A 114,996-nucleotide genomic window follows, 5' to 3' on the forward strand; every position below is an offset into this window, starting at 1 on the left:
TGCAGGTGCGGGCACAGGCGCTGGCGCTGCTGCCGGTGCAGGCGTTGCGACCGGTGCAGGCGCCGCCACTTCAACACCAAAGTGCTTGGCCAGCGGCTCCAGGCCACCGGCAAACCCTTGGGCCACACAGCGGAATTTCCACTCGCCATGGCGACGATAAAACTCGCCGAGGATCAGCGCGGTTTCCTGCATGCCGGCGGTGGGTATCTGCGCCTCGATGCCGCCAGTGATGGTCAGCGCAAGCTGAGACACACGCTCGAAACGGGCCTTGTTCTCGTAAATGGTGGCGGTCAACGCGACTTTCTCGACCACCGCCTCAAGGCGCGACAGGTCAAGCGTGAACACCGCACGGCCCGCCGAGGACTCGGTCATTTGCACCGCGCCGGCGAGTACATTGGTCTGCCCGTAGAAACACATGTCGGTGTCGCCACGCACTTTACCGGAAGCCCCCAGCACAAACGCGGACACGTCGATGTCAGCATCGGCAATCGCCGAGTAGCTGATAGTGACCTGCACCTGAGCGCTGGTGACGGGCGCGTTTGCACCTGGCCCCAGGGTTGTCATGAGCGCACGGCCTGAACGGCGAGGTTGACCAGGTCGTCAGCGGTACGCCCCTTGGTCACTTGACCGATCGCCTTGAACTCCCAGCCGTCGGTGCCGCGCACCAGGCTCGCCATGACCACACCGGTGTGGCTGCCTTTTTCGGAAAGATTGAATCGCGCCAGTTCGGTTTTAGTGCTCGAATTGACGATGCGGCAATAGGCGTTGGCAATTTTTTCGAAGTTTTGCCCGGTGAAACTGTTCACCGTAAACACCAGCGATTTAACCGTGGCCGGCAGGCGTTGCAGGTCAACGTTGATGGTTTCGTCGTCGCCATCGCCTTCGCCGGTACGGTTGTCGCCGGAATGCTTGATCGAACCGTCGCGTGATTCCAATTGACGAAACCACACCAGGTCGATCGGTTGCAGGTCTGCATCAAACAGGATGCAGGATGCGTCCAGGTCGATTTCACCGCTGTTGCCCATCAATCGCCCCAGGAACCCGGCTTTTTCCGGATCCCAGCCAAGGCCAAGGCTGATCTTGGTCAGGCCACCACCGCCCGCGGTTTTTTCCAGCGAGATTGTTTGGTTTTTAGTCAGAGTCAGGGCCATTGGTACACTCCTTGTTGATCGTGGTTTTCGGGTAGGACCGACACGCGCAGTTGCGCGGTCATCCGGCCGCCTCAGCGAAGCGAATCGATTGATCGGTATGGCTGGTCTCGGCGTGCCGGATACCATGCCACTTGGCACGCTCGAGAATATTGGTTGCCCACTTAAGGTGAGTCGCTGGTTCGCACATTGCGTCATTGTGTTTGAAAACAGCCGGCGCAATCTCATTCAGCATTAATTTGGCACAATTTAAATCCTCAAGACTGACGCGCAAGCTGTCCTGAATGGTGTTGATCTGGCTTGGATGAATCGCGGTTTTACCCACCAGGCCGTGGGCAATATCCAGGCCCAACTCTTCCAGCAACAGGTGCGGTGTTGCCAACTGCTCGAATACCGGCGCAGTCAGCGCAAACCCCTGCGAACCCATGACGCCGGCCAGCATCGGGATCACATACCCCATGGGCGTGTTGTACAGCGTCATGGCCGGGTTACGCCTTAAACCCAGGCAACCGAGCAAGTCATTGCCGCCGATGCGCAGCGCGAGGATGCGCGAAAACAGGTTCTGGTGCAGCGCCTGGCCCAGTTCGACCATCGCCTGAGGGTTGAAGACGTCGCGGGTTTCCAGGGTCGGCATCAACAGAATCTGCGGGTTGGTAACCGCCAACTCCCAGGCACGCAGGTTGGACAAGCTCAACTTGGGCACGACAAAACCGTCGACATGCGCCATCAGCGGCCAGTCGTTCAGCACGGCGGCCATCTGCGAGTCACGCGGTCGCACGAACAGCATCGGGCCGTCATCCGCCCGCCCGCCCTGCTGCTCAATGGCGCTCAGTAAGCGGTGCAGGTTGCGCAACGCGGTGTCGACGTCGATTTCAGCCACCGCGTCCTCAAGGCACACCACCATCGAGCGCAGTTGCGGCAGTTTTTTACCCAACACCACGTCGAGGATGTCCTCGCGGGTGGCGGGCATGTAGAGCGTGGCGCCGAGGGCGTAAGGCGATATTTCAGGCATCAGCTCAAACTCCGGATGACCGTCACTGCACGGTAAGGGCCAAGCGCTGCGCCCACCGCCTCAACCGTCACGCCTGCGCGTTCGGTCAAGTGCATCAGCAACTGCACGTCCGGGTCACTCAGGTCGCGCACCAGTACGTGGTCCGGCACCCGGCGCAATACGGCCCGCGTGGCCTCGGCGATACCGGGCTTAACCCGGTTCAAATTGGTAATCTCAAAACGCGCGGCAATCACCTCGATCACCTGCAACGCCGCCGCCTGCAACTCAGCGCGTTGCGCTGGCGTCCATGGCGTGGCCGCAGCTACCGCCGGCAAGGCTTGGCGAATGGCGTCGATCTGGCTGACAAAATCGCGGGTTACGTCGTGTTCCTGCAGGTGGTCGTAGACCACACAACCATGCAACCCGCCCTCGGCAGGCCAGATGGAGCGCGAGACCAGACCAGACACCGTGGCGCCAAGAATGCCGGACGGGATAACCCAGTCTTCAGCCGACGCCGCCAGCCAGGCGCGCCCGCACGGGTCCGCCAGTACGACTAAACGCGGCTGCTCGGGAAACCGCGCGTCGCCCTTGAGGCTGCGCTGGATCTCGCCGGCGATGGCGCCCTTGCCGGTCCAGCCATCCACAAACACAATATTTTCGGCGCCGTGGGCAGCGATGACCGCCTGCAACGCAATCATGTCGATGCCGCGATCACGCACGATACTGATGCCGTAATGATGGGCATCACGCCCCAGGTCAACCAGCGCACGGCGCAACAGCACACCCAGCGGCAAGCCTGCACGCACGAAAGACACCAGCGCAATCGAAGGCCCGCTGCAGGCCTGGTCCAAAGCAAGCGCCAGGCACTGAACGTCGCCGGCCATTCTGGCCGCGTTCTGCTGCATGGCTTGCGCGTAGAGGGTTTTGTGAACCTGGGTCGGTGCTGACTCCTGGCTGATCATCTCCGAGTAATGTTTTTGTCGGGTCTGGATCAGGCGCTCTTTCTCATGCACCTCCGTCACTTCGATCTCGACGGGTTGCAACAGAAAAAGTACGTCGTCGGCCTGGTAGCTACCACTACCGACGGTGTTCAAATGGGCGAAGGCTTCACGCATGGATCATCGCCTCCACCACGTTGGCCAATTGGCTATGGGCCGGGGTCGCCCAAAAGTTGCACTCATTCATAAAGCCGAGGTCGGTGACGCTGTCGCCAAAGCCCAACACCGGGCGTTCGCCGTTAACCGCGCGGTCTCGACGCAGTAGCGCCTGCACCGCTTGGCGCTTGGCCAGGCCGTTGGGCAGAAACGCCAGGTTGTTGCCGTTGCCGTGGATGTGGAAGCCTTCCAGCAGGCCCCGCGCCTGAACTTCTGCGAGTACTGTTTGCAGCACCAAGTCGTCAGACTCGTTGTGCTTGGTCACCACATAGTTAAGCAAGCCCTGCTCTTCAACCACCCAGCCACGCAACGAAACACCGAGTTCTTCGCCGATGGCCAAGGTGGCTGCGCTGAGCGCGGGCAGACGCGCCTGGTAGGCGGCGAGCACATCGGTCATCTGCGCGTGCCAAGCGTGGTCCAGCGTGCCGTCGGGCTGCAGAATCACGCCGCCGTGGGAACACACCGCGCCCGCCACAAACGGCAGTTTCACACGGCTGTAGGCTTCAACGCTGCGCGCGGTCACCGGCACTACATCGGCCGACACCAGCAGCCATTCCACAAAGGTTTTTTGCACCGCACTCATGTAGCCGTTGGGTTGCCCGTCGACATCCACCGTCGCCGTATGCCGGGCACTGCCTTCAGCCATTTTGCGTGCGGTCTGGAACAAGGTGTCATCCAGGTCGATGAGTATCAGGGGGCGCTTACTGCTCATCGACGATGACCTCTGCGTGCAATGCATCTATTAACGCGGGCGCAACCGCTTCGGCAGGTGTTTCGCTGCAGATCAACACCCGCTCGAACTGGCCTGGCCGCACGTTGTAAAGAAAGTTGGGAATGCCCAGGCCATAGTTGTCGGAAAACGACAGTGCGTGGCCGATCTCGTGGCCCAAGGCGATTGGCGAGCGCGTGGTGGAGCTGAAATGCACGTCTGCCCCGGCCCGCTCAAGACGCTCGGCCAACAGGAACGGGCGCCACACAAACTCGCCAGTGCCGACCACCAGAATCCGCTCGCCCGGCTTGACCTGAATATCCGGCGCAAGCGTGTCAGCCACATGACGCACGCCCAAACGGCCCCAGTCGTTACGCGGATCAATCGGCCAGTCGCCGACCGCAACGGCCGCTACATCGGGCATGTGCGGCAGCGGTGCATTCACGTCTTCAAGGAAGCGGTAGCTGCCCTGCAGCAGCGACACCTCGTCGGCCGTCTCGCCAAGCACCTTGCGCACGGCGCCTTGCGACCAATCGGTGAGCACGCACGTGACCACCCGTTCTACCTTGCTCAGCCCGGCGTCTATCAGCGCGCGGTGCAGGTTGATGAAGGTCTTGCCGGTCGACGCTTCATCGTCCACCAGCACCAGCGAGCGCGCGTTTTGCATCATTTCGCGAATAGCCGGGTCGGTTGGCTGATGAATCAGGTGCGCACTGGCGTGGCTGTGTTCTTCTTCAAAACGCGCAAACATCTCGGTGCCCACCGGGTGCCGCGTGCTGACCAGATACACCGTGTCACTGCGGGTTTGGCTATACACCCGGTGCACGCCGGCGCCGAGGCCCACAGCGGTCTCGGCCATGCCGATCACCAGCACCGGCCCGGGCAAGTCTGCGGGGATCTTGGCCGCAAGGCTTGCGTAGCTCGCCTGCATGGCCGAGGGGCGCACAGGAATGTGCTTGCCCAACACCCGCGAGACGAACAGGAACGCGCGCTTGGGATTACGCCGCTCGGCGAAGCCGAATAATGACTCGGGTGCGAAGGTGGATGGGTCTACCTCAACTTCCATCAACCCGCGCGCAAGCTGCGCGCTGAGTCGATGGGCGAAGGGTTTGATAACTACTGATTCCATGTACGACGTTCCTAAAAGAGGCGGTTAAGTGAGCGCAACGCCTCTCACTACTTCTTCAAACTGGGTGCCTCTACGGATTTCTGGCTTCGATTCGCCAGAGCGAGGATTGAGCTTCACGGGCCATGTCCGAGGTCGAATACGTTCGGCCCGCTGATGATTTGGCCGGGGTAACGTGGCAGCCATCGAGGAAAGCCAACAGCAGGCCCGCCTTGACCGCGAAATTCATGTTTTGCGCGTCCGGCAAGGTCGACGTGACCATCGCGATAACCCCGCCGCTGCTGTCAAACAACGGGCTGCCACTTGAACCTGGCTGAATGGCTGCGGTGAACTGCAGCAAGCTGGCGTCGTTGTGTAACCCGAACAAGCTCGACACACCGCCCTGGGTCACGTGAACACCGCCACCGGCGAGGCCCGCCATCGGAAACCCCAAGGCAATCACTGATTCGCCCAACGCGCATCCCGCGCTTTCCTTGAAGCGCACTGGCGACAGCGGCGGGCACTCTTGAATACGTAACAGGGCAATATCGTTGCGTTGATCGACCACCACCACTTCAGCGCGGTAGCGGCCGGCAAAAGAGGCAATGTGCAGTTCCTGCATGCCCTCGATGACATGCGCGCAGGTCATGACGTGACTGGGTGAAACGGCAAAACCGGTGCCGGTGGCAGAATCCCGGTTTGTTGCAGAGTCACTTGAATGCGGGCGACGATCAGGGTGTGCGTCGTTGATGCTGATGCCCATGCGCCGGCCCATCGCAGCCAGGCCGTAGGCCGAACCTTCGGCGAGCGCGCGGAACTTCCACTGATCGTTACGTTTATAAAACTCCCCGATGACAATGGCCGATTCGCCGTTGTTGCGCAAATCCAACTGCAGCTCGACGTCGTTGTCGACCTGTAGCTGCAATGACTTGAGTTCGCTGACGGGGCCTGCTGCGGCAAACGTATACACCACCAGCAACAGCCCTTCACTGCCGCCAGGCAGCGCCGACAAATCCAGGGAGCAGCCAACGCAGGCTGGGTCGCCGCACCACTCCATCCACTTCTGAGTGATTTGGAACAGCGCAGCATCGCCCGTCGGCAGGCGCTTGTCGGTGACCGGGATTAACGCGACGGCAGCGTATTCACCGAAGGCGCTGGCGTGACCGGATTTGAGTGTCCATGCAGTGTTTACACCTGAAATAGCGGTGTTTGCTCCGGGTGTAAGCACCTTCATCCTAACCTTCCCTGTTCGATGTGGCGGCGATTATGCCAATACATCCACAATCATTCACCCTTTGCATAGCACCGTCATATCAGGAAGCCGCAAGCACAGCAACCGTGATCGGCTTGACGCGTACGCCCTCGACCCAGCGGCTAATCGGCTCCGGCAGGCCCAAGCGACGAGTGGCAAATATGCCCGGCAGGTTTACCCCGGTCGCGCGCGTGTAGCCTATCCCACCGGAATAGCGCGGGTTGATCTCCAGCAAGTGCGGCACACCTGCATCATCGTCGCGCGTTTGCACGTTGACCAAGCCGTCGCACTGAAAATGCGCCGCGGCCTTGAGCGCCAGCGCCACGGCGGCGGACTCGCGCTCGAAGGTCTGATGCACGCCCTGTTTTCGCCTGCCCACAAATGCGACGGGCTTGCCCGCCTCACACACCATGTCCACCGAACACTCGCTGCCGGCCAGGTACGGCATGACCAGCATGGGCACGCGCTCTGCCGCAGCCGAATACAAACTCAGGTAGGTTTGAAAATCGACTTCGCGCGCGTCCGGGTTTTCCAGGCAGCGGAACGGGTCGGCGGCCGATTTGAACCGCCAGAAACCCTGGCCATAAATGCCGACCACAGGCTTGATGCAGACCTCGCCCTGGCTCGACAGCAGCGCATGGGCCGCTGCCAGTTGCTGGGCATTGGTCACGGTGATAGCCGGCGTGCAGGCCAGGCCGGCGCGTTCCGCTTCGGCTGTGAACAGGCTTTTATCGTCGACCTTGTTAAAGGTATCCATGCTCAGGCCGCCGGTGACAAGGCACACACCTGCGGCCTCGAATCGGCTGCGTGCGGCTTCATATTGACTGCCGGTGCGCCCCGCGACGACGACTTTAATGCGCTGTTCAACGGCCGTTTCAAGCACCCAGTCAATACGCTCGTCGGGGTCCAGCGGTTCTTGAAAGGCGACGTCGGCTTGCCCGGTGATCTCGGGCCGATCCTGACGGTGAGAAGCGAACACCTTCACACTCGCCGGTAACGCCTCGCGCGCGCCGATAATAATCTCGCGTTGGCTGGATTGACCTTCAAGAAACCAGATCACGTGGGCGCTCCTCAATGAACATCGGCGAAACCTGCCGCACCGTATGGGCAGCAGTTCTGAATGGCAGGTAATTTTTCCCACACCTTAACGGACATCATGCAAAAGGCTACTTAATTCCTGTTTCGCCGTGTCACCGAGCACCCAATGCCGCGAACGTGTAACGGGCTGGCGGCCCAAGGCCTTTTTTGGCCAAACATTGATCCAGCGCAGCATCCCGCTGCGCAAAATCACTTAAAAGATGGTTTTTACCAACTTGCACCACGCGCGCAAGTAACGACAACTTTCCCCGCTAAACACCGCCCTGCTGTTTAAAACCCACGCAAACAATATTCATTATCATTTAGAACATGAAAACTGCGCTGTCGAACAAACAAAACTTAATTACTCAAAAACCCGCTAACGCCCGCCCCGCATGGGCCAAAGCCCCAAGAAGGTGCACTATGTGCTTATTCCATCGAATAATTTCGCTCTCGGAATTTTACTTGCCCGGTGTTTAGCCATAAAATCACCGCGATTGATTGCAGTGCGACATATCGTCACTGCCTCGTTACTTTTTCGAGCTCAGAGGCTTTTGCTCTCTGTTAAGGATTTCCAGCATGACCGAAGCGACAGGACTCATCGCCCACAACTGGGGCTTTGCCATTTTCCTCCTCGGTGTTGTGGGCCTTTGCGCCTTCATGCTCGGTGTCTCCAGCCTTCTTGGGTCAAAAGCCTGGGGGCGCAGCAAAAATGAACCGTTCGAGTCCGGCATGCTGCCCACAGGTGGCGCCCGCTTGCGGCTCTCAGCCAAATTCTATCTGGTCGCGATGCTCTTCGTGATCTTCGACATCGAAGCCCTTTTTCTCTTTGCCTGGTCTGTGTCTGTCCGCGAAAGCGGCTGGACCGGATTCGTCGAAGCCCTCGTTTTCATAGCAATTCTGTTGGCAGGCCTTGTCTACCTATTTCGAGTGGGCGCCCTTGATTGGGCTCCGGAAGCTCGTCGCAAGCGGCAAGCGAAGCTGAAACAATGAGGCTTTGGCGATGCAATACAATCTCACCAGGATCGACCCGGATGCTCCTAACGAGCAGTACCCCATCGGCGAACGGGAAACCGTTTCCGACCCGTTAGAAGACCAAGTCCACAAAAACATCTACATGGGCAAGCTCGAAGACGTGCTGAGTGGCGCGGTTAACTGGGGGCGTAAAAACTCCTTGTGGCCGTACAACTTTGGCCTGTCGTGCTGCTACGTGGAAATGACCACTGCCTTCACGGCGCCCCACGACATCGCGCGCTTTGGCGCCGAAGTTATCCGGGCCTCGCCGCGTCAGGCCGACTTCATGGTTATCGCCGGCACCTGCTTCATCAAGATGGCGCCGATCATTCAGCGCCTCTACGAGCAAATGCTTGAACCGAAGTGGGTTATCTCCATGGGTTCGTGCGCCAATTCCGGCGGCATGTATGACATCTACTCGGTGGTTCAGGGCGTGGATAAATTCCTGCCCGTGGACGTCTACGTGCCTGGCTGCCCGCCTCGCCCTGAAGCATTTTTGCAAGGCTTGATGCTGTTGCAGGAATCGATTGGCAAGGAGCGTCGCCCGTTGTCCTGGGTTGTCGGTGATCAAGGCGTGTACCGCGCCGAGATGCCGTCACAAAAGGAACAGCGCCGCGAACAGCGTATCGCAGTCACCAACCTGCGCAGCCCCGACGAAGTCTGATCCAGCACCGCTTCTTATATAGAACGAAAACCTGGCTTCATTCTTTACGTTGACCCAAAGCGATAAAAAACCATGACTACAGGCAGTGCTCGACGCATCCCGCCTTATAAGGCAGACGACCAGGATGTGGTCGTCGAACTCAATCACCGTTTTGGCCCTGAGGCCTTCACCGCCCAGGCCACGCGCACCGGCATGCCGGTGCTGTGGGTGGCGCGCGCCAAGCTCGTCGAAGTCCTGAGCTTCCTGCGCAACCTGCCCAAGCCTTACGTCATGCTCTATGACCTGCATGGCGTGGACGAGCGCTTGCGCACCAAGCGCCAAGGGTTGCCGAGCGGCGCCGATTTCACCGTGTTCTACCACCTGATGTCGCTGGAACGTAACAGCGACGTGATGATCAAGGTTGCGCTGAGCGAAAGCGACCTGAGCGTACCCACCGTGACTGGCATCTGGCCCAACGCCAACTGGTACGAGCGCGAAGTCTGGGACATGTTCGGCATCGACTTCCCGGGCCACCCGCACCTGTCGCGCATCATGATGCCGCCGACGTGGGAAGGTCACCCGCTGCGCAAGGACTTCCCTGCCCGCGCGACTGAATTCGACCCGTTCAGCCTGACCCTCGCCAAACAACAGCTGGAAGAGGAAGCCGCGCGCTTTCGCCCTGAAGACTGGGGCATGAAGCGTTCCGGCACCAACGAGGACTACATGTTCCTCAACCTTGGCCCGAACCACCCTTCGGCGCACGGTGCGTTCCGTATCATCCTGCAACTGGACGGCGAAGAAATCGTCGACTGCGTGCCGGACGTCGGTTACCACCACCGTGGTGCCGAAAAAATGGCCGAGCGTCAGTCCTGGCACAGTTTCATCCCGTACACCGACCGTATCGACTACCTCGGCGGCGTGATGAACAACCTGCCGTACGTGCTCTCGGTCGAGAAGCTGGCCGGTATCAAGGTGCCGGACCGCGTAGACACCATCCGCATCATGATGGCCGAGTTCTTCCGCATCACCAGCCACCTGCTGTTCCTGGGTACGTATATTCAGGACGTCGGCGCCATGACCCCGGTGTTCTTTACCTTCACCGACCGTCAGCGCGCCTACAAGGTGATCGAAGCGGTGACCGGTTTCCGCCTGCACCCGGCCTGGTATCGCATCGGCGGCGTGGCCCACGACCTGCCGAACGGTTGGGAGCGGTTGGTCAAGGAATTCATCGACTGGATGCCCAAGCGTCTGGACGAGTACCAGAAAGCCGCGTTGGACAACAGCATTCTCAAGGGCCGTACCATTGGCGTCGCGGCCTACAACACCAAAGAGGCCCTGGAATGGGGCGTCACTGGTGCCGGCTTGCGTTCCACCGGTTGCGATTTCGACCTGCGTAAAGCACGCCCGTACTCCGGCTACGAGAACTTCGAATTCGAAGTGCCGCTGGCGGCCAACGGCGATGCCTACGACCGTTGCATCGTGCGCGTTGAAGAAATGCGCCAGAGCCTGAAGATCATCGAGCAGTGCATGCGCAACATGCCGGCCGGCCCGTACAAGGCGGATCACCCGCTGACCACGCCGCCGCCGAAAGAACGCACGCTGCAGCACATCGAAACCCTGATCACGCACTTCCTGCAAGTTTCGTGGGGCCCGGTAATGCCGGCCAACGAATCCTTCCAGATGATTGAAGCGACCAAGGGTATCAACAGTTATTACCTGACGAGCGATGGCGGCACCATGAGCTACCGCACCCGGATTCGTACCCCAAGCTTCCCGCACCTGCAGCAGATCCCTTCGGTGATCAAAGGTGAAATGGTCGCGGACCTGATTGCGTACCTGGGTAGTATCGATTTCGTTATGGCCGACGTGGACCGCTAAGCATGAATAGCACGCTTATCCAGACAGACCGTTTCACCCTGAGTGAAACCGAGCGCTCGGCCATCGAGCACGAGCTGCATCACTACGAAGACCCGCGCGCGGCGTCGATCGAAGCCTTGAAGATCGTCCAGAAGGAACGTGGCTGGGTGCCGGACGGCGCCCTCTACGCCATCGGCGACATGCTCGGCATTCCGGCCAGCGACGTGGAAGGCGTGGCGACGTTCTATAGCCAGATCTTCCGCCAGCCGGTGGGCCGCCACATTATTCGCGTGTGCGACAGCATGGTCTGCTACATCGGTGGCCACGAGTCGGTGGTCAGCGAAATCCAGGCCAAACTGGGCATCGGCCTCGGCCAAACCACCGCCGACGGCCGCTTCACGCTGCTGCCGGTGTGCTGCCTGGGCAACTGCGACAAGGCGCCGGCGTTGATGATCGACGACGACACATTCGGTGACGTGCAGCCTGCTGGCGTGACCCAATTGCTCGAGGGCTACCCATGACCCTGACTTCCTTTGGCCCGGCCAACCTGATCAAGCGTTCGGCCGAGACCCACCCGCTGACCTGGCGCCTGCGTGACGACGGCGAGGCGGTATGGCTCGACGAATACCAGGCCAAGAACGGTTACGCGGCGGCGCGCAAAGCCTTCGCCGAGATGGCCCAGGACGACATCGTCCAGACCGTGAAAGACGCCGGCCTTAAAGGTCGCGGCGGTGCTGGCTTCCCCACCGGGGTGAAGTGGGGCCTGATGCCCAAAGACGAATCCATCAACATCCGCTACCTGCTGTGCAACGCGGATGAGATGGAGCCGAACACCTGGAAAGACCGCATGCTGATGGAGCAACTGCCCCATCTGCTGATCGAAGGCATGTTGATCAGCGCCCGTGCGTTGAAAACCTACCGTGGCTACATCTTCCTGCGCGGCGAATACACCACCGCCGCCAAGCACCTCAACCGTGCCGTGCAAGAAGCCAAAGCCGCTGGCCTGTTGGGCAAGAACATCCTCGGTTCGGGTTTTGACTTCGAACTGTTTGTGCACACCGGCGCCGGGCGCTACATCTGCGGCGAAGAAACCGCACTGATCAACTCCCTTGAAGGCCGCCGCGCCAACCCGCGTTCCAAGCCGCCCTTCCCTGCCGCCGTTGGCGTTTGGGGCAAGCCGACGTGCGTGAACAACGTTGAAACCCTGTGCAACGTGCCGGCGATCATCGGCGACGGCGTGGAGTGGTACAAATCGTTGGCCCGCGAAGGCAGTGAAGACATGGGCACCAAGCTCATGGGCTTCTCCGGCAAGGTCAAGAACCCTGGCCTGTGGGAGCTGCCGTTCGGCGTGACCGCACGCGAGTTGTTCGAGGACTACGCCGGCGGCATGCGCGACGGCTACACCTTGAAAGCCTGGCAGCCAGGCGGCGCCGGCACCGGCTTCCTGCTGCCCGAGCACCTCGACGCACAAATGTATGCCGGCGGCATCGGCAAGGTCGGCACCCGGATGGGTACTGGCCTGGCGATGGCCGTGGACAACACCGTGAACATGGTGTCGTTGCTGCGCAACATGGAGCAGTTCTTCTCCCGCGAATCCTGCGGTTTCTGCACCCCATGCCGCGACGGTTTGCCGTGGAGCGTGAAGCTGCTGATGGCCCTGGAAAACGGCGAAGGCCGCGAAGGTGACATTGAAACCTTGCTCGGTCTGGTCGGTTTCCTCGGCCCTGGCAAGACCTTCTGTGCTCACGCGCCGGGTGCCGTGGAGCCATTGGGCAGCGCAATCAAATACTTCCGTTCGGAGTTCGAAGCCGGCATCGCGCCTACCAGCGCTGCCGTCCCGCCTCTGGCGAGGCCGATCGTAGTCGGCGCGTAACGCATAACCTGGCGCAGGGTCCGTGCCCTGCGCCTGCTCATGTGCTGACGCCGTAAAGGCTGTGTAGGTGCACATGAATAACAAGATTCCATTAGCCACGCCCGCTGACAACGGGCCAACGAAGACCTTTGAACCATGGCCACTATCCACGTAGACGGCAAAGCGCTCGAAGTCGATGGGGCGGACAACCTGTTACAGGCATGTCTGTCACTCGGCCTCGACATCCCGTATTTCTGCTGGCACCCAGCGCTTGGTAGCGTCGGTGCCTGTCGCCAGTGTGCGGTCAAGCAATACACCGACGAGAACGACACCCGTGGTCGCATCGTCATGTCGTGCATGACGCCAGCCACCGACAACACCTGGATCTCCATCGAAGATGAAGAGTCCAAGGCGTTCCGCGCCAGCGTTGTCGAATGGCTGATGACCAACCACCCTCACGACTGCCCGGTCTGTGAGGAAGGCGGTCACTGCCACCTGCAAGACATGACGGTGATGACCGGCCACAACGAGCGCCGTTATCGTTTCACCAAGCGTACCCACCAAAACCAGCAACTCGGCCCGTTCATTTCCCACGAAATGAACCGCTGCATCGCCTGCTACCGTTGCGTACGCTTCTATAAAGACTACGCTGGCGGCACCGACCTCGGCGTCTTCGGCGCCCACGACAACGTGTACTTCGGTCGCGTTGAAGACGGCGTGCTCGAAAGCGAGTTCTCGGGCAACCTCACCGAGGTCTGCCCGACCGGTGTGTTCACCGACAAAACCCACTCCGAGCGCTACAACCGCAAGTGGGACATGCAGTTCTCGCCGAGCATCTGCCATGGCTGCTCCAGCGGCTGCAACATCTCGCCGGGCGAGCGCTACGGCGAACTGCGCCGCATCGAAAACCGCTTCAACGGTTCGGTCAACCAGTACTTCCTGTGCGACCGTGGCCGCTTCGGTTATGGCTACGTCAACCGCGAAGACCGCCCGCGCCAGCCGCTGCTGGCCGATGGCGCCAAGCTGAGCCTCGACGCTGCGCTGGATAAAGCCGCCGAGTTGCTGCGCGGTCGCAACATCGTCGGCATCGGTTCGCCGCGCGCCAGCCTCGAAAGCAACTACGCGTTGCGCGAGCTGGTCGGCGCCGAGCACTTCTACTCGGGTATCGAAGCCGGTGAACTGGAGCGTATCCGCCTGGTCCTGCAAGTACTGAACGACAGCCCGCTGCCGGTTCCGAATATGCGCGACATCGAAGACCACGATGCGATTTTCGTGCTCGGTGAAGACCTCACACAAACCGCCGCGCGTATCGCCCTGTCGCTGCGCCAGTCGGTCAAAGGCAAGGCCGAAGACATGGCCGACGCCATGCGCGTTCAGCCGTGGCTTGACGCTGCGGTGAAAAACATCGGCCAGCACGCGCTGAACCCGCTGTTTATCGCAAGCCTGGCGGAAACCAAGCTCGACGACATCGCCGAAGAATGCGTGCACGCAGCGCCGGACGACTTGGCCCGCATCGGTTTTGCCGTGGCCCACGCCCTCGACGCCAGCGCGCCTGCGGTTGAAGGCCTCGACGCGCAAGCCGTGGAACTGGCCCAGCGCATCGCCGACGCCTTGCTCGCGGCCAAGCGCCCATTGATCATCGCTGGCACCTCGTTGGGTTCCAAGGCGCTGATCGAAGCGGCTGCCAACATCGCCAAAGCCTTGAAGCTGCGTGACAAGAACGGCTCGATCAGCCTGGTTGTGCCGGAAGCCAACAGCCTCGGCCTGGCCATGCTCGGTGGCGAGTCACTGGACGCCGCCCTGCAAAGCGTGATCGACGGCACGGCCGACGCTATCGTGGTGCTGGAAAACGACCTGTACACCCGCACGGATTCGGCCAAGGTCGACGCCGCGCTGGATGCCGCCAAGGTGCTGATCGTCGCCGACCACCAGAAGACCGCCACCAGCGACCGTGCCGACCTGGTGCTGCCAGCCGCCTCTTTCGCCGAAGGCGACGGTACGCTGGTCAGCCAGGAAGGCCGCGCCCAGCGCTTCTTCCAGGTGTTCGATCCGAAATACATGGACGCCAGCATTCTGGTTCACGAAGGCTGGCGCTGGCTGCATGCCCTGCGCGCGACCTTGCTGAACCAGCCGATTGACTGGACCCAGCTCGACCACGTCACCGCAGCCGTCGCCGCCAGCGCGCCGCAGCTTGCGCGTATCGTCGACGCCGCACCGTCCGCCGCGTTCCGTATCAAGGGCCTGAAACTGGCGCGTGAACCGCTGCGTTATTCTGGCCGTACCGCGATGCGCGCCGACATCAGCGTGCACGAACCGCGTACGCCACAAGACAACGACACCGCGTTCGCCTTCTCCATGGAAGGCTATTCGGGTTCGGTCGAACCGCGTCAACAGGTGCCGTTTGCCTGGTCGCCGGGTTGGAACTCGCCGCAAGCCTGGAACAAGTTCCAGGACGAAGTCGGTGGTCACATCCGCGCGGGCGACCCGGGCACTCGCCTGATCGAAAGCGCTGGCGACTCGCTGAACTGGTTTGCCGCGGTACCGCGTCCGTTCAACCCGGCGCAAGGCACCTGGCAGGTTGTGCCGTTCTACCACTTGTTCGGCAGCGAAGAGACCTCTTCCAAAGCCGCGCCGGTGCAAGAGCGCATTCCAGAAGCGTATGTGTCGGTGGCCAAGTCCGAAGCCGACCGCCTGGGCGTCAACGACGGTGCCCTGCTCAGCCTGAGCGTGGCGGGCCAGACCCTGCGTCTGCCGCTGCGCATCAACGAAGAGTTGGGTGCTGGCCTGGTTGCATTGCCAAAAGGCCTGGCCGGTATTCCGCCGGCGATCTTTGGCAAAACCGTTGACGGTCTGCAGGAGGCAGCGCAATGACCTGGTTCACCCCTGAAGTGATCGACGCGATCATCTCGGTCGTCAAGGCCATCGTGATCCTGTTGGCCGTGGTGGTTGCGGGCGCTTTGCTCAGCTTCGTCGAACGACGTTTGCTGGGCTGGTGGCAGGACCGTTACGGCCCGAACCGCGTTGGCCCGTTTGGTATGTTCCAGATCGCCGCCGACATGCTCAAAATGTTCTTCAAGGAAGACTGGACGCCGCCGTTTGCCGACAAGGTGATCTTCACCCTGGCACCGGTGGTGGCCATGAGCGCCTTGCTGATTGCCTTCGCGGTTATCCCGATCACCCCGACCTGGGGCGTCGCGGACCTGAACATCGGTTTGCTGTTCTTCTTCGCCATGGCCGGTTTGTCGGTGTATGCGGTGCTATTCGCCGGTTGGGCCAGTAACAACAAGTTTGCCCTGCTGGGCAGCTTGCGGGCGTCGGCGCAAACCGTGTCTTACGAAGTGTTCATGGGCCTCGCGCTGATGGGCATTGTGGTGCAGGTTGGCTCGTTCAACATGCGCGACATCGTTGAGTACCAGGCGCAGAACCTGTGGTTCATCATTCCGCAGTTCTTCGGCTTCTGTACCTTCTTCATCGCTGGCGTCGCGGTGACTCACCGTCACCCGTTCGACCAGCCGGAAGCGGAACAGGAACTGGCTGACGGTTACCACATTGAATACGCCGGCATGAAATGGGGCATGTTCTTCGTTGGCGAATACATCGGCATCATCTTGATCTCGGCCTTGCTGGTCACGCTGTTCTTCGGCGGCTGGCACGGACCGTTTGGCATCCTGCCGCAACTGGCATTCCTGTGGTTCTTCTTGAAGACCGCGTTCTTCATCATGCTGTTCATCCTGCTGCGCGCCTCTATTCCGCGCCCGCGCTATGACCAGGTGATGGATTTCAGCTGGAGATTCTGCCTGCCGCTGACCCTGATCAATTTGCTGGTGACGGCTGCTGTGGTGTTGTTGAACACGCCAGCGGCTGCGGTTCAGTGAGGATTTGACCCATGTTCAAATATATTGGCGACATCGTTAAGGGTACTGGTACCCAATTGCGCAGCCTGGTGATGGTGTTCGGTCACGGCTTTCGCAAACGCGACACCCTGCAATACCCGGAAGAGGCGGTGTACCTGCCGCCGCGCTATCGCGGCCGCATCGTACTGACCCGCGACCCCGATGGCGAAGAGCGTTGCGTTGCCTGCAACCTGTGCGCCGTGGCGTGCCCGGTGGGTTGCATCTCCCTGCAGAAAGCTGAAACCGAAGACGGTCGCTGGTACCCGGACTTCTTCCGCATCAACTTCTCGCGCTGCATTTTCTGCGGCCTCTGCGAGGAAGCTTGCCCGACCACCGCGATCCAGCTGACACCGGATTTCGAGATGGCCGAGTTCAAACGTCAGGACCTGGTGTACGAGAAAGAAGATCTGCTGATCTCTGGTCCCGGTAAAAACCCTGATTACAACTTCTATCGTGTTGCAGGTATGGCCGTTGCCGGTAAGCCGAAAGGCGCCGCACAAAACGAAGCCGAGCCGATCAACGTGAAGAGCTTGCTGCCTTAAGGAAGAAAGATGGAATTCGCTTTCTATTTCGCATCGGGTATTGCAGTGGTGTCCACGCTCCGCGTGATCACCAACACTAACCCCGTGCACGCCCTGCTCTACCTGATCATTTCGCTGATCGCCGTGGCCATGACCTTCTTCAGCCTCGGCGCACCGTTCGCCGGTGTGCTGGAAGTGATCGCCTACGCCGGCGCCATCATGGTGCTGTTCGTGTTTGTGGTGATGATGCTTAACCTCGGCCCGGCGTCGGTTGCCCAGGAACGCGTCTGGCTCAAGCCCGGCATCTGGCTCGGCCCGGTCATCCTGGCAGCGTTGCTGCTGGCTGAACTGCTGTATGTGCTGTTCGCTCACCAGAGCGGCCAGGCCATAGGCCACACCACCGTGGACGCAAAAGCCGTGGGCATCAGCCTGTTCGGCCCGTACCTGCTGGTGGTCGAACTGGCTTCGATGCTGCTGCTGGCTGCAGTCATCACCGCCTTCCACTTGGGCCGCAACGAAGCCAAGGAGCAATGACGATGCCTGCTATCCCTTTGGAGCATGGTCTGGCGGTCGCCGGCATCCTGTTCTGCCTTGGCCTGGTCGGCCTGATGGTTCGCCGTAACATTCTGTTCGTGTTGATGAGCCTGGAAATCATGATGAACGCCGCTGCACTCGCGTTCATCGTAGCGGGCGCACGTTGGGGCCAGCCGGATGGGCAAGTCATGTTCATTCTGGTGATCAGCCTGGCAGCCGCCGAGGCCAGTATTGGTCTGGCGATCCTGCTGCAGCTGTATCGTCGCTTCCACACGCTTGATATCGACGCTGCCAGTGAGATGCGCGGATGAACATGATCTTTCTGACTTTCGTATTTCCCCTGATCGGTTTCCTGCTGCTGTCGTTCTCTCGCGGGCGCTGGTCGGAAAACCTGTCTGCCTTGATTGGCGTGGGCTCCATTGGCTTGTCGGCGATTGTTGCCGCCTATGTCATCTGGCAATTCAACGTAGCGCCGCCCGAAGGCGGTCACTACACCCTGGTGCTGTGGCAGTGGATGTCGGTTGAGGGCTTCAAGCCCAACTTCGCCCTCTACGTCGACGGCTTGTCGATCACCATGCTCGGCGTGGTCGTCGGTGTGGGCTTTTTGATCCACCTGTTCGCGTCCTGGTACATGCGCGGTGAGGCGGGTTACTCGCGCTTCTTCGCCTACACCAACCTGTTTATCGCGAGCATGCTGTTTTTGGTGCTCGGCGATAACCTGTTGTTCCTGTACTTCGGTTGGGAAGGCGTGGGCCTGTGCTCGTACCTGTTGATCGGTTTCTACTACAGCAACCGCAACAACGGTAACGCGGCGCTCAAGGCGTTTATCGTCACGCGCATCGGCGACGTGTTCATGGCCATCGGCCTGTTCATCCTGTTCCAACAAGTGGGCACGCTGAACATCCAGGAACTGCTGGTGCTGGCACCGCAGAAATTCCAGGTCGGTGATTTCTGGATCACCCTCGCCACCCTGATGCTGCTGGGCGGCGCCGTGGGTAAATCCGCGCAACTGCCGCTGCAAACCTGGCTGGCAGATGCGATGGCTGGCCCTACCCCGGTTTCTGCACTGATTCACGCGGCAACCATGGTAACGGCGGGCGTTTACCTGATCGCGCGTACTCACGGCCTGTTCACCCTGGCGCCGGACATCCTGCACCTTGTAGGCATTGTCGGCGGCGTGACGCTGGTACTGGCAGGTTTCGCCGCGCTGGTCCAAACCGACATCAAGCGTATCCTCGCCTACTCGACCATGAGCCAGATCGGCTATATGTTCCTGGCCCTCGGCGTTGGCGCCTGGGACGCGGCGATTTTCCACCTGATGACGCACGCGTTCTTCAAGGCCCTGTTGTTCCTCGCTTCGGGTGCGGTGATCGTTGCCTGCCACCACGAGCAGAACATCTTCAAGATGGGCGGCCTGTGGAAGAAACTGCCACTGGCCTACGCCAGCTTCATCGTCGGCGGCGCCGCACTGGCTGCCCTGCCATTGGTGACCGCAGGTTTCTACTCGAAAGACGAGATCCTCTGGGAAGCGTTTGCCAGCGGTAACCAGAACCTGCTGTACGCAGGCCTGGTGGGTGCATTCATGACCTCGCTGTACACCTTCCGCCTGATCTTCATCACCTTCCACGGTGAAGCCAAGACCGAAGCGCACGCAGGCCACGGCATCTCCCACTGGTTGCCATTGTCGGTGCTGATCGTTCTGTCGACGTTCATCGGCGCCCTGATCACCCCGCCACTCGCCGGTGTACTGCCGGAAAGCGCCGGGCATGCCGGTGGCGCTGCCAAGCACAGCCTGGAAATCGCCTCGGGCGCCATCGCCCTGGCCGGTATCCTGCTGGCGGCGCTGTTGTTCCTCGGCAAGCGGCGCTTGGTTACCGGCGTTGCCAACAGTGGCATCGGCCGCTTCCTGTCGGCCTGGTGGTTCGCTGCCTGGGGCTTCGATTGGCTCTACGACAAACTGTTCGTCAAGCCGTACCTTGCAATCAGCCATGTACTGCGCAAAGACCCGCTCGACCAGACCATTGGTTTGATCCCGCGCGCCGCCAAGGCCGGTCATACCGCCCTGAGCCGCAGCGAAACCGGCCAATTGCGTTGGTATGCAGCGTCCATGGCGATCGGTGCCGTGCTGGTGATCGGCGCCATCGTAGTGGTAGCGGTCTGATATGAACCTTGCGAACTGTAAGAACCTGCGAAAGGAAACGAGCCCGTCATGATTCTGCCCTGGCTAATCCTGATCCCCTTTATCGGCGGCCTGCTCTGCTGGATGGGTGAACGCTTCGGCGCCACCCTGCCCCGCTGGATCGCGTTGCTGACCATGTCCCTGGAACTCGCGCTCGGCCTTTGGCTGTGGGCCCATGGCGACTATTCATTTGCTCCGGCACCGGGTGTCGATCCCACCTTCGCGCTTGAATTCAAGCACGTGTGGATCCAGCGCTTCGGCATCAACGTGCACCTGGCCCTCGACGGCCTGTCGCTGTTGATGATTTTGCTGACCGGCCTGCTGGGTATCCTCTCGGTACTCTGCTCCTGGAAAGAAATTCAGCGCCACGTGGGCTTCTTCCACCTGAACCTGATGTGGATCCTGGGCGGCGTTGTCGGCGTGTTCCTTGCGCTGGACCTGTTCATGTTCTTCTTCTTCTGGGAAATGATGCTGGTGCCGATGTACTTCCTCATCGCGCTCTGGGGTCACAGTTCTTCGGACGGCAAGAAAACCCGGATCTACGCGGCGACCAAGTTCTTCATCTTCACCCAGGCTTCCGGCCTGATCATGTTGGTGGCGATCCTCGGTCTGGTTCTGGTCAACTTCAACAGCACAGGCGTGATTACGTTTAACTACGCCGACCTGTTGAAAACCAAGATGTCGCTGACCACCGAGTACATCCTCATGCTGGGCTTCTTCATCGCCTTTGCGGTGAAGCTGCCGGTGGTGCCGTTCCACTCCTGGCTGCCGGACGCGCACGCGCAGGCGCCGACCGCCGGTTCGGTCGACCTCGCCGGTATTCTGTTGAAGACAGCGGCGTATGGCCTGCTGCGTTTCGCCTTGCCGCTGTTCCCGAATGCGTCGGCCGAGTTCGCGCCGATCGCCATGACCCTGGGCCTGATCGGGATCTTCTACGGCGCGTTCCTCGCCTTCGCACAAACCGACATCAAGCGCCTGATCGCCTTCTCGTCCGTTTCCCACATGGGTTTCGTACTGATCGGCATCTATTCCGGCAGCCAACTGGCGTTGCAAGGCGCGGTGATCCAGATGTTGGCGCACGGTGTGTCGGCCGCCGCGCTGTTTATCCTCAGCGGCCAGTTGTACGAGCGCCTGCACACGCGCGACATGCGTGAAATGGGTGGCGTGTGGTCGCGCATCGCGTACCTGCCGGCGATCAGCCTGTTCTTTGCCGCCGCGTCACTCGGCTTGCCGGGCACCGGTAACTTTATCGGCGAGTTCCTGATCCTGATGGGTGCCTTTGTGCAAACGCCGTGGATCAGCGCGATCGCCACGTCCGGCCTGGTGTTTGGTTCGGTCTACTCGCTGATCATGATCCACCGCGCCTACTTCGGCCCGGCCAAGTCCGACACCGTCCTTAAGGGGATGGACGCTCGCGAACTGATCATGGTGCTCGGCCTTGCGGTGCTGCTGATCTACATCGGCGTGTACCCGCAACCGTTCCTGGACACTTCTGCCGCGACGATGCATGGCGTGCAGCAGTGGTTCGGCACCGCCTTCTCTCAACTCGCTTCGGCCCGGTAAGAGCGCTATGGAATTCACGATCCAACACTTTATCGCGCTTGCGCCGCTGCTGATTACCAGCCTCACCGTTGTGGTGGTGATGCTGGCAATCGCCTGGCGCCGCAATCATTCACAAACGTTCCTGCTGTCTTGTGCCGGTTTGAACCTGGCCTTGCTGTCGATTATCCCGGCGCTCAAGGTCGCGCCACTGGCGGTGACGCCGCTGATGATGGTCGATGACTTCGCGCTGCTGTACATCGCGTTGATCCTGGTGGCCACCCTGGCCTGCGTCACGCTCGCCCACGCCTACCTCGGCGAAGGCGGCAGCGGTTATCCGGGCAACAAAGAAGAGCTGTACTTGCTGATTCTGCTGGCTGCGGCCGGTGGCATCGTGTTGGTCAGCGCGCAGCACCTGGCCGGTTTGTTCATCGGCCTGGAACTGCTGTCGATCCCGACCTACGGCCTGGTGGCGTATGCCTTCTTCAACAAGCGTTCGCTGGAAGCCGGCATCAAGTACATGGTGCTGTCGGCCGCCGGTTCCGCGTTCCTGTTGTTCGGTATGGCCTTGCTTTACGCCGAAGCCGGCAGCCTGAGCTTCACCGGTATCGGTCACGCCCTGGCCGCGACCAGCATGCCTGCGCCGCTTGCCCAACTGGGCCTGGCGATGATGCTGATCGGCCTGGCGTTCAAGCTCTCCCTGGTGCCGTTCCACTTGTGGACCCCGGACGTGTACGAAGGCGCCCCGGCGCCGGTGGCGGCGTTTCTGGCTACTGCGTCGAAAGTTGCGGTGTTTGCGGTGATGGTGCGCCTGTTCCAGATCTCGCCTGCGGCCAACACCGGCGTGCTGAGTGACGTGCTGACGGTGATCGCGATTGCTTCGATTCTGTTCGGTAACCTGCTGGCACTGACCCAGAACAACCTCAAGCGCCTGCTCGGTTACTCCTCCATCGCGCACTTCGGCTACCTGCTGATCGCTTTGGTGGCAAGCAAAGGCCTGGCGGTGGAAGCGATTGGCGTGTACCTGGTCACTTACGTGGTCACCAGCCTCGGCGCGTTCGGCGTGATCACGCTGATGTCGTCGCCGTTCAAAGGCCGTGACGCCGACGCCCTGTACGAGTATCGCGGCCTGTTCTGGCGCCGTCCGTACCTGACCGCCGTACTCACCGTGATGATGCTGTCGCTGGCGGGTATCCCGCTGACGGCGGGCTTTATTGGCAAGTTCTACATTGTCGCTACCGGTGTTCAAGCTCACGAATGGTGGCTGGTCGCGTCCCTGGTGCTGGGCAGCGCCATTGGCGTGTTCTACTACCTGCGCGTGATGGTCACCTTGTACCTGATCGAGCCAAACCTGCGCCGTGTCGACGCCGAACTGCACTGGGAACAGAAAGCCGGTGGCGTCATGCTGCTGGCCATCGCCCTGCTCGCGTTCTTCCTGGGTGTGTACCCACAACCGTTGCTCACCCTGGTGCAGCACGCGGTACTCGGCGTTTGATCGCTTAGCGGCAACTCAGTCAACAGAACGGCGCCTTAGGGCGCCGTTTTGCGTTTAGGCGGTGAGGTGCATTTACCCTCGCCTACTTACGGAAACTTCCTCGCCCGGCTGACGCCTCGTCTGGCATCTATCAACTGAATGCGGCCTTATGTTGATTGCGTTTTAGGAAAGTTCCCACAGCCAGGTCACTTGACCCTCGGCGAGTGGGCCACCAAAATATACGCAGGCTACGTACAGAACATGGACGCTCTATTTATCGAACTGCCGGCCTTCGAGCGGCACCGCCAGGACTATCTAAGTGACGAGCTGTTCCACGGCTTTCAACAGGAACTGATGAAGAACCCGCAAGCGGGAGAAGTGATCGAGGGCACAGGCGGGCTGCGCAAAGTGCGCTTTGTGGATGAACGACGCAACAAAGGCAAACGCGGTGGCCTGCGGGTCATTTACTACTGGTGGTCGGGCGGCACGCAATTCTGGTTATTCACCCTGTACGGCAAACACGAACAGGACGACCTGGCCCCCCACCACAAGAAAGCCCTGAAACACATGCTGGACAGGGAAATCAAAGCGAGAGCACATCATGAAACGTGAAATTTTTTCCGAATTGGTCGAAGGCTTCGACGCACTCGCGGGCGAGCGCGAAGGCAAAGTCACCCTGCGCACCCACAAGGTTCACCTCAACAACCTGGCGCCGTTGACCGCCGAAGAAGTAGTTGCGGTGCGCCAGCAACTCAACCTCTCGCGCTCGGTGTTTGCCATGTACCTGCGCACTAACGTGCGCACCCTGGAGAACTGGGAGCAAGGCCGGGCCAAACCGAATGCCCAGGCAACCACCTTGATTCGACTGGTGGCGCGGTTTCCAGAAACAGTGGCGCAGTTGGCCGCACTCGGTTGAAACGCGGGCAAACTCGCTCGCCACCGGTGCGACTTGTCATTTTGAGTGAACCTTTTTGAACGCTCGCCTATCCATCTATAACAAGACAGGGAGGCAACATGAGTACCGCAAAAATCTACACTATTAACTACCAGCTACACGGTCAACCCAAGTCCTTTGTGGTGCGTGCCGAAGTGATGAACAACGCCGAGGCCTGGCACTGGGCGGCGGTCGATGCCGACATCGCCCACGTCAGCCGTATTGGGCGTGTCGGTCACGAACAGGTGAAAAAAACCACCCGGCCCTGGGCGGAGAAGTTCGGTATTACCGACGTCGCCTGGGTCCCACCCAAATAAGCACAAGCCCCGCTCATGGCGGGGCTTGCTTTACTTCTTCAAACCGCCCAACGGATCGTAGGGCGGTTTTTTTTCGGTCGGGTCTTGCTTGTCCTTGTCCAAGGGCGCGATGGCCGGGCCAATGGGGTCGACTTGCGGGTCGGCCACATCCGGCGAATCCGGGTCGAAGCCCAGTTCGTCCTTGCCGCTGGCATGCTCGCTCGAACGCGGGCCTTTCGGGGGGTTAGTCACGGTGATCTCCTCGCTGATGCTTAAAGCGGGCGCGCTTTGTCATGCAGGTTTTCCAGGTCTTGCTCGGCCTGCTCTACATTGTCGTCCTGGCGATCCGCCGGGTCATTGGGGCGCAACGCATCGTTGTCACGTTCCTCTTCGCCAGGCATGCGGTCAGGGTTTGGCGTACCCGGTGGTGGCTGCTTGTATTCAGGCATGGTGGTTCACCTCAAGGGAGTTGGTGGCCTACACAGTTTTAGAGAAAGCTGCCTGAGGCATCGTTCAACTTGATTGCTCAAGCGTGAGAAGATGCAGGCCCGCCCTCCCTGAGACCTGACCCGCATGTTTGAGCTCAAACCCTGCGACGCTGTCACCTACCGCCGACACACACGCCGCAGCACCTGGATCATCGCCGGGCTGTTCGTGGCCTTGGCGATGCTGCTGTCGAGTTTGGCGGTGAGGCTGTTCGGTGAACCCGGTGCGGACAACCTGCGCTTCAATGTCGGCGGCGTATTTGCCGGTGTGCTGATCACGCTCGCGCTGGTACGCGGGCCTTTTTGGCGCCAACCCTGGCTTGCGCCTGCGGTGTATGGCTGGCAGCTCAAGCGCAGCCTGATGAGCGTGACCAACGTGATGCACAAGGTTACCGAGCGGGTACAGGCCAACGACCCGACAGCGCTCAAAGTGCTGCGCTTCTACCACCTTGGGCTGATGCAGATGCATGACCTGGATGCCAATTCGAGCGCACACGCGCAATTACAGGCCGAGGTGCAAGCGCACGCGGCGAAGATGCAGGCGCTGGGAATCGACACCGGGCAAACGCGCCTGGACCCCGCTTGGCTGGAAGGCCTGAAAAGCCCTTAAACAGCCTGACGCGACGGCAACAGCCGCAGGCCACTGGCGACGCTGCCCACCAACGCAAACGCACACCCCAGCCACAGCGCGTAGTGCGCGCCACTGCCCAGCGATAAGTGAAAACAAAAAGCCACCAACGACGCGCCGAGTGTTTGCCCCAGCAAGCGTGAAATCGCCACGATGCCACTCGCCCCGCCGCTGCGCGCGAGCGGTGCACTGGTCATCAACGCCTTGAGGTTGGGCGACTGGAAGAAGCCGAAACCGGCGCCGCACAACGCCATGCGCCAGCCGATATCCAGCGCTGACGCGTCATTGCCCAAGGTTGCCAGTGCGGCCATGCCCACGCTGAGCATCAGCAAACCGATGCCGCACAACAGGCCCAGCGACACGCGGTCCGCCAGGCGCCCCGCGACCAAGGCCATCACCGCCACCACGGCCGGCCACGGCGTCATCAGAAAGCCGGTTTCGACCTGGCTATGGCCAAGCGCGGCCTGCAACAGGAACGGCAACGACACAAAGGCCAGGCCCTGCGCGCTGAAGGCACAGATTGCAGTCAGCGAAGACAACGCAAACACCGGGCGCTTGAACAGGTCCAGCGCCAGCATCGGCGCCGGGTGACCGGCCTGACGCCGCAACAGCAGTGCGCCACACACCAGCGCCAACCCAATCAACCCCAGCGTCAAGCCACTTTGGGCGCCGTGTACCGCCGTGCCCAGGCCCAGCACCAGCAAGGCAAATAACCCCGCACACAGCAGCGCTGCGAGGCGATCAAACGCGTGCCCGGTGATCGGCATCCTCGGCAATGAACGCAGGCCCAAGGCCAGTGCCAGCACGCCCAGCGGCACATTGATCAGGTACAGCCAGTGCCAGCTTGCCACCGACAGAATCGCCGACGCAGCGGTCGGCCCGAGGGTAAACGCCAGCCCCACCACCAGCGAGTTATAGCCCAGGCCGCGGCCAAGCATTTTTGACGGGTAGATATGCCGCAGCAATGCGGTGTTGACGCTCATCACGGCCGCCGCGCCGAGCCCCTGCATCACCCGCGCCGCCGTGAGGGTCACCAGTGACCCGGCCAGCCCGCACAACAGCGACGACACAATAAACACCAGCAACCCGCCGAGGTAGACACGCCGGTGGCCGAGCACATCACTCAACGACGCAAACGGCAGCACCGTGGCGATAATCGCCAACTGGTAAGCGTTGACCACCCAAATGACCGAGGCGGCATCGGTGCCGATGCCTTGGGCCAGGGTCGGCAAGGCGGTGTTGACGATCGCAGTATCGAGGGTTGCCATGCCGATCCCCAAAGAGAGGGCGATGACCGCCGGCAGGCGTTTATTGAGGGGCAATCCATCGGCAACAGAGGGCATGAACAATCCGTACAAGTGGGCAGGCCCAGTAGATTAAGGCCAGCGCTGATTTTTTTCAGCGAGTGGTTGCGTAGCTGTCGCAATATTCATGTAGCGCGCAGGCAGCGCTGCGAACAACAAAACGCGCAAGCCTTGCCATTGGGCTGCTTGTTGGGCGACTCTCTCGTCATGTTTTGCAACTATTACAGGGGTAGCGACATGACCACCAATAACCTGCTCGCCCAGCTGTTTCCCGCCCACGCGGCGGATATTCCCGAGCAATTTCGCCTCGCAGCCCCGATTGAACAGCGTGATTACCTGGTCGACGGCCAGTTACACGTGTGGAACGGCGCGCTAGCTCAGGTGCTCAGCCCGGTGCAAGTGGGTGATGAGCGTGTGCACATCGGCAGTACGCCGCTGCTCGACGCCGACACCGCCCTGACTGCCCTCGACGCCGCGGTGCGCGCTTACGATAGAGGCCAGGGTGAATGGCCGACGATGCGCGTGGCGGACCGCATCCAGCATGTGGAAGCGTTTTTGCGACGCATGCGTGAACAGCGCGATGCGGTGGTCAAGCTGTTGATGTGGGAAATTGGCAAGAACCTCAAAGACTCGCAAAAAGAATTCGACCGCACCTGCGACTACATCACCGACACCATCAATGCGCTCAAGGAACTCGACCGCCGCAGCAGCCGTTTTGAGCTGGAACAGGACACGCTCGGGCAAATCCGCCGCGTGCCGTTGGGCGTGGCGCTGTGCATGGGCCCCTACAACTACCCGCTCAACGAGACGTTCACCACGCTGATTCCGGCGCTGATCATGGGCAACACCGTGGTGTTCAAACCGGCCAAGCTCGGCGTGTTGCTGATTCGCCCGTTGCTGGAGGCGTTTCGCGACAGCTTCCCGGCCGGGGTGATCAACGTGATCTATGGCAGTGGCCGCGAAACCGTCAGCGCGCTGATGGCCAGCGGCAAAATCGACATCTTCGCGTTTATCGGCACCAACAAAGCCGCCAGCGACCTGAAGAAGCTGCACCCCAAACCGCACCGCCTGCGTGCGGCATTGGGCCTGGATGCGAAAAACCCCGGCATCGTGCTGCCCGAGGTCGACCTTGACAACGCGGTCAGCGAAGCGCTGACCGGTTCGCTGTCATTCAATGGCCAGCGCTGCACCGCGTTGAAAATCCTGTTTGTGCACGAAGACGTCGTCGACAGCTTTATCGAGAAATTCAACAGCAAACTCGCCACCCTCAAACCCGGCATGCCGTGGGACGACGGCGTCTCGCTGACACCGCTGCCCGAGGCCGGCAAGGTCGATTACCTCAACGGCCTGGTGGCCGACGCGGCGCAGCACGGCGCCAAGGTGATGAATGAGAATGGCGGCAGCAGCAACGGCGCGTTCTTCTACCCGGCCGTGCTGTACCCGGTGAACGCGCAAATGCGCGTGTACCACGAAGAACAGTTCGGCCCTGTGGTGCCCATCGTGCCTTACCGGGACCTGGAGACCGTGATCGATTACGTGCTGGAATCGGACTTCGGCCAGCAACTGAGCCTCTTTGGCACCAACCCGGTGGAAGTCGGGCGCCTGGTCGACACATTCGCCAACCAGGTTGGCCGTATCAATATCAACGCCCAGTGCCAGCGCGGGCCGGACACCTTTCCTTTCAACGGGCGCAAGAACTCGGCCGAGGGCACGCTGTCGGTACATGACGCGTTGCGCGTGTTCTCGATCCGCACCCTGGTGGCGACCAAGTTCCAGGAGAGCAACAAAGCGCTGGTCAGCGACATTTTGCGCAACCGTGACTCGAGCTTTCTGACCACCGACTACATCTTCTGAAGAGACGGGAGATCAACAATGTGCGAGCGGGCTTGCCCGCTCGCACATCCAGAACCTGTTTAACCTGTTTACCGAGGCCACTTTACTACCGATGAACCTGCCCTTTTTTGCCCGACGCCTGTTGCGCCCGTTACTCGACCCCTACCGCCGTTATCGCAATGCCAAGCTGATCCACGCCGTGCGCGTGTCCATCGGTTTGCTGGCGACGATCCTGCTCACCACCGGCATCAACCTGCCCCACGGCGAGTGGGCCTCGGTGACCATGCTGATCGTGATCGGCGGCTTGCAGCACCACGGCAATATCGGCAAAAAAGCCGTAGAGCGCGCGTACGGCACCTTGATCGGCGCCAGCGTCGGTTTGCTGCTGGTGGTGCAACAGGCCTATTTCGGCCAGACGTTTTTGACCTATTTGTTGATGTCGGTGGTGTGCGGGTTCTTTTCCTATCACGCCATCGGCAAGGGCGGTTACATCGCGCTGCTGTCAGCGATCACCGTGTTTATCGTCGCCGGCCACGGCGACAACCCGATCTCGGATGGCCTGTGGCGCACCGTCGATATTCTGATCGGCATTGTGCTGGCGCTGGCGTTTTCTTTCGCCCTGCCGCTGTACGCGGTGTACTCATGGCGCTACAACCTGGCCAGTGCGTTGCGCGATTGTGCCGAGATTTACAGCCGAATCATCACTGGCCAGTCGGTCACCGACGATGAGCACCTGAAATTGCTCAACCGTTTGAACGCGGCAATGGTGCAACTGCGCTCGTTGATGCCGTCGGTGTCCAAGGAAGTGCGTATTTCCATGACTGAACTGGACGCGATCCAGCGCCATTTGCGCCTGTGCATCAGCACCCTGGAGATTCTCGGCAATACCCGGCCTGACCCGCGCGATGCGCAGGCAATGGCGCGCATGCAGGTGATGCTCAAAGCCGAGCATCGGCAAATTCGTGTGCAGTTAGTCGGCATGGCGCGGGCGTTGAAGTCAGGCTTTACCGAGCGGCTTGACCGGCCTGCCGCGCAAGTACCGGAAGACGGCGCGCTGGAAGCGCCGGTGCAGAGTGCGCTGGACGGTTATCGCCTGTTGACGCTGCAGTTGGCGGGGAATGTGGATGCGATGCGCCAGCGGTTGGCGAAGACGTCGAACCATTGGAAGATTTGAATAAAAAAAAGGGACAGTCTACGGTCAAGTAGAACTGTCCCTTTTCTTGTTACTCAAGCACCGCTCTCAACCTGATGTTAGTAAACAGGTTGCAAGCACATCACTTTGTTCGGCTCTGCCTTGTATCTGCAATAGATGCCGCCCACGTTTTGATAGAACGTCATATGCGATGCACTACAATAAGTACTGGCCCAACGCGCCTCCAACTGAGCAACCGTATTCAAGTAACAACGCCACACATCGTACAGCGCAGCATCGAACATGAACGTCCCGCCAACCGAGCGGATCCAGTGCAGGCCCTCCTCGCCAGTCAATCGACCATCATTAAACAAGAACCGCCACACGTTGCTCACCACTACAAAGTAGGTGACTTTTGTTGAATTTCTGTCCGTGACGGTAATGTAAGCCGAGCCATTGGCGTTACCTGTCACCTTACCGGTTGCATCTACCGATGCCACGCGCGGGTTATTCGATTGGTAGCTATAACTCCCGCCGCCGCTACCCCCTGTACCCTGCCTGATCTGGGTATTGCCAATGGAGTCAACAGCGTTTCTTACCGCCGGGAAGCCTTTAATCGAAACCCCGTTCAAGTACATATGACCCAGCAGCACCCTCAACTGCCCGAGCACCGTATATTCGGTTATTTTGAAAGCCGCGGCACCTTCCCGGTTGGGGCTGTTATCCAGGGTGACTGCAACCTCCACCGTGATCGCGGCGTTAGGGGCGACGCCCTCCAGCCATGCTCTGGAGACCGGTATGCTTGCCAGGCCTTTGTCAGCATCCATGGCCGTCACTTGATAGCCCACCAGTACGTCCAATTGCGCAACCCCGGCACTGCGCAAGGTTATAAAGACCCGTTGCCCAGCGAAAATCAAGATCCACGGGGCCAGGGTCAACAAAGGGTTGCCGGCGATAACCGCCAAGTTGAGGGTGCCCTTATGCGGGATGGCATTGATGACTGCTTGCGGGAAGTTCTCCGCAGGGATAATGCTGACCTTGACGGTTTGAGGCTCTGAGCAAATGGTTTTGGCCCCGGCCACCACTTTGTAACGCAAGGTGATGGTCTTGCCCACGCACTGAGAGATGATTCGCGGGCTGAGGGGGAAGTCGACCCGCCCGCTGCTCACGCCTGGCAGCCCGGGAATCAAAATGCCAGCGCCGTCCGCCTGTATCAGGTCGAGGTAGATTGTCTGCCCAGCGTTCATGCCTGTGAACGCACACGCCACAAATGCGCCTTGCACATAGTTCAGTGCGACGACACTCACCACCGGCCCTTGCTTGTTGTCGAACGCCGGCGCCGGCAGGGTGGCCGGGACAGACTGAATACGGTACTCGCGCCGTCCGAACGGCACCCCGGTATCGGGTTCATCGCGTTGCGCATAACTCACACTGAACTCAATGCTCAGGGTCGAGTCCTCCTTGAGGTTGCGCAGGCTCTCCACCGATGCAAATACGCTGGCACCGTTGAGGACTTCCTCTTCGGTAACCCTGTCAGCGTTAAAGACGGTTTCGAGGTACGGTGTGCCATTCGCGAAGGTGCCTTTGAGCACGCAAAACATTCTTTGACCAGGCTGCGCCATAATCCATTTAGGCACCTCGATTTTCGCTTCTACAGCCAGCCCCAGCAGCGGGAACAGCAGGCCTTGCACCTTGTTGAGCGTTGGCACCGGCAGTGCGGTCACAAGCATCAGGCGGATCTGCAAGGGCGGCGATGTATACGTCCTTAAGCCGCGGGTAAACCGGTAACTCACGGTAATATCGTTGCCATGCTCACGAATACCCAAAGCGATGATCTCAGGCGGGATAACCGCATCAACATAGGCCTTGCCCGGGGCGCCATCGACGGGTACGTCAATAATACTGATACCAAATTTACCCACATAACTGCAGATAACCTTGTCATCGGCGCGCATGGGCGTGATGGCCATTCGTACGGTAGCGCCGTTTGGTACGTCTTTGGGGTGAAGTTGGTCCTGAAAGACCTTACTGGCCTCAAGAATTTGGGGGAGCTTCAGGACCACCCGAGTGCCGACGGAAAGGGTAAGCAATTTAGAGCGCAAATACGATTTAGGCGTGGTAGCCGAACCCGGCTTCTCCACGCTGTAACCGAACGTGAGGGCGCCGTCTATATTCTCCAGCAGGACGCTGCGCGCTATCTCAAACTCCAGCGCCGGCAATTTAGTACCTTCCAGCGCCTTAGTGATGCTGATGGTGCCGCTGTAGAAGCTCTCGGTGCCAGCACCCACTGCGCTATAGTGCAGAAAGTCACCCGCCGATGCACCTATGAAGGGAAACGAGATCAGCAAAAATGCGCCTTTTACATCTTTAGGGTCGATGTTGCCGTCGTCGGCATATTTAACGACCGGCGCCAGCAAATCCTCGACGCGCACCCCGATCTCGGCCTTGAGTACTTCTGACTCGCGGGTGTTCACCCCATCATCGGTGTAATAAAAAACCGAGAATGGGCCTTTGTCTTCAAACGGTTTCAGATCATCTTTGGTCAAGTAACGCTCGCCCTCCTGAGGCCCCGCCAGACGCACCTGCTCAAAGAGCATCGCACCGCCACCGGTTTCTCCATGCCGTATCTGCAAGGTTTCCGTCACGGTCGGATTGTGCGGCTGGTACTTGGGAATCATCACGACAGCGTCTTGATCATAAGGTATCAGCGTGCCTTCCATCGGCCTGATCTGCGGTGCCGGCATACTCGTTGGTATGCCCGTCACCTGGACCAGCACGCTGCCTGAGCGGCGGGGCAGCCCGGCGTTGTTAGTCACCTCAAACCAGGCCTGAATCCACCCACCCGCTGCTTTTGCAACAACATCGCTGGGGATACTGAGCGGATCACCGCCCTGGTTTTTTTCGGTCACCGCCGGCAAACGCACGGTTTCGTCCGGCGCGCCGTCGCGCAAAATGCTCAGGCACGCGGTGATTGAATAGCGCGGGACGGGCACAGGCCTGACGATGGGTAAATTTATCGGCCGCAGATCGAATATGGACTTGTGATGAATGGCAAAGTCGACGGGAGCGTATGCCCCGGTATCGCCGACTAATACATCGCCATCCACCCTGAAGAGTGGGGCGTTATACAAACTGGCGTCCAGTTCCACATGTATCGGGTAGGGCTCGGAGTACGGGTATTCCCCACCGGACTCGTTGAACAGTACGTCTACAACTTTGAATTCGACGTACGCCACGCCTTGCTGAGTGGCCTTTTTAATAACGCTGGGCGGAACCTCGATCCGAAATGGCCCAGGCTCTTTGGCCTCGGCAGGGCTCACGATGTGATCGAAGGTAACCCCGGCCCATCGAACGGTGATCGTGTCGTTTTGACGGCAATGTTGATACTTTTCAATCAGGCACCACACGCCCGCATCGACCACGTCTTTATTGATGCTCGAATGTTTCGGCAGGCCTTCAAGCGATAGTTTCAGCTCGCTGTGCCATTTTTCCCAGCCCCTCAGATCATAGCCGCCCGGCAGGGTGGTCTTGAACAGCACCACGATCGTCTCCGAGCGGCTCTCCTGCTGACTGGCGATACGCGTGACGCGGCTAAACATCGGCACCTCGCCCTCCGGCACCTTGCCTTTTGCGAGGCTCAAAAAGTATTGCGCGCGCGTGATATCGGTCACGTAATCCAGGGCCGCCGGGACACCCAGGTTCTGGATGCGACACGCATAGTAGTCACCGATCGAAAGCTCAACCCAGGGGTCCATCCCAATGGTCAGCACGTCGCGAAGCATGCCTTTGTTACCTACGCCCCAAACAGCATTCTCCGGGTACGGGGTATTACGCAGGTCGACGCTGGCAGGCGAATAAGGCGGCGACGGAAGGATGTCATACGAAGGCGTAGTAGGATCTGTGGACATGGCCATCACCTTGCTGAGTTAGGCCGCGCGGGAATGGCGCGACGAGCAAGGTCAATAAGACATCCGGGCGGCGAAGCCGAACAACTGTCAGAATTGACAGTGGCGACGAGTGGCAATGCTCAAAAAAACCCGAGCATTAACGAGCGTGATCAAGATTCTGTTGCCGCCCGTATTTTCTTACATTTTTTTCACGATTTATTCACATCAAGAGACGTAGGGTGAAGCCTCATCCGTTACAAACGTTGCATATCAAGCCCGCCGCCCCAGCGGGCTTTTTTTTGCCCGGAATTTACAGGCTAGCGTGCGGCCTTGGCGGCAGGCGCCGCCGCGTGCTCACGAATCGCGCGCTGGGTGTCCAATACTTTGGCCAACGCCGTTTCAGCTTCAGGACTTTGCTGCGGCACGCGAATCGCTGCCGAGACCAAAGTGATCAATTTGGCCATCACTTCGGCATCAGTGGCTGGGCGACCCAGGCTCATGGAGTTCATCAGCAGCCGCAGTTCAGTCCCCGCCATCACCCCGGAAATCGCCTTGAGCGCAAATTGCAGGCGTACACCCAGCTCATTGCGTGGCAGCTCCGGCAAGGCCAGCGCGAAGGCTTCAAAGAAGCGCTGGAATACCGGCTGATAATGCACCTTGAGGTATTCCTGGATAAACGGCGACGTGTCGCTGTAAACCCGGCCCAGAAAGCGAATAAACGAGCGCCCTTCGCCGCTGGCCGGGTCGCTGCGTTCCAGGCCCATGGCCGGCGCGAACAACACGCCGAGCAAGGTATCGCAATCGAGCGGGCCGTCGGCTTGCGCTTCGCAGCGCGCGAGCAATTCCAGGCGCTGCTCGTTGAGCGGCTCCAGGCGCTGCATCAGCAGGGTTTTCATCAGGGAATCCTTGTCCCCGAAGTGGTAGTTGACGGCGGCCAGGTTGACTTGCGCGCGCTCGGTAATCTGCCGCAGCAGCACGGCGTCGTAGCCGTATTTGATGAAGAGAGCCTCTGTCGCATCCAGCAGTCGAGTCTTGGTAACGTTTGGAGCGCTGAGTTTCTTCGCGACCATAGGAGATGAGTTCCACGCTGGAAATAGTGTTTTAAAAAATAATTTGATTTTTTATACCGGTGCAGCCCTGCGAAAGCAAGCAGTGGCGAAGCGGATTCAACGCGGCTACTATTCAAACAATATTTTAAAAACAAGAAACGAAACCAGTCCGTGACGCGCATCAGGCAGCTCCCTAACTCGTTACACGGCTTTACCGGGAGCATGACGGCAGCGTCGGGATTGCAGGCATAGTCACGATGACAGTAACCCCCACGCACCCTGGCCTGATTCGCCTGCGAGGCATCGGCAAAAGCTATCAGCTCGCCGGGCAGCATCTGCCTATCCTTAATGATGTGTGCCTGTCCATCGCCAGCGGTGACAGTTGCGGCATTCTCGGCGCCTCGGGTTCCGGCAAAAGTACCTTGCTTAATATCCTCGGCCTGCTGGACCTGCCGGACTGCGGCGAGTACCGCTTTGCCGGCCACGATATTTTCAACGCGACGCCGGATGAACTGGCAGCGATCCGCAATCAACAGATCGGCTTTGTGTTCCAGAGCTTCAACCTGCTGCCGCGCCTCAGCGCGTTGGACAATGTCGCCCTGCCCTTGAGTTATCGCGGCGTGTCGCGGCATGAATCCGTCGCGCAGGCGTTGCGCATGCTTGAGCAAGTCGGCTTGGCCGAACGTGCGCAGCACCGCCCGGCCGACCTCTCCGGTGGCCAGCGCCAACGCGTGGCGATTGCGCGCGCGCTGGTCGGCAAACCTTCGGTGATCCTCGCCGACGAACCTACCGGCAACCTCGACAGCAGCACTGCCCAAGAGATCATGGACATACTGCTGGCGCTCAACCGCGAGCAACAGGTGACGCTGATCATCGTCACCCACGACGCGCAAATCGCCGAGCGCCTGCAGCGCAAAATTCTGGTGCGCAATGGCGTCGTGCATGAGGCCGAGCGCCCATGAGTGTGCGCGCCGACCAAAGCCTGAGCCAGTTGCTGCACGAAGCCTGTGTGAGCCTGCGCACCCTCGGCAAACGCTCGGTCCTGGCCTTGTTGGGCATCGTCATCGGCAGTTCATCGGTGGTGGCGCTGATCAATATCGGCCACAACGCGGCGGTGGATGCCGCGATGATTTTCAAGGACATGGGCACCGACACCCTGCTCGTCCAGTTCCCGCCCAAGGGCAACAGCACTGCACCGATGCGCGCCAGCCTCGACCTTGAGGCGCTGCGCCAAGCGGTGCCCGGCATCGCGCATATCGGCGCACTCAGCGTGTTCAGCGGGCCGATCGTGTTCCATGGCCGCAGCACCAACGCCAACTTTGTCGGCGCCACCCCGGACCTCAAGGACGCCATGCGCCTGGCCTTGCGCAGCGGGCGCTTTTTGTCCGCCTTCGACGCCAACGAGACCTACGCCGTGATCGGCGATCAACTCGCGCAGGCCTTGGGCGCACCGGGCGCGCCGTTAAGACTCGGCGACCGCATCCGCATCAACGATTACCTGTTCCTGATCGTGGGCATCCTGCACAACCAGCCCCGCGCCATGCTGCTGCCGGTGCAAGCCAACGAATCGCTGTTCATCCCCGCCGAGGGCATGCGGCGTATCTACCCCACGCCGCAAATCGGCAATCTGATCATCCGCGCGGCGCCGGGCCAAGACATGGAGCGCATCGCCCGTGACGCCGCCAGCGCATTGAACCGCCAACTCAGCGAACACGACGTCGATATTCAGGTGCCCCAGCAAATGATCGACGGCATGACCCGGCAAAGCCGTACGTTCGCTTATTTGTTGCTGGCGTTGGGCGCTATTTCTCTGGTGGGCGGCGGTGTCGGCGTGATGAACGTGATGCTGATGAATGTCGCGGAGCGCCGCCGTGAAATCGGCATTCGCATGGCCCTCGGCGCGCGTCGGCGAGACATCCGCAACCTGTTTTTGCTGGAGGCGGTGACCCTGACCGCCATCGGCGCGCTGTGCGGCGCAGTGCTCGGTATCACGGCCGCCTGGCTCTACGCGTGGCTATCGGGCTGGCAGTTTTCGCTGGCGGCTGCGGCCCTGCCGCTGGGGGTTGGCAGTACGTTGCTGGTGGGCCTGTTTTTTGGCCTTTACCCGGCGGTCGCGGCCTCGCGGCTGCAGCCGGTGGAGGCCTTGCGCGATGAGTAAATGGCTGTTGCTGTTCATGCTGACAAGCCTGCCGGGCATGGCCGCCGACGTGCTGATCAACCCGTCCGCGCCCAGCACCACCCGCAACGGTTATGACCGCAGCGTGTCGCTGAACGCCCAGGTCACCCGCATGACATTGGGCGATGCGGTGTACCTCGGTTTGCGCAATAACCCGGCGATCCGCAGCGCGTACCTGCAACGGGTGGCGCAGAAGTTCGACCTGCGCGTGGCCGAAGACACCTTCAACCCCAAGCTCAGCCTCAACAGTTATTACCGCCAAAGTCGCGGTTCGGCCGACACCTCGCGCAATGCCAACCTGGCACCGAATGCGACCTTGCTTGGCGAATACGGCACCCGGCTGAGCATGGCCTGGACCCAACAACTGAACAACGCCGACCGCGCCGGCCGCTACCGCAGCGACGGCCTTGACCTGGCGCTGATTCAACCGCTGATGCGCGGCGCCGGCTGGGACGCCACCACCGCGCCGCTGCGCCTGTCGCGCCTGTCGGAGCAGGCCAACCGTTTGAACCTCAAGGCCACCGTGGCGCAGACCATCAGCCAGATCATCGCCACCTACCGTGAACTGCTGCGCGCCCAAGAGCAGTTGAGCATTGTGCAGGATGCGCTTGAACGCGCCACGGCCTTGCTGGAGGTGAACAAGGCCTTGATCAGCGCGGGGCGCATGGCCGAGTTCGAAATCGTGCAGACCGAAGCCGATATCGCCACCCAGCAATTGGGCGTGGAAGAGGCCCGGAACCAACTGGACACCAGCCGCCTGGCGCTGCTGCGCCTGCTGGCCCTCGACTTGTCTACGCCGATTCGCGCCAGTGAGGCGCTGGAGGCCAAGCCGATGAACATCGACAAACGCCAGGCGTTCACCCTGGCGCAAAGCCAGCAGCCGGAATACCTCGCCGCCCTGCTCGGCAGCCAACAGGCCGACCTCAACCTGGTGATCGCCAAAGACTCCGGGCGCTGGCAGGTCGACCTGGTGGCCGGCGCCAACCAACTGCGCGACGCCTACAGCAACATTGACGACGGCAACCACAATAACCGCACGTGGAACAGCTACGCCGGGGTGCAGGTGCAGATCCCTATCGGCGACATCAGCACACGCCAGGCCGAGGTGCGCGCACGGGTCAACGTGGAAGATCAAGCGCTGCGCATCAGCGATGCACGCCAGGCACTGGAACGCGACGTCAACGACGTGGTGCGCGACCTCGGCACGCGCTGGCGCCAGTATGAAATTTCGCAGCGCGCCGTCGAGCTGTCGCGGCGCAAGATCGAGATCGAGCGGGAAAAACTCAGCGCCGGGCGCTCCACCAACTTCCAGGTGCTGAGTTTCGAGACCGACCTGCGCAACGCCGAAAACGCGCGACTGAATGCGTTGATCGCTTATTTGAACGCCCAGACTCAGCTCGATTTGACGCTGGGCATGACGCTGGAAAGCTGGGAAATCAGCCTCAATGACTACTAATAAGAAATACTTGCTGGGTGCCGTGCTCGTCGTGCTGTTGGCGGGCGCGGGTATTGCGCTGCGCAGCCCGGCCAGCCGCCAGCCTGCCGCGACCGAACAATGGCTGGCGGTGAAACCCGACCCGCTGGTGCACCAGATCGGCCTGGTGGGCAAGATCGAGCCCGACACCACCCTCACCCTCACCGCGCCGTTCGATGGCAACGTATTGGCCAATCGGGTGGAACAAGGCCAGCGCGTCGAGGCAGGCGAGGTGCTGTTGCAAATGGACCCGGCCACCCTCGAAGTGCAACTGCGCGACGCCCTGTCCGCCCAACTCAAGGCCCGCCGTGCCGTGCAAGAGCTGCAAGACTGGGACAGCGGCCCCGCCGTCAGCCGCGCCCGCCGCAGCCTGCGCACAGCCGAAATGAGCGCCGGTAACACCCAACGCAAACTGACTGAAAGCGAAAACCTGTTCAAGCGCGGCATCATCCCGCGCAACGAGCTGGACGATCTCAAGCAGCAAGCCCAACAGCAACAGCTCGACCTTGCCGCTGCACGCAGCGAACTGCAGCAGGCGCAGGATCAGGGCAAAGGCGAGTACAAACAGATCGCCGAAATGGAGCTGACCAACGCCACAGTGAAGTACGCCGCTCTGCGCACGTTGCTTTACGGCCAAGCCGTCAAGGCGCCGTTTTCCGGCATCGTGGTGCCCGCCCCCGGCAGCAATAACTCAGCGCAAAGTGGCGGCAATAACCAGGCGCCGGTGCAGGCCGGCAGCAAGGTCAGCCAAGGGCAAGTGTTGTTTGGCCTGGCGAATATCGAGCGGCTTAAAATCGTCGCAAAGGTCTCGGAATTGGACATCAACCAACTGCACCCCGGCCAGACGGTAGAGGTGCTGGGTGATGGGTTCGATGGCGAACGGCTGACCGGCTCGGTGAGTGTGGTGAGTGGTTTGGCGATTGCCGGCGACAGCCAGGGCAGCGCGCAATTTGCAGTGACGCTGTCGATTCCCAAGCTGACGCCGCAACAGGTGCAGCGGGTGCGATTGGGCATGAGTGCACGGCTGAGCATTGTGACTTACAACAATGCGCAGGCGATTGTTGTGCCGAGCCAGGCTATCCAGCCGGACATGACGGTTGAGTATCGGCCCGCGATGGATCGGCCGGTGGAGCGGGTGAAGGTCACCACCGGACAGTCGACCCCGCAAGGGGTTGAGGTATTCGGTCTCAAGCCCGGGTTTGTGAGGGTTGGGAGTTGAGGACTGGTTGGATCAAAAGCGCTTCTGTCAAACGACAAATAACCAATTTTTCACTATTGAAATTTAGGCTGACTTGACCAGTTTCAGGCTGCAGCGTTCAGGTTTGTGGCTGGGTTTTTGAGTGTATATCCGGTATTTGGGTAACGGTTTATATCGGTTCCGCTCTTACAGCGGGTCACCCAAATGCCGACCCAATCTCCCAAGCAGAAATGCAGTCAACTGTGGGAGGGGGCTTGCTCCCGATTGCGGTGTGTCAGTTGAAAAATGTTTATCTGACACACCGCAATCGCGAGCAAGCCCGCTCCCACAAAAGCGCTTTTGAGCTGCTTTAATCCCTCAGGCTCTGTCGTTGGCATGGCAGACAAGCCTGGTGGCCAGCGCCTTGGCTTGCAGCGCGACATCGGTGACCGCCGTGCTTTCCCACCACATCCCGCGCAACGGCGGGCCCATCGCGAACAATCGCTGGCTGACCTGGCCTTGCGCATCCAGCACCGCGCCAGACGCATCCGCCGCAATCCCCAGCGCCAGCGGCCCCGGCTGAATCAATCCACGCTTGAGCAACTGTTGCGGCAACGGCCGGGCCACGCGGCGCCAGTCGTATTCGATGCCGCTGGAGTTAATCAGCGCCGCCCCCGACACCTGGCTAACCGCTTGCTCGCCGCGGCGCCGCACTCGGATGGTCACGCCCTCAACCGAAGGCATCAAACCCTTGAACGACGCCGCCTGAATCCGCAACCGCCCTTGCGCGTGCAACCGCGCCACCAACTGCGCACTCAACGGCGGCGAGCGATGGTGATGGCTTTCCCACCAGGGCCGTACATGCCGCACAAACTGGCGCTTCTCGCGCTCGCTGGCCTGGCTCCACAAACGCGGGATATGCGCACGCACGGTGTCCAGCGGCGCTTGCCAATCGATGCCTTGGGCCAGCGCCAGGCGGCATTGGCGGCGCAGCTCGCGGAGCAATTGCCGTGGGCTGCGCAGGCGGTGATCGTCGGCCAGAAAATCCGCCCAACTCGGCGGTTGCCGACGCACATGCGGCAGCAGGCCGTGACGTGAAAAAACCTCAATGGGACCGCGATGGCCCGCCTGTTCCAGCGAGACCACCGCGTCCACCATGGTCAGCCCGGAGCCGATGATCAGCACGCTCGCCTGCGGGTCGAGTTGGCGCATGGCCTGCACGTCCCACGGGTCCACCGCCGCTGCGTTCAAACCGCTGGGCTCGGTTTGTGGCGTGCGCGCCGCCGGGAACATGCCGGTGGCCAAGACCGCGCAGGCGCCGCGCAGTTGTTGGCCATTGTCCAGCGTCAGCAGGGTTGACGTTGCATCCACTTGCAGGTCAACCACCTCGGCACGCACGTGTTCGACGCTGGCTGCCGACAAGGCCTTGGCCTCGGCCAAACGCTGTTGCGCGTACACACCAAAAATACCGCGTGGCGGGAACAGTTCGCTGACCGGCACCGACTGCTCGTGCGCTTGCGGCCAACCGCCGCCGTCGAGGTAGTGGGTGAGCCACTGCGTCAGGTCATCGGCGTTGTCCGGGTCGACGCTCATGCGCGCGGCATTACCATTCAACGTATGGCCAAGTTCGACGGCACTGTAGGCCTCACCACGCCCCAGTTCGGCGCGCGGTTCGATCAGCAGAATCCGGCGCCGCCCCGGCAGGCGCAGCAGTTGCATGGCTAACAGGGTGCCGCTCAGGCCGCCGCCGATGATCAGCACATCAGCGTTGCGGGTAGGTTCAGTCATGCACATTCGCCCTTACTGTTTACCCAGATAAATATCATGCAAATCGCCCCGCGCCAGCAAGTCAGCGGCGCTGCCACTCAACACCACCCGCCCAGTATCCAGCACGTAAGCCTGCGACGCATAGTTGAGCGCAACGTTGATGTTCTGCTCGGCGATCAAAAAACTCACCTGCTGTTCGCGATTGAGCTGCGCGATGATCTCGAAAATCTCCTGCACGATCATCGGCGCCAAGCCCATCGACGGTTCGTCGAGCAGCACCAACGTCGGCCGGGTCATCAAGGCGCGGCCGATGGCGACCATTTGCTGTTCGCCACCCGAGGTCAGGCCAGCGCGGGTGTGGCGCTTGGTCTTGAGCCGTGGGAACCAGGCATAGATGCGCTCCAGGTCGTGTTCCATGTCTTTACGGCTCAGGCGCCGCACAAAGCCGCCGCTGCGCAGGTTGTCCTGCACCGTCAGTTGGCCGAACACATGGCGGCCTTCCAGCACGTGGACCATGCCCTGGCGCACGCGCTGGCTCGGGTCGACACCGGCCAAATCGCGGCCGGCGTACTCGATCACGCCGCGGCTGACCTCGGCCCGCTCGGCACGCACCAAGCCCGAGATGGCTTTGAGGGTGGTGCTTTTGCCCGCGCCATTCGCGCCGAGCAAGGCCACAATCGCGCCCTTGGGCACGCTCAACGAGACCCCGGCCACCGCGAGGATCGCGCCGTCGTAGATCACTTCAATGTCGTTGACGCTCAGCAGCGTTTGGCTGGCTGACTCGGCTGCAGGCTCGCGCATGGTTTATTCATCCCCGGTGCAGGTGCGTGGCGTCAGGCCTTTTTCCTTGGCGAAGGCGGCGGATTTTTCATCGATCAATGGGCGCAATAGCGCACGGTCGGCGGCGATCCAGTCGCTGACCAGCGTCCAATTGGCGCCCTCCCATTGCTGCACGCGCGCCGAACCGCCGCCTTCGTGGTCGCGGCACGACAGTGTGAGGTTTTGCATCAAGCCCAAATAACCCATGGCCTTGAGGCGCGCGTCGTCGATATTCAGGTGCTCCAGGCCCCAGCGGCCCTCTTCGCCATTCAGTGGGCGCTGGCCGAACCTGGCCTGGCCAGTGCGGATCGCTTCCACCGCCACGGCGGCGTTAACCAGGCCGGAATTGTAGTAAACGCTGCCGAAGTTTTTCAGGTCTTTGAGGTCGCTGTGGCCCTTGTCGAGGACGAATTGCTTGAGGCGTTTGTGAATCTCGAAATCGGCACCGGCGGGGTACGGCGTGAGTGCCAGGTAGCCTTTGGCGGCGGCGCCTGCCGGCAATACGTCTTCGCTGGAACTGGCCCAAATATCGCCGATGATATGGTCCACCGGGAAGCCGAAGCGCGCGGCGGTTTTCACCGCCACCGGGGTGGACACGCCCCAGGTGCGCAGGAACACCCAATCCGGGTTGGCCTGGCGTACCTGGCGCCATTGCGCAGATTGTTCGTTGCCAGGGTCGGCGACCGGGATCTGAATATTTTCAAAGCCGTACTTCTCCGCCAGCAACTTCAGCGGGCCGAGGGTTTCACGCCCGTAAGCCGAGTCGTGGTAGACCGTGGCGATCTTCTTGCCCTTGAGTTTGTCGAAACCGCCTTCGCGCTGGGCGATGTAATTCACCAAGGTCGACGCCTCGCTGTAAAACGTCAGCATCACCGGGAAGTTGTACGGGAACACGGTGCCGTCGGTGGCTTCGGTGCGCCCGTAACCCAAAGTAATCAGCGGAATTTTGTCGACCTCGGCGCGCTCGCTCAACGCGTAGGCGGCCGGTGCGCCGTTGGGCTGATACACCGCGACCGGCGCGCCATCCAGGCCATTCTTGAAGCGCTCGTAGCACTCGATGCCCTTCTCGGCCGTCCATTCGGTCTCGCATTCCTGCCAGACCAATTTAACCCCATTGATGCCGCCTTCGACCTCGTTGATGTAACGCAGGTAGTCGATCATCCCGGCCCACACTTGCACGCCGCTCGACGCATAAGCGCCCACACGGTAGGTGGCCAACGGAATGAATTGCTGGTCGGACGAAGCCATCGCCGGGGGCACAGCGCCGGCCAATGCAGCCAGCGCGAAGGCAGCGCCGGCCAGGGAACGTTTCAAGGATGCACGCATGGGAATTCTCTTGATGGAATGTTTTAGAAGCGCAACGGCCACTGCCGCAGCCGATCACGCAGGTTGTGCAACAGGCGAATCAAGCCCTCGGGTTCCTTGATCAGGAACACGATGATCAACACGCCGAAGATGATTTTTTGCAGGTTCTGCAACTGCCCCGCATCCACCGAACCGCCAAACAAAGCTTGCCCGGCGTGGCTGAGAAAGATCGGCAGCAAGCTGATAAACGCTGCGCCGACGAAGTTGCCGGCGATGCTGCCCATGCCACCGATAATGATGATGAACAGGATCTGGAACGAACGATTGATATCAAAGCTACTGGCGCTGGCCGTGCCCAGGTAAGCGAACGCCCACAGCGCACCGGCGATGCCCAAGTAGAACGAACTGACGGCGAACGCCAGGCGCTTGTAGCGCACCACCGGAATGCCGACCACTGCGGCGGCGGTGTCCATGTCGCGGATCGCCATCCAGTTACGCCCCACTTGGCTGCGCACCAGGTTGATCGCGGTCCAGGTCAGCAGCAGCACCGTGACCAGCGTCAGCAGGTAGCGGCCCAGCGGCGTATTGAGGTCATGCCCGAACAGCGCCAGCTTGGGCGCAGAAATCGTGCCCGATGAGCCGTAGTTGTAGAACCAGGGAAATTTGACGAACAGCCATTCGAGAAAAAACTGCGCGGCCAGCGTGGTGACCATCAAGTAAAAGCCCTTGATTCGCGCGCTGGGCAAGCCGAATAACAAGCCGACGCATGCGCTGATAACCCCACCTCCGAGCAGCGCCACCGGCAAGCCCAGTTCCGGCAGGCGCAGCAGAAAGCCATAGGTAGCAAACGCGCCCACGGCCATGAACCCGGCTGCGCCGACCGAGGTTTGCCCGGTGTAGCCGGTCAACAGGTTCAAGCCCAACCCGGCCAGCGACAACACCAGAAACGGGATCAAAATTGCGTTCAGCCAATAGTCATTACCCCACAGCGGCACCGCCACAAAAGCCACCAGCAACAGGCCCGGCAGGCCCCAGGACACGCGCCGCTGAGTCAGCAGCAAAGGCGCAGTGTGTTGAGCAACAGGTATCGACATGGTTTCACACTCGCTCGATGGCGCGCTCGCCGAACAGGCCGGCGGGGCGGATATACAGGAAGGCCAAGGCCAATACGTAGGCGAACCACGGGGTGATGCCGCCGCCGATCAGCGGGCCGATATACACCTCGGCAAGGTTCTCCGCCGCGCCGACAATCAAGCCGCCGACAATCGCCCCGCCAATCGAGGTGAAGCCGCCGATGATCAACACCGGCAAGGCTTTGAGCACCACCAGCGACAACGAAAACTGCACGCCCTGGCGCGCGCCCCAGAGCAAACCGGCGACCAGCCCGACCACACCGGCTACCGCCCACACGATCTGCCAGATGCGGTTGAGGTTGATGCCGATCGACAGCGCCGCCGTGGTGTCGTCGGCCACTGCGCGCAGCGACACGCCGATGCGCGTCTTGTTGAACAGCAGCGCGAGCACCGTCACCAGCACCACGGCGGCAGCGGCAGCGATCAGGTCGAACTGGCTGAGCATCAGCGGCCCGACAAACAGCGGCACGTCATCAATGCCCACGTCCAGCGCGCGCACTTGCGAGCCCATCAAGCCTTGGGCCAGGCCTTCGATGATGAATGACAGGCCCAACGTGGCCATGAACAAGGTGATTTGCGAACGGTTGACCAGGGGCCGCAACACCAGGCGCTCGATCAGCAAGGCGCCGATGATCATCACGACCACCGTCAGCAGCAACGCCAGCGCAAACGGCACGCCTTGGTCATGCAGGCTGACGAAGGTCAGGGCGGCAAACAGCAGCATCGAGCCCTGAGCAAAATTGAACACGCCGCTGGCCTTGTAGATCAGCACAAAGCCGATGGCGACCAGCGAGTACAGGGTGCCGGCGAGCAGGCCGCCGAGCAGGGTTTCGAAGAAGAAGGTCATCAGTGGGCAACTCCCAGGTAGGCCGCGATCACCTCGGGGTTGGCTTGCACCTCGGCGGGCGTGCCGTCGCCGACCTTGCGCCCGTAATCGAGTACCACCACATGGTCGGACAAGCCCATCACCACGCCCATGTCGTGTTCGATCAACACCACGGTGGTGCCGAGGTCGCGGTTGACGTCGGCGACGAAGCGCGCCATTTCGCGTTTTTCTTCAGCGTTCATCCCTGCCATTGGTTCATCCAGCAGCAACAGGCTTGGCCCGGCGATCAATGCGCGGCCAAGCTCCACGCGCTTTTGCAGGCCATACGAGAGGTTGCCGACCAACACATCGCGATGCGCTTGCAGCTCAAGGAACTCAAGAATGCCTTGGGCGCGCAGGCGGAACGCGCGTGCTTCACGCCGTGCACGCGGCAGGCCGAGGGCTTGTTCGATGAAGGTGCTGCGCAGATGCCGCGACAAGCCGGTAAGCAGGTTGTCGAGCACGCTCATTTTTTTGAACAGCGCGTTATTCTGGAACGTGCGGCCAATGCCTCGGCGCGCGGCGCCCAGCGGGTCGATGCGCTGGAAGTGTTGTTGTTCGAAGACGATCTCACCGGCGTCGAAGCGATACACGCCGTTGAGCACGTTGAGCAACGAACTTTTGCCGGCGCCGTTGGGGCCGATCAGTGCGCAGATCTCGCCGCGCTGCACCTCGAACGACAAGGCATTGATGGCCTTGACCCCTTTGAACGACAGCGAAATATCGCGCACCTCTAAAATGGCTTGGCTCATGCGGTATCCCGTTTGAATTCAGCCAGCCAGGCAGGCTCGGCCGTCGATTTAAGCGGTTGCCAGACATAAGCCAACCGCTGGAAGCCAAGCAGTTTGCGCACGCGGTTTTTGAGCAACCGGCGCAGCCCGCTTTGCGGGTGGGCAATCGCCCAATCGCACCACCGTCGTCGCCAACTGCCGAGGGGCGCCAGGCGACTTTCGATGTCATCGGCCACGTGCTGTAAACGCGCAGGTGACAGCAGCAAACCGGTAGGCTCGACTTCGCTGCGGTCACGCCGGGCCGAGGCCAGGCTCTCGGGGAAAGCCAAGCTGTGGCCGCGGCTCAGCCATTGCTCCAGCAGCACCGCCAGCCCACCCTGCCAATGCGTGCCCTCCTCGCTCCACAACGCGGTTTCGCCCGCAGGTTGCCACCAGCGCGAGAGGTGTTGCGCGGGGTCGACCGGGCCAAGCAGTTGCGCATAATCCAACGGGTTAGCCGATTGCCAGTGCGGCCGTTGCCGGCGAGCTTGCACGTAAGCGTGGGTGGGGCGGATACGCCACAGGTGTTGCTGCACAACCTGCGGTTCGAGGTCATCGGCCAGGGTCAGCACCTGCCCGCCGACGGACTCGGCCGCCAAGGCGAGCAACAGCAGGTTCGGCTCAAACGGCCCGCTTAAAGCCAGGCGCGATTGTTCGCTGAAACCCTGCTGGCGCAAACCCGCGGCCAGCCGCTCGACATCGCGCAGGGCATCAATCCAGCGCCACGCATACCACTGGCCCTGGCGCTTGTGGCGCAGTGCAATGTGCAGCGGCGTGGTCTGCGCCCAATGCCGCAATTGCTCCAGCGCCTTGGGCAAATTGCCAAGCTGTTCGGCGGGCCATTCCAGAACCAGCGGGCGTTTGAGTTCGTGCACGCTCATAGCGGTGATGCTCCTGCTGAGGATGTGGGAGGGGGCTTGCTCCCGATCTCGGTTTTTCAGTTAACGCTGGGCTAGCTGACCCTGCGCTATCGGGAGCAAGCCCCCTCCCACAGTGGCAGCGTGTAGCGCCGCCAAATCGCGGTAGCCGGCGTCCGGGTAAATTGCCGAGCTGTTCGGCGGGCCATTCCAGAACCAGCGGGCGTTTGAGTTCGTGCACGCTCATGGCGGTGATGCTCCTGGTGAGGATGTGGGAGGGGGCTTGCTCCCGATCGCGGTTTTCAAGTTAACGCTGGGCTGGCTGACCCTGCGCTATCGGGAGCAAGCCCCCTCCCACAGTGGCAGTGTTTAGCGCCGCCAAATCGCGGTAGCCGGCGCCCGGGTAAATTGCCGAGCTGTTCGGCGGGCCATTCCAGAACCAGCGGGCGTTTGAGTTCGTGCACGCTCATAGCGGTGATGCTCCTGCTGAGGATGTGGGAGGGGGCTTGCTCCCGATCGCGGTTTTTCAGTTAACGCGGGGCTAGCTGACCCTGCGCTATCGGGAGCAAGCCCCCTCCCACAGTGGCAGTGTGTAGCGCCGCCAAATCGCGGTAGCCGGCGCCCGGGTAAATTGCCGAGCTGTTCGGCGGGCCATTCCAGAACCAGCGGGCGTTTGAGTTCGTGCACGCTCATAGCGGTGATGCTCCTGCTGAGGAGGTGGGAGGGGGCTTGCTCCCGATCGCGGTTTTCAAGTTAACGCTGGGCTAGCTGACCCTGCGCTATCGGGAGCAAGCCCCCTCCCACAGTGGCAGTGTTTAGCGCCGCCAAATCGCGGTAGCCGGCGCCCGGGTAAATTGCCGAGCTGTTCGGCGGGCCATTCCAGAACCAGCGGGCGTTTGAGTTCGTGCACGCTCATAGCGGTGATGCTCCTGGTGAGGATGTGGGAGGGGGCTTGCTCCCGATCGCGGTTTTTCAGTTAACGCGGGGCGTGCTGACCCTGCGCTATCGGGAGCAAGCCCCCTCCCACAGTGGCAGTGTTTAGCGCCGCCAAATCGCGGTAGCCGGCGCCCGGGTGATTCGGTGCCAGACGTGCGCCATCGCCAAACAGCTTCTCGCGCAAGGTGCCCTGGGCGTATTCGGTCTTGTACACACCGCGCTTTTGCAACTCCGGCACCAGCAGGTCCACGGCGTCGATAAAAGTCTCGTGGGTCAACGCGTAGGCGAGGTTAAAGCCGTCCACATCGGTCTCTTCAACCCATTCCTGCAACAGGTCGGCGACGGTCTGCGGGCCGCCGACGAACAGGGGGCCAAAGCCACCGATGCCGACCCAGTCGGCGAGTTCGTTCGGCGTCCAGACCTTATTCGGGTCGGCGGTCGAGAAGGCTTCCACCGCCGATTGAATCGCGTTGGTGTGCACGTGCTTGAGCGGTTCATCCGGTTTGAATTGGCTGAAGTCGATGCCGGTCCAGCCGGAGATCAGCGCCATCGCGCCTTCGTAGCTGACGTAGGCTTTGTATTCGTCGAACTTGGCCTTGGCCTTCGCGTCGGTCTCGCCAACGATCACCGTCTGCAAATTGAAGATGAGGATTTTTCTCGGATCACGCCCGGCCTCGGCGGCGCGGCGGCGTATATCCGCAACGGTTTTTTTCAGCAGCACCTTGGACGGCGCCGCCACGAACACGCACTCGGCCTGCTCGGCGGCGAACTGCTTGCCACGGCTGGACGCGCCGGCCTGGTAAAGCACCGGTGTGCGCTGCGGCGAGGGTTCGCACAGGTGAATGCCGGGCACCTGGAAGTGTGAGCCGATGTGGCGAATCTCATGGATTTTGCTCGGGTCGCTGAAAATCCGGCGGTCGCGGTCACGCAGGACGGCGCCCTCCTCCCAACTGCCTTCCCAGAGTTTGTAGCAAACCTGCAGGTATTCCTCGGCATAATCGTAGCGCGCGTCGTGTTCGGTCTGGGCTTTTTGGCCGAGGTTCTTTGCGCCGCTTTCCAGGTACGACGTGACGATGTTCCAGCCAACGCGGCCTTTGGTCAGGTGGTCAAGGGTCGAAAGCCTGCGCGCAAATGGGTACGGATGCTCAAACGACAGCGATGCGGTCAGGCCAAAACCCAGGTGCTGGGTGACCATCGCCATCGGCGCAATCAGCGACAGTGGGTCGTTGACCGGCACCTGCGTGGCCTGGCGAATGGCTGCATCACCGTTGCCGTTGTACACGTCGTAAATGCCCAGCACGTCGGCGATAAACAGGCCGTCGAACTTGCCGCGCTCAAGAATTTTCGCCAGGTCGGTCCAGTATTCAAGGTCTTTGTACTGCCACGAGCGATCCCGCGGATGTGCCCACAGACCGGGGGATTGGTGGCCGACGCAGTTCATGTCGAAGGCGTTCAAACGAATTTCACGCGACATTAAACAGTGCTCCCTGGTGCGACGCCGTTGAGGTGGTAGTTGCCGACAAGCTGGTACTTCAAGCGCAATGGGTCATCCGGGCTCGGCGGCAGTGCGCTGCGTTGGCCGGTGAGTTCGAACTCGGCATTGCTGGCGAAAATCAGCGCTTCAGCGGCGGCAATTTGCGCCTCGGTCAACGCGACAGGGCTCGGGTGGCGCTCGGCGCGTTCGAGCAATGCCGCCGCCACCTCAACGCGGATTTGCCAGTCGCCGAAGCGGCTGATCACGTAAGGGTCATCGCTGGTCTGCACCCAGCGTCGGGTGCTTTCGAGCAGTTGGCGCGCGTGGTTCAGTGCGGTCATGGTCAAGGGTCCTCAGTTCCAGGCGTGGCGCGCAGGCTTCACGCCGTTGAGCACGAAGTTGCCGATCAGGTGGTATTTCCAGCGGGCCGGGTCATGCAGGGTGTGGGTGCGCGCGTTGCGCCAGAAGCGGTCGAGGTTGTGTTTGCCGGTCACCGAGCGGGTGCCGGCCAGTTCGAAGAGTTTGCTGGCGGCGAGCAATGCGGTTTCAGCCGACAACACTTTGGCTTGGGCCACCACCAGTGAGGCGCTGGCCACGCTGTCTTCGCTGGGTTCGGCAAGCGCCTGGTCGACCGCCAAACCGGCTTTGGCGAGGATCGCTTCGGTGCCGTGCACGCGCCATTCGAGGTCGCCGATGGCGGCGATGGTGAACGGGTCTTGCCAGCCGTGATCGAGCTGGCTGTCGATCCATGGCCGGGCCTGACGCGCGTAAATTTTCGCCTGCTGCAGCGCGCCCACGGCAATGCCGGTGTCGACCGCGGCCTGAATAATCTGCGAGATCGGGCCGTTGGCGGTGGGTTGATCGAAGGCCAGGTGCGCGGGGATCACCGCACTGCGCGGCACCGTGACACCGTCGAGGGTCACGCCGCCGCTGGCCGTGGTGCGCTGGCCGAAGCCATCCCAGCTATCAATCACGCTGAGGCCTTCGGCATCGCGCTCGACGAAGGCGATAAAGGCCTGTTGGTCCTGGTTATTGCCGACGGTGGGCACGATGTGCGCGAACAGTGCGCCGGTGCAGTAAAACTTTTCACCGTTGATTTGCGCAGTGTCGCCGTGGAAGCGGATCTGGGTGTCAAAGGTGCCGGCGTTTTTGCTGTTGGCTTCGGAGAACGCATTGCCAAAGCGGTAGCCGGCCAAGACCTTGCCGAAGTAGTAACGCTTTTGTTCTTCCGTCGCGGTTTGCAGCAGGATGTCGACCACGCCGAGGTGGTTCTGCGGGATTTGCCCCAAGCTGGGATCGGCGGCCGAGATCAACTTGATCACCTCGGCCACGGTCACATAGGACACACCTGCGCCGCCGTAAACCTTGGGAATGGTGATGCCCCACAAGCCACTGGCGGAAAACTCGTCGAGTTCGGCAACCGGCAGGCGCCGCTCGCGGTCGCGCACGCTGGCGTCGACGGCAAAGCGCTCGGCCAAGCGAGCAGCCACCTCGATGGCTTCGGCGTCCGAACGGATGATATGGGCAGGGTGTTGAGGGTGGGCTGACATGGGCCGACTCCAGGCTCCGATGAGATACCTGGGTGATTGCAGGAGTCGTGCCTGAATTTAATCGTCAATAAAATCAGTAGCTTGCCGCTAAAACATCGAAAACAGCGCGCCTGCAGGCAGGCAAAGTGTGCATCCACTGTTGCCGGGCAAACAGTTAGATCACGACGTTACGCACAAAGCGCACCGCGACTTCACCATCATTGCGATAGGCGTGGGGCTGGCGACTGGCAAACATGAAGAACTCACCGGCGGCGAGGGGGTGTTCTTCGGTGTCGAGGATCAGCGTCAGGCTGCCTTCGAACACAAACACCTGCACGCTCCAGCCTTCCGGGTCAGGCTCGGAACTGTAGCGGTCACCCGGTTCCAGGCGCATCTCCCACAATTCGACTTCGCGCCGGGCGACTGCCTTGGCCAACAACACGGCCTTGCTGCCGGAAATATCACCGGCCCAGGCCAGCTCGTTGATGCGGCTGTGATCGCCCGCGTCCGGCGCCTGGATCAAGTCGCTGAAGGCCACGCCCAACGCTTCGGCCACGCGGTCCAGGGTCGACAGGCTGACGTTTTTCTCGCCGGCCTCGATGGCCACCAACATACGCCGGCTGACCCCGGATTTTTCCGATAGCGCGGTCTGGCTCATGTCAGCAGCATGGCGCAAGCGCCTAACGTTCTGGCTGACGTGCTGTAGCACAGACGCCCGGTGTGGATTTTCTTTGTGCACTATATTGCTCATAGGGTAGGTGTGCGCAGTATACTGCCCAGCATGCGGCGCATTGTGCGGTCCGCGCCCTTCCCTTGCAAGACCGAGCCACCATGACCTCTGCCAACTCCTCCGCGCGTTTCAAGCGTTTCAGCAAAGCCGAATGCATCCTGGTGGTGATCACCATGATTTGGGGCGGCACCTTTTTGCTGGTGCAGCACGCCCTGACCGTCAGCGGGCCAATGTTTTTCGTAGGCCTGCGTTTTGCGGCGGCGGCGATTGTGGTCGGTTGCTTTTCGTTGCGCACGCTGCGCGACCTGAGCCTGTTTGAACTGAAAGCCGGCGCCTTCATTGGCGCCTCGATCATGTTTGGCTACGGCATGCAGACCATCGGCCTGCAAACGATACCGAGCAGCCAATCGGCCTTTATCACCGCACTCTACGTGCCCTGCGTCCCGCTGTTGCAGTGGCTGGTTTTGGGCCGTCGCCCAGCGCTGATGCCGAGTATCGGCATCATGCTGGCGTTTGCCGGGTTGATGCTGCTCACCGGCCCTGCCGGCGCCTCGCTGAATTTCAGCCCCGGCGAAATCGCCACGCTGATCTGTGCGATTGCGGTAGCCGCCGAAATTATTCTGATCAGCGCGTATGCCGGACAGGTCGATGTACGCCGGGTGACCGTGGTGCAACTGGCCACCGCGTCGCTGTTGTCGTTTCTGATGGTGGTGCCGATGGATGAAGCGCTGCCGGATTTTTCATGGTTGCTGCTGTTCAGCGCCGTCGGGCTGGGCTTGACCAGCGCGATCATCCAGGTCGCCATGAACTGGGCACAGCGCAGTGTTTCGCCGACCCGCGCCACCTTGATTTACGCCGGTGAACCGGTATGGGCCGGCGTGATCGGGCGAATTGCCGGGGAGCGTTTCGCGCCGCTGGCGATAGTCGGGGCGGCATTGATTGTGGTGGCGGTGATCGTGAGTGAGCTGAAGACACGCAGCTCAAAGACACAAGACGATGCTGAAAGCCCCATCGAACGCGAAAGCCGGGGGTGAGCTGCAAGCTACGAGCTACAAGCTACAAGCTACAAGCTACAAGCTACAAGCTGCAAGCTGCAAGCTGCAAGCTGCAAGCTGCAAGCTACAAGCTACAAGCTACAAGCTGCAAGCTACAAGCTGCAAGCTGCAAGCGGCAAGCTACAAGCGGCAAGCGGCAAGCGGCAACGAATACTCGCCCTGCTACTCTCTTGTAGCTTATAACTTGTAGCTTACAGCTGCTCTTGAACGGTTTTGTAGGATCCTGCCACATCTTGCCGTTTGGTGATCGAGAAAGCGGCACGTATGATGCATCCCAAACTCCCGCAGATTAGAAGCCTATGTCCCTGATAGTTCTACTGCTTCTGCCTTTTATCGGCAGCTGTCTGGCGGCCTTGCTGCCGCACAATGCACGCAACACCGAATCCCTGCTGGCCGGCCTTGTGGCCCTGGTCGGCACCATTCAAGTCGCCCTGCTCTACCCGCAAATCGCCCACGGTGGCGTGATCCGCGAAGAATTCATGTGGTTGCCCAGCCTTGGGCTGAACTTCGTGTTGCGCATGGACGGGTTTGCCTGGCTGTTCTCGATGCTGGTGTTAGGCATCGGCACGCTGGTGGCGCTGTATGCGCGGTACTACATGTCGCCCGACGACCCGGTGCCGCGTTTCTTTGCGTTTTTCCTGGCCTTCATGGGCGCGATGCTCGGCCTGGTGATCTCCGGCAACCTGATTCAGATCGTGTTCTTCTGGGAACTGACCAGCCTGTTCTCGTTCCTGTTGATCGGCTATTGGCACCACCGCGCCGATGCGCGCCGGGGTGCGTACATGGCGCTGATGGTCACCGGTGCGGGCGGTTTGTGCCTGCTGGCCGGGGTGATGTTGCTGGGGCATATCGTCGGCAGCTACGACCTCGACCAGGTGCTGGCGGCGGGCGCGCAGATTCGCGCGCACTCACTGTACCCGGTGATGCTGGCGCTGGTGCTGATCGGCGCGTTGAGCAAAAGCGCGCAATTCCCCTTCCACTTCTGGCTGCCCCACGCGATGGCGGCACCGACCCCGGTTTCAGCCTATTTGCATTCGGCGACGATGGTGAAGGCCGGCGTGTTCCTGCTCGCCCGCCTGTGGCCGGCGCTGTCCGGCAGCGAAGAATGGTTCTGGATCGTCGGCGGTGCCGGCGCCATTACCCTGCTCCTCGGCGCGTACTGCGCGATGTTCCAGAATGATCTCAAGGGCCTGCTGGCCTACTCCACCATCAGCCACCTCGGGCTGATCACCTTGTTGCTCGGCCTCAACAGCCCGTTGGCCGCGGTCGCTGCGGTGTTCCATATTCTCAACCACGCCACCTTCAAGGCCTCGCTGTTCATGGCCGCGGGGATCATCGACCACGAAAGCGGCACGCGGGACATTCGCAAGCTCAGTGGCCTGGTCAAGCTGATCCCGTTTACCGCGACCCTGGCGATGGTCGCCAGTGCGTCGATGGCTGGGGTGCCGTTGCTCAATGGCTTCCTGTCCAAAGAAATGTTCTTCGCCGAAACCGTGTTTATCTCCGCCACCGCCTGGCTCGAAATCGCCCTGCCGGTGATCGCCACGGTGGCCGGTACGTTCAGCGTCGCCTACGCGTTGCGCTTCACAGTGGATGTGTTCTTCGGCCCGCCCGCGACCAACCTGCCGCATACCCCGCACGAGCCGCCGCGCTGGATGCGCGCGCCGGTGGAGTTGCTGGTATTCACCTGCCTGCTGGTGGGGATTTTCCCCGCGCAAGTGGTCGGTTCGATCCTCGCCGCTGCGGCATTGCCGGTGGTCGGCGGCGTGCTGCCCGAATACAGCCTGGCGATCTGGCACGGCTGGAACGCGCCGATGATCATGAGCCTGGTGGCCATGTCCGGTGGCGTGGTGCTCTACCTGATGTTGCGCAAGCAGCTCAAGCTGGGCCGCTTTAAATACCCGCCCATCATCAGTTACTTCAACGGCAAGCGCATGTTCGAGCGCAGCCTGGTGGTAATGATGCGTGGTGTGCGCAAGATCGAGAAGCGCATCAGCACCAAGCGCCTGCAAACCCAGTTGTTCCTGCTGGTGCTGGCGGCAGTGATCGCCGGCTTGATCCCGATGCTCAACAGCGGCATCAGTTGGGGCGACCGGCCGAAAATACCCGGCTCGATTGTGTTCGTGACCCTGTGGCTGCTGGCAATTGCCTGCGCCCTCGGCGCCGCCTGGCAAGCCAAATATCACCGGCTGGCGGCCCTGACCATGGTCAGCGTGTGCGGGCTGATGACCTGCATCACCTTTGTATGGTTCTCGGCGCCGGACCTCGCGCTCACGCAATTGGTGGTCGAAGTGGTCACCACCGTGCTGATTCTGCTGGGCCTGCGCTGGCTGCCACGGCGCATCGAAGACGTCTCGCCACTGCCCAGTTCGTTGCGCAAGGCGCGCACTCGGCGCCTGCGTGACTTGCTGCTGTCGACCGTGGTGGGTGGCGGCATGGCGTTGCTGTCTTACGCGATGCTGACCCGCCAGACGCCCAACCACATCTCCTCGTTCTACCTCAGCCGCGCCCTGCCCGAAGGCGGCGGCAGCAATGTGGTGAACGTGATGCTGGTGGACTTCCGTGGCTTCGACACCCTCGGCGAAATCACCGTGCTCGGCGCCGTGGCGCTGACGGTGTATGCCCTGCTGCGGCGCTTCCGCCCGTCCAGGGAAAGCATGCGACTGCCGGCACAACAGCGCCAACTGGCGCCGGACGCGTGCACCGACCTGATCAACCCGCGCCAGGCCAGCGATACGGCATTGGGCTTTATGATGGTGCCGGCAGTGCTGGTGCGCCTGCTGCTGCCGATTGCGCTGGTGGTGTCGTTTTACCTGTTCATGCGCGGCCACAACCAACCGGGCGGCGGCTTTGTGGCGGGGCTGGTGATGTCGGTGGCGTTCATTCTGCAATACATGGTGGCCGGCACACAGTGGGTGGAAGCACAGATGAGCCTGCGGCCAATGCGCTGGATGGGCTTCGGCCTGTTCTCGGCGACCCTCACCGGGCTCGGCGCGTTGTTTGCCGGTTACCCGTTCCTGACCACGCACACCTGGCATTTCAGCCTGCCGGTGCTCGGCGACATTCATATCGCCAGCGCACTGTTTTTCGACGTCGGCGTGTACGCCATGGTCGTCGGCTCGACGCTGTTGATGCTCACTGCCCTCGGTCACCAATCCGTGCGGGCCCACAAACCGAGCAATCAGGCCAAAGCCGTTGCCGCATCGCAAGGAGCCGCCTGATGGAAGAAGTCATCGCAATCGCCATTGGGGTGCTGGCGGCGTCCGGCGTCTGGCTGATCCTGCGGCCACGAACGTTCCAGGTGGTAATGGGCCTGTGTTTGCTGTCGTACGGGGTCAACCTGTTCATTTTCAGCATGGGCAGCCTGTTTATCGGCAAGGAACCGATCATCAAGGACGGCGTGCCGCAAGACTTGCTCAACTACACCGATCCACTGCCGCAGGCCCTGGTGCTGACGGCCATCGTGATCAGCTTCGCCATGACCGCGTTGTTTCTGGTGGTGCTGCTCGCATCCCGCGGCTTGACCGGCACTGACCATGTAGACGGCCGGGAGCCCAAGGAATGAATTGGGTCAACCAACTGATCGTTGCACCGATCCTGCTGCCATTGCTCACGGCCGCATTGATGCTGATGCTGGGCGAAAAACGCCGACCGCTGAAAGCCCAGATCAACCTGTGTTCCAGCATCCTCGGTTTGGGCATCTCGATCCTGTTGCTGTATTGGACGCAAAAAGGTGGCCCCGGCTCGATCGGCGTGTACCTGCCGGGCAACTGGCAGGTGCCCTTCGGCATCGTGCTGGTGGTGGACCAACTGTCGGCGCTGATGCTGGTGCTCACCGGGGTTATCGGCGTCAGTGCGCTGCTGTTCGCCATGGCCCGCTGGGACCGCGCCGGCACCAGCTTCCACGCGCTGTTCCAGATCCAGATGATGGGCTTGTACGGCGCCTTCCTCACGGCGGACCTGTTCAACCTGTTCGTGTTCTTCGAAGTGCTGCTGGCGGCGTCCTACGGTTTGATGCTGCATGGCTCGGGCCGCGCGCGCGTGTCGTCGGGGCTGCATTACATCGCGATCAACCTGCTCGCGTCGTCGCTGTTCCTGATCGGCGCGGCGATGATCTACGGCGTCACCGGCACGCTGAACTTTGCCGACCTGGCGCTGAAAATCCCGCTGGTGCCAGAGGCTGATCGCGGCCTGCTGCATGCCGGTGCGGCGATTCTGGCGACTGCGTTCCTGGCCAAAGCCGGTATGTGGCCGCTGAACTTCTGGTTGGCGCCCGCCTACTCCTCGGCCAGCGCGCCGGTGGCGGCGATGTTTGCGATCATGACCAAAGTCGGCGTGTACACCGTGCTGCGCCTGTGGACCCTGCTGTTCTCCGGCCAAGCCGGTGCGTCGGCGTTGTTTGGCGGCGACTGGCTGGTGTATGGCGGCATGGCGACGATTATTTGCGCGGCACTGGCGATGGTCGCGGCGCAACGACTGGAACGCATGGCCAGCTTGAGTATTCTGGTGTCGGCCGGGATTCTGCTGTCGGCAGTCGGTTTTGCCCAGCCAAGCCTGACCGCCGGGGCGCTGTTCTATCTGGTCAGCTCGACGCTGGCCTTGAGCGCGCTGTTCCTGTTGGCAGAACTGATCGAGCGCTCGCGCTCGGCCAATGACCTGCCGCTGGATGAAGAAATCGATGCGCTGCCCAAGGCCATGGAATCGTTGCACCCACGCCCTGGCGTCAACCTGGACGATGAGCAAAAAGCCGTGGTCGGCCAAGTGATTCCCTGGACCATGGCCTTCCTCGGTCTGAGTTTTGTCGCCTGCGCGCTGCTGATTATCGGCATGCCGCCGTTGTCCGGGTTTATCGGCAAGCTCAGCTTGTTGAGCGCGCTGGTCAACCCGATGGGCCTGGGCAATGCGCTGGAAGAACCGATTCGCCCAGCCGCCTGGGGCCTGGTGGCGCTGTTGATTTTGTCTGGCCTGGCCTCGCTGATCGCCTTTGCCCGCCTGGGCATCCAGCGCTTCTGGACGCCCGAGGAGCGCCCCTCGCCGCTGCTGCGCCGCTACGAGTGCGTGCCGATCTTCTTCCTGCTGGGCCTGAGCATCGTCTTGACCTTCAAGGCTGAACCGTTGATGCGCTACACCCAAGCCACCGCCGAAAGTCTGAACAACCCGGAAGGCTACGTGATGGCCGTGATGGCGACGCGCCCGATCCCGAGCCCTGAAGCCCAGGCTGCGGCCATGGAGGTGCAGCCATGAAACGTCTGTTCCCTGCGCCGTGGTTATCGCTGGCACTGTGGCTGCTGTGGTTGGTACTCAACCTGTCGGTGAGCCCCGGCAACCTGCTGCTGGGCGCGTTGATGGGCTTTCTGGCGCCGCTGCTGATGGCGCCGTTGCGCCCGTTGCCGATTCGTATCCGTCGCCCTGGCGTGATCATCCGCCTGTTCTTGCTGGTGGGCCGCGACGTGATCATCTCCAACCTGCAAGTGGCGTGGGGCGTGCTGACGTGCGGTTCGCGCCCGCCGCGCTCGCGGTTTATCAAAATCCCCCTGGACCTGCGCGACGCCAACGGCCTGGCGGTGCTGTCGATGATCACCAGCGTCACCCCTGGCACGGTTTGGTCAGAGCTGGCGCTGGACCGCAGCGTGCTGTTGCTGCACGTGTTCGACCTGGATGACGAAGCGCTGTTTATCCAGCACTTCAAACACGCCTATGAACGGCCCCTGATGGAGATCTTCGAATGAGCACACTGCTCTCCAATGCGATCTTGCTCAGCCTGTTTCTGTTCTCGCTGGCCATGGTGCTGACCCTGGTGCGCCTGTTCAAAGGCCCATCGGCGCAAGACCGGGTGCTGGCGCTGGACTACCTGTACATACTGGCGATGCTGATGATGCTGGTGCTCGGCATCCGCTACGCCAGTGACACCTACTTTGAAGCGGCGTTGCTGATTGCGCTGTTTGGCTTCGTCGGGTCGTTTGCCCTGGCGAAATTCCTGCTGCGTGGGGAGGTCATTGAATGATGCCGTTATGGGTTGAAGTGATCGTGGCGGTGCTACTGGTGCTGAGCAGCCTGTTCGCACTGATCGGCGCGATTGGATTGCTGCGCATGAAAGACTTTTTTCAGCGCATGCACCCACCGGCATTGGCCTCGACGCTGGGCGCATGGTGTGTGGCGCTGGCCTCGATTGTGTACTTTTCGGTGCTCAAATCCGCACCGGTGCTGCACGGCTGGTTGATCCCGATTTTGTTGTCGATCACTGTGCCGGTGACCACTCTGCTGTTGGCCCGCACCGCGCTGTTCCGCAAGCGTATGGCCGGTGACGAGGTGCCCGCCGAAGTCAGCAGCCGCCGCTGATTCAAGGTGGCAGGGGGCCGCACGCCGCCCCCTCCAAAACCTCAAATCAAGGCCAATGCGTTAGCGTAGATATTGGTCGGAGGATACCCGCCTTGAGTCCCCCACACCTCTTCGCGCCCATTGATCACTGCAAGGGAATGCCCGACCATCCGACCGTCGATTAGCATGCCGTGAGTCACCACACCCAACTGCCCACGCGCCAAGTGTGCAACGCTGGTGACTTGAATGTGAGCACTCAGGCCCAGGCGCTGCAAACCATCCCAGCGATTCGCGTCACCATCATTGATGCTGCTTAATGCATGGCCGAAACTCTGACGGGCGTAACCGTCGTTGTTTTCCATCTGCGCGCGTTTGGCACTCGCCGCATACAGAAAATGAGCATCAGCCAGTATCGCCTGATTATTGCCCTTGTAATCAGATCTGCGGGCGGCCACCTCCAACTCGCCCTTGGACAGGTGGAGCGTGAAGCCGTCGCGCATCTCCACGTTGTAGCCATCGCCCGCCAACTTCACCTGTTTGAAAATATCAGTGGGCTTCTGGCCAAACCTCATCATTGCAACCTTGGTGGCTGCAACCGTGATGCAGTTTCCGTCCTTACCTTGGCTGAAACCACTCCAGATATTGCCGGGTGCGTTGCCCACGCCGGGCTTCCTTCCCGGTGTGCGTGTATCGGTGTAGTAGTCAAACTCAACCACGCGCTGAGCAACTGCCCTGTTACTCATGACCGCTGGCCTGCGCAGTGCAGGCCTGTCGAAAGCAGGTGCCCGGCCGCTATCACGCGGCGCTGCGGCGGCAGGCAAATCACCTGCGTCCGGGAACATTTGCTGCACGGACTGACGAATTGCCGCCTCGGACGCCAGGTAGACGTCCAGTGTATTAATCAACTTATCGATATCGTGCTTGAACGTACCGCCGCCTGCCTGTTCTCGAAGCACCTTCAAGCTGTCAGACAAACGTTGCGCCGTTTGCGACTTCGCGCTGGGCGCCGCATTAAACAATTCATTGCCCAGCTGTTTCATCGCAGCCATGTCAGGCGCAATGGACACCGACTTCGATTGCCCTACAGTTGGCGCATACCCGGCGCCCCTATCTCCCGTCCCTGCCACCCCTGAATTCCACATCTGCAACGCTCCCGGCCAGTTGGAGAGCCCGCAAGGCCCTCACTTGCTCAGTGGTGAGCTGGCCGTTGGGGGTTCCATACGCCTGTCAGCGTGCAGGCCTGTGCATCGTGGGTGTTTTCGCGACAAGTCGAGCACACGCCGGCTCATTCCTACCCTTCGCTCGGCGAAGATCATCGAGCCCATGACCCAAGCGTTTCCCTCGCACCCAAAAAAAAGCCCCGAACCAGTCGGGGCGTTTTTCATTCAGCGTTTACCCATCAGGCTTGATCAGCCAAGCGCCACGTGGTTCCACCTTTGCCGTCTTCCAACACCACACCCATCGCGGTCAGTTGGTCACGAATACGGTCAGATTCCGCCCAGTCCTTGTTGGCACGCGCGGCCAGACGCGCTTGAATCAGCGCATCCACCTGAGCCGCGTCTACACGCCCTTCGGCGCCGGCCTGCAGGAAGTCGTCGGCTTGCATTTGCAGCACGCCGAGTACGCTGGCCAGCTCTTTCAAGCGCGCAGCAAGCCCGGCCGCTGCATCGATGTCAGTCTCACGCAGGCGGTTGATCTCACGCACCATTTCGAACAGCACGGCACACGCTTCCGGCGTGCCGAAGTCGTCGTTCATCACTTCGGTAAACCGCGCGACAAACGCCTCGCCACCGGCAGGTGCCACGGCGGGCAAGCCTTTCAACGCATGGTAGAACCGCTCCAGGGCGCCTTTGGCATCCTTGAGGTTGTCTTCCGAGTAGTTGATCGCGCTGCGGTAGTGGCTCGACACCAACAGGTACCGCACCACTTCGGGGTGGTACTTTTCGAGCACGTCGCGAATGGTGAAGAAGTTGTTCAAGGACTTGGACATCTTCTCGCCATTGATGCGGATCATGCCGCAGTGCATCCAGGCATTGGCGTAGGTCTTGCCGGTGGCGGCTTCACTTTGCGCGATTTCGTTTTCGTGGTGCGGAAACTCAAGGTCGCTGCCGCCGCCATGAATGTCGAAGGTCTCGCCCAGGCAGCAGGTGGACATCACCGAGCATTCGATGTGCCAGCCCGGACGCCCGGCGCCCCATGGCGACGCCCAGCTCGGCTCGCCGGGCTTGGTGGCTTTCCACAGCACGAAGTCGAGTGGGTCTTGCTTGGCCTCGTCGACCTCGATACGCGCGCCGATGCGCAGGTCTTCGATTTTCTTGCGCGACAGCTTGCCGTAGCCCATGAACTTGGCGACGCGGTAGTACACGTCACCATTACCCGGCGCGTAGGCGTAACCCTTGTCGATCAGGGTTTGAATCATCGCGTGCATGCCGGGAATGTGGTCCGTGGCGCGCGGTTCCATGTCCGGCTTGAGGATATTAAGGCGCGCCTCGTCCTCATGCATCGCGGCGATCATGCGCTCGGTCAGCACGTCGAACGACTCGCCGTTTTCGTTGGCGCGGTTGATGATCTTGTCGTCGATGTCGGTGATGTTGCGCACGTACGTCAAGTCATAGCCGCTGAAACGCAACCAGCGGGTCACCAGATCGAAGGCAACCATGCTGCGGCCGTGGCCGATGTGGCAGTAGTCGTACACGGTCATGCCGCACACGTACATGCGCACCTTGTTGCCATCCAGCGGCTTGAAGACTTCTTTGGTCTTGCTGAGTGTGTTGTAGATCGTTAGCACAACGGCTTCCTTAGAGAATCACTGGCCCCACGAATCACGCAAGGTCACGGTACGGTTGAATACCGGCTGACCAGGTTTTGAGTCCTTGATATCTGCGCAGAAGTAACCTTCGCGCTCGAACTGAAAACGGTCTTCCGGCTGTGCGTCGGCCAACGATGGCTCGGCGCGACAACCCGTGAGTACTTGCAGGGAGTCAGGGTTGATGTTGTCGAGGAAACTGGCGCTGTCTTCGGCCTTCTCCGGGTTCGGCGAGCGGAACAGGCGATCGTACAAGCGCACTTCGCATTCGATGCTGGCAGCCGCCGGCACCCAGTGGACCACGCCCTTGACCTTGCGGCCTTCCGGGTTCTTGCCCAGGGTGTCCGGGTCGTACGAGCAGCGCAGTTCGACGATGTTGCCGTCGGCGTCCTTGATGGCTTCGTCGGCACGGATCACGTAACTGCCGCGCAGGCGCACTTCGCCGTTCGGCTCCAGGCGCTTGTAGCCTTTTGGCGGTTCTTCCATGAAGTCATCGCGGTCGATGTAGATTTCACGCGAGAACGGCAGCTTGCGTATGCCCAGCGCTTCATTTTGCGGATGACGCGGCAGTTCGAGGTGATCGACCTGGTCTTGCGGGTAGTTGGTGATCACCACCTTCAACGGGCGCAGCACGCACATGGCGCGCGGAGCGTTCGCGTCGAGGTCCTGGCGGATGCTGAATTCGAGCATGCCGAAGTCAACCACGCCGTCGGAACGGTTGGTGCCGACCATGTCGCAGAAGTTGCGGATCGACGCCGGCGTGTAGCCACGACGGCGGAAGCCCGACAGGGTCGACATGCGCGGGTCATCCCAGCCATGCACGTGCTTTTCATCCACCAGTTGCTTGAGCTTGCGCTTGCTGGTGATGGTGTAGTTCAGGTTCAGGCGGCTGAACTCGTACTGACGCGGGTGCGCCGGTACCGGCAGGCTGTCGAGGAACCATTCATACAGCGGGCGATGGCTTTCGAACTCCAGCGTGCAGATCGAGTGGGTGATGCCTTCAATGGCGTCCGACTGACCGTGGGTAAAATCGTAGTTCGGGTAAATGCACCACTTGTCACCGGTCTGGTGGTGGTGGGCATGGCGGATGCGGTACATGATCGGGTCGCGCAGGTTCATGTTCGGCGAGGCCATGTCGATCTTGGCACGCAGCACACGGGCGCCATCGGCGAACTCACCGGCGCGCATGCGGGCGAACCAGTCGAGGTTCTCTTCAACCGAACGGTCGCGGAACGGGCTGTTTTTACCTGGCTCGGTCAGGGTGCCACGGTATTCCTTGGCCTGCTCTGGGCTGAGGTCGTCGACGTAGGCCTTGCCGGCCTTGATCAGCTCGACGGCCCAGTCGAACAACTGGTCAAAATATTTGGACGCATAGCGCACTTCACCGGACCATTCAAAACCCAGCCACTTGATGTCGCTTTCGATGGCGTCGATGTATTCCTGGTCTTCCTTGGCCGGGTTGGTGTCGTCGAAACGCAGGTGCGTCACGCCACCGAATTCCTGGGCCAGGCCGAAGTTCACACAGATCGACTTGGCGTGACCGATGTGCAGGTAGCCGTTAGGCTCTGGCGGGAAACGGGTGACGATCTGCGTGTGCTTGCCCGAATCCAGGTCCGCCTGGATGATCGGGCGCAGGAAATTGACCGGGACGGCAGGTCCGGCCTTGGCATTCGAGGTAGGGTCGACAGTGGGCTTGCTCATAGGATCCTTGAACAGACGAAGTACTTGGCCAGACCAGAGGTGGGGGCCGATAAAACAAAGGGCTTATCATAGCCGAAGCGGTCAAGCCGCTGACAGAGCGTGGCCAAAAACTGCTGCATTTAATGCATGGGCGGTAAAAAACCACCTCGAAATTCCTGTCGGGCACGCTAAACTGCGCGACTTGGCCTACGTTTAGCCAAACAGGTGCGGCGCCCTGGCGTCCAAACCCACGAATTCCCTGAAAAGAGTAGTGAACATGACTCAAGTCAAACTGACCACCAACCACGGTGACATCGTCATCGAGCTGAACGCCGAGAAAGCGCCGATCACCGTCGCCAACTTCATCGAATACGTGAATGCCGGCCACTACGAAAACACTGTTTTCCACCGCGTCATTCCTAACTTCATGGTCCAGGGCGGCGGTTTTGAGCCAGGCATGAAAGAAAAGAAAGACAAGCGCCCAAGCATTCAGAACGAAGCGGACAACGGCCTTTCCAACGAAAAATACACCGTCGCCATGGCGCGTACCATGGAGCCGCATTCGGCCTCTGCACAGTTCTTCATCAACGTGGCCGACAACGCTTTCCTCAACCACAGCGGCAAGAACGTGCAGGGTTGGGGTTATGCCGTGTTCGGTAAAGTGACCGAAGGCACAGACGTTGTCGACAAAATCAAAGGCGTGTCCACCACGTCCAAGTCTGGCCACCAGGATGTCCCGGCTGAAGACGTAATCATCGAGAAAGCCGAGATCGTTGGGTGATATTGCTGATTTCAGATTTGCATCTGGAAGAGGAGCGCCCGGACATCACCCGGGCGTTTCTGGATCTACTCCACGGCCGCGCCCGTGGCGCCCAGGCGTTGTACATTCTGGGGGACTTCTTTGAAGCCTGGATCGGCGACGATGGGATGACGCCTTTCCAGCGTTCCATCTGCCAGGCGTTGCGCGAGCTGAGCGACAGCGGCACCCCGATTTTTATCATGCATGGCAACCGGGACTTCCTGATCGGCAAGGCGTTCTGCAAAGCTGCAGGTGCCACCTTGCTCAAGGACCCGAGTGTCGTGCAGTTGTACGGCGAACCTGTGCTGTTGATGCACGGCGACAGCCTCTGCACCCGCGATGTGGGTTATATGAAACTGCGGCGCATCCTGCGTAACCCGCTGGTGCTGTTTATCCTGCGTCACTTGCCGCTGCGTACCCGTCACAGACTGGCGCGCAAGCTACGCAGTGAAAGCCGCGCGCAGGTGCGCATGAAAGCCAACGACATTGTTGATGTAACGCCCGAGGAAGTACCGCGGGTGATGCAGCAATTTGGCGTGCGCACGCTGGTCCACGGCCATACGCACCGCCCGGCCATTCATAAGTTGCAGATTGGCGAGCAGGCGGCCAAGCGTATTGTGTTGGGTGACTGGGACAAGCAGGGCTGGGCGCTGCAAGTGGACGAGCAAGGGTTTCAGCTGGCGGCGTTTGAGTGTGTGAACCCGCAGTTGGCGTTGCCTGGGGCTGTGTAGTGCCGACCCGATCTGCCACGCAGGAATCAGGTTTGTGGCTTGGGTTTTGGGTGCATATCCGTTGTTGAGTTTCTGGCTTATATCGGTTCCGCTCTTACAGCGGGTCACTTTTGAAAAGCGCAAAAGTAACCAAAACGCTCTTGCCCCACCACTCGGCTCCTCGCTTAGGCTCGGTGTGCCCTCACTCCGACATTACGGAGCGGGCCGCCGCGATGGGCCATCCTTGGCCCAGCGCGGCTAAACCGGCGTCCTGCCGGTTTACCCGCTCCGTAATATCTGCGTTCGGCCATCGTGGTTTAACGGGGCGCCTTAGATCAAGATCAAAAGCAGGCGGCCCGAAAGCCGACCCAATCTCCCACGCTGAATGCGGTCAAATGTGGGAGATTTTATGGCTGAAAAAGCAGGACGCAGAGCGTCCGGAGCGGCATTACCACGCAGAGCGTGGGAACGATCATCTAAGCCGACCCAATCCCCCAAGCAGAATGTGGTCAAACTGTGGGAGGGGGCTTGCTCCCGATGGCGGTGGGTCAGTCAATTCATGTATCAACTGTAAAACTGCTATCGGGAGCAAGCCCCCTCCCACAAAAAGCAAAAAAAAGCAGATCTGCTGTGTATGCAAAACTGCCGTTGATCTGCTTCAACCACTCAGGTCGGCTTTCAGGCCGCCGTGCTTTTGCTTTTGATCTTTGTGATCTTGATCTGAGAAGCGCCCCGTTAAACCACGATGGCCGCCCACAGGCTTGAATCCGTGGGTAACCCGGCAGGACGCCGGGTTAGCCGCGCTGGGCCAAGGATGGCCCATCGCGGCGGCCCACGGATTCAAGCCTGTGGGCGGGCATGCCGAGCCTAAGCGAGGCACCAAGTGGTGGGGCGAGGACCTTTTGGTTACTTTTGGGTCCTTTCAAAAGTGACTCGCTGTAAGAGCGAAACCGATATAAGCCATAAACTCAATAACGGATATACACGAAAACCCAAAGAACACCCCAAGCCCGTTTCCCGCGCAACAGCGCAACATCAAAGATGCAGTGGAACCTCCCACAAAAAGCACAACTCCTGTCCCTGCAAACCCCGCATTTGACCAGCTTCAACCACTCATCGAGTCAGGCCGTTAGTGCCCGGAAGCCTCCGGCCCCGCCTTCGCCCCAAATGGCGGCTTCGCCAGCCACACCAACAGCATCAAGCCCATAAACATCCACCCCAGCAACGTAAAGTAATCCACGGTAGACATCATGTACGCCTGGCTGCCGAGAATCTGGTCCAGCTGCGCATACGCCGTGTGCCCTGCCCCGCCCAGCGCATTCAGCGCGTCGCGGGTCGCCGAGTCATAGGTGGTGATGTTCTCGCTCATATACGCATGGTGCTGGTTTGCTCGGCGAATCCAGATCCAGGTCGTCAGCGACGCCGCGAAGCTACCGCCCAGCGTACGCAAGAAGGTCGCAAGACCGGCGCCATCGGCAATCTGGCTGGGCGGCAAGTCGGACATCAGGATGGTCAAGGTCGGCATAAAGAACAGCGCCACGCCGATGCCCATGAATAGCTGGACCATGGCGATGTGCTGGAAGTCCACCTCATTGGTGAACCCCGCCCGCATAAAGCAGCTCAAGCCAATCGCCAGGAACGCCAGGCCAGCCAGCAGACGCAGGTCGAACTTGTGCGCATATTTGCCCACAAACGGCGACATCAACACCGGCAGAATCCCGATCGGTGCCACCGCCAGGCCCGCCCACGTCGCGGTGTAACCCATCTGCGTTTGCAGCCATTGCGGCAGGATCAGGTTGATACCGAAAAAGCCCGCATACCCCAGCACCAGCACGGCGGTGCCGATGCGAAAGTTACGGTAGGCGAATAAACGCAGGTTAACCACCGGGTGTTTATCGGTCATCTCCCAGATCACAAACACCGCCAGGGCAATCGCCGAGATTGCCGCGCCGATGATGATGAAGTTGGACTCGAACCAGTCCAGGTCGTTGCCCTTGTCGAGAATGATCTGCAAGGCGCCGACGCCGACGATCAGGCTGAGCAGACCGACGTAGTCCATTGGCTGGTAACTGGTGACCACGGGGCGTTTCTTCAATTGCGAACGCACCACCATCACCGCGAAGACGCCGATCGGCACGTTGATAAAGAAGATCCACGGCCAGCTATAGCTGTCGGTGATCCAGCCGCCGAGGATGGGGCCGGCAATCGGCGCCACCACCGTGACCATCGCCAATAACGCCAGGGCCATGCCGCGCCTCGCCGGCGGGTACACCGCGATCAGCAAGGTCTGGCTCATCGGGTACAACGGGCCCGCGACCAAGCCCTGCAGCACCCGAAAACCGATCAGCTCCGGCATCGAGGTGGAAATACCACAGAGAAACGAGGCCACCACAAACAGCAGGGTCGCCCACAAAAACAGCTTCACTTCGCCAAAACGCCGGGCTAACCAGCCGGTCAGTGGCAAGGCAATGGCGTTGCTCACCGCAAATGAGGTGATTACCCAAGTGCCCTGCTCTGAACTCACGCCCAGGTTGCCGGAAATAGTCGGCAACGCCACGTTGGCGATGGTGGTGTCGAGCACCTGCATGAAAGTCGCCAGCGACAGGCCAATAGTGGCCATCAGCAGGCTCGGCGGCGTGAAAGAGGCCTTACTGTCCATTAGCGTTGCGCAGCCTTGGGCGCGGCGAGGCTGTTGTCATGGATCAACTGGTTGATCATGGCGTCGGCTTCGCCCAATTGGCGCTCGTACACATTGGTGGTGAACGTGGCTTTTTGCGGCGGCTGTTGCGCCAGTACCGGGCCGCTCTGGTCGTGCAAGTCGACGTTGACCAAAGTGCTCAAGCCCACGCGCAGCGGGTGCTTGGCCAGTTCTTCGGGGTTGATATGGATGCGCACCGGTACGCGCTGCACGATCTTGATCCAGTTACCCGTGGCGTTCTGCGCCGGCAGCAGCGCAAAGGCACTGCCGGTACCGGCGCCAAGGCTGTCGACGGTGCCGCTGAACTTAACATCGCTGCCGTAGATATCCGACTCGATGTCCACGGGCTGGCCGATCCGCATGTCGCGCAGTTGGGTTTCCTTGAAGTTGGCGTCGATCCACAGCTGGTTCAGCGGGATCACCGCCATCAGCGCCGTGCCTGGCTGCACACGCTGGCCCAGTTGCACGGTACGCTTGGCCACGTAGCCGGTGACCGGCGCGATCAAGGTGCTACGCGCATTGGCGAGGTACGCCTGACGCAATTGCGCGGCGGCGGTTTGCACATCCGGGTGGGATGAAATCACCGTGTCGTCGACCAACGCATTGGTGGTTTTCAGCTGTTGCTCAAGGTTGGTCAATGCGTTCTTGGCGGCCGTCAGGCTGTCGCGTGCATGCGACAATTCTTCTTGGGAAATCGCGCCGCCCTGAGCCAGGGTTTTACGCCGATTGAAGTTGTCCTGGGCGGTTTGCACGTCGGCTTTCTGGGCGTTGACCTGGGCTTTCATGCCATCGACGTTGCTGTACAAGCCGCGCACCTGGCGCACGGTGCGGGCCAGGTTGGCCTGGGCACTTTGCAGGCCGACGGCGGCGTCATTCGGGTCGAAATTGATCAGCACTTGCCCTTCGTGGACCAGGTCGCCATCGTCGGCGCCGATGCTGACCACGGTGCCGGTGACCAGCGGGGTGATTTCCACCACGTTGCCATTCACATAAGCATCGTCGGTGCTTTCGTAGAAGCGCCCGTAAAGCTTATACCAGCCCCACACGGCGGCAGCGGCAAGCATCACGATCAGCGCCAGGCCAATCAGCATGATTTTGCGTTTGCGTGGGTTGCTGTCTGTTTTGGGTTGCTCTTCAGGTTGCTCTGTTGCGTTATTGCTGTCGGCAGTGGCCATTACAAATACCTCAAATTATTCCGTGCGGGTGGCGGGGCTGGTCGTGGTCGCGGCCACGTTATCGGCGTTGAATCCGCCACCCAGGGCTTGCATGAGTTGAATCGAAAGATCGATCTGCGCGGCATTCAGGCTCGCCAGTTGGCGCTGGGCCTGCAGCAATTGCTGCTCGATGCTGAGCACGTCCAGGTAATTGCCGATGCCTGAGCTGTAACGCTGAACACCGGTGTCGTAGGACTGCTGGGCAATGTCTGCAGCATGTTGTTGCGCCTGGATCTGCCGACCGGTTTCGCGCAACTGCACCAGGCCGTTACCAATATCGCCCAAGGCTTGCACCAGGGTTTTGTTGTACTGGGCCACGGCCAAGTCGTAGTCCGCATCGCGCGCATCAAGGTCGGCGCGCAGGCGGCCGCCATCGAAGATCGGCAACGAGATGGTCGGCGCAATGCTGAAGAAACGGCTGGCCGAACCAAACATCGCATCCCCCAGCAACGACTCGGCCCCGGCGCTCGCGCTCAGGTTGAGGTTAGGGTAGAAGCGGGTTTTGCTCGCGGCGATGTTCTTGCTCGCCGCCTCGACACGCCAGCGCGCGGCGATCAGGTCCGGGCGTCGGCCCAGCAGCTCGGCGGGCAGTACCGAAGGCACCGCAACCGCGCTGGGCTGCAGCACATTTGGACGCTTCAGCTCACCGCCACGGTCGGGGCCTTTGCCGAGCAACACCGCCAGCGCGATCTTGGCGCTTTGCAGTTGTTTTTCCGCGTCGATCAGTTGCGACTGGGAGCTGGCTTCGAGGCTTTCGGTTTGCTGGTACTGGTACTGGCTGTCGATGCCGGAGCTGAGCCGGCGCTTGCTCAGGTCAAGCATCTGACGCGTGCGTTTGAGGTCGTCATTGGCCAGGTCACGCACGATATGCGCCTCGCCCAAATCGCTGTAAGCCTTGGCCACGTTGGCGGCCAAGGTCAGCCGCGCGGTTTGCTGATCGACTTCGGCGGCGCGCGCCTGGCCTAATGCAGCTTCCCACGCGGCCCGCTGGCCACCCCACAGGTCGAAGTTGTAATTGAAGCTGGCGCCGATGTTACGCACGGTCGCGTAGGCATCGCCCTGCCCTCGCGGGTCCTGGTCCTTGGCCAAGCGCGAACGGCTGACGCCGCCGCTGGCGTCCAGGGTCGGCATGCGTTCGGCATTCGCGGCATAGGCAGCGGCTTCGGCCTGATGCGCACGGGCACTGGCCACTTGCATGTCGGGGCTGTTTTGCAGTGCTTCCTGGATCAGCCCATCGAGCTGCGGGTCGCCGAGGCTTTTCCACCAGTCGGCGCTCGGCCAGGCGGCACTCGACAGGGTTACACCGCTGAGCGATTTACCGGTTTGCAGGGTGTTGGCATCGAGGCGCTTGCCTTGAGTATCGAGGCCGCCAAAGTTGGCGCAACCGGCAATGCTCATGGCCACCAGCACCAGGCAAAGGTTACCTGCGTTCATTGTTTACCTACCCGCTGGATGACAATGGCGTCACCGGCAGCTACCAGAATTTTCGTGAGGATGGCTTCCAGCGTCTGTAATTCGCCGGGCTGCAGTGCACCGGCCAGCTCGTTCATCGACTGCGCACCGATGCTGGGCAGCATGTCGGCCAGGCGCTGGCCGTCTTCTGTGAGTACCAGCTGTACCTGACGCCGATCCTGCTCGGAACGCTTGCGCGCCAGCAGGCCCTTTTGCTCAAGGCGATCGAGCATGCGGGTCATGGAACCGCTGTCCAGCGACAAGTTGCGGCACAGCTCGGCGGGCGTGTTGATGTCAAACTGGGCAATGATGATCAACACCTTGAACTGCGCGGCAGTCACGCCGTGCGGCTCCATATGGGTGTCGATAATGCGGTCCTTGAGCAGCGCCGCGCGGCCCAGCAACAGGCCGAGATGACAGTCGCGAAGGCTGTCAGGGGTGAAGTGTTTCATCGAAAGCCACCTTATTACTGCCTAGGCAGTGAATGTGTGACGAGATGTTACTGCTTAGGCAGCGAATGTGGAAGAAAATAATTAGCTAGCTTGCTAATTTTACGACGGGAGGGTTGCAAGGCAGTTAAATAGGGGGCGGGCTTGCGTGGCGAGCAAGCCCGCTCGCCACAACATTCCGCGTCCCTATTTAGAAATCGCGCTTGTAGAAAATATCCAGCGAACTGGCCACACCGCTGGCCACTTCCAGGTACACCTTCTTGCTCAGCAGATAACGCAACGCGATGGTGCTGGCCGGCTCAAACACGCCTACCCCGTAACGCAAGCTGAGCTTGTCGGTAATCTTGCCGCTGGCCACCACCGCCGTGGTGGTGCCACTGCCCTGCGTGTCGAGGTCGAAATCGCGCAGGCCCAGCTTGGCAGCAATATCCGACGTCACCCCGGAGCTGCCCATCAGGCCAAGGCCCAACGCCGCTTGGGCGAGTACGTTGTTGTCTTCACCGCTGGTGCTCAGCGGACGGCCAAGCACCAGGTACGACAGCGCCTGCTCCTGGCTCATGGCCGGTTCCGAAAAAATCTGCGTGGTCGGCTGCTCGGCGCTGCCGCTTAAGCGGATACCGGCAGTGACGTCGTCGGTTTTGCGCACCGCTTCAATATCCAGGTAAGGCTGGTCAAGCGGGCCGGCAAACAGCAGCCGCGCACGGCGCACATCCAGGCGCTGGCCGTAGGCGCGATAACGCCCGTCGTTGAGCCACAGCTCGCCACGGGTGTCGAGGTTGTCGCCGATGTGCACATGCCCCTGCACTTTGGCGGTAAGGCCGAAGCCTGCGAAGTTGAGTGTGTCTTCGCCGACCACCACGTCGATATCCATGGCCATGGCCATCGGCGGCTTGCCTTCTTCGGTCTGGCTGCCGACGATCACCGTGTCATCCGAAACCTTCACCGTCGACGGCGGCAGTTCGCGCACGGTGATGTCACCGCGCGGGATCTGGACCTTGCCGGCAATCGCCAATTTGTCGTTCTTCAGGCTGATTTTCAGGTCGGGCGCGACTTCCAGCACGGCATACGGCTCTACCGTGACCGGCAGTTGCGAGCCTTTCAGGCTCAAGTCCACGACCAGCGCCTGGCCCCAGTCGATCTGCCCCTTGAGGCTGCCCTGCCCGGCTTTGCCACTGTGCCAGGCGCCATTCAATTGCACGCTTTCACCGGCGATCAACGCCTGCACATTCAAGCCTTCAAGACTTACCGGCAGTTCAGGCCCGGAGACTTCGCCGCCGACCAGGTTCACGCTGCCGTTGACCTGCGGCGCCAGCAAGCCACCGGAGAGGCGACCGCTGCCATTGAGCCTGCCGTTGAGTTTTTCGACCATCGGCACAAATGGCCGCGCGACGGCGAGGTCGAGGCCGTTGAGGCTGAAATCACCGCTGATCGGCTTGTCTTTCGGCAGCGGGTTGATCTGCGCCTGCACACGCAATTCGCCGAGCTTGCCGCCGCGAAAATTAAGCAGGGTGTCGATGCGCTTGGGGTTCAGGGTGGCTTCCAGCTTCAAGGTGTCGTAGGGGAAATCCAGCCACTGGTCCTTGTCTTTGACGCGCAAGGTTCCGCCGCCGGCATCCACCGAGACCACGCCTTTAGGGCCGCTGTCGGGCAGGTCGAGCTGTACGTCGGCGTTGAGTTTGCCTTGCCACGCGAAGTCTTTGGGCAGCCACGCCGCCAAGCTGTCGATGGGGAATTGCTTGAGGTGGTAACGCAACTTCGGCTCGGGCATCAGCCGCTGGTCCTCACCACACAAGCTGGCGGTGCCTGCGACCCAGCAGTGCGCGGCAAAGGTCAGTTTGCCGTCGGCCAGCCGTTCAATTTTCGCTGGAGCTTGCAGCTTCCAGTCCTGGCCACCGGCTTGCACATCGCCACTGGCCAGGCGCCCGCGCCAGTTGCCTTGGTCGAGGTTGCCATCGGCGCCCAACGCCAGTTTGACCAGCGGGCCAGCCAGGTTCAGCTGCACTTGCTGACGCTTGATGTCGCCTTGAGCATTGGCGGTCAAGGTGCCCAACTGGGTATCGCCGGTTTGAATACCGCTGCCCTTCAGGTCGATCTTCGCGCGCTGGGCGTTGTCGAGCGTGGCGTCGAGGCTGAGGTTTTGCAATTGGTTGTCGGCAAACGCCAGTTGCTGACCTTTGAGGCCGAGCTTGCCTTGCGGCGCCTTCAACGTACCGGCCACATCGACCCGCCCATTGATTTGCCCGCGCAGTTGCGGCCACAGCTGAGCCAGCCGCGCCAGCTTGATGTCGATCTGCCCGGCGAGGCGTTGCTGCAAGCTGCCACTGCCGTAGATGCGGTTATCGCCCAAGCGAATATCCAGATTGCCCAGGGTCCATTGCTCGCCCGCGCCCTCGGCTTTGGCCGCCAGCACGGCGGTTTGCCCGCGCAAACGGCCCTTGAGGTCGAGGTCGGCATTCAGCGTGAGCTGTTGATTTTTGAACTCGCCCTTGCTGCGCAGCGGGCCAGCGAGGGTGCCCGGCAATTCGCCGACCCAGTACGCCGGGTTCAGCGCCGAGAGGTCTAGCGCGGTGTCCCAGGCAATGCCGTCGGCAAACTGCAGGTTCAAATGGCCTTCGGCCTTGCCTTGGCCAGCGCTCAGTTTCAGCTCAGGCAGGAAGATTTGTTTGAGGTCGCCGCTGAAGGGCGTGACCACCGTGAACGTGCCGGCCGGGCCGTCGAGGTGGGCGTTGAGGTTGCCGAAGTAGTTGCCGTCTTTATAGGAAACCTCACCATTAAAGGTGCGCAACGCGACTTGCGGCTCGTCAATTAATGGATAGAGGCGATGCCAGGGGAAATCCAGCCAATCGATTTTGGCGTCGGCACTGAAGCCTTGCTGCCAGTCCAGTTGGGCACTGAGTGTGAGGCGTTGGTTGTCGCCGGCATTCAGGTCCAGGCCCGCGATCTGCGCGCCCTTGGCGTCGACCTTGCCTTGCAAAAGCAAATCTACCGGGCCTTTTTCGGCGGGTAACACGGCCTTGCCCAACAGTTGATAGCCATTGCTCAGGTCGCCCTTGGCGGTGAGGTCCAACTGGTTGAGTTGCAAGGTGTCGGGTAAATCGGCGCTGGGCTTGAAGCCATCGGCGGTGATATGCAATTGCGCGGGCAGGTTTTCTACCAGCGGTTGCAGCTCGCCGCTGATTTTGGCGGGCAAGTAGCCGCTGCTGTCGGCGTCGAGTTTGAGGGTGGTGAGCAGGTCGCCGTCGACCTTGAGGGCGACTTTCCAGGGCGCGCCGCCGGGAGCGTATGGCAGGCTCAGGTTGCCGGTCGCCGTCAACGGCCAATCGCCGCTCGGTTGCAGCAAGCCGCTGAGGTCCAGCACCAAATCGTCGCGTTGCAGGTGCACCGAGTCGATCTGCATCCCCGCAGCCGTCCAGTGCGCCGCCAGTTGCAAGCCCTTGAGTTGTTCGCTGCCATTAAACAGCAGGCTACCGACGCGAACGTCGCCTAACTGGATCGCCACCGGCAGTTTAAGGTCCGGCAATTTCAGCGGCCCGCTGCTCTCTTCGGTGCTCGGTGGAAATTGCAGGGTGACCTGTTCCACATCCAGCTGATTGATGCACACGGTCATGCGCAGCAGGCAAGACGGCGACCATTCAAGCGTTGGCGCATTCAGCTCGACCCGGCTGCTGCCTTGCTGCCATAGCAGATGATCGGCGCTCCACCGGCCGCCCAAATGGCCCTGGAAATTCTCCACGCTCAAACCCGGCACTTGGCCCAAGGCCCAGCAGCTGCCGGCCTGCGTACCGAGCACGGCCCACAGCGCCAATAACAGCACGGCGAGCACAGCCACGATGGCCAGCCCGGCTATTTTCAAACCACGTATCACAGCTCAGGCCCCATCGAAAAGTGCAAACGAATACCGCCCGGATCTTCCAGCGCATGCGCCAGGTCGAGGCGAATCGGCCCCACCGGGGAGACCCAGCGTACGCCCACGCCAACACCGGTTTTAAGGCTGGGCATTTCAAGGTTATTGAAGGAGTTACCCTGGTCGATAAACGTCGCAATGCGCCATTTTTCGGCGATTGAATATTGGTACTCGGCGCTCAGCGCAACCATGTAACGCCCACCGATGCGGTCACCGCGGTCGTTCTCTGGCGACAGGGTTTGATACTCGTAACCGCGCACACTTTGGTCACCACCGGCAAAGAAGCGCAGTGACGGTGGCACGGACTGGTAACCATTGGTGGCGCTGCCGCCGAACTGTGCACGGCCCAGAAACCGGTGGTTATCCCACAAGGTGGTCAAGCCTTTGATAGTGGCCGTGCCGTAAATCAGGTTGGTGTCGGAGCCGAGGCCTTCCTTGGCGACCTTGGCGTCGAACATCAGGCGATAGCCATTGTGCGGGTCGATGCGGTTGTCGCTGCGCAGGTAGGAATAATTGATCCCCGGCATCACCAGGTTACTCAGGCCTGAGTCATTGCCCAGCCGATACTCTTCGCGCTGGTATTTGAGCGAGATCACCCGTGTCCAACCGCTGGGCAATTTGCTGTGCCATTCCGGCCCGAGCGTGAGCAATTTACTCAGGGCGTCAGTATTGGCGATTTCTTCATTTTGGTAGCCGCCGGCGAAGCGCATTTTATCGGTGAGCGGTGGGTCCAGCGGCACGTCGTACCACAGGCCAACGTTCTGTCGCGGCGCCGAGAGTTCGGCTTCCCAGCCATAACTGTGGCCTTGGGGGTTGACCCAGTGGCGGGTCCAGTTGGCTTTGCCGCGCGGGCCAACGTCGGTCGAATAACCGAGGCCAAGGCCCATGGTGCGTGGTTTGCGGGTTTCGAGTTGCACGGCCACCGGAATCACATCGTTGGCCGCAGCAGCCGGTGCGGCGTCCACGCGTACGCCCTCGAAAAAGCCGCTGGTTTGCAGGTTTTGATTGAGTTCGGCGATCAATTCGGAATCGTAGGGCGTGCCACTTTTGAACGGCACCATGCGTTGCAGCAGGTCTTCGTCAAACGGTGTGTCGCCGGTAAAGCTGACCTTGCCCATGGTGTAGCGTGGGCCGCTGTCGTAAACAAGTTCGATGTCGGCGACGCCGGCTTGCGGGTCAACTGAAAGCTTCTGGCGGGTAAAGCGCCCATTGAAAAAGCCGTAGCGCGAGGCCTGGTTCTGGATCAGACGCTTGGCGTCTTCGTAACGGCCATGATTGAGCACGGCGCCGGAGACGAGGTCGTCGCTGGCGGGCAGGCGAAAACCTTTGAGGCTCGCGGCCTGGCCGTCGACCCGAATGGTCACGTTGCGCAAATGCACCGGCTCGCCGGGATCGATGGTCAGGATCAGGCGCGGGTTCTTGCCACCCTTGACCTCACTGGCGATTTGCGGCTGATAGAAACCCAAGGCCTGCGCCGCCTTGCGCGCCTGCTCTTCGGCGCCTCGGCTGAAGCGCAGCAGGGCTTCTTCATCGCGATCGCCTACCCCGCCGATATAGCCTTCAATGTTGGCTTTCAACGCGTCGTTTGAAGGCTTGATGCGCACGTCCAATTCGCTTTGCGCCAATGCGCCGCAGCTTGTGAACAGCAGAATCAAGCCGCTGGTAAATCTTCCTGGAAACTTCATAGGCGCGAATGCTACACGAGCTGGAGAGAAACTTAGAACCCAGACAATTCTGAAAAATTCAGCGCTAAGCCGTTGCAGCCGGTAATACCTGCGGATTGGGATGGAAAAACACATGCTCCAGGATAGGTCCTACAGCAACTTCGCCGATTTCCTCATAGCCCTGGCGTTTGCAGAACTCCAGGTAGCGTGAATTACCGGTATCGAGCACTACACCGGATGAGTGCGGGTCTTCGGCGCACCAATTGTGCACGGCGGTGAGTAACTGCTCGCCGTAGTGTTCGCCCTGAAATTGCGGGTGAATACCCAACAGCGGCAGCCTGTGCACCGACGCGTCCGGCACGCATGCCAGCACCGCGTGGTGGTAGTCCAGATAACGCCGCGTGCCGCGCACGCCGGTGCTCAGCCACATGCGGATTTGCCAGGCCCAACTCTCGGTAATGCCCAGGCGACGCTGCGGCGGCGCGATTAACGCGATGCCGATTAGCCGATCATTGATGAACAAGCCGATAGCGGGCAGTTTTTGAAAAAAGTGCTGCTTGACCAGTTCGCGCACGGTAGCGCGTACGCGTTGCTCATAACCCGGGCGTTCGGCTTCAAAGAGGTAGGCGAAGGTTGGATCATGCCGGTAGGCCTGGTACAGCAGTGAGCGCGCCTCGCGGGAATAGCCGCTGTTAAGCAGGCGAATTTCGGCAACGGCAGTCGAAGTCTCAGGCATACAATCAATCTCTTTGGGCGCCACTCAAAAGATGGCGTTCTTATGGGTACGAACTTGTACGGCGCGAGTCGTTCCCAGACATTAGCAGTGCATCCCGTCTGCCGCCACGCTGGCCCCCGTTTGACTTGTCGGCTAGCATCGAGGTTTTGCCAGACTGGACTGCCGACCATGAAAATCGTCTCCTTCAATATCAACGGGCTGCGCGCCCGCCCCCATCAGCTGGCGGCGCTGATTGAAAAACATCAACCGGACGTGATCGGCCTGCAGGAAACCAAGGTTCACGATGACCAGTTCCCGTTGGCCGACGTGCAAGCGCTGGGTTATCACGTGTATTACCACGGGCAAAAAGGCCACTATGGCGTGGCCATGCTTTCGCGCAAAGAAGCGCTGAGCGTGCACAAAGGTTTTGCCAGCGATGCAGAAGACGCCCAGCGCCGGTTTATCTGGGGCACCTTCGCCGATGAGCACGGCAACCCGGTGACGGTGATGAACGGCTATTTCCCTCAAGGCGAAAGTCGCGACCACCCCACCAAGTTCCCGGCCAAGCAACGCTTTTATGAAGATTTGCAGCACCTGCTGGAAAGCCAGTTCAGCAATGACCAGCCGTTGGTGGTGATGGGCGACGTGAATATTTCGCCGGAAGACATCGACATCGGCATCGGCGCCGACAACGCCAAGCGCTGGCTGAAAACCGGCAAGTGCAGCTTTTTGCCGGAGGAACGCGAGTGGATGGCGCGCCTGAAAAACTGGGGCCTGGTGGACAGCTTCCGTCACCTCAACCCGCAGGTGAGCGACCGCTTCAGTTGGTTCGACTACCGCAGCCGCGGTTTTGAAGACGAGCCCAAGCGCGGGCTGCGGATTGACGTAATCCTGGCGTCCAACGGCTTGCTGCCGAGGGTCAAGGACGCGGGCGTAGATTACGATTTGCGCGGTTTGGAGAAACCGTCGGACCATGCGCCGATCTGGCTGGAATTGAGCTGACCCTCGAGTTGGGTGTGTAGCTTGGGTAACGGCGAGCCGCCGCGCTTTTGTGGGAGCGGGCTTGCTCGCGATGCAGGCACCTCGGACCATCAGGCATACCGGGTTGAGGCCATCGCGAGCAAGCCCGCTCCCACAGAAAGGCGCTTTTGATCCCAAACACCGCAGTTTTTTATGCCTCAGTCACATCACTGAAATCCAACTGACTTAATCTCCCGGCACTCCCTTTGGCTTGAGAAGGTGCCGGCATGATGCTGCGCGTTCTGTTCCTGGCAATTTGCTGCGCCTTGCCGCCCTGCGCCGCTGCTGCGCCCTTAGCCGTTCCCGATCAAGGCCCGGCGTTACGCATCCAGGGCAGCAACACCATTGGCGCAGCGCTCGGCCCCGCACTGGCCAGGGGTTTGATGGAACATCAGGGTTTACACGACGTGCACAGCGAACCCGCCGAGGGCGCGAATGAACAGCGCGTGATCGGCACAACTCGCCAGGGCAAAACCGTCACCATCGACGTCGCGGCCCACGGCTCCAGCACCGGGTTTACCGCGCTGAAAAATGCCACTGCCGACTTGGCCGCCGCATCCCGCCCTATAAAGGACAGCGAGCTGGTAGACCTCGAACCCCTCGGCGACCTTAAGAGCCCCGAGGCCGAACAAGTCATCGCCATCGACGGGCTGGCAATCATCCTCAACCCGCGCAACCCGTTGAACACCCTGAACACCGAGCAATTGGCGCAAATCTTCAACGGTGAGGTCAGCACGTGGGAGGCGTTGGGCGGTGTCGGCGGGCCGATTCAGCTGTACGCACGCGATGATCAATCCGGCACGTACGACACTTTCAAGGAGCTGGTACTGAGCCGCCGCGGCAAGCCCCTCGCGGCCTCAGCCAAGCGTTTCGAGTCCAGCGAGGCATTGTCCGATGCCGTGAGCCATGACCCGCACGGCATCGGTTTTATCGGCCTGCCCTATGTTCGCCAGGCCAAGGCGGTGGCGATTGTCGACGGCGACTCGCAACCGATGCTGCCGCTGAATAGCCTGATCGCCACCGAGGATTACCCGCTGTCACGACGGCTGTTCTTCTACCTGCCGCCGTCGAGTCGCAACCTGTGGGCCAAGGCGCTGGTGGACTTTACCCAGAGCCGCAAGGGCCAGGCGATTGTGGCCGCCAATGGGTTTATCGCGCAGCACGTGCAGGCGATTGGCGTGGAGCCGCGCCCTTCAATGCCCGAGGACTACCAAGCGATCGCACGTGACGCGCAGCGCTTGACCGTGAACTTTCGCTTTGAGGAAGGCAGTGCCAGCCTGGACAACAAGGCGCGCCAGGATTTGCAACGGGTGGTGGCTTATCTAAGAAGTCACGGCAAGCTCGACAAGCAGGTGACGCTGGTGGGGTTTGGTGATGCCAAGAACGACCCGCAGCGTGCGGCGTTGTTGTCGAAGCTGCGGGCGATGGCGGTGCGGCGCGAGTTGGTGAAAAACGCTGTGGTACTGCGCGATATTCGTGGGTTCGGCGCGCAGATGCCGGTCGCCGCGAATACGGCGGATGAAGGCCGGATCAAGAATCGGCGGGTAGAGGTTTGGGTGTATTAAACCGTTGTGGCGGGCGCGCTTCTGTGGCGAGCGGGCTTGCTCGCGTTGGGCTGCGCAGCGGCCCTAAAACCATTCCCCCGGTTCTGCCTGGAGGAATGCATCAGCTTCATTGGGGCCGCTTCGCAGCCCAACGCGAGCAAGCCCGCTCGCCACAAAAAGCCCACTCGCCACAGAAACCCGCCTTGCAACAGGACGCGTATTACTGCCCGCTGCGCAGCAGCTCTTTAGGCACGTACTTGCCTATCTCAAACTTGCCGATTGCCGCGCGGTGCACTTCGTCCGGGCCGTCGGCCAGGCGCAGGGTGCGTTGCATGGCGTACATGTAGGCCAGCGGGAAATCATTGGAAACTCCGGCGCCGCCGTGAATCTGGATCGCGCGGTCGATCACCTTCAATGCCACGTTCGGCGCCACCACTTTGATCTGGGCAATTTCGCTTTTAGCGACTTTGTTGCCGACCGTGTCCATCATGTACGCCGCCTTCAAGGTCAACAGACGCGCCATGTCGATCTCCATCCGCGAGTCGGCGATCTTGTCGATGTTGCCGCCCAGCCGCGCCAGTGGTTTGCCGAACGCGGTACGGCTGACGGCGCGTTTGCACATCAATTCCAGTGCCCGTTCGGCCATGCCGATGGAGCGCATGCAGTGGTGAATACGCCCCGGCCCAAGGCGGCCTTGGGCCATTTCAAAGCCGCGGCCGTCACCCAGCAGTACGTTTTCATACGGCACGCGTACATTGTCGAACAGCACTTCAGCGTGGCCGTGGGGTGCGTCGTCGTAGCCGAATACCGGTAACGGGCGCAAGATTTTCACGCCGGGCGTGTCCACCGGCACCAGGATCATCGAGTGCTGTTGGTGACGCGGCGCGTCGGGGTTGCTCAGGCCCATAAAAATCAGGATTTTGCAGCGCGGGTCGCAGGCGCCGGAGGTCCACCATTTTTTGCCGTTGATCACCCATTCGTCGCCCTGGCGCTCGGCGCGGGCGGCCATGTTGGTGGCGTCCGAGGACGCCACGTCCGGTTCGGTCATCGCGAACGCCGAGCGAATCTCGCCGCGCAGCAGCGGTTCGAGCCAGCGTTGCTTCTGTTCTGCGTTGGCGTAACGCACCAGCACTTCCATATTGCCGGTGTCGGGTGCCGAGCAGTTGAACGGCTCCGGACCGAGCAAGGACCGGCCCATGATTTCCGCCAGCGGCGCATATTCAAGGTTGGAAAGACCTGCGCCCAGTTCGGATTCCGGCAGGAACAGGTTCCACAGGCCTTCGGCTTTGGCCCGCGCTTTGAGCTCTTCCATGATTGCGGTGGGCTGCCAGCGATCACCTTCGCTGACTTGGCGTTCAAACACCGTTTCGGCCGGGTAAACATAAGCGTCCATGAACGCGGTGACGCGTTCACGCAGTTCCTGAACCTTGGACGAATAGGCGAAATCCATGAGCAGCTCCCTTCTTTGAGAGGTTGTTTAGGTCATGCAATCGATGCTAGAACAGCGCTGATAATTTACCTAACCTATTCTCGGCGTGTATTAACATTCATCACCGATATATGATCGGCGCATCTGCACCTGACAAATCGCCACCTAACAATAAGAGCGCAACGACATGAATCTGAGCAAGGTCGACCTCAACCTCTTTATCGTCTTCGACGCGATCTACACCGAAGCCAACCTGACCCGCGCCGGGCAGATTGTCGGCATCACTCAGCCTGCGGTGTCCAACGCGCTGGCGCGTCTTCGCGAAACCTTCAACGACCCGCTGTTCGTGCGCACCGCCCAAGGCATGGTGCCCACGCCGATGGCGCAGAACATCATCGGCCCGGTGCGTAACGCGTTGTCGTTGCTGCGCGTGTCGGTGCAGGAAAGCCGGATTTTTAATCCGCAACAAGCCGCCAAGACCTATCGCATCAGCATGACCGACCTTACCGAGGCGGTAATTTTGCCGCTGCTGTTCCAGCGCCTGCGGCGCCTGGCACCGACTGTGGTAATCGAGAGTTTCCTCTCCAAACGCCGCGAAACCACCAAGGAACTGGCCGCCGGGCGCCTGGATTTTGCCGTGGATGCACCGCTCAACACCGACCCGCAAGTGCGCCACGTCAAGCTGATGGAAGACCGCTACGTGTGTGCCATGCGCAAGGGCCACCCGATGGCAGGCAAAGACAAATTCAGCCTGGATGATTACCTCTCGCTGACGCATATCCATATCTCCAGCCGCCGCAATGGCCTGGGCCACGTCGACCTGGCCTTGGGCAAGATGGGCATTCAGCGCAAGATCGCCCTGCGCTCGCAGCATTACCTGATGGCCTCGCAAGTGTTGCAGCAAACCGACATGGTCATGACGGTGCCCGAGCGCTTTGCCCGTCGCCATGAACTGCAGTGGTTCAACCTGCCAGTGAACGATGTGCCGCCGGTGGAAACCCATCTGTACTGGCACGAAAGCACCGACCAGGACCCGGCCAACCGCTGGATGCGTGAGCAGATGATCGAGTTGTGCCAGCAGGTGACGGCGCATGAAAAGAAGCTGGATAAACAGCAGGCTTGATGGCGCTGAGAGTTTTTTGCGGTGACTTCTTGACGTTAACGTCAACCAGCCACTAGCCTAACGCTCAAGACCTTCTTGAGCGCCAGCATGAGCACGACTTACAGCATCTCCGACCTCGCCCGCGAGCTCGACATCACCACCCGCGCCATTCGCTTTTATGAGGAACAAGGCCTGCTGGCTCCGGAGCGTCGGGGCCAGGAGCGCATTTATTCGGCGCGCGACAAGGTCAGCCTGAAGCTGATTCTGCGCGGCAAACGCATCGGGTTTTCCCTGGCCGAATGCCGCGAATTGATCGAACTCTACGACCCCTCCAGCGGCAACCATATCCAACTCAACAGCATGTTGGTAAAGATCGCCGAGCGGCGTGAACAGCTTGAGCAACAGTTGTTGGATATTGAACAGATGAAGCTGGAACTCGACACCGCCGAAGAGCGCTGCACCCAGGCCCTCGCGCACACCATGGGCCAGGTTGGCCCTTGATCAGAAGGTAAACGCTATGCCCCTCCCCACCCATGTACGCCTGGTAGAAGTTGGCCCACGCGACGGTTTGCAGAACGAAGCCCAGCCCATCAGCGTGGCCGACAAGGTCCAGTTGGTGGACGCGCTCAGCGCGGCGGGCTTGAGCTATATAGAAGTCGGCAGTTTTGTATCACCCAAATGGGTGCCGCAGATGGCCGGCTCCGCCGAGGTATTTGCGCAGATCCAGCGCACACCCGGCGTGACCTACGGTGCGCTGGCGCCGAACCTGCGTGGCTTTGAAGATGCGCTGGCGGCCGGCGTCAAGGAAGTCGCGGTGTTTGCGGCGGCGTCCGAGGCGTTTTCGCAGCGCAATATCAATTGTTCCATCAGCGAAAGCCTGGAGCGCTTTGCACCCATCATGGCCGCGGCCAGACAGCACGGCATCAGTGTGCGCGGGTATGTGTCGTGCGTGCTGGGCTGCCCTTACGAAGGTGATGTTGCACCGGCACAAGTGGCCGCAGTCGCCCGCGAGCTGTTTGCCATGGGCTGCTATGAAGTGTCGTTGGGCGACACCATCGGCACCGGCACGGCGGGCGCTACGCGGCGGTTGTTTGAAGTGGTCGGCGCGCAGGTGCCACGCGACAAACTGGCGGGCCACTTCCACGACACCTATGGCCAGGCGATCGCGAATGTCTACGCCAGCCTGCTTGAAGGCATCCATGTGTTCGACAGCTCTATCGCGGGCCTTGGCGGCTGCCCGTATGCCAAGGGCGCCAGCGGTAACATCGCCACCGAAGATGTGGTGTACCTGCTCAATGGCTTGGGTATCGACACCGGTATCGACCTGGAGCTATTGATTCGCGCGGGCCAGCAGATCAGCCATGTGCTGGGCAGGCCGACCGGATCGCGCGTGGCCAAAGCGCGTAACGCCGGTTGAGTAACGCGGCTGTGACAATGTGTTACCGCGCGCTTACTTGGCGAGTAACACGGGAACATATTTCTTGTGTTTTTCCGCTGGTCATTTTTCTTGAAAAATACAAGCTATTGATTTTAAATGATTTTTTAAAGTTGGCACGGCTTCTGCTATCTCTATTGCATAACAAGAATAAAAAGCGCCAAACCTAATAAAAATAAGACGAAACGACTCTGACATAACAAAAACAACACGGCAGAGACGCAGCTAACAGATTTTTTTGGAGAAGATGTGCTTCGCAGGGTACGGCAGATGCCGAAACCCGCAACCGGATAGAGAAGAACAAAACTACCTTCAGGTAGCTACCCACTGGTTGGATCGCATGCGAAGAAGCAGATCAGCGCTCAAAAAAATACGTTTGCTCTTGACCCCGGATGGGGGTCGCTAAAAACAGCAGTAAGGGTAACGGTTGCCAAAAACAACAACAGGCCGCCCCTCAATAATAAAAAAGAGCACGCAACGACAGATTAAAGGGGACCTTCGGGTCCCCTTTGTGCTTCTTGCGTCTTAACCAGTCAGACCTCGGACCCTTGCACTGCGGCGTGGTTATTCAACACCCTACGCGTCAACGTGCGTAGTACCTGCGTCTCCTGCACTTGCCGCGCAGCCATCAGCGCCTGCAATTCGTTTACAAAAAAACCACTTTGCATCGAATCATTCACCAGTATTTCGTCGTATTGCTTGCCCAGCAGCGTGACAAGCCTGTCGACGGCCGCATTTCGCTTGGCCAGCCACTGATCCTGTACCGCCTGGTCCGCCTCAATATCCTGCTCACGCTGTAGGTCCGCCAATGCTTCCAGCGCTGCGTTTTTTTCACTGAAGTGTTCATTGACGGGTGCCATCAATGCCTTTAATGCCGCTGCGTATTGATTGCCAAGATGCCTGTTCCAGAAGCCCTGCTTAACAAAAAAGGCTTCTTCATTGCCGTGGATGCGTTCATCCCTGAGCACGCTTGCATAAGCGTTATCGATAGCCTCTTGACTCACATTAGCCACTTGGGGAAACAACATGTCTTGGGATTTGACCGGCAATGAAAGCCTGTCCGCCAATCTTATTCGGTAGGCGAGTATGACTTCGGTTTCCTCATGAAATGAGGGCCCGCGCAAATCAGCATCTCGTTGAGCAATGGCGTCTACCAACGCAAGCCGCAAAAGCTTTCTGCCGGTGTTGATCAGTTGGGTTTCAGCGCCTGCGGCATCAGCCAACTCCAGCGCTTGCAAGGCCAGCAACTCACGCTCCAGGTTCATAAATTCGAGCACGCTGCCATCACCGCAGGTAAATCGGTCATCCGCAGCCGCGAACAACTGTTCGCGGATCTGCTGTCGTTCACCGGCCGCCTCCAGCATGTCCCAGACGCGCACGGTCAGCTGCGCACGCGCGGTCGCGGAGCGGTATTCGGCGCACCGGGTAGTGTCGGCCAGCACGGTAAAAAACGCAGCCGACCCGGGGCTTGCGGCCACGTCGCTCCAGAGCTGGACGCGCGCTGCCCGCGCGGCCGCCGGCGTGTCATGCAGCCATAATGTTTGCCCCTCCAGAACCGTAACATGCTCACCCAACGGCGCATCCAGCCCAAGACGCACACGCGTAGCAGCGGACAACGGGTTGTCGTGCAGGATAATTCGTTCGGGCTGCTGGTACGCGTATTCAGGCAACGTGGAGATCTGGTTGGAATGTAGATCGATTCTCGCAAGGTTAGCCAGTTGGTCAGCGTTGGCCGGGAACGTGGCGGTCTCGGTGTGGCTTAAGTACAGCTGGTTCAGGCTCCATAAACCTTCGAGATTGGCTGTCCAGCCCAGTTGACGGTTTTTGGCCAGATTCAGAATCTTCAAGCCGCGCATGCTTTCCAGGCGCGCCGCTGTGAGGTCGGTCAAGCGAATATCATTGGCACTCAGGTCCAGTTTGGTCAGGCCAATACCGTCATTTGCAAACTCCGGTAACCGGGTAAAGTTGTTATTGCTCATGCTCAGCCAGCGCAGGCCACCGAAGGGTTTCAGAAACTCCAGTGATTCATCGGACAGCGCCATTCTATTCAGCCGCAAGCAACCCACATGGTCCATATTGGCGGTTAAGGCCGGCAGTTCGCCACAGGCTTCGTCTGACAAATCGAGGAGGTGCCCGATGGCGGTTTGATCAGCTGCCATTGCTTGCGGCGAAGAGCGCTGCCAAGCGTCACGAATGGTATTGGAGACTCTGACCCGAGAGCGGCCGTAACCCTGCGCCTGCCCCGCTTGCTGCCAGGTGTTCAGCGTTACTTTAAGCTGCTCAAGCTCAGCTTCAAGTTCGGTTAACCTGGCCAGAACCTCGGCGTCACTGAGGCCCGCAAGGCCAAGAAAAACTTCGACCTCCCCAATCGATTTGGAGGGATAGAGCATCAAGGCTTTCATTTCACAGGCAAATGGGCGTCTGACAGCGCCAGGCAGCGGGCTCAACGGGTAACCGATACGCCCGTCGGCCAGGCGCATCGGTGGTTTGTAACCCGGCTTGATCGGCTGCATCTGCAACAGGCTGCGCAACTCGCTGCGCGGCATCAACGGCCGGTTTTCAAGCGCACGTTTCAGGCTCGCCCCGCGATCATGCGCGGCCAGACCAAGGCTCACCCGATCCTCGGGCAAAATGGCGGCGTGCACCGCACCATAAATATCCGCTTGAGCGGTCAATACGCCGAACCGGTCATCCTGCACCTCATAGAGGTTTACAGGGCCAAACTTGATCAGGCGCCGCTTGACCGTGGCGTTCGGCGGCCCCAGCCAATCAAGGAGGCGCTCCTTGCCGCCGGCGCCCTTCTCGACCACTTCAATGCGCAGGTCTTTCGGCCAACCTGCGAGCTTTTCCAGGCTGTGCAGGACCATTCGTTGGGTGTCCTCATTGCCCAGGGTTTTGCGATAAAGCCCTTCATAGGCACGCGCCAGGCGCACGTCTTGCTGGTAATAGCGAGCCTCTTGCGCCAAACGCAAGGGCACGCGTTTGCGCTGCTCGATCATCTGCATTTCAGCTTCACTGGCATGGCTCAACAGCTCTTTCGCCACGCTGTCGGGCAGCGCCGCAAACGTGCGTTTGAGTAACGCGAGTGCTTCACCGCTCTCGCTCTCTGCGGCCGCGTAACGTTGTGCAAAAAGATCGGCCTGATGCCCCGCCACCCGTGAAGCGCTCACACCCGGCGCTTCGCTCGCGATGCTCTCGTCAAGTTCAAAACGCTTGAGAGTGTCTGCCAATAGCCCTGGCACAGGCGCTTGGTCTACGTACATCTTGCGCAGTACGCCGCTGTCCACCGCCGCTATTTGGCAAATGCGCGCAAGTTTATCCGGTGGCTCTGCCAACCTCTGTGTCTGCGCGCCCAAGCGCGCCATCAACTGCGCCGTGGTCCACTTCAACGGGTGCTCATGCTCATGTATCCAGGCACCGCCTTCTGTACGGCGCACCTGTGGCGAGTAGGTTGATGGGTTTTCCGGGTGCAGGATTTTGTAGGTGTTGCCGGTAGCCAACGGTTCCACCCGATAATACCCGGCGTTTTGCGGCAGGTATAAACCACCGTCGTGCTCAAACAAGCCCTTTGCATTGGCCCTCAAGGCTTCGGGCAAGACGATCTTTCGCAGGTAAGGTGTGAGCCCGTGTGCATACAAACGCACCTTTGCGTCAGGGCAACGCGCGTGGGTCAGCGCTTCGACAAACGGCGTCTTGAACAACGGCATTAGCTTGGCGCCCACAACCGCCGTCGTCACATTAAAGGCCACCGCCGAAACGTGCGCCCACGCCTCTTTCATGTCGCCCTCTTCCCACGCCTCTACGCCAGTCCCTATCTCATAGAGCATTTGCACCGCGCCGACCATCAGCATCAAGGGCGCCAGTTGCGGTACGACGAAGGAGGCAACATTCAATACAGTCAACGCCCCGCCAGCCAACGACATCAACCATGCGTTATGTGCTTTGTCGTCAGCCTTGGCGGTGGAGGTCACCATTGCCTGGGCATTGCTCAGCATTAAATCGACTTTTTGCCGAGAATGATCGTTCCACGAATGAGGCATAACCTCACCATAACCGGTTGACCAGGTACGCAGGTTTTTTTGCCCCGGATCAAAGTCTGCGTCGTCGGCCCGTTCGCCGTCGGGGTCTAGGTGAAGTTTCAGCGTGTTGAAAAACCGAGTGTGGTGCTCATACGGCACGCACTGACTAAAGAATCGTCGATAACTGGCCGAACACAGCCTGCCAGACAGATCATCCTGTAACTCGCTCAGGCTTGCGTACTCTTTCAACACACACACCGGGTCTGCGGGGATATACACAATACAAGGCTCTTTGAAGAACACCTTGACACCCCGCACATACCCGAAGCGCAGAGGCCCAATGATGATAATCTGCTTGAGTTCAACACCCAGCAGTTTCAAGTTGGATAAGTGCACAGGCGCGCCGCGCCACTGCATGCCCGCCGTCCAGTAGGCTAATTCACGTAATAGTGCATAGGAATCCTGTTGTATATGCCCAACTTCCAGCGCCACTTCAACAGTCAATAACAACTGCTGTAGGGTCGACGCGGTGATACGACTGCGCACGTTAGCGGCCGCACTGCCTTCGGCCACCCCTGCGCGCTCTGGTGGGTTAACAATCGCCGTTACATGCGCAAGATACAGCGCGCCCAGATCCAGTTCCCGACACATTCCGGCAAACGCATGCGGGCTGATCAGTTCTTTGCGCACCTCGACCGCCGTCTCATTAAACGTGGTCGTTGGCGACTGCTGATGAAAGTCATACCGGGTAATAATGCTGGAGGGTCTATCGCCCGGTTCCAGGGCCTCATCCGCTGAAAAGTTCTGCAGCGCCGCCTCAATCAGGCTGACGCCCTTGTAGTAACAATACCCGCTTGCTTCTGGGCCAAAGACCTTTGAGCGATCACGCGGCATGAACTCCTTACGTGCAAAAAAAATGCGTTTTACATCAACCTCTCGACCAAATTTTTTGCGCATCGCGGCCAGCAACAACGGCTCGGCAAATTCGACAGCACCTTTTAAATCCTTGAAAAACTTATCCAACTGATTAAGCGCGTCCATGCCCCTTTGATGGGCCGCTTGCACACGCTGCCGCCTGTCCGGGGACAGTTTTTTGTACCAGGGTGGATAGCTCAGTGCCCATTCATGTAATTGTGTCTTTCGCTGGTCTGCGGCAGCGCTGTACCACGCGGGCAAACGTGCCTGTACGACAACGCCATGAACACTCGGCGCGGCGTTTATTGGAGCACTGTCACTTTGTTCAAGGCATGCCATGTAGCGAACTCTAATTGACCTGATGAACAGTCAATATGTGGCATGTGATCGCTTGCAATGAGGTAGATAAAAACCGTCAGCCCTGCCCCTCGCAAGTGGGCCGGCACGGGCAGTCAATCAGCCGCCGCAGGCCGATAATCTTCGATACTGATCTCGCGCATGCGAAACTTCTGGATCTTGCCGGTTACCGTCATCGGAAACGTTTCCACAAACTTGAAATGTTTGGGCGTCTTGAAGTGCGCAATGCGGCCCTTGCACCAGGCCTGCAGCTGCAGCTCATTAACCGCATTGCCTTGATGCAACTTGACCCAGGCGACGATCGCCTCGCCGTAACGCTCATCCGGGATACCGATAATGTGCACGTCGGCGACCGCAGGGTGTGTGAAGAAAAACTCTTCGAGCTCGCGTGGGTACACGTTTTCACCACCACGAATAATCATGTCTTTGTTGCGCCCGACAATGCACACGTAGCCGTGCTCATCCATGGTCGCCAGGTCACCGGTGTGCATCCAGCCGGCGGCATCGATGGCCTCACGGGTGCCTTCGGGGTTATTCCAGTAGCCCAGCATCACGCTGTAGCCACGTGTGCACAACTCGCCGATTTCACCGCGAGCGAGCGTGTTACCGGCGGCGTCGATGATCTTGTTTTCCAGGTGTGGCTGGGTGCGGCCAACGGTCGTGACGCGGCGCTCCAGATCATCATTGGCGCCGGTCTGCAGCGACACCGGGCTGGTTTCGGTCATGCCGTAGGCTATCTGCACCTCGCCCATATGCAGCTCGCTGATGACGCGGCGCATCACCTCAATGGGGCACGTCGCGCCAGCCATGATGCCGGTGCGCAAGGTCGCCAGGTTGAATTCACCCCGGCGTGGGTGATCGAGCAGCGCGATAAACATGGTCGGCACACCGTACAGCCCGGTGGCACGCTCTTCGGCGACGGCGTTTAAAGTTAACAGCGGGTCGAAGCCGTCATTGGGGTAGATCATGGTGGTGCCGTGGGTTATGCAAGCAAGGTTGCCCATGACCATGCCAAAGCAGTGATACAGCGGCACCGCAATCACCAGCCGGTCCTGCGCGGTAAGGCCCAGGCTTTCGCCGACCATGTAGCCGTTATTGAGGATGTTGTGATGACTGAGGGTGGCGCCCTTGGGGAAACCGGTGGTGCCGGAGGTGTACTGAATGTTGACGGCTTGATCGAAATGCAGGCTGGCCTGGCGGCTGTGCAACTGTTGGGGCGGGACACCGGCGCCGAGCGCCGCCAATTGCGACCAGGGTATAAACCCTGGGGGCGGGCTGGGGTCGAGGCTGATCAGGGCGCGCAAGTCAGGGTTCAGTTCCTGCAGCATCGCGTGGTAATCGGAGCTTTTAAACGACCCTGCACACACCAGCCATTGGCAACCTGCCTGCTTGAGAACGTAGTCCAATTCACTGCTGCGGTAGGCCGGGTTGATGTTGACCAGAATCACGCCGAGCTTGGCACTGGCGATCTGGCTGATGCACCACTCAGCGCAGTTGGGCGCCCAAATACCCAGGCGGTCGCCGGCTTGCATGCCCAAGGCAAGGAACGCACGGGCGTGCAAATCCACCGTTTCGGCCAATTGCCGCCAGCTGTAACGGCGTTGCTGATGACGCACCACCAGCGCCTCGCCATCGGCATGTTGCACAACCGTGTTATCAAAGGCCTCGCCGATGGTCATAGCCAGCAAGGGCTTGCCCTGAACGCCACGGCTGTAGCTTGGATTGGGTTGATCCATAACGAATCCCTGTTATCTTTTTTTTAGGTTGACGTAAACGTAAACTGCGATTGACAGCACCGTAACGCAAGCTTACGTTAACGTAAAGGTGAGCGACCTCCCCCGCCGCTCAACCCACACAAAAACAAAGCTCACATTAAGGTGCCTGTCCATGAGTTACCCGTCCCTGAACTTCGCCCTGGGCGAAACCATCGACATGCTGCGCGACCAAGTGCGGTCCTTCGTGGCCAAGGAAATTGCCCCCCGCGCGGCACACATCGACAGCGACAACCTGTTCCCCGCTGACTTGTGGCGCAAGTTCGGTGACATGGGCCTGCTCGGCATCACCGTGCCGGAGGAATACGGCGGCGCCGGTCTCGGTTACCTGGCGCACGTGGTGGCCATCGAAGAAATCAGCCGTGGGTCAGCCTCGGTGGGCTTGTCCTACGGCGCGCACTCCAACCTCTGCGTCAACCAGATCAACCGCAATGGCAGCCACGCGCAAAAACTCAATTACCTGCCAAAACTGATCAGCGGCGAGCATGTCGGCGCCTTGGCCATGAGCGAGCCGAATGCCGGCTCCGACGTGGTCTCGATGAAACTGCGCGCCGAAAAACGCGGCGACCACTACGTGCTCAACGGCAGCAAAACCTGGATCACCAACGGCCCCGACGCCAACACCTACGTGATCTACGCCAAGACCGACGTGGAAAAAGGCGCGCATGGCATCACCGCCTTTATCGTCGAACGCGACTGGAAGGGCTTCAGCCGTGGCAGCAAGTTCGACAAGCTGGGCATGCGCGGCTCCAACACCTGCGAGCTGTTTTTTGATGATGTGCACGTGCCGCAGGAAAACATCCTTGGCGCGCTGAATGGCGGCGTCAAAGTGCTGATGAGCGGCCTCGACTATGAACGCGTGGTGTTGGCCGGCGGCCCGATCGGCATCATGCAGGCCTGCATGGACCTGATCGTGCCGTACATCCACGACCGCAAGCAGTTCGGCCAGAGCATCGGCGAATTCCAGCTGATTCAGGGCAAGGTTGCCGACATGTACACGCACCTCAACGCGAGCCGCGCTTACCTGTACGCAGTGGCCCAGGCCTGCGAGCGAGGCGAAACCACGCGCAAGGATGCCGCCGGGGTGATCCTTTACACCTCCGAGCGCGCCACGCAAATGGCCCTCGATGCCATCCAGATTCTGGGCGGCAATGGCTACATCAACGAATTCCCTGCCGGGCGCCTGTTGCGTGACGCCAAGCTGTACGAAATCGGCGCCGGCACCAGTGAGATTCGGCGGATGTTGATCGGCCGCGAACTCTTCAACGAAACCCGCTGAAGGAGCGCGCGCCATGGCCACTTTGCACACCCAGCTCAACCCGCGCTCGGCGGAATTTGCCGCCAACAGCGCGGCGATGCGCCTTCAAGTCGACGCGCTACACACATTGCTCGCGCATGTTCAGCACGGCGGCGGCGCGAACGCGCAGGCACGGCACACCGCGCGCGGCAAATTGCTGCCGCGCGAGCGTATCAATCGCTTGCTCGACCCGGGCTCGCCGTTCCTTGAACTCAGCCAGTTGGCCGCCTATCAGGTGTATGGCGAAGACGTGCCCGCCGCTGGCGTGATCGCCGGGATCGGCCGCGTGGAAGGCATCGAATGCATGATTGTCGCCAACGACGCCACGGTGAAAGGCGGTTCCTACTACCCGCTCACGGTGAAAAAACACCTGCGCGCGCAGACCATCGCGGAGCAAAACCGCCTGCCGTGCATCTACCTGGTGGACTCCGGCGGCGCCAACCTGCCGCGCCAGGATGAGGTGTTTCCCGACCGTGAACACTTCGGGCGCATCTTCTTCAACCAGGCCAACATGAGTGCCCAAGGCATTCCGCAAATTGCGGTGGTGATGGGCTCGTGCACCGCTGGTGGCGCCTACGTGCCGGCCATGGCCGACGAAGCGATCATGGTGCGCCAGCAGGCAACCATCTTTCTCGCCGGGCCGCCGCTGGTAAAAGCCGCGACGGGTGAAGTGGTCAGCGCCGAAGACCTCGGCGGTGCCGATGTGCACTGCAAAATCTCCGGCGTGGCCGACCACTATGCCGACAGCGACGAACACGCGCTGGCCCTGGCGCGGCGCAGTGTGGCCAACCTTAACTGGCGCAAACAAGGGCAACTGGTGCAACGCACGCCGGCGCCGCCGCTGTACGCCGGCGAAGAACTGTACGGGGTGATTCCGGCGGATGCCAAGCAGCCGTTCGATGTGCGCGAAGTGATCGCGCGGCTGGTCGACGCGTCAGTCTTCGATGAATTCAAGGCGCTGTTCGGCACCACACTGGTGTGCGGGTTTGCGCATTTGCACGGCTACCCGATAGCGATCCTCGCGAACAACGGGATTCTGTTCGCCGAAGCCGCACAAAAAGGCGCGCACTTCATCGAGCTGGCCTGTCAGCGCGGTATTCCCTTGCTGTTCCTGCAAAACATCACCGGCTTTATGGTCGGCCAGAAGTATGAAGCCGGCGGCATTGCCAAGCATGGCGCCAAGCTGGTCACGGCCGTGGCGTGCGCCAAGGTGCCGAAGTTCACGGTGATCATTGGTGGCAGCTTTGGTGCCGGCAACTACGGCATGTGCGGTCGCGCCTACGACCCGCGCTTTTTGTGGATGTGGCCGAATGCACGCATCGGCGTGATGGGTGCAGAACAGGCGGCCGGCGTGCTGGTGCAGGTCAAGCGCGAACAAGCCGAACGCGCCGGTGCAGCGTTCAGCGCCGAAGAGGAAGCCGCGATCAAGCAGCCGATCCTCGACCAGTATGAAACCCAGGGCCACCCTTACTACTCAAGCGCGCGGCTATGGGATGACGGCGTCATCGATCCGCTGCAGACCCGCGACATGCTGGCGCTGGCCCTGTCCGCCGCGCTGAATGCGCCCATCGAGCCGAGCCGCTTCGGCGTGTTCCGCATGTAAATGGAGCTGTACCCCATGAGCGATTTCAACACCCTCGAACTGATCACCGACAGCCGTGGTTTTGCCACGCTGTGGCTTAACCGTGAAGCCAAGAACAACGCGTTCAATGCGCAGATGATCCGTGAACTGATCATCGCCCTCGACCATGTGCAGGCGGATGCGTCCTTGCGTTTTCTGCTGCTGCGCGGGCGCGGCAAGCACTTCAGCGCCGGCGCCGATTTGGCCTGGATGCAGCAATCCGCCGAGCTTGATTACCACACCAACCTGGACGACGCCCGCGAGCTGGCGGAGTTGATGTACAACCTGGCCAAGCTGAAAATACCCAGCCTGGCCGTGGTGCAAGGCGCGGCCTATGGCGGTGCGCTGGGCTTGATCAGTTGCTGCGACATGGCGATTGGGGCGGATGACGCGCAGTTCTGCCTGTCGGAAGTACGCATCGGCTTGGCTCCCGCGGTGATCAGCCCGTTCGTGGTACAGGCTATCGGCGAACGCGCCGCGCGGCGCTATGCGCTGACCGCCGAACGCTTCGGCGGCCAGCGCGCACGCGAGCTTGGCTTACTCGCGGAAAGTTACCCGGCGAGTGAACTGGATACACACGTCGAACAGTGGGTCAGCAACCTGCTGCAAAACAGCCCGGCGGCAATGCGCGCCAGCAAAGATTTACTGCGTGAAGTGGGTAACGGCGCCCTCACCCCGGCGCTGCGCCGTTATTGCGAAAATGCCATCGCGCGGATTCGCGTCAGCGCCGAGGGCCAGGAAGGCTTGCGCGCTTTCCTGCAAAAACGCCCGCCGAGTTGGCAAGCGCAGGAGCCGCGGTCATGAGCACACTGACCACGTTACTCGTGGCCAACCGGGGCGAGATTGCCTGCCGGGTGATGCGCACGGCCAAAGCGCTGGGGTTGACCACCGTGGCCGTGCACAGTGCCACGGACCGCGATGCGCGCCACAGCCGCGAGGCGGATATTCGGGTGGATTTGGGTGGCAGCAAAGCCACCGAAAGCTACCTGCAAATCGACAAGCTGATCGCCGCCGCTCAGGCAAGTGGCGCCCAGGCGATTCATCCGGGTTATGGCTTTTTGTCGGAGAACGCCGATTTTGCCCGCGCGATTGAAGCGGCGGGGATGATCTTCCTCGGCCCGCCCGCCTCGGCGATTGATGCGATGGGCAGTAAATCGGCCGCCAAGGCCTTGATGGAAGACGCCGGTGTGCCGCTGGTGCCGGGTTATCACGGCGACGCCCAAGACCTGCAAACCTTTCGCGATGCCTGCGCGCGTATCGGCTACCCGGTGCTGCTCAAGGCCACGGCCGGCGGCGGTGGCAAGGGCATGAAGGTGGTCGAGGATGTAAGCCAACTGGCCGAAGCCCTGGCGTCGGCCCAGCGCGAGGCGCTGTCGTCTTTTGGCAATGCGCAGATGCTGGTCGAGAAATACCTGCTAAAGCCGCGCCATGTAGAAATTCAAGTGTTTGCCGACCAACACGGCCACTGCCTGTACCTCAATGAGCGCGATTGCTCGATTCAACGTCGCCATCAAAAGGTCGTCGAAGAAGCGCCTGCGCCGGGCTTGAGTGTTGAACAACGCAAGGCCATGGGCGAAGCCGCGGTGCGTGCGGCGCAGGCTATCGGTTATGTGGGCGCGGGCACCGTGGAGTTCTTGCTCGACGCTCAGGGTGAGTTTTTCTTTATGGAGATGAACACGCGGTTGCAGGTGGAGCATCCGGTAACAGAGGCGATCACCGGCCTCGACCTGGTGGCCTGGCAAATTCGTGTCGCGATGGGTGAAGCGTTACCGATCACTCAGGCGCACGTGCCGCTGATCGGCCATGCGATCGAAGTGCGCTTGTACGCCGAAGACCCGGCGAATGATTTTCTGCCGGCCACCGGGCACCTCGCGCTGTACCGTGAACCTGCCGCGGGGCCTGGGCGCCGCGTCGACAGCGGCGTGCAACAAGGTGACAGTGTCTCGCCGTTCTACGACCCGATGCTCGGCAAGCTGATTGCCTGGGGCGAAGACCGTGAACAGGCGCGGCTGCGCTTACTGAGCATGCTCGATGAGTTTGCCGTGGGTGGGCTCAAGACCAACCTGAGCTTTTTGCGGCGGATCATCGGCCATCCGGCGTTTGCCGCAGCGGAATTGGACACCGGTTTTATTGCGCGCTATCAGGATCAGTTGCTGCCGGTAGCGGGCGCGTTCAGCGATGCGTTCTGGCAGGCGGCGGGCTCGGCGTTTGTTCAGAGCTTGCCGGCAGGTTTTGGGCCGTGGGCGGATACGCGGGGTTTTCGCGCGGGGCTGCCTGCCGAGGTGTCGGTGCATTTAAGCTGCGCAGGGCAGCATCGGCTGGTAACGCTGAGTGGCAGTACCGCACACCTGCACGGCGAGCAGTTGTTGATCGACCATAACGGCGTGCGCCGCGCTCACTTGGCGGTGCGCCGCGAAGGCTGTGTGTACTTGCGCTGGGACGGCGAACTGCACGCGGTCAGCCTGTTTGACCCGATTGCAGCAGTGGCGGCCAACCCGTCACAGCAGGGTGGCCTGACGGCGCCAATGAACGGCAGTATCGTGCGCGTGCTGGTGGAGGTGGGCCAAACGGTGCAAGCCGGTACTCAACTGGTGGTGCTGGAGGCGATGAAGATGGAGCACAGTATTCGCGCGCCGCACGCAGGAAAGGTCAAGGCGCTGTTTTGCCAGGAAGGTGAAATGGTTGCCGAAGGCAGTGCCTTGGTCGAGCTTGAAACGGCCGGCTAAAACTTCGCAGTGGCTTGCACGACAACCCCGAGCATTCGGCAGTCGTCGGTGAACAGCACTTTGGGATAGGTCGGGTTGAGTGGCACCAGGTACAACTGGCCACTCTCTTCCAGCAACTGGCGAAAGGTTGCCTGAAGGCTATTTGCCCATTGGGCGACCACCAGCCTGCCAGGTTCGGCGGCGATGGCCGGGTCCACCAGAATCATCATGCCTGCGCCGATGCTCAGGCCACTGGGGGCGGTCATCGCATCACCCGTCACGGGTAGCCAGAACGCTTCGCCCTGGGCGTGGTAATCGCTCAGCTCGAAACGCGCCACTTCGTACACCGCGCGTTCTTCACGGATTTCGCAGAGGCCTCTCCAGTCGCTGACCGGGTAGCGAAAATACGGGTTGTAGTGTTTTTTCGGGGCCGGCGCTTCGTCGTCTTTCTCACGAATTTCCAGCGCGACTTCCAGGTAACCCAAGCCCAGCTCGGCGAGTACCCGGTTCATATCCGCCAGGCTCGGCACGCGGCGCTTGTTAAGCCAATGGCCGACACCGCCCTGCGACATGCCCAAGCGCTCGGCGAGCTCGTCCTGCGTGACCTTGCGGTCTTTCATGTTGGCTTTGACCAACGCAATCCAGTTATCCATGGGACGTGACAATACGTTGGGTAATTTTCATGACAATAAACAGTTTGTAGTAATCCATCAAATGACATAAATACGATTCGTACTACTATCAGAGGCAGGTTTTCGACATTCACTCAGAGTAATCACCTTCATGACGACTAGCCCGTATCACCTGCCCGGCGCGCCGCAAGCTGACGAACTGCTGGAGCTGCGCAGCAGCGGCGCCGTACGACGCGCACTGGACTATTACTTGAAAGAGGATGTGTCGGTGCCGAGCGCGGACGAATGTTTTTTCGCCATCAAGCCCGGCGTCAGCCATGAAGAAGCTCTGGTTCACGCCTCCGACCTGCTACGCAGTGCGGCAGCAGCAGCCTACGAATCGGCGAACAGCCGTCAAGGCAACCAGCGAGACCTGGCCTTTTCGGTGGTGTATTTGATTGATATAGCAAAAGCGATGGTGGAGCAGACATTGCGCGCGCCGGCCGCTACTCAGCTCAGCGTGTAACGGGCGCAACCGAAAAATATTTCTATCAGGCCGACAAAAACATTTGACTTGCAAATGATAATGATTATTATTGGACCCAGCTGATCGCGAGATCAGTCGATAGACCAAGAGACCTTAGGTCGGACTCCTGGAATATCTCCTCATCAGGCTAATCACGGTTTTTGACCCGGCTCTTTGGCCGGGTCTTTTTTTTGCCAGTTTTTCTGGCATGGCTTCAGGCTAATGAAGACTGTGTGTTGCTTGATGGCGCGCATGGTAGCAAAAGACAATCGCCAAAAGAAAGCCGAACGAACGCTCTAGCCCGGTTCTTTGCGAAATAGCGCTTGAGAATCAATCTCATAGATCCTAAGCTGCCGCGGCGTCAGGGATGACGCCCCCTTCCCTCGCGCAACACTTTTGCACCAGGATTTTGCCTGACTCCTGTGTAATATGTCCGCCACAACACTCATATTCAGGCAACCAGACTATGACCGTGGCCTTGACCTCTATCAAGATCAGCACCAACTTTGACAGCGGCAACATCCAGGTGCTGGATGCCAGCGACGCCTTTCAATTGCTGCTGGCAATCAAGCCCGATACGCGCAGCGCGCATTTCCAATGGTTCCACTTCAAAGCTGAAGGCATGCACGTGGGCCACACCCACACCTTCCGCCTGAGTAACGCGAGCCATTCCTCGTATAAAAACGCGTGGAGCGGCTACAACGCCGTGGCTTCCTACGACCATATCAACTGGTTCCGAGTGCCTACCCGTTTTGATGGCGACACCTTGCACATCAGCCTGGAGACCCGCGAGAAACACGCGTGGATCGCCTACTTCGAACCCTACAGCCGTGAGCGCCACGACTGGCTGATCGACCAGGCCTTGAACCGCGCGGGCACCCGCTTGCTCGCTACCGGCAAAAGTGCAGAAGGCCGTGATATTCAACTGTTGCGCCGTGGCAAGGGTGGCGAAGGCCGGCGCAACATCTGGATCATCGCTCAGCAACACCCCGGCGAACACATGGCCGAATGGTTCATGGAGGGCATCATCGAACGCCTGCAACAAGACGGTGACGTTGAGCTGAAAAAGCTGCTGGCCGTCGCCGACCTGTACCTGATTCCGAACATGAACCCGGACGGCGCCTTCCACGGCCACTTGCGCACCAACGCGATGGGCCAGGACCTCAACCGCGCCTGGCAAAGCGCCAGCCAGGAACTCAGCCCCGAAGTACTCTTCGCCCAAGAGCAGATGGAAAAATACGGCGTCGACCTGTTCCTCGATATTCACGGCGACGAAGAAATCCCTTACGTCTTCACTGCAGGCTGCGAAGGCAACCCGGGCTACACCCCGCGTATCGAAGCGCTGGAAAAACGCTTCCGCAGCCACTTGAGCGCGCTGACCCGCGACTTCCAGACCACCCATGGCTACACCCGCGATTTGCCGGGCGAAGCCAATATGACCTTGGCCTGCAATGCCGTCGGCGAACAGTACGACTGTTTGTCACTGACCCTGGAGATGCCCTTCAAGGACAACGACAACGCGCCCAACCCGCACACAGGCTGGTCGGGCAAACGCTCGATGCAATTGGGCAAGGACGTCTTGAGCAGCGTGGCCGATATAGTCACGGCCCTGCGCTGAACATTGTTTGGATCGGCTCTGAATGAAGCGGTTGTGGCAAGCGAGCTTGCCACCCAAACCGCCGTCAGTGCTTGCTGCCGGTCATGCTTTGCAGCACGCCATCACGGCGGATCAGCCCGTGGAACAACGCCGCCGCCAAGTGCAGCAGCACGGTCAGGAACAACAGGTACGCCAGATAACCGTGAGCCTTGCGTAGCAGCGCAAACAGCGGCGCGTCTGCACCCACCAGCGCCGGCAATTGCACTGAACTGCTGAGCATCACCGGGTCACCCGCCGCCGAAATCATCGCCCAGCCGAGCAACGGCAATATCAGCATCAGCGCGTACAACAGCACGTGGGACGCCTTGGCTGCGAGTACTTGCCAGAGTGGCAAATCGGCAGGCAGCGGCGGTTGCCGGGTCGAAAAACGCACGATCAGCCGCACGATAACCAACGCCAGAATCGCAATCCCCAGCGGCTTGTGCAGGTCAATCAGCCACTCATGACGCTGCGACACCGACGCCGCCATGCCCGCACCGATAAACAGCATGGCAATCACCATCAGTGCCATCAGCCAATGCAGCAGACGAGCCAACGGCGCGAAAAACCGTGGTTGAGCATTCATGGCTTCGACTCCTGAGGGGCACTGTGCAGCGGGTTGACTTCACCGGCGCGGCGTACGTACGAGCTGGCATACGCTGCCGAACGTGCGGCCAGCAACGGGTCGCTGGAGGCTTGGATACCACTCGGCAAAACCAGCGGGTCGTAGTTGATGTCACGGCAATCGCCGTCCGCTTGCGGTTGGCTGCTTTGCAGCACCAGCGTGCCGGCATTCAGCACTTTGTGCTCGCCGGCCCAGGCCTTGCTCGCATCGTCGACTGGGTCGCCCGGGTTGGCCAGCGTCATGTTCAACTGCCAACGCAGCGGCCCTGAAGCCAGGCGCTGCACCAAGTCTTTTTCAAGGAAGTCACCGCCCGACGGCGCGGTGTCACCCGGCGTATCCTGGCTTTGCGGCACCACGCCCCACCGCACAGCCTGGCGCTTGCCATCGGCGCTCACCAGGTAAAACGCATTGATGCCGTTGTACGTTTCAGTCGCATAGCTGGCCGAGGGCTTGGCAGTTTTGACCCAGGCCAGAAACGAAGCGGTCTCCGGGTGCGATGCAAAAAACGCCGGCATGTTTGCCGGGTTCGGCTTGCCGGTCGCCGGGTCTGGCGCGCCGGCCTTGAGCATCTGGTAGAACGCCTCAACCGTGCCCACCGGGAACACCGGCATGCTGTTCATCCCGGTGCGCCATTGCTGGCCGTTGGCCTGGCTGAATTGCACGGCGAAACTGCGGATTGGCACACTGCTGTCCGGCGCATAAGGGTTGCCGCTGGGCAAGGCAAAGCGCCCGATCACCGGGGTTTTAGCCTCGCTGAACACCTGTGCAGCGGAATACGCACGCGCCTCGGCGCTGCTCTCGAAATAACCCGCCACACAGACGCCCTTGGCATGGTTGCGTCGGAATCCAGGGTGCACGCCGTTATTGGTTTCCAGCGCATTAACCAAGGTTTTCGGGCGCAGGCGCTGTGGGTCGAGAGTACCGTTGACGTAGGCAAATGCCCCGGCCACAACCGCAACCACGGCTCCGATACCGGCGAGTCGCGCGATCAGGCTCGCAGTGCTCAACGGCGGACGGGGCGGTGATGAGTGATCTACCATGAATAACTCCAGGGCGCTTGGCCACAGTGGAAAGAGCTATGAGACGAACCAGATGCAGGTCTATTCCATTTTCACTGTAGCTTTTTTCAAGGTAGATGCACGGCCGACGCAACACCCGTGTTTCAGGAATCCCAGATCGCGCCATAGGCGGGTATTCCACGCGCCTCAAGCGCTTCCACCACGCGCTGTGTCAGCGCCTGGTTGGCGATACAAATCACCGCCTCCGCACCAACGGCCTGCACCGCGCCGTAAGCCAATTGCAGCAGATCGGGCTTGCCGCGTTCATCGGTATCCCAGATCAATGCGCCGGGCTGGGCGCGTAGAATTTCGTCGACCAAGGCGTCGCCATAGGTTTTTCTCGGGCTGCGAGTCGACCAAATCAGCTGGATCGGCGTTTTAGCGGCCAACAAATGCGGCATCACCGGCCCAATGCCACTGCCCGTGGCGATGTACACGACGGACTTGAACAGGGTTTCCACGTTGGCCACACCGGCAGTGGTAATGCCCTTGACCCAGACGTGTTGGGGCAGGTCCTCAATGAAGCGCCCGGTCCAATCGCCGGCTTTGGAAATGATCAGGCGAAACCCTGCTTCGCCCGGTGCAGGAATATTCGCAAATGAATGCCACTCAAACAGTGGATGGCGACTGAGCGCAGTGGCCGAACCGACAAAGGGCGTGGTGTGGGTAAAGCGCGTAACCACCGCATGCCCTGAAGGACGCACGTGTTCGATGGCAACCTTTCGCAGACGCAACCAAGGTAAAGCGATGCTCAGCGTTAGCAGCACCAGCATCCAGAAAGACGCGCTGTGCAGCAGGTTCGACGAGGACTCGTATGACGCCAGCAGCGCCAGCCCCCAGAACAGCAGCAGTGCGCTCCAACCGGCAAACCGGTGGACGCGCTCGAAACCATTATGAAAGCGGCCACGGATCTGCGGCTGAGCCATGATTACCATCAACATCAGCAGGCTCAGCAGCACACCGCTTAACCACAACCAGGCCGGCGAAACGCTGCCCGGTGCCTGCACATATCGCGCGATCTGAACGCCGACCATCACCGTAAACCAGGCGGTGGCGGCCAAGGCTGCGCCGCTGTGCAAACCACCGAAGTGGTAGACCTTGGCTGCGCTGCGACGCACGCGCAGCGGCCATGTCAGCGGTACGCGTGTCGCCAGCCAGAACAGCGCATTGATCACGTATTGCTGACGAATCAAAATGGCAATCGACAGGTTGAGCAACACCATGTCCGACAGCACTTGAACATTCATGGCCTGCAGGTTCAGGCCCATCAGCACAAACGCCGCGTTACCCATCAAAATCATTGCCGCCAGGCGGTTGTAGTAAGAAAAAATCCGCAATGACGTCCAGCGGCGCCATAACGCGGGCTTGGGCGGGACCACGGTGAGTGTCAGTAAATCAATCACGACCGGCGTCCTCGGATGAGAGCGCCGCCAAGGCCACGAACCGCTCCCGCGCCCGTTGCAGCAACACAGCCTTGTCGATCTTGCCCCTGGCGGTCATCGGGAAGTCCTTGACCGCGTAAATAGCCGAGGGCACGCAGTAGTAGGCCAGGCGCTGTTCGCACTGGAACCTGCACGCGTCAATATCGGCGTCGGCCGGTGAGACAAAGGCCACCAAGGTGCGGCTGTCCAATTTAAGCGTGACGGCGCGCGTGCAACCCGCAGCGGCCTCCAGGGCCGAAGACACCGCGTCCAGTTCCACCCGAAAGCCGCGAACCTTTACCTGATCGTCAACACGGCCCAGGTGCTCAAGTCGCCCATCGGGGGTCCACCGCCCCAAGTCTCGCGTGCGAAACATCATCGCCTCGCCACCCAAAAAAGGGTCCGGGCGCTAACGTTCCTGGGTCAGCGGGGTATTGTTCAGGTAGCCCACCGTGACGCCCATGCCACCCGCCCACATTTCGCCGATTGCCCCCAATTCACAAGCGCGGCCCTGTTCGTCGAGCACATACACCGTGTTATTGGGCGTCGGCTGGCCGATGGTTAACAACGTGCCGGGCACATGCAGGTGCAACGTATTGACGATGGTGGTTTCGGTGGGCCCGCAGCCGTTGTAAAACTCACAATGCGTAGCCCACAGATCGGCCAGCGCTTGGGAACAGGGCTCCCCCGCCACCGCGACCACACTCATGACCGGGCACTGCTGCGGGTCGAGGCTGGCCAGTATCGAAGGCGTCGCGATTAACACATGGCACTGCGTAGCGGTCTGCGCAATGTCTTTGCCGCGAATCAACAGCGTTGCCCCATGGGCCAGGCAACCGAGGATTTCCCAGGCCGCCATGTCAAAACCGATGTTGAGGATCTGCCCCACGTTGCGGCCAGGCGCCATGCCCATCTGGCCTGGCTGGGTCAGTAGAATATTGCATACGTTGCGGTGACTGACACACACGCCATTCGGCCGCCCGGTAGTGCCGGAGGTGAACAACACGAAACACAGGTCATCGGTGTCGGTGGCGGCGAACACCTGATCATTGTCTTGCGCCACCCAAAGCTCTTCAGCCAGGAACGTATCCAGGCACAGGCAGCGATCGGCCGCTTCTGCGGGCATGCGCTCAGCCAGGTGCGACAGCGTCAGCACCACCGGGCTGGTCAATGCGTCGAGGACCATCGCCAGCTGCAGGCTCGGCACGATTCTGGCGTCCTGCGGCACGTACGCAGCGCCCACCTTCAACACGGCTAAAAGCCCTACCACCATTGGGATTGAGCGCTCGACGAACAACGCGACCGTGTCGCCGCGTTTCACGCCCAATTCAATCAGGCGTACGGCCAACCGATTGGCTTGGCGGTTGAGTTGTTCATAGCTGATACGCTGGCCCGCCCACACGGCGGCGGTCGCTTGCGGCGCCAGCGCCGCTTGCATTTCAATCGCGTGGTGCACACGATCGAAGGTCGGCTGGCTTGTCGGGCCACATCCCCATTGCTCAAACAAGACCCGCCGCACGGCAGGCAAGTGAGCCAGCGCAGGCCGGGAAAAAAACTGAGTATTGATTGGCGAAAATGTCATGAAAAAACCCTCGTATGTTTATTGCCAACGCTGTTCCGGCAAGTACGAGGGTTGATTGGTGGGCCAATCAGACATTACAGGCACCACAATCCTTAAGGCATTACCTACCTGCAGGGCGAAATTTCTTATGCCGCCTGTGGGAATAACTTACAGCGGCGAGCGTCTACACCTGCACAACCGGCTAGACTCGCCCCCCATGCATGAACTCGACGAACAGTTACGTGAACTCATCCCCAGGTTGCGGCGTTTTGCCGTGTCCCTGACCCGTAACGCCAGCAGCGCCGACGATTTGGTGCAGTCGAGCCTTGAGCGCGCGATCACCCGTTGGGCCGACAAACGCAGCGAAGGTGACGTGCGCGCCTGGCTGTTCTCGATTCTTTACCGGCAGTTTCTCGATGCCCATCGGCGCAGCCGGCGTTACGCACGCATGCTCGAATTTATTACCGGCCGTGACGACGCGCAGCCCTCGGTGGAGCGCACGGTGATGGCCCAATCGGCCCTGCAAGCCTTCGACCAACTCAACACCGAGCAACGCGCCTTGCTGCTCTGGGTCTGCGTCGAAGGCTTAAGCTACAAGGAAGTCGCGGCTATCCTCGAGGTGCCCATCGGCACCGTCATGTCGCGCCTGTCACGCGCGCGTCAAGCCTTGCGCCAACTCAGCGATGGCGAAATTGCCAGCCCTTCCCTGCGGATACTCAAATGATCAGCCTGCCCCCCAGCGAACGCGATTTGCATGCCTACGTCGATCACCAACTGTTGGAAAGCGACCGCCGTGTACTCGACACCTGGTTGGCCGCGCACCCCGACGTGGCAGCCCAAGTGCAGGCCTGGCAACACGATGCGCAGGTGCTGCGCGCCGCTTTGAGCGGGGTTTTGCAACAACCGGCCAACCCCGACCTGGACCCGGCGCTGATCCGCCAACGCATCCAGCATCAATCGCGCCGCCACTTCGCAACCGCCGCCGTGCTGTTGATCGCCGTCACCCTCGGCGGCCTGGGCGGCTGGCACGCCCGCGAAGCGACCCAAGCGCCGATGTTGCCGATGGCCGACGCCATGCAGGCGTTCCGCCTGTTTGCCCAGGACGGCATCATGCCGGCCGATTTCAAGGCCCAGGGCAGCAGCAACATGCAGGCGTGGCTCGACCGCTACTTCAATCAGGCACACCGCCTGCCCGACTTGAGCGCGTCAGGTTTTACACCGGTCAGCGGGCGCCTGCTCACCACTGAACAAGGCGCTGCGGCGATGGTGCTGTACGAAGACACACAAGGTCGGCGCATCAGTTTCTACATTCGCCCGCCAGGCCCGGAAAACGGCTTTTTGCCGCGTGGCAGCCGCAGCGCCGATGGGCTGCAGGCTGAGTACTGGTCCGGTGCCGGGTACAACTATGCCGTGGTCAGCGCGAACGATGAGCCCACCGCAAAGATGCTCAAGTTCTAGAACCCCACGTCCAGCACGACGTTGTCGGTATAGGTGCCGGCCGGTGGCGTGGGCTGATCGGTGTAGACCTTGGCGTTGTAGTTGAAAATCTGGCTGCCGGTGCCCAGGCCGTTGCCGGGGTTGACCTCGGCGGTCGAGCTGTCCCGCCGCGCTGCGCCGACGCTGCCCCAGCGCGTGGTGCCGGCGCTTTTGAAGATGTCGTAGGCGAGGTAATGACTGCCGGCAATCATGCGCCTGCGCCCGCCCACGCTGACCGGGTTCTGGCCATCGCTGAGGCCTACCGTGTAGGCGCTGCCTTTGGTGCAGGTGATACTGATGGTCTGCGCGCTGACGGGGGTAAAACCGCTCACCACCGGCGCGCTGCCAAAGCTGATATTCGGCGCGGTGATCTGGCAATCGTTGGTGACGGTCATGCTGACAGTCATCGCCGACGTGCCGGTGCCGGTATCACGCCCCGCGCAGATGCCACCGAGGCCAATGCCGGAGCAATAGTTCCAGTTCCAGGCAATGCTCAAGGTCTCGCTGTACAGCCCCGCAGCCACGTTGCTGCCGGTAATACTACTCACGTACAGCGGGAGATTTTTTGCGCCCGGCCCCGCCACCAGCCCAAGGGTTTGAGCGATGCCGCTGGCGGCGCCAAAATCAAATTGGCTGTTGCGTGTGATCGGATAACTGGTGGTGTTATTGCCGTAGAGCGTGTAGCCGATCACATCCCCCGTCGGCCCGACCATGCCACCTTGGGCAGAGCCCGTCACCGTGGCATAAAAGTGGTCAGTGGAGACCAGCAGCGAGATCAGTGTCGAGGTACAGCGTAACCCCGCGTTAGCGCTGGAACTGGCCTGCGCGGCAGTGCGCACGGTCATCGAACTGATCGAGCCAAAACTCACCGGGGTCGGGGTGACCACCGAACACAGCGCCATTGCCTGCGCCGAAAACATCAGCCCCATCAGCCCCACAAGGTACAGCCATCCCTTGCCTCTCACCTGCGCGCTCCTTGTTCAGCCCCTCATTGGCAGACCAACGGCCCGATCAGCGGCACGTCCTGTTGTTGCTCATCAATGTCGAACGTCGCCTGGCAGGTGCGCCCTTCACCCAAGGTCACCTGCAGCGTGTTGTGCGCACTGAGGTTTTCCAGGTACACCAGGCCATCCCAACCCACCACCGCCTGCGTGTTGCTTTGTTCGTGGACGACCAGGCTGCCCAGCGGTAAATCCTCATGCTGGTTGTCCACCAGCGTGATGCTCGCGGCGATCACGCGACGCAACGGAAACGCCAACAGGTAACCGCTGCCACGCCGCACCGAGACGCGTTGCTCCACGTTCGCACTCTGGATATTCGGCGGCAGGTTCAGCGGGTCGATTTCGTACTTGCCGCGGTAATACGCGCTGCTCCACGGCACCAAAAGATGCCCGTTGCGGTCGGTGTGGCCCACCAGTTGGTTCTCGTAGCGCACCGGAATACCGGCGAAACCCTCGGTGCTCACCACCACGAAGGCGTCGTTGATGCGGTTGGCGGCAAACGTATTGCCGCCCATCCACACCAACGAACCGCTGGCATCTGCCCAGCGCGTCTCGGCGTCGCTGCTGCCGTACACGCCGGCCTGCAACTGCACCGATTGCAGGCGCCAGGTCAGGTCGGCCTGGCGATAGGTCGGGCCATCGCCTTGGGCGTAGCCGAGGTTGTAGCCCACGCCGCCTTCGCTGGGCACCGCACTGCTGTAATTGACGCGTTGGCGACTGGCGCCGTCTTTGCCGCGCTCGCTGCTCACGGCTAGGCTGCCACTGAGGTCGAACGGAATGACCAATTGCGCCTGCATGGCCCAGTTGCTGTCACCTACTTCGCGGTTGCCCGACAGGTAAAAACTGGTGTTGCGCCACAGCGGTTTACTCCAGCTCAGGTTAAACAGCCGCGTGCGCGAATCGTCGGCCGCCTGCACATCGAAGTAGCCAACGCCCAAGCTGCCAAAGCGCTCCAGGTTGAGGCTTAACGTCACCTGCTCGCTGCGCTTGCTGAGGCTGGCGTAGGGCGTATCGACCAGGCTCAAGTCGGCGTATTCATCGCGCCGTTCGACGCGCTGGTACGACAGGCTGTAGCGCGTGCTGTTGTACTGGTAACCCAGGCTCAGTTGCTGGCCGGTGCGGCCTTCGAACTGGCTTTGGGCGACGGCCGTATTGAGCACGCCGACGTTACCCAGGCGCAGGTTGCCGCCCAGCCCGCCGAGCGTCAGGTCGCTGGCGGCTTCGGCATGGCTTTCCAGCGTCAGGTTGTCGGAGTAACCATAGCGAAAGGTGGCGCTGGCAACGCCCGGTCCGTAACCGAAATCACGCAGGGTGTAATCGCGGCGCAAGGTCCCGGCGGCCACCGAAAAATCCGACAGGCCTTGTTGCAACAACGTGCTGGTGACGTAGAACGGCACGGTGGTCGAGACTTGGCGACCCAAGGCGTCGGTGGTGACGACCACCGCTTCACCGGCGCCGTTAATGAACGGAATATTGGTCAGCGTGTAAGGCCCCGGTTGCAGCAGCGCGCTTTCGGACTTGTAGCCGTTGATAAACAGGTCAACCGAGGACGGCACTGCCGCTTCGCCAGCAAATTGCGGCAAGGGATAAGTGACCAGGTCCGGGCGCACCGCAAAATCGCGCGACAGTTGCACCCCGCCCAGTCGCACCGAACTGCTCCAGGGCAGCGAGCCGCTGATCACATCACCCGCCTCATAGGTCAGCAGCCGCTCGTCATCCGAGAACCGCCACGTGGTGTCGTAACGCCGATAGCCGTTGTTGAGCGTGCTGTCGCTGACGCCGCCGATCAGGGTTTGGCGGTACTGCCCGGTGGTCGACAAGGTGCCCCAGTTATCGAACAGCCGCAGTTCGCTCCACCCGGCAAGGTAACTGCCACCCTCATCGGTGTCGTTGAAATACACGTCATAGTTGAGCAATGCGCCAAAGCTGCTCATGGCCTGAGTGCGCGGGTAGGCATTGCGATTGCCGATGAACTGTTCCTGCAGCCACGAAGGCGGTACATCCAGCAACAGGCGCTGGCCGTTACTGTCGTAGTCGCTGTGCAAACCCGGCAGCGCGTCCAGGGCGATGCTGCCGGTGAGGTCGCCCGGCAATTTCATGCCCACGTCCTGTAACGCGCTGGCCGGTACATAAAGCTGCCCGGCCCGTTGATCAACCGCAATAACGCGGCCGGTGTCCATCTGGTTAACCACCAACTCCAGAAACAGTTGTGCATCGGCAACAGCCTCCAGACTGCTTGGGGGCGGCGGCAAGTCGCCGGCCACGCCCGGCGGCGCAATCATTGCGCCGCACAGCCCGCTCACCACTACCACCGACGGCCACTTACAACGAGCCCAACCACGGCTCCATGGCGTTGTGTCCTTCAATGGACATCTCCATCCTGTTGAACCCGGGAATAACCCGTCGCGCTATAAAACCGTTACCGCTTTGGCGCCAGACTCTCCAACTGCGGCGCGCCGTTGATGCGCACCTGCAACGGCTGATCGGCGGACACCGCGTCCGGTACCGGCCAGCGCATGGTCGCGCCGGGCAGCACATAACCGAGCAGGCCATCTACCAGCGGGCGGGGCTGCCCGCCCTGCTTGAACGAGGCATCTGTGAGGCGCGCATGCACCGCGCCCTGGTTGCGCACCTCAATGTAGGTGCGCCCAGCCACATTGACTTTTTGCCAGCTCAGGTCCGGCTTGCCGGCGCCCTTGGGGTCGCGCTGGCGGGTAGCATCGTCCTTGCTCCACAGGCCCGCGCCGTAGGCGAATAACGGCACCGAGTAACGCATCTGGAAGCGAATCGCCGCGGCGGTATTCTTGCCCTCCGGCGGTGTTGGCACCTGCAGCGCCGAGGGGATTTCATCAATGATGATGCGATAGGCGAGCTCCTGCCCCGGCGGCACTTCACGGGTGCGCGTCAGGCGTACCAGTTGCTTTTGCCCGGGCTCGATTCTCGCCACAGGCGGGCTGCCGACCACATCGCGCTGGTTTTGGTACTGCTCGTCAAAACCACTCTGGCTCCAGGCAAACACCCGAATCTGCAGGCTGGCCGTCTCGCTGCCGCGGTTTTCCAGCCACAGCGCGCTGGCCTGTTGGTCGGCTTCCAGCACCGGGTCGATGGGCCAGATCAGCACCGAACTCGCTGCCTGCACAAGCCCCGCCGAGCACACGGCAGCCAAGGCAACACCCGCGGCCCACAGCCGCCGGGAAGGTGAACGCATAAACCCACTCCTTATACTCATAGCCCTACCACGACAACTGCACCTGCAGCGTATCGCTGTACGTCCCCCCAGGCTGATTGCCGGGTAACTGCACCCGCCCGTAAATCGGCAAGCTGATGGTGGTTGCGTCGCTGTAACTGACGTTGACGCTTTGACTGATGCCCAGGCTCTGACTGAACGCCGCATCCCTGAATAACTGGTAGCCCACGCGCGCGCTACCGCTGTTGTGCTGCATATTGCGCCCGGTGCTACTGTGCAACCCGCCGTCGACGCTCATGCTCAGCGTCACGCCCGGCGTGCATTGCAAGATCACCGCGCTGGTCAGCGCCGCACTCACCGTGCCGGTGGCGAGGGCTGAATAACTGCCGTAGGCCAGCGCGCCATAGTTGGCACCTGCGCCCACGATCAGGCAGCCCGGCGTGACCGTCGCGCTGACTTGAAAGCTCTGGCTGGTCACCGCCGCCAGCGGCAGCGGCACTGCAAACGCACAGGCCAGCAATGCCTTTAGCCACACCGAGCGCGTCATGGCGTCAGAACGTCAGTTCTACGGCCACCGTGTCGGTATACGTGCCCGCTGGCAGCCCTGCTTTGCCCACCGCGCGGCCGTAGAGGTTGACGGTTTGCGCCGTGCCGGTACTCGCCGCCAGGGTGATCACGCCGTCGATAGCCAGGAGCGCGGAGTGCCCACTGTCGGTGTAGAAGTCATAGGGCACGAAGTTGCCCGCACCGTCGGCCAAGGCACGCGTGCCGCCTGGCGAGGCGTTATCATGCGCGCCGGCACGCACCTTGACCGTCGGCGTGGTGCCGGCGGAACACAGCACCGACAGCGCGCCGCCCGTACCGGTGCCGCCCAACAGTTGCGCGTCGGCGTTGGTGAACAAGCTGTTGGTGGTGCCGAAGTTCAAGCTACCGAAGTTCAAGCCGGTGGCCGCCCCGGAACCGTTGACCTGGCAACTCGCGATCAGCGTCATGCTGGAGGTGATCTGCCCGGTTACGGTGGTCGCCGCGTTGAGGCTGGAGGCCATCGCAAGGCCCAGCGCGCAGACGCCTATTCGAGATACTAATGTGTGCATGATGGTCATCCCTTTGAGTTACCAGTCCAGTGTCACGGTCAACGTGTCGGTGTAGGTGCCGGCAGGCAGGGCAGTTGTATTGGCCACCACGGCGCCCCACACCGGGATGGTCATTTGTGTGCCATCGCTGGCGACAAAACTGTGTTGCTGGCCGATCCGATAGGGAATGCGCCCCAGCGGGTCGGCCATCAGTTGATAATCGATGGTCTGGCGGCCGTTGCTCAGGCGCCGCGTGGTGCCAACGGCATTGGTGCCGCCGTCAATGGTCACGGTGAAGCTTGCGACTGTCGGGTTGCATGACACCGACAGCGGCGCTGTACCGCTGGCCGACAGGCCCGCGCCCAAGGGGTTGCTCCAGGTCGGCCCCTGGCTGCCGAAGTCGAGCATGGCCGTGCCGCCCGTCGGGCTGACCGGCGCCGTGTCAGTGCCGCGGCTGACTTCGCAACTCGCGGTAACCACCATGCGCGCCTGGATAAACCCGCTGGCCACCGCCGCCCGGGCGTACTGCGCCGGCAGCAATAAGCTGCCCATGGCCGCCAAGGCCAGAAACCGGCTTACCATGTGACCGTGACCTTGAGCAGGTCGGAATAACGACCGACGGCCGGGATGCCTTTGAGCGGTTCGATTCGGCCATACAGGGGCAAGTCGACGGAGCCTGAGTCCGGCACCCGCCCGCTGAGCGGCACATCCACCGGCAACGGGATCAACCGCGCAGGGTCTGCGTAGATACGATAGGGAATGGGTTGACTCGAAGGGGTTGCGGCGCTGAGGTAGCGCACTTCGCCGACGCCACCATGCAGCCCGCCGTCGACGCGCACTTGGTAAGGCGTGTCGGGGTTGCATTCCAGGCGTGGCTGACGCTGGCTGATCAGCGCCGCACTCAAAGGCCCGGCCGGGTCATCCAGACGCGCGCCGCTGCCGAAATCCAATACGCCCAGTTGCTCGATGCCTGCGCTGCGGGTGGTGCCCACCAGTTGGCAGCCACGCTGCACGTCGATGCGCACCACCACCTGAAGCTGCGCGGCGTACACCGTACTGCAGAGCATCGTGCCCATCACCGCCAATACTGCTCGTCCCTTCACTGCCCCAATTCCTTATACAGGGGTAACGCCTGACTATGAGGTTAGCCACTGGCAGAAAAACCGCCAGTCCAAACAGGTTTTTGCCCGCAACCGACTGTTGCGCAATAACCGGCTCTATTGGTCAAATCGCGGCGGGCGTCCTAAAGTAAGCCACCACCGAAACACAGAGTGACTCGCATTGGCCGTGTTTTCCCTGATCCAGCGCCTGTTTGGTCACAACGCCGAACCCGTCGGCGCATCGCCCATCCCCGCTTACTTTCAGGCCCAGGCCGAGCAGCTGGGCTATACCCTCAGCGCCGGCCAAAGCCAGGCGATTGCCGCCCTCGCCCGCGAAGCCGAGCACCTGCTCGCCGGCCAGCCCACGCGCAGCCTGTACCTTCACGGCCCGGTGGGGCGTGGCAAAAGCTGGCTGCTTGACGGGTTTTTCCAGGCGCTGCCAATTGCCGAGAAACAGCGGGTGCACTTCCATGCATTTTTCGCCCGGCTGCACCGGGGCATGTTCCTGCACCGCGAGCATGATGATGCCCTGGCCGTGACCCTGGATGAGCTGTTAGCGGGTTGCCGCGTGCTGTGTTTCGACGAATTCCACGTCCACGACATTGGCGATGCGATGCTCATCAGCCGGTTGTTCAAGGCGCTGTTCCGGCGCGGCGTGCTGGTGCTGATGACCTCCAACTACGCGCCGCACGGGCTGCTGCCCAACCCGCTGTACCACGAACGCTTCAAGCCGGTGATCGACCTGATCGCCGCGCGTATGGAGGTGCTGGAAGTCAATTCAGACCAGGATTTTCGCAGCTTGCCGCAGGCCCATGCGCAACAGCGCTTCAGCACCGGCCAATACGTGTGGCCGGGCACCACGCAGCAGCGCGAGGCGTTGGGGTTACCCGCTGCCGATTGCCCGGCGCAATGGTTGACCGTCGGCACCCGGCAATTGACCTGCCGCCGCCATCATGCCGCTACCATCGCCTTCACTTTCAACGACCTCTGCGAACAGCTCACGGCGGTGATGGATTACCTGCTGCTGTGCGAGGACTTCGACCACTGGATCATCGACGGCCTGCCGCCACTCGCAGACTGCCCGATCGCCGTGCAACAGCGTTTTATCAATGTGGTGGACGTGCTCTACGACCAGGATAAACGCCTGACACTGATCGGCCAGTTGCCCTTGGCTGAAGCGCTGGAAGGCCAGGCCATTGACCTTGCGCGCACCGCCAGCCGCCTCGGACAATTGCAAACGGCGCGCGCGCAACCCGCGCCCGACCCGGTATCATGAGCGCCTTTTATGCCCTCTTGCCGAGTGACCGCGCCGCCGATGAATACCCTCGCCCAACTCAAGGCCGGCCAACTGGCCGGAATTACGCGCCTGGACCTGTCCTGCGGGTTGACCGAATTCCCGCAGGAAATCTTCGAGCTGGCCGACTCCCTGGAAATCCTCAACCTCACCGGCAATGCCCTGAGCAGCTTGCCGGATGACTTGCATCGCCTGACGCATCTGCGTGTGTTGTTTTGTTCGGACAACGCCTTTACCACGCTGCCGGAATGTCTGGGCCAGTGCGCAAAACTGAGCATGATCGGCTTCAAGGCCAACCAGATCAGGCATGTACCCGAAACCTCTCTGCCGCCGCAGTTGCGCTGGCTGATCCTTACCGATAATTGCATCAGCCAATTGCCCAGCGCATTGGGCGAACGGCCGTTGCTGCAAAAACTGATGCTGGCCGGCAACCAACTCGCGCACCTGCCGCAGAGCCTGGCCAACTGCGCCAACCTGGAGCTGATTCGCATCGCCTCCAACCGGCTGACCCAACTGCCGCCCTGGCTGCTGGCCATGCCCAGCCTGACCTGGCTGGCCTACGCCGGTAACCCGGTGGAGATGGCCGTGGAGGTCGCGGCTGATGAGGCGACGGCGAACATTCCCTGGTCGCAGTTGGTGCTGGGCGAAGTGCTGGGCGAAGGCGCCTCCGGGATCATTCGCAAGGCGCAGTGGGCGCCGGCGGCCAAGCCGGTTGCGGTCAAACTGTACAAAGGTACGATCACCAGCGACGGCTCGCCGCTGCATGAAATGCAGGCCTGCATCGCCGCCGGTTTGCACCCCAACCTGATCAAAGTAGAAGGCCGCGTGGTTGACCACCCGCAAGACCAGGCCGCCTTGGTGATGGACCTGATCGACCCGAGCTACCGCAACCTCGCCGCCCTGCCGAGCCTGGCATCGTGCACCCGCGATATTTACCAACCCGACACGCGTTTCAGCTTCGACGTGGCCTTGCGCATGGCCCGCGGCATCGCCTCGGTGGCCGCGCATTTGCACCGTCACGGCATCACCCACGGCGATTTGTACGGCCACAACATCCTGTGGAACGAAGCGGGTGATTGCTTGCTTGGCGACTTTGGCGCGGCGTCGTTCCATGCCACGGCCGACACCCTCGAAACCAGAGCATTGCAACGCATTGAAGTGCGCGCGTTCGGCGTGTTGCTGGGGGAGTTGCTGGAGCGGGTTGAGGCGGAGTCAAGTGATCAGCGGCTGCTGGAGCTGCACAAAAACTGCTGCCAGCCCGACGTGCTGGCACGCCCAAGCTTCGAAGAAATCGAAGCGCTGCTGCAGTCTATCTAACAGCGCCAAACCAGTGTGGGAGCGGGCTTGCTCGCGATGGCGGTGGGTCAGTCAACTCATGTATCAACTGTAAAACTGCTATCGGGAGCAAGCCCCCTCCCACAGAAAGCAAAAAAAGCAGATCTGCTATTTATGCAAAACCCGCCCTTGATCTGCTTCAACCACTCAAGCTTCGAAGAAATCGAAGCACTGCTGCAGTCTATCTAACAGCGCCAAACCAGTGTGGGAGCGGGCTTGCTCCCGATTGCGGTGGGTCAGTCAACTCATGTATCAACTGTAAAACTGCTATCGGGAGCAAGCCCCCTCCCACACAAAGCAAAAAAAGCAGATCTGCTGTATACTCAAAACCCGCCCTTGATCTGCTTCAACCACTCAAGCTTCGAAGAAATCGAAGCGCTGCTGCAGTCTATCTAACAGCGCCAAACCATTGTGGGAGCGGGCTTGCTCGCGATGGCGTTGAGTCAGTCAACTCATGTATCAACTGTAAAACTGCTATCGGGAGCAAGCCCCCTCCCACACAAAGCAAAAAAAACAGATCTGCTGTGTACTCAAGAGCCGCCTTTGACCTGCTTCAACCACTCAAGCTTCGAAGAAATCGAAGCGCTGCTGCAGTCTATCTAACAGCGCCGAACCATTGTGGGAGCGGGCTTGCTCGCGATGGCGGTGGGTCAGTCAACTCATGTATCAACTGTAAAACTGCTATCGGGAGCAAGCCCCCTCCCACAAAAAGCACAAAAAGCACACAAAGCAAAAAAAGCAGATCTGCTGTGCATGCAAACCCGCCCTTGATCTGCTTCAACCACTCAGGTCGGCTTTCAGGCCACCGTGCTCTTGCTTTTGATCTTGATCTTGATCTGAGAAGCGCCCCGTTAAACCACGATGGCCGCACGCAGGCTTGAATCCGTGGGTAACCCGGCAGGACGCCGGG

95 protein-coding genes and 1 pseudogene (1 of these 96 running past the window's edge) are annotated in these 114,996 nt (G+C 60.7%); 47 read left to right on the top strand and 49 right to left on the bottom strand.

The window, feature by feature from the left end:
* From AO240_RS23165 to AO240_RS23200, 8 genes are all read right to left on the bottom strand, one after another.
* A protein-coding gene (locus tag AO240_RS23165; protein WP_099239562.1) for a TerD family protein crosses the window boundary here: on the bottom strand, positions 1–564 show its 5' portion. The gene continues 618 nt to the left of window position 1, outside the view; 564 of the gene's 1,182 nt are visible here — the first part of the coding sequence; the start codon lies at positions 562–564; its stop codon lies off the left edge, out of view.
* Positions 561–1,151: a TerD family protein gene (locus AO240_RS23170; RefSeq protein WP_099239564.1), complete on the bottom strand. Its 591-nt coding sequence runs from the start codon at positions 1,149–1,151 to the stop codon at positions 561–563. The genes AO240_RS23165 and AO240_RS23170 overlap by 4 nt, the downstream gene beginning before the upstream one ends.
* Positions 1,152–1,209: 58 nt before the next feature.
* The gene (locus tag AO240_RS23175; RefSeq protein ID WP_099239566.1) at positions 1,210–2,160 is read right to left on the bottom strand and encodes an HpcH/HpaI aldolase/citrate lyase family protein; all 951 of its coding nucleotides are present in this window, start codon (positions 2,158–2,160) and stop codon (positions 1,210–1,212) included.
* Positions 2,160–3,254 carry a cysteine protease StiP family protein gene (locus AO240_RS23180; protein ID WP_099239568.1) on the bottom strand — a complete coding sequence of 365 codons (1,095 nt, stop codon included), beginning with the start codon at positions 3,252–3,254 and terminating at the stop codon, positions 2,160–2,162. The genes AO240_RS23175 and AO240_RS23180 overlap by 1 nt, the downstream gene beginning before the upstream one ends.
* Positions 3,247–4,005: a trehalose phosphatase gene (locus AO240_RS23185; protein ID WP_099239570.1), complete on the bottom strand. Its 759-nt coding sequence runs from the start codon at positions 4,003–4,005 to the stop codon at positions 3,247–3,249. Before AO240_RS23185 ends, AO240_RS23180 begins: the two co-directional genes overlap by 8 nt.
* Complete coding sequence (locus tag AO240_RS23190; RefSeq protein ID WP_099239572.1) at positions 3,995–5,131, bottom strand: phosphoribosyltransferase domain-containing protein; 1,137 nt, start codon at positions 5,129–5,131, stop codon at positions 3,995–3,997. The genes AO240_RS23185 and AO240_RS23190 overlap by 11 nt, the downstream gene beginning before the upstream one ends.
* 70 nt (positions 5,132–5,201) lie before the next feature.
* Positions 5,202–6,341 carry a trypsin-like peptidase domain-containing protein gene (locus tag AO240_RS23195; protein WP_099239574.1) on the bottom strand — a complete coding sequence of 380 codons (1,140 nt, stop codon included), beginning with the start codon at positions 6,339–6,341 and terminating at the stop codon, positions 5,202–5,204.
* Between the two features lie 79 nt (positions 6,342–6,420).
* Positions 6,421–7,419, bottom strand: a complete 999-nt coding sequence (locus AO240_RS23200) for an ATP-grasp domain-containing protein (RefSeq protein ID WP_099239576.1) — start codon at positions 7,417–7,419, stop codon at positions 6,421–6,423.
* Between the two features lie 596 nt (positions 7,420–8,015).
* On the opposite strand from AO240_RS23200, the gene AO240_RS23205 reads away from it, so the two are divergent.
* The 16 genes from AO240_RS23205 (at position 8,016) to AO240_RS23280 (ending at position 24,193) form a co-directional block, all read left to right on the top strand.
* Complete coding sequence (locus AO240_RS23205) at positions 8,016–8,429, top strand: NADH-quinone oxidoreductase subunit A (protein ID WP_015372409.1); 414 nt, start codon at positions 8,016–8,018, stop codon at positions 8,427–8,429.
* A 10-nt stretch (positions 8,430–8,439) separates the two neighbouring features.
* Positions 8,440–9,114, top strand: a complete 675-nt coding sequence (locus AO240_RS23210; protein ID WP_003174719.1) for an NADH-quinone oxidoreductase subunit B family protein — start codon at positions 8,440–8,442, stop codon at positions 9,112–9,114.
* A 72-nt stretch (positions 9,115–9,186) separates the two neighbouring features.
* Positions 9,187–10,971 (top strand): NADH-quinone oxidoreductase subunit C/D, encoded by a 1,785-nt coding sequence (gene nuoC, locus AO240_RS23215; protein ID WP_099239578.1) that lies wholly within the window; start codon positions 9,187–9,189, stop codon positions 10,969–10,971.
* 2 nt (positions 10,972–10,973) lie between these two features.
* Positions 10,974–11,471 carry an NADH-quinone oxidoreductase subunit NuoE gene (gene nuoE / locus AO240_RS23220; RefSeq protein WP_058415518.1) on the top strand — a complete coding sequence of 166 codons (498 nt, stop codon included), beginning with the start codon at positions 10,974–10,976 and terminating at the stop codon, positions 11,469–11,471.
* Positions 11,468–12,823: an NADH-quinone oxidoreductase subunit NuoF gene (gene nuoF / locus AO240_RS23225; RefSeq protein ID WP_058415519.1), complete on the top strand. Its 1,356-nt coding sequence runs from the start codon at positions 11,468–11,470 to the stop codon at positions 12,821–12,823. The genes nuoE and nuoF overlap by 4 nt, the downstream gene beginning before the upstream one ends.
* 135 nt (positions 12,824–12,958) lie before the next feature.
* Positions 12,959–15,673, top strand: coding sequence for an NADH-quinone oxidoreductase subunit NuoG (nuoG, locus tag AO240_RS23230; protein WP_099239580.1), 2,715 nt, complete (start codon positions 12,959–12,961; stop codon positions 15,671–15,673).
* Positions 15,670–16,677: an NADH-quinone oxidoreductase subunit NuoH gene (gene nuoH, locus AO240_RS23235; protein ID WP_058415521.1), complete on the top strand. Its 1,008-nt coding sequence runs from the start codon at positions 15,670–15,672 to the stop codon at positions 16,675–16,677. Before nuoG ends, nuoH begins: the two co-directional genes overlap by 4 nt.
* Before the next feature lie 11 nt (positions 16,678–16,688).
* A complete protein-coding gene (gene nuoI / locus AO240_RS23240; RefSeq protein WP_003174725.1) occupies positions 16,689–17,237 on the top strand; it encodes an NADH-quinone oxidoreductase subunit NuoI in 549 nt (182 codons plus the stop codon).
* Between the two features lie 9 nt (positions 17,238–17,246).
* Positions 17,247–17,750 carry an NADH-quinone oxidoreductase subunit J gene (gene nuoJ, locus AO240_RS23245; RefSeq protein WP_058415522.1) on the top strand — a complete coding sequence of 168 codons (504 nt, stop codon included), beginning with the start codon at positions 17,247–17,249 and terminating at the stop codon, positions 17,748–17,750.
* A 2-nt stretch (positions 17,751–17,752) separates the two neighbouring features.
* Positions 17,753–18,061, top strand: a complete 309-nt coding sequence (nuoK, locus tag AO240_RS23250) for an NADH-quinone oxidoreductase subunit NuoK (RefSeq protein ID WP_003174727.1) — start codon at positions 17,753–17,755, stop codon at positions 18,059–18,061.
* Complete coding sequence (gene nuoL / locus AO240_RS23255) at positions 18,058–19,911, top strand: NADH-quinone oxidoreductase subunit L (protein WP_099239582.1); 1,854 nt, start codon at positions 18,058–18,060, stop codon at positions 19,909–19,911. The genes nuoK and nuoL overlap by 4 nt, the downstream gene beginning before the upstream one ends.
* A 48-nt stretch (positions 19,912–19,959) precedes the next feature.
* Positions 19,960–21,492 (top strand): NADH-quinone oxidoreductase subunit M, encoded by a 1,533-nt coding sequence (gene nuoM / locus AO240_RS23260; protein ID WP_017527174.1) that lies wholly within the window; start codon positions 19,960–19,962, stop codon positions 21,490–21,492.
* A gap of 7 nt (positions 21,493–21,499) precedes the next feature.
* Positions 21,500–22,963: an NADH-quinone oxidoreductase subunit NuoN gene (nuoN, locus tag AO240_RS23265; RefSeq protein ID WP_058415525.1), complete on the top strand. Its 1,464-nt coding sequence runs from the start codon at positions 21,500–21,502 to the stop codon at positions 22,961–22,963.
* A 240-nt stretch (positions 22,964–23,203) separates the two neighbouring features.
* Positions 23,204–23,554, top strand: a complete 351-nt coding sequence (locus AO240_RS23270) for a toxin (RefSeq protein WP_099239720.1) — start codon at positions 23,204–23,206, stop codon at positions 23,552–23,554.
* On the top strand, positions 23,544–23,858 hold the full coding sequence (locus AO240_RS23275; RefSeq protein WP_058415595.1) for a DNA-binding transcriptional regulator: 315 nt from the start codon (positions 23,544–23,546) through the stop codon (positions 23,856–23,858). The genes AO240_RS23270 and AO240_RS23275 overlap by 11 nt, the downstream gene beginning before the upstream one ends.
* Positions 23,859–23,956: 98 nt before the next feature.
* The gene (locus tag AO240_RS23280) at positions 23,957–24,193 is read left to right on the top strand and encodes a DUF6555 family protein (protein ID WP_099239584.1); all 237 of its coding nucleotides are present in this window, start codon (positions 23,957–23,959) and stop codon (positions 24,191–24,193) included.
* Positions 24,194–24,223: 30 nt separating this feature from the next.
* On the opposite strand, the gene AO240_RS23285 is transcribed toward AO240_RS23280, so the two are convergent.
* Both AO240_RS23285 and AO240_RS28690 read right to left on the bottom strand, forming a co-directional pair.
* Positions 24,224–24,424, bottom strand: coding sequence for a DUF6021 family protein (locus tag AO240_RS23285; RefSeq protein ID WP_099239586.1), 201 nt, complete (start codon positions 24,422–24,424; stop codon positions 24,224–24,226).
* A 20-nt stretch (positions 24,425–24,444) separates the two neighbouring features.
* Positions 24,445–24,621 (bottom strand): hypothetical protein, encoded by a 177-nt coding sequence (locus tag AO240_RS28690; protein WP_177445861.1) that lies wholly within the window; start codon positions 24,619–24,621, stop codon positions 24,445–24,447.
* 124 nt (positions 24,622–24,745) lie between these two features.
* Between AO240_RS28690 and AO240_RS23290 the strand changes: the two genes are divergently transcribed.
* A complete protein-coding gene (locus AO240_RS23290) occupies positions 24,746–25,267 on the top strand; it encodes a DUF3087 family protein (RefSeq protein WP_099239588.1) in 522 nt (173 codons plus the stop codon).
* On the opposite strand, the gene AO240_RS23295 is transcribed toward AO240_RS23290, so the two are convergent.
* On the bottom strand, positions 25,264–26,628 hold the full coding sequence (locus AO240_RS23295; RefSeq protein ID WP_099239590.1) for an MFS transporter: 1,365 nt from the start codon (positions 26,626–26,628) through the stop codon (positions 25,264–25,266). The two genes, AO240_RS23290 and AO240_RS23295, sit on opposite strands and share 4 nt — an antisense overlap.
* 198 nt (positions 26,629–26,826) lie before the next feature.
* Here AO240_RS23295 and AO240_RS23300 point away from each other — a divergent pair, with 198 nt between their 5' ends.
* Together AO240_RS23300 and AO240_RS23305 are read left to right on the top strand one after the other, a co-directional pair.
* On the top strand, positions 26,827–28,443 hold the full coding sequence (locus AO240_RS23300) for an NADP-dependent glyceraldehyde-3-phosphate dehydrogenase (protein WP_099239592.1): 1,617 nt from the start codon (positions 26,827–26,829) through the stop codon (positions 28,441–28,443).
* A gap of 91 nt (positions 28,444–28,534) precedes the next feature.
* Positions 28,535–29,596 (top strand): FUSC family protein, encoded by a 1,062-nt coding sequence (locus AO240_RS23305; RefSeq protein WP_099239594.1) that lies wholly within the window; start codon positions 28,535–28,537, stop codon positions 29,594–29,596.
* A gap of 77 nt (positions 29,597–29,673) precedes the next feature.
* Here AO240_RS23305 and AO240_RS23310 read toward each other — a convergent pair whose 3' ends face one another.
* Both AO240_RS23310 and AO240_RS23315 read right to left on the bottom strand, forming a co-directional pair.
* Positions 29,674–33,462 carry an Ig-like domain-containing protein gene (locus tag AO240_RS23310; protein WP_256586036.1) on the bottom strand — a complete coding sequence of 1,263 codons (3,789 nt, stop codon included), beginning with the start codon at positions 33,460–33,462 and terminating at the stop codon, positions 29,674–29,676.
* A gap of 296 nt (positions 33,463–33,758) precedes the next feature.
* Positions 33,759–34,511 carry a TetR/AcrR family transcriptional regulator gene (locus AO240_RS23315; RefSeq protein ID WP_099239596.1) on the bottom strand — a complete coding sequence of 251 codons (753 nt, stop codon included), beginning with the start codon at positions 34,509–34,511 and terminating at the stop codon, positions 33,759–33,761.
* A 236-nt stretch (positions 34,512–34,747) separates the two neighbouring features.
* Between AO240_RS23315 and AO240_RS23320 the strand changes: the two genes are divergently transcribed.
* From AO240_RS23320 to AO240_RS23335, 4 genes are read left to right on the top strand one after another with little or no spacing between them, the layout of a single operon-like run.
* Entirely contained in the window at positions 34,748–35,452 is a 705-nt protein-coding gene (locus tag AO240_RS23320; protein ID WP_099239598.1) for an ABC transporter ATP-binding protein, read from the top strand.
* Complete coding sequence (locus AO240_RS23325) at positions 35,449–36,648, top strand: ABC transporter permease (RefSeq protein ID WP_099239600.1); 1,200 nt, start codon at positions 35,449–35,451, stop codon at positions 36,646–36,648. Before AO240_RS23320 ends, AO240_RS23325 begins: the two co-directional genes overlap by 4 nt.
* Positions 36,641–38,122: a TolC family protein gene (locus tag AO240_RS23330; RefSeq protein WP_099239602.1), complete on the top strand. Its 1,482-nt coding sequence runs from the start codon at positions 36,641–36,643 to the stop codon at positions 38,120–38,122. The genes AO240_RS23325 and AO240_RS23330 overlap by 8 nt, the downstream gene beginning before the upstream one ends.
* On the top strand, positions 38,112–39,359 hold the full coding sequence (locus AO240_RS23335) for an efflux RND transporter periplasmic adaptor subunit (protein WP_099239604.1): 1,248 nt from the start codon (positions 38,112–38,114) through the stop codon (positions 39,357–39,359). The genes AO240_RS23330 and AO240_RS23335 overlap by 11 nt, the downstream gene beginning before the upstream one ends.
* Positions 39,360–39,695: 336 nt before the next feature.
* On the opposite strand, the gene AO240_RS23340 is transcribed toward AO240_RS23335, so the two are convergent.
* The 11 genes from AO240_RS23340 to AO240_RS23390 all read right to left on the bottom strand — a co-directional run bounded on the left by AO240_RS23340 (position 39,696) and on the right by AO240_RS23390 (position 51,511).
* Positions 39,696–41,105 carry an FAD/NAD(P)-binding protein gene (locus AO240_RS23340; protein ID WP_099239606.1) on the bottom strand — a complete coding sequence of 470 codons (1,410 nt, stop codon included), beginning with the start codon at positions 41,103–41,105 and terminating at the stop codon, positions 39,696–39,698.
* A 12-nt stretch (positions 41,106–41,117) separates the two neighbouring features.
* Entirely contained in the window at positions 41,118–41,885 is a 768-nt protein-coding gene (locus tag AO240_RS23345) for an ABC transporter ATP-binding protein (protein WP_099239608.1), read from the bottom strand.
* A 3-nt stretch (positions 41,886–41,888) separates the two neighbouring features.
* The gene (locus tag AO240_RS23350) at positions 41,889–43,229 is read right to left on the bottom strand and encodes an ABC transporter substrate-binding protein (protein WP_099239610.1); all 1,341 of its coding nucleotides are present in this window, start codon (positions 43,227–43,229) and stop codon (positions 41,889–41,891) included.
* A 23-nt stretch (positions 43,230–43,252) separates the two neighbouring features.
* Entirely contained in the window at positions 43,253–44,302 is a 1,050-nt protein-coding gene (locus AO240_RS23355; protein WP_099239612.1) for a branched-chain amino acid ABC transporter permease, read from the bottom strand.
* 4 nt (positions 44,303–44,306) lie between these two features.
* On the bottom strand, positions 44,307–45,188 hold the full coding sequence (locus AO240_RS23360) for a branched-chain amino acid ABC transporter permease (RefSeq protein WP_099239614.1): 882 nt from the start codon (positions 45,186–45,188) through the stop codon (positions 44,307–44,309).
* Positions 45,188–45,958 (bottom strand): ABC transporter ATP-binding protein, encoded by a 771-nt coding sequence (locus AO240_RS23365; RefSeq protein ID WP_099239616.1) that lies wholly within the window; start codon positions 45,956–45,958, stop codon positions 45,188–45,190. The genes AO240_RS23360 and AO240_RS23365 overlap by 1 nt, the downstream gene beginning before the upstream one ends.
* Positions 45,955–46,857 carry an AMP-binding protein gene (locus tag AO240_RS23370; protein ID WP_099239618.1) on the bottom strand — a complete coding sequence of 301 codons (903 nt, stop codon included), beginning with the start codon at positions 46,855–46,857 and terminating at the stop codon, positions 45,955–45,957. Before AO240_RS23370 ends, AO240_RS23365 begins: the two co-directional genes overlap by 4 nt.
* 952 nt (positions 46,858–47,809) lie before the next feature.
* A complete protein-coding gene (locus AO240_RS23375; RefSeq protein WP_099239620.1) occupies positions 47,810–49,243 on the bottom strand; it encodes an LLM class flavin-dependent oxidoreductase in 1,434 nt (477 codons plus the stop codon).
* Positions 49,243–49,584, bottom strand: coding sequence for an acyl-CoA dehydrogenase (locus AO240_RS23380; protein WP_099239622.1), 342 nt, complete (start codon positions 49,582–49,584; stop codon positions 49,243–49,245). The genes AO240_RS23375 and AO240_RS23380 overlap by 1 nt, the downstream gene beginning before the upstream one ends.
* 12 nt (positions 49,585–49,596) lie before the next feature.
* The gene (locus AO240_RS23385) at positions 49,597–50,793 is read right to left on the bottom strand and encodes an SfnB family sulfur acquisition oxidoreductase (protein WP_099239624.1); all 1,197 of its coding nucleotides are present in this window, start codon (positions 50,791–50,793) and stop codon (positions 49,597–49,599) included.
* A 154-nt stretch (positions 50,794–50,947) separates the two neighbouring features.
* Positions 50,948–51,511 (bottom strand): helix-turn-helix domain-containing protein, encoded by a 564-nt coding sequence (locus AO240_RS23390; RefSeq protein WP_099239626.1) that lies wholly within the window; start codon positions 51,509–51,511, stop codon positions 50,948–50,950.
* 92 nt (positions 51,512–51,603) lie between these two features.
* Here AO240_RS23390 and AO240_RS23395 point away from each other — a divergent pair, with 92 nt between their 5' ends.
* The 7 genes from AO240_RS23395 (at position 51,604) to AO240_RS23430 (ending at position 58,896) form a co-directional block, all read left to right on the top strand.
* Complete coding sequence (locus AO240_RS23395; protein WP_099239628.1) at positions 51,604–52,536, top strand: DMT family transporter; 933 nt, start codon at positions 51,604–51,606, stop codon at positions 52,534–52,536.
* Between the two features lie 320 nt (positions 52,537–52,856).
* The gene (locus AO240_RS23405) at positions 52,857–55,778 is read left to right on the top strand and encodes a monovalent cation/H+ antiporter subunit A (protein ID WP_099239632.1); all 2,922 of its coding nucleotides are present in this window, start codon (positions 52,857–52,859) and stop codon (positions 55,776–55,778) included.
* Positions 55,778–56,122: a Na+/H+ antiporter subunit C gene (locus AO240_RS23410; protein ID WP_003192163.1), complete on the top strand. Its 345-nt coding sequence runs from the start codon at positions 55,778–55,780 to the stop codon at positions 56,120–56,122. The genes AO240_RS23405 and AO240_RS23410 overlap by 1 nt, the downstream gene beginning before the upstream one ends.
* Positions 56,119–57,801, top strand: a complete 1,683-nt coding sequence (locus AO240_RS23415; protein WP_099239634.1) for a monovalent cation/H+ antiporter subunit D — start codon at positions 56,119–56,121, stop codon at positions 57,799–57,801. Before AO240_RS23410 ends, AO240_RS23415 begins: the two co-directional genes overlap by 4 nt.
* Positions 57,798–58,286: a Na+/H+ antiporter subunit E gene (locus AO240_RS23420; protein WP_099239636.1), complete on the top strand. Its 489-nt coding sequence runs from the start codon at positions 57,798–57,800 to the stop codon at positions 58,284–58,286. The genes AO240_RS23415 and AO240_RS23420 overlap by 4 nt, the downstream gene beginning before the upstream one ends.
* Positions 58,283–58,561 (top strand): K+/H+ antiporter subunit F, encoded by a 279-nt coding sequence (locus tag AO240_RS23425; RefSeq protein WP_099239638.1) that lies wholly within the window; start codon positions 58,283–58,285, stop codon positions 58,559–58,561. Before AO240_RS23420 ends, AO240_RS23425 begins: the two co-directional genes overlap by 4 nt.
* On the top strand, positions 58,558–58,896 hold the full coding sequence (locus AO240_RS23430) for a Na+/H+ antiporter subunit G (RefSeq protein ID WP_058415553.1): 339 nt from the start codon (positions 58,558–58,560) through the stop codon (positions 58,894–58,896). The genes AO240_RS23425 and AO240_RS23430 overlap by 4 nt, the downstream gene beginning before the upstream one ends.
* A gap of 41 nt (positions 58,897–58,937) precedes the next feature.
* Here the strand turns inward: AO240_RS23430 and AO240_RS23435 are convergent, their stop codons facing one another.
* From AO240_RS23435 to AO240_RS23445, 3 genes are all read right to left on the bottom strand, one after another.
* On the bottom strand, positions 58,938–59,924 hold the full coding sequence (locus AO240_RS23435) for a hypothetical protein (RefSeq protein ID WP_099239640.1): 987 nt from the start codon (positions 59,922–59,924) through the stop codon (positions 58,938–58,940).
* 350 nt (positions 59,925–60,274) lie between these two features.
* Positions 60,275–61,663, bottom strand: coding sequence for a cysteine--tRNA ligase (gene cysS, locus AO240_RS23440; protein WP_099239642.1), 1,389 nt, complete (start codon positions 61,661–61,663; stop codon positions 60,275–60,277).
* An 18-nt stretch (positions 61,664–61,681) separates the two neighbouring features.
* Entirely contained in the window at positions 61,682–63,382 is a 1,701-nt protein-coding gene (locus tag AO240_RS23445; protein WP_099239644.1) for a glutamine--tRNA ligase/YqeY domain fusion protein, read from the bottom strand.
* A gap of 256 nt (positions 63,383–63,638) precedes the next feature.
* Here AO240_RS23445 and AO240_RS23450 point away from each other — a divergent pair, with 256 nt between their 5' ends.
* Together AO240_RS23450 and lpxH are read left to right on the top strand one after the other, a co-directional pair.
* Entirely contained in the window at positions 63,639–64,142 is a 504-nt protein-coding gene (locus AO240_RS23450; RefSeq protein WP_058415558.1) for a peptidylprolyl isomerase, read from the top strand.
* A complete protein-coding gene (lpxH, locus tag AO240_RS23455) occupies positions 64,139–64,891 on the top strand; it encodes a UDP-2,3-diacylglucosamine diphosphatase (RefSeq protein WP_099239646.1) in 753 nt (250 codons plus the stop codon). The genes AO240_RS23450 and lpxH overlap by 4 nt, the downstream gene beginning before the upstream one ends.
* Positions 64,892–65,999: 1,108 nt before the next feature.
* On the opposite strand, the gene AO240_RS23460 is transcribed toward lpxH, so the two are convergent.
* From AO240_RS23460 to AO240_RS23490, 7 genes are all read right to left on the bottom strand, one after another.
* The gene (locus tag AO240_RS23460; RefSeq protein WP_099239648.1) at positions 66,000–67,529 is read right to left on the bottom strand and encodes a DHA2 family efflux MFS transporter permease subunit; all 1,530 of its coding nucleotides are present in this window, start codon (positions 67,527–67,529) and stop codon (positions 66,000–66,002) included.
* Complete coding sequence (locus AO240_RS23465) at positions 67,529–68,743, bottom strand: efflux RND transporter periplasmic adaptor subunit (RefSeq protein ID WP_099239650.1); 1,215 nt, start codon at positions 68,741–68,743, stop codon at positions 67,529–67,531. The genes AO240_RS23460 and AO240_RS23465 overlap by 1 nt, the downstream gene beginning before the upstream one ends.
* A 15-nt stretch (positions 68,744–68,758) precedes the next feature.
* Entirely contained in the window at positions 68,759–70,216 is a 1,458-nt protein-coding gene (locus AO240_RS23470; protein WP_099239652.1) for an efflux transporter outer membrane subunit, read from the bottom strand.
* Entirely contained in the window at positions 70,213–70,686 is a 474-nt protein-coding gene (locus tag AO240_RS23475) for a MarR family winged helix-turn-helix transcriptional regulator (protein ID WP_099239654.1), read from the bottom strand. The genes AO240_RS23470 and AO240_RS23475 overlap by 4 nt, the downstream gene beginning before the upstream one ends.
* 187 nt (positions 70,687–70,873) lie before the next feature.
* Positions 70,874–74,548 (bottom strand): translocation/assembly module TamB domain-containing protein, encoded by a 3,675-nt coding sequence (locus AO240_RS23480; RefSeq protein WP_099239656.1) that lies wholly within the window; start codon positions 74,546–74,548, stop codon positions 70,874–70,876.
* Positions 74,545–76,272, bottom strand: coding sequence for an autotransporter assembly complex family protein (locus AO240_RS23485; RefSeq protein WP_099239658.1), 1,728 nt, complete (start codon positions 76,270–76,272; stop codon positions 74,545–74,547). The genes AO240_RS23480 and AO240_RS23485 overlap by 4 nt, the downstream gene beginning before the upstream one ends.
* A 64-nt stretch (positions 76,273–76,336) precedes the next feature.
* Positions 76,337–76,987 carry a GNAT family N-acetyltransferase gene (locus AO240_RS23490; protein WP_099239661.1) on the bottom strand — a complete coding sequence of 217 codons (651 nt, stop codon included), beginning with the start codon at positions 76,985–76,987 and terminating at the stop codon, positions 76,337–76,339.
* A 168-nt stretch (positions 76,988–77,155) separates the two neighbouring features.
* On the opposite strand from AO240_RS23490, the gene xthA reads away from it, so the two are divergent.
* Together xthA and AO240_RS23505 are read left to right on the top strand one after the other, a co-directional pair.
* Positions 77,156–77,968 carry an exodeoxyribonuclease III gene (gene xthA / locus AO240_RS23495; RefSeq protein WP_099239663.1) on the top strand — a complete coding sequence of 271 codons (813 nt, stop codon included), beginning with the start codon at positions 77,156–77,158 and terminating at the stop codon, positions 77,966–77,968.
* 245 nt (positions 77,969–78,213) lie between these two features.
* Complete coding sequence (locus tag AO240_RS23505) at positions 78,214–79,551, top strand: substrate-binding domain-containing protein (RefSeq protein WP_099239667.1); 1,338 nt, start codon at positions 78,214–78,216, stop codon at positions 79,549–79,551.
* A gap of 199 nt (positions 79,552–79,750) precedes the next feature.
* On the opposite strand, the gene AO240_RS23515 is transcribed toward AO240_RS23505, so the two are convergent.
* Positions 79,751–80,980, bottom strand: coding sequence for an acyl-CoA dehydrogenase (locus AO240_RS23515; protein WP_099239671.1), 1,230 nt, complete (start codon positions 80,978–80,980; stop codon positions 79,751–79,753).
* Between the two features lie 166 nt (positions 80,981–81,146).
* Between AO240_RS23515 and AO240_RS23520 the strand changes: the two genes are divergently transcribed.
* The 3 genes from AO240_RS23520 (at position 81,147) to AO240_RS23530 (ending at position 83,478) form a co-directional block, all read left to right on the top strand.
* Positions 81,147–82,082 (top strand): LysR family transcriptional regulator, encoded by a 936-nt coding sequence (locus AO240_RS23520; protein WP_058415570.1) that lies wholly within the window; start codon positions 81,147–81,149, stop codon positions 82,080–82,082.
* 87 nt (positions 82,083–82,169) lie between these two features.
* Positions 82,170–82,562: a MerR family DNA-binding transcriptional regulator gene (locus AO240_RS23525; RefSeq protein ID WP_058415571.1), complete on the top strand. Its 393-nt coding sequence runs from the start codon at positions 82,170–82,172 to the stop codon at positions 82,560–82,562.
* A 16-nt stretch (positions 82,563–82,578) separates the two neighbouring features.
* Positions 82,579–83,478 carry a hydroxymethylglutaryl-CoA lyase gene (locus AO240_RS23530; RefSeq protein WP_099239673.1) on the top strand — a complete coding sequence of 300 codons (900 nt, stop codon included), beginning with the start codon at positions 82,579–82,581 and terminating at the stop codon, positions 83,476–83,478.
* 551 nt (positions 83,479–84,029) lie between these two features.
* Here AO240_RS23530 and AO240_RS23535 read toward each other — a convergent pair.
* Positions 84,030–88,580 (bottom strand): NEL-type E3 ubiquitin ligase domain-containing protein, encoded by a 4,551-nt coding sequence (locus AO240_RS23535; RefSeq protein ID WP_256586038.1) that lies wholly within the window; start codon positions 88,578–88,580, stop codon positions 84,030–84,032.
* Positions 88,581–88,882: 302 nt separating this feature from the next.
* Positions 88,883–90,523, bottom strand: coding sequence for an AMP-binding protein (locus AO240_RS23540; protein WP_099239677.1), 1,641 nt, complete (start codon positions 90,521–90,523; stop codon positions 88,883–88,885).
* Between the two features lie 151 nt (positions 90,524–90,674).
* Here AO240_RS23540 and AO240_RS23545 point away from each other — a divergent pair, with 151 nt between their 5' ends.
* From AO240_RS23545 to AO240_RS23560, 4 genes are read left to right on the top strand one after another with little or no spacing between them, the layout of a single operon-like run.
* On the top strand, positions 90,675–91,838 hold the full coding sequence (locus tag AO240_RS23545; protein WP_099239679.1) for an isovaleryl-CoA dehydrogenase: 1,164 nt from the start codon (positions 90,675–90,677) through the stop codon (positions 91,836–91,838).
* Positions 91,839–91,851: 13 nt separating this feature from the next.
* Complete coding sequence (locus AO240_RS23550) at positions 91,852–93,459, top strand: carboxyl transferase domain-containing protein (RefSeq protein ID WP_099239681.1); 1,608 nt, start codon at positions 91,852–91,854, stop codon at positions 93,457–93,459.
* A gap of 15 nt (positions 93,460–93,474) precedes the next feature.
* The gene (locus AO240_RS23555; protein ID WP_099239684.1) at positions 93,475–94,281 is read left to right on the top strand and encodes a gamma-carboxygeranoyl-CoA hydratase; all 807 of its coding nucleotides are present in this window, start codon (positions 93,475–93,477) and stop codon (positions 94,279–94,281) included.
* Positions 94,278–96,203: an acetyl/propionyl/methylcrotonyl-CoA carboxylase subunit alpha gene (locus tag AO240_RS23560; protein WP_099239686.1), complete on the top strand. Its 1,926-nt coding sequence runs from the start codon at positions 94,278–94,280 to the stop codon at positions 96,201–96,203. Before AO240_RS23555 ends, AO240_RS23560 begins: the two co-directional genes overlap by 4 nt.
* On the opposite strand, the gene AO240_RS23565 is transcribed toward AO240_RS23560, so the two are convergent.
* The gene (locus AO240_RS23565) at positions 96,200–96,835 is read right to left on the bottom strand and encodes a LexA family transcriptional regulator (protein WP_099239688.1); all 636 of its coding nucleotides are present in this window, start codon (positions 96,833–96,835) and stop codon (positions 96,200–96,202) included. The two genes, AO240_RS23560 and AO240_RS23565, sit on opposite strands and share 4 nt — an antisense overlap.
* Before the next feature lie 130 nt (positions 96,836–96,965).
* On the opposite strand from AO240_RS23565, the gene AO240_RS23570 reads away from it, so the two are divergent.
* Complete coding sequence (locus AO240_RS23570) at positions 96,966–97,319, top strand: DUF6124 family protein (RefSeq protein WP_099239690.1); 354 nt, start codon at positions 96,966–96,968, stop codon at positions 97,317–97,319.
* A 466-nt stretch (positions 97,320–97,785) separates the two neighbouring features.
* On the top strand, positions 97,786–98,937 hold the full coding sequence (locus tag AO240_RS23575; RefSeq protein WP_099239692.1) for a M14-type cytosolic carboxypeptidase: 1,152 nt from the start codon (positions 97,786–97,788) through the stop codon (positions 98,935–98,937).
* Between the two features lie 64 nt (positions 98,938–99,001).
* Here AO240_RS23575 and AO240_RS23580 read toward each other — a convergent pair whose 3' ends face one another.
* From AO240_RS23580 to AO240_RS23595, 4 genes and pseudogenes are all read right to left on the bottom strand, one after another.
* The gene (locus AO240_RS23580) at positions 99,002–99,541 is read right to left on the bottom strand and encodes a cytochrome b (protein ID WP_099239694.1); all 540 of its coding nucleotides are present in this window, start codon (positions 99,539–99,541) and stop codon (positions 99,002–99,004) included.
* On the bottom strand, positions 99,538–100,620 hold the full coding sequence (locus AO240_RS23585; RefSeq protein WP_099239696.1) for a catalase family peroxidase: 1,083 nt from the start codon (positions 100,618–100,620) through the stop codon (positions 99,538–99,540). Before AO240_RS23585 ends, AO240_RS23580 begins: the two co-directional genes overlap by 4 nt.
* 122 nt (positions 100,621–100,742) lie before the next feature.
* Positions 100,743–102,041: a hypothetical protein gene (locus AO240_RS23590; RefSeq protein WP_099239698.1), complete on the bottom strand. Its 1,299-nt coding sequence runs from the start codon at positions 102,039–102,041 to the stop codon at positions 100,743–100,745.
* Positions 102,034–103,641: pseudogene (locus AO240_RS23595) on the bottom strand (amino acid adenylation domain-containing protein). Before AO240_RS23595 ends, AO240_RS23590 begins: the two are co-directional and overlap by 8 nt.
* A gap of 196 nt (positions 103,642–103,837) precedes the next feature.
* Between AO240_RS23595 and AO240_RS23600 the strand changes: the two are divergent.
* The gene (locus tag AO240_RS23600; protein ID WP_099239700.1) at positions 103,838–104,344 is read left to right on the top strand and encodes a sigma-70 family RNA polymerase sigma factor; all 507 of its coding nucleotides are present in this window, start codon (positions 103,838–103,840) and stop codon (positions 104,342–104,344) included.
* Positions 104,341–105,078, top strand: coding sequence for an anti-sigma factor (locus tag AO240_RS23605; protein WP_099239702.1), 738 nt, complete (start codon positions 104,341–104,343; stop codon positions 105,076–105,078). The genes AO240_RS23600 and AO240_RS23605 overlap by 4 nt, the downstream gene beginning before the upstream one ends.
* On the opposite strand, the gene AO240_RS23610 is transcribed toward AO240_RS23605, so the two are convergent.
* From AO240_RS23610 to AO240_RS23640, 7 genes are all read right to left on the bottom strand, one after another.
* The gene (locus tag AO240_RS23610) at positions 105,075–106,025 is read right to left on the bottom strand and encodes a spore coat U domain-containing protein (RefSeq protein WP_177445862.1); all 951 of its coding nucleotides are present in this window, start codon (positions 106,023–106,025) and stop codon (positions 105,075–105,077) included. The genes AO240_RS23605 and AO240_RS23610 overlap by 4 nt on opposite strands.
* Positions 106,026–106,084: 59 nt before the next feature.
* Entirely contained in the window at positions 106,085–108,379 is a 2,295-nt protein-coding gene (locus AO240_RS23615) for a fimbria/pilus outer membrane usher protein (protein ID WP_099239726.1), read from the bottom strand.
* A gap of 137 nt (positions 108,380–108,516) precedes the next feature.
* Positions 108,517–109,305 (bottom strand): molecular chaperone, encoded by a 789-nt coding sequence (locus AO240_RS23620; protein WP_058415589.1) that lies wholly within the window; start codon positions 109,303–109,305, stop codon positions 108,517–108,519.
* Between the two features lie 25 nt (positions 109,306–109,330).
* Positions 109,331–109,831: a spore coat U domain-containing protein gene (locus tag AO240_RS23625; RefSeq protein ID WP_099239704.1), complete on the bottom strand. Its 501-nt coding sequence runs from the start codon at positions 109,829–109,831 to the stop codon at positions 109,331–109,333.
* A 4-nt stretch (positions 109,832–109,835) separates the two neighbouring features.
* Positions 109,836–110,378: a spore coat protein U domain-containing protein gene (locus tag AO240_RS23630; protein ID WP_099239728.1), complete on the bottom strand. Its 543-nt coding sequence runs from the start codon at positions 110,376–110,378 to the stop codon at positions 109,836–109,838.
* Positions 110,379–110,396: 18 nt separating this feature from the next.
* Positions 110,397–110,939, bottom strand: coding sequence for a spore coat U domain-containing protein (locus AO240_RS23635; RefSeq protein WP_099239706.1), 543 nt, complete (start codon positions 110,937–110,939; stop codon positions 110,397–110,399).
* Positions 110,933–111,424, bottom strand: a complete 492-nt coding sequence (locus tag AO240_RS23640; RefSeq protein ID WP_177445863.1) for a spore coat U domain-containing protein — start codon at positions 111,422–111,424, stop codon at positions 110,933–110,935. The genes AO240_RS23635 and AO240_RS23640 overlap by 7 nt, the downstream gene beginning before the upstream one ends.
* Positions 111,425–111,638: 214 nt before the next feature.
* Between AO240_RS23640 and zapE the strand changes: the two genes are divergently transcribed.
* Positions 111,639–112,733 carry a cell division protein ZapE gene (gene zapE / locus AO240_RS23645; protein ID WP_099239710.1) on the top strand — a complete coding sequence of 365 codons (1,095 nt, stop codon included), beginning with the start codon at positions 111,639–111,641 and terminating at the stop codon, positions 112,731–112,733.
* A gap of 39 nt (positions 112,734–112,772) precedes the next feature.
* Positions 112,773–114,068: a protein kinase gene (locus AO240_RS23650; protein ID WP_099239730.1), complete on the top strand. Its 1,296-nt coding sequence runs from the start codon at positions 112,773–112,775 to the stop codon at positions 114,066–114,068.
* Positions 114,069–114,996: the final 928 nt, after the last annotated feature.

Source organism: Pseudomonas sp. ICMP 460 (genome assembly GCF_002723595.1).
GTDB classification, from domain to species: domain Bacteria; phylum Pseudomonadota; class Gammaproteobacteria; order Pseudomonadales; family Pseudomonadaceae; genus Aquipseudomonas; species Aquipseudomonas kitaguniensis.

Excerpts from the sequence above, each read along its gene's own strand:
- AO240_RS23170 (WP_099239564.1), bottom strand. The coding sequence starts at position 1,151 with ATGGCCCTGACTCTGACTAAAAACCAAACAATCTCGCTGGAAAAAACC.
- AO240_RS23175 (WP_099239566.1), bottom strand. The coding sequence starts at position 2,160 with ATGCCTGAAATATCGCCTTACGCCCTCGGCGCCACGCTCTACATGCCC.
- AO240_RS23180 (WP_099239568.1), bottom strand. The coding sequence starts at position 3,254 with ATGCGTGAAGCCTTCGCCCATTTGAACACCGTCGGTAGTGGTAGCTAC.
- AO240_RS23185 (WP_099239570.1), bottom strand. The coding sequence starts at position 4,005 with ATGAGCAGTAAGCGCCCCCTGATACTCATCGACCTGGATGACACCTTG.
- AO240_RS23190 (WP_099239572.1), bottom strand. The coding sequence starts at position 5,131 with ATGGAATCAGTAGTTATCAAACCCTTCGCCCATCGACTCAGCGCGCAG.
- AO240_RS23195 (WP_099239574.1), bottom strand. The coding sequence starts at position 6,341 with ATGAAGGTGCTTACACCCGGAGCAAACACCGCTATTTCAGGTGTAAAC.
- AO240_RS23205 (WP_015372409.1), top strand. The coding sequence starts at position 8,016 with ATGACCGAAGCGACAGGACTCATCGCCCACAACTGGGGCTTTGCCATT.
- AO240_RS23210 (WP_003174719.1), top strand. The coding sequence starts at position 8,440 with ATGCAATACAATCTCACCAGGATCGACCCGGATGCTCCTAACGAGCAG.
- nuoC (WP_099239578.1), top strand. The coding sequence starts at position 9,187 with ATGACTACAGGCAGTGCTCGACGCATCCCGCCTTATAAGGCAGACGAC.
- nuoE (WP_058415518.1), top strand. The coding sequence starts at position 10,974 with ATGAATAGCACGCTTATCCAGACAGACCGTTTCACCCTGAGTGAAACC.
- nuoF (WP_058415519.1), top strand. The coding sequence starts at position 11,468 with ATGACCCTGACTTCCTTTGGCCCGGCCAACCTGATCAAGCGTTCGGCC.
- nuoG (WP_099239580.1), top strand. The coding sequence starts at position 12,959 with ATGGCCACTATCCACGTAGACGGCAAAGCGCTCGAAGTCGATGGGGCG.
- nuoH (WP_058415521.1), top strand. The coding sequence starts at position 15,670 with ATGACCTGGTTCACCCCTGAAGTGATCGACGCGATCATCTCGGTCGTC.
- nuoI (WP_003174725.1), top strand. The coding sequence starts at position 16,689 with ATGTTCAAATATATTGGCGACATCGTTAAGGGTACTGGTACCCAATTG.
- nuoJ (WP_058415522.1), top strand. The coding sequence starts at position 17,247 with ATGGAATTCGCTTTCTATTTCGCATCGGGTATTGCAGTGGTGTCCACG.
- nuoK (WP_003174727.1), top strand. The coding sequence starts at position 17,753 with ATGCCTGCTATCCCTTTGGAGCATGGTCTGGCGGTCGCCGGCATCCTG.
- nuoL (WP_099239582.1), top strand. The coding sequence starts at position 18,058 with ATGAACATGATCTTTCTGACTTTCGTATTTCCCCTGATCGGTTTCCTG.
- nuoM (WP_017527174.1), top strand. The coding sequence starts at position 19,960 with ATGATTCTGCCCTGGCTAATCCTGATCCCCTTTATCGGCGGCCTGCTC.
- nuoN (WP_058415525.1), top strand. The coding sequence starts at position 21,500 with ATGGAATTCACGATCCAACACTTTATCGCGCTTGCGCCGCTGCTGATT.
- AO240_RS23270 (WP_099239720.1), top strand. The coding sequence starts at position 23,204 with ATGGACGCTCTATTTATCGAACTGCCGGCCTTCGAGCGGCACCGCCAG.
- AO240_RS23275 (WP_058415595.1), top strand. The coding sequence starts at position 23,544 with ATGAAACGTGAAATTTTTTCCGAATTGGTCGAAGGCTTCGACGCACTC.
- AO240_RS23280 (WP_099239584.1), top strand. The coding sequence starts at position 23,957 with ATGAGTACCGCAAAAATCTACACTATTAACTACCAGCTACACGGTCAA.
- AO240_RS28690 (WP_177445861.1), bottom strand. The coding sequence starts at position 24,621 with ATGCCTGAATACAAGCAGCCACCACCGGGTACGCCAAACCCTGACCGC.
- AO240_RS23290 (WP_099239588.1), top strand. The coding sequence starts at position 24,746 with ATGTTTGAGCTCAAACCCTGCGACGCTGTCACCTACCGCCGACACACA.
- AO240_RS23295 (WP_099239590.1), bottom strand. The coding sequence starts at position 26,628 with ATGCCCTCTGTTGCCGATGGATTGCCCCTCAATAAACGCCTGCCGGCG.
- AO240_RS23300 (WP_099239592.1), top strand. The coding sequence starts at position 26,827 with ATGACCACCAATAACCTGCTCGCCCAGCTGTTTCCCGCCCACGCGGCG.
- AO240_RS23305 (WP_099239594.1), top strand. The coding sequence starts at position 28,535 with ATGAACCTGCCCTTTTTTGCCCGACGCCTGTTGCGCCCGTTACTCGAC.
- AO240_RS23310 (WP_256586036.1), bottom strand. The coding sequence starts at position 33,462 with ATGTCCACAGATCCTACTACGCCTTCGTATGACATCCTTCCGTCGCCG.
- AO240_RS23315 (WP_099239596.1), bottom strand. The coding sequence starts at position 34,511 with ATGGTCGCGAAGAAACTCAGCGCTCCAAACGTTACCAAGACTCGACTG.
- AO240_RS23320 (WP_099239598.1), top strand. The coding sequence starts at position 34,748 with ATGACAGTAACCCCCACGCACCCTGGCCTGATTCGCCTGCGAGGCATC.
- AO240_RS23325 (WP_099239600.1), top strand. The coding sequence starts at position 35,449 with ATGAGTGTGCGCGCCGACCAAAGCCTGAGCCAGTTGCTGCACGAAGCC.
- AO240_RS23330 (WP_099239602.1), top strand. The coding sequence starts at position 36,641 with ATGAGTAAATGGCTGTTGCTGTTCATGCTGACAAGCCTGCCGGGCATG.
- AO240_RS23335 (WP_099239604.1), top strand. The coding sequence starts at position 38,112 with ATGACTACTAATAAGAAATACTTGCTGGGTGCCGTGCTCGTCGTGCTG.
- AO240_RS23340 (WP_099239606.1), bottom strand. The coding sequence starts at position 41,105 with ATGACTGAACCTACCCGCAACGCTGATGTGCTGATCATCGGCGGCGGC.
- AO240_RS23345 (WP_099239608.1), bottom strand. The coding sequence starts at position 41,885 with ATGCGCGAGCCTGCAGCCGAGTCAGCCAGCCAAACGCTGCTGAGCGTC.
- AO240_RS23350 (WP_099239610.1), bottom strand. The coding sequence starts at position 43,229 with ATGCGTGCATCCTTGAAACGTTCCCTGGCCGGCGCTGCCTTCGCGCTG.
- AO240_RS23355 (WP_099239612.1), bottom strand. The coding sequence starts at position 44,302 with ATGTCGATACCTGTTGCTCAACACACTGCGCCTTTGCTGCTGACTCAG.
- AO240_RS23360 (WP_099239614.1), bottom strand. The coding sequence starts at position 45,188 with ATGACCTTCTTCTTCGAAACCCTGCTCGGCGGCCTGCTCGCCGGCACC.
- AO240_RS23365 (WP_099239616.1), bottom strand. The coding sequence starts at position 45,958 with ATGAGCCAAGCCATTTTAGAGGTGCGCGATATTTCGCTGTCGTTCAAA.
- AO240_RS23370 (WP_099239618.1), bottom strand. The coding sequence starts at position 46,857 with ATGAGCGTGCACGAACTCAAACGCCCGCTGGTTCTGGAATGGCCCGCC.
- AO240_RS23375 (WP_099239620.1), bottom strand. The coding sequence starts at position 49,243 with ATGTCGCGTGAAATTCGTTTGAACGCCTTCGACATGAACTGCGTCGGC.
- AO240_RS23380 (WP_099239622.1), bottom strand. The coding sequence starts at position 49,584 with ATGACCGCACTGAACCACGCGCGCCAACTGCTCGAAAGCACCCGACGC.
- AO240_RS23385 (WP_099239624.1), bottom strand. The coding sequence starts at position 50,793 with ATGTCAGCCCACCCTCAACACCCTGCCCATATCATCCGTTCGGACGCC.
- AO240_RS23395 (WP_099239628.1), top strand. The coding sequence starts at position 51,604 with ATGACCTCTGCCAACTCCTCCGCGCGTTTCAAGCGTTTCAGCAAAGCC.
- AO240_RS23405 (WP_099239632.1), top strand. The coding sequence starts at position 52,857 with ATGTCCCTGATAGTTCTACTGCTTCTGCCTTTTATCGGCAGCTGTCTG.
- AO240_RS23410 (WP_003192163.1), top strand. The coding sequence starts at position 55,778 with ATGGAAGAAGTCATCGCAATCGCCATTGGGGTGCTGGCGGCGTCCGGC.
- AO240_RS23415 (WP_099239634.1), top strand. The coding sequence starts at position 56,119 with ATGAATTGGGTCAACCAACTGATCGTTGCACCGATCCTGCTGCCATTG.
- AO240_RS23420 (WP_099239636.1), top strand. The coding sequence starts at position 57,798 with ATGAAACGTCTGTTCCCTGCGCCGTGGTTATCGCTGGCACTGTGGCTG.
- AO240_RS23425 (WP_099239638.1), top strand. The coding sequence starts at position 58,283 with ATGAGCACACTGCTCTCCAATGCGATCTTGCTCAGCCTGTTTCTGTTC.
- AO240_RS23430 (WP_058415553.1), top strand. The coding sequence starts at position 58,558 with ATGATGCCGTTATGGGTTGAAGTGATCGTGGCGGTGCTACTGGTGCTG.
- AO240_RS23435 (WP_099239640.1), bottom strand. The coding sequence starts at position 59,924 with ATGGCTGCGATGAAACAGCTGGGCAATGAATTGTTTAATGCGGCGCCC.
- AO240_RS23445 (WP_099239644.1), bottom strand. The coding sequence starts at position 63,382 with ATGAGCAAGCCCACTGTCGACCCTACCTCGAATGCCAAGGCCGGACCT.
- AO240_RS23450 (WP_058415558.1), top strand. The coding sequence starts at position 63,639 with ATGACTCAAGTCAAACTGACCACCAACCACGGTGACATCGTCATCGAG.
- AO240_RS23460 (WP_099239648.1), bottom strand. The coding sequence starts at position 67,529 with ATGGACAGTAAGGCCTCTTTCACGCCGCCGAGCCTGCTGATGGCCACT.
- AO240_RS23465 (WP_099239650.1), bottom strand. The coding sequence starts at position 68,743 with ATGGCCACTGCCGACAGCAATAACGCAACAGAGCAACCTGAAGAGCAA.
- AO240_RS23470 (WP_099239652.1), bottom strand. The coding sequence starts at position 70,216 with ATGAACGCAGGTAACCTTTGCCTGGTGCTGGTGGCCATGAGCATTGCC.
- AO240_RS23475 (WP_099239654.1), bottom strand. The coding sequence starts at position 70,686 with ATGAAACACTTCACCCCTGACAGCCTTCGCGACTGTCATCTCGGCCTG.
- AO240_RS23485 (WP_099239658.1), bottom strand. The coding sequence starts at position 76,272 with ATGAAGTTTCCAGGAAGATTTACCAGCGGCTTGATTCTGCTGTTCACA.
- AO240_RS23490 (WP_099239661.1), bottom strand. The coding sequence starts at position 76,987 with ATGCCTGAGACTTCGACTGCCGTTGCCGAAATTCGCCTGCTTAACAGC.
- xthA (WP_099239663.1), top strand. The coding sequence starts at position 77,156 with ATGAAAATCGTCTCCTTCAATATCAACGGGCTGCGCGCCCGCCCCCAT.
- AO240_RS23505 (WP_099239667.1), top strand. The coding sequence starts at position 78,214 with ATGATGCTGCGCGTTCTGTTCCTGGCAATTTGCTGCGCCTTGCCGCCC.
- AO240_RS23515 (WP_099239671.1), bottom strand. The coding sequence starts at position 80,980 with ATGGATTTCGCCTATTCGTCCAAGGTTCAGGAACTGCGTGAACGCGTC.
- AO240_RS23520 (WP_058415570.1), top strand. The coding sequence starts at position 81,147 with ATGAATCTGAGCAAGGTCGACCTCAACCTCTTTATCGTCTTCGACGCG.
- AO240_RS23525 (WP_058415571.1), top strand. The coding sequence starts at position 82,170 with ATGAGCACGACTTACAGCATCTCCGACCTCGCCCGCGAGCTCGACATC.
- AO240_RS23530 (WP_099239673.1), top strand. The coding sequence starts at position 82,579 with ATGCCCCTCCCCACCCATGTACGCCTGGTAGAAGTTGGCCCACGCGAC.
- AO240_RS23540 (WP_099239677.1), bottom strand. The coding sequence starts at position 90,523 with ATGGATCAACCCAATCCAAGCTACAGCCGTGGCGTTCAGGGCAAGCCC.
- AO240_RS23545 (WP_099239679.1), top strand. The coding sequence starts at position 90,675 with ATGAGTTACCCGTCCCTGAACTTCGCCCTGGGCGAAACCATCGACATG.
- AO240_RS23550 (WP_099239681.1), top strand. The coding sequence starts at position 91,852 with ATGGCCACTTTGCACACCCAGCTCAACCCGCGCTCGGCGGAATTTGCC.
- AO240_RS23555 (WP_099239684.1), top strand. The coding sequence starts at position 93,475 with ATGAGCGATTTCAACACCCTCGAACTGATCACCGACAGCCGTGGTTTT.
- AO240_RS23560 (WP_099239686.1), top strand. The coding sequence starts at position 94,278 with ATGAGCACACTGACCACGTTACTCGTGGCCAACCGGGGCGAGATTGCC.
- AO240_RS23565 (WP_099239688.1), bottom strand. The coding sequence starts at position 96,835 with ATGGATAACTGGATTGCGTTGGTCAAAGCCAACATGAAAGACCGCAAG.
- AO240_RS23570 (WP_099239690.1), top strand. The coding sequence starts at position 96,966 with ATGACGACTAGCCCGTATCACCTGCCCGGCGCGCCGCAAGCTGACGAA.
- AO240_RS23575 (WP_099239692.1), top strand. The coding sequence starts at position 97,786 with ATGACCGTGGCCTTGACCTCTATCAAGATCAGCACCAACTTTGACAGC.
- AO240_RS23580 (WP_099239694.1), bottom strand. The coding sequence starts at position 99,541 with ATGAATGCTCAACCACGGTTTTTCGCGCCGTTGGCTCGTCTGCTGCAT.
- AO240_RS23585 (WP_099239696.1), bottom strand. The coding sequence starts at position 100,620 with ATGGTAGATCACTCATCACCGCCCCGTCCGCCGTTGAGCACTGCGAGC.
- AO240_RS23600 (WP_099239700.1), top strand. The coding sequence starts at position 103,838 with ATGCATGAACTCGACGAACAGTTACGTGAACTCATCCCCAGGTTGCGG.
- AO240_RS23605 (WP_099239702.1), top strand. The coding sequence starts at position 104,341 with ATGATCAGCCTGCCCCCCAGCGAACGCGATTTGCATGCCTACGTCGAT.
- AO240_RS23610 (WP_177445862.1), bottom strand. The coding sequence starts at position 106,025 with ATGGGGCTGATGTTTTCGGCGCAGGCAATGGCGCTGTGTTCGGTGGTC.
- AO240_RS23615 (WP_099239726.1), bottom strand. The coding sequence starts at position 108,379 with ATGATTGCGCCGCCGGGCGTGGCCGGCGACTTGCCGCCGCCCCCAAGC.
- AO240_RS23620 (WP_058415589.1), bottom strand. The coding sequence starts at position 109,305 with ATGCGTTCACCTTCCCGGCGGCTGTGGGCCGCGGGTGTTGCCTTGGCT.
- AO240_RS23625 (WP_099239704.1), bottom strand. The coding sequence starts at position 109,831 with ATGACGCGCTCGGTGTGGCTAAAGGCATTGCTGGCCTGTGCGTTTGCA.
- AO240_RS23630 (WP_099239728.1), bottom strand. The coding sequence starts at position 110,378 with ATGCACACATTAGTATCTCGAATAGGCGTCTGCGCGCTGGGCCTTGCG.
- AO240_RS23635 (WP_099239706.1), bottom strand. The coding sequence starts at position 110,939 with ATGGTAAGCCGGTTTCTGGCCTTGGCGGCCATGGGCAGCTTATTGCTG.
- AO240_RS23640 (WP_177445863.1), bottom strand. The coding sequence starts at position 111,424 with ATGCTCTGCAGTACGGTGTACGCCGCGCAGCTTCAGGTGGTGGTGCGC.
- AO240_RS23650 (WP_099239730.1), top strand. The coding sequence starts at position 112,773 with ATGAATACCCTCGCCCAACTCAAGGCCGGCCAACTGGCCGGAATTACG.